The 111,776-nt window shown below is 69.4% G+C and carries 111 protein-coding genes and 8 pseudogenes (2 of these 119 only partly in view); 36 read left to right on the top strand and 83 right to left on the bottom strand.

Annotated features, from left to right (window positions below):
- The 4 genes from ACRRRO_RS06050 to ACRRRO_RS06065 all read left to right on the top strand — a co-directional run.
- Window positions 1-447, top strand: partial view of an ABC transporter ATP-binding protein gene (locus tag ACRRRO_RS06050; RefSeq protein WP_424797366.1) — the final stretch only. 507 nt of this gene lie to the left of the window's left edge; 447 of the gene's 954 nt are visible here — the last part of the coding sequence; its start codon lies beyond the left edge, outside the window; it ends in the stop codon at window positions 445-447.
- Complete coding sequence (locus ACRRRO_RS06055) at window positions 447-1,262, top strand: hypothetical protein (RefSeq protein WP_424797365.1); 816 nt, start codon at window positions 447-449, stop codon at window positions 1,260-1,262. Before ACRRRO_RS06050 ends, ACRRRO_RS06055 begins: the two co-directional genes overlap by 1 nt.
- Window positions 1,263-1,463: 201 nt before the next feature.
- Window positions 1,464-2,645 carry a metallophosphoesterase family protein gene (locus tag ACRRRO_RS06060; protein ID WP_434081225.1) on the top strand — a complete coding sequence of 394 codons (1,182 nt, stop codon included), beginning with the start codon at window positions 1,464-1,466 and terminating at the stop codon, window positions 2,643-2,645.
- Window positions 2,587-3,822, top strand: a complete 1,236-nt coding sequence (locus ACRRRO_RS06065) for a PQQ-binding-like beta-propeller repeat protein (RefSeq protein ID WP_434081557.1) — start codon at window positions 2,587-2,589, stop codon at window positions 3,820-3,822. The genes ACRRRO_RS06060 and ACRRRO_RS06065 overlap by 59 nt, the downstream gene beginning before the upstream one ends.
- Here ACRRRO_RS06065 and ACRRRO_RS06070 read toward each other — a convergent pair.
- The 11 genes and pseudogenes from ACRRRO_RS06070 to ACRRRO_RS06120 form a co-directional block, all read right to left on the bottom strand.
- A complete protein-coding gene (locus ACRRRO_RS06070; protein ID WP_424797363.1) occupies window positions 3,732-4,445 on the bottom strand; it encodes a GntR family transcriptional regulator in 714 nt (237 codons plus the stop codon). The two genes, ACRRRO_RS06065 and ACRRRO_RS06070, sit on opposite strands and share 91 nt — an antisense overlap.
- Window positions 4,446-4,509: 64 nt before the next feature.
- Window positions 4,510-5,511 carry an N-acetylglucosamine kinase gene (locus tag ACRRRO_RS06075; protein WP_424797362.1) on the bottom strand — a complete coding sequence of 334 codons (1,002 nt, stop codon included), beginning with the start codon at window positions 5,509-5,511 and terminating at the stop codon, window positions 4,510-4,512.
- The gene (locus ACRRRO_RS06080; RefSeq protein WP_424797361.1) at window positions 5,508-6,410 is read right to left on the bottom strand and encodes an N-acetylmuramic acid 6-phosphate etherase; all 903 of its coding nucleotides are present in this window, start codon (window positions 6,408-6,410) and stop codon (window positions 5,508-5,510) included. The genes ACRRRO_RS06075 and ACRRRO_RS06080 overlap by 4 nt, the downstream gene beginning before the upstream one ends.
- Window positions 6,407-8,155, bottom strand: a complete 1,749-nt coding sequence (locus tag ACRRRO_RS06085) for an alpha-N-acetylglucosaminidase TIM-barrel domain-containing protein (RefSeq protein WP_434081226.1) — start codon at window positions 8,153-8,155, stop codon at window positions 6,407-6,409. The genes ACRRRO_RS06080 and ACRRRO_RS06085 overlap by 4 nt, the downstream gene beginning before the upstream one ends.
- A 17-nt stretch (window positions 8,156-8,172) precedes the next feature.
- On the bottom strand, window positions 8,173-8,793 hold the full coding sequence (locus ACRRRO_RS06090) for an alpha-N-acetylglucosaminidase TIM-barrel domain-containing protein (RefSeq protein WP_434081227.1): 621 nt from the start codon (window positions 8,791-8,793) through the stop codon (window positions 8,173-8,175).
- Window positions 8,790-9,614 carry a carbohydrate ABC transporter permease gene (locus tag ACRRRO_RS06095; protein WP_424787016.1) on the bottom strand — a complete coding sequence of 275 codons (825 nt, stop codon included), beginning with the start codon at window positions 9,612-9,614 and terminating at the stop codon, window positions 8,790-8,792. Before ACRRRO_RS06095 ends, ACRRRO_RS06090 begins: the two co-directional genes overlap by 4 nt.
- Window positions 9,611-10,183, bottom strand: coding sequence for a carbohydrate ABC transporter permease (locus ACRRRO_RS06100; protein ID WP_434081228.1), 573 nt, complete (start codon window positions 10,181-10,183; stop codon window positions 9,611-9,613). The genes ACRRRO_RS06095 and ACRRRO_RS06100 overlap by 4 nt, the downstream gene beginning before the upstream one ends.
- A gap of 365 nt (window positions 10,184-10,548) precedes the next feature.
- A complete protein-coding gene (locus ACRRRO_RS06105) occupies window positions 10,549-11,211 on the bottom strand; it encodes an extracellular solute-binding protein (protein WP_434081229.1) in 663 nt (220 codons plus the stop codon).
- 2 nt (window positions 11,212-11,213) lie between these two features.
- Window positions 11,214-11,882 (bottom strand): annotated as a pseudogene (locus ACRRRO_RS06110) (ABC transporter substrate-binding protein); the annotation flags it as partial.
- A 56-nt stretch (window positions 11,883-11,938) separates the two neighbouring features.
- Window positions 11,939-12,667 carry an ROK family protein gene (locus ACRRRO_RS06115; protein WP_434081230.1) on the bottom strand — a complete coding sequence of 243 codons (729 nt, stop codon included), beginning with the start codon at window positions 12,665-12,667 and terminating at the stop codon, window positions 11,939-11,941.
- A 17-nt stretch (window positions 12,668-12,684) separates the two neighbouring features.
- Window positions 12,685-13,182 carry a MarR family transcriptional regulator gene (locus ACRRRO_RS06120; RefSeq protein WP_434081231.1) on the bottom strand — a complete coding sequence of 166 codons (498 nt, stop codon included), beginning with the start codon at window positions 13,180-13,182 and terminating at the stop codon, window positions 12,685-12,687.
- A gap of 258 nt (window positions 13,183-13,440) precedes the next feature.
- On the opposite strand from ACRRRO_RS06120, the gene ACRRRO_RS06125 reads away from it, so the two are divergent.
- Entirely contained in the window at window positions 13,441-13,992 is a 552-nt protein-coding gene (locus ACRRRO_RS06125; RefSeq protein ID WP_424797356.1) for a Uma2 family endonuclease, read from the top strand.
- 39 nt (window positions 13,993-14,031) lie between these two features.
- Here ACRRRO_RS06125 and ACRRRO_RS06130 read toward each other — a convergent pair whose 3' ends face one another.
- The 11 genes from ACRRRO_RS06130 to ACRRRO_RS06180 form a co-directional block, all read right to left on the bottom strand.
- Window positions 14,032-14,817, bottom strand: coding sequence for a carbohydrate-binding family 9-like protein (locus tag ACRRRO_RS06130; protein WP_424797355.1), 786 nt, complete (start codon window positions 14,815-14,817; stop codon window positions 14,032-14,034).
- Between the two features lie 88 nt (window positions 14,818-14,905).
- A complete protein-coding gene (locus tag ACRRRO_RS06135) occupies window positions 14,906-15,601 on the bottom strand; it encodes an SMP-30/gluconolactonase/LRE family protein (RefSeq protein WP_434081232.1) in 696 nt (231 codons plus the stop codon).
- A gap of 35 nt (window positions 15,602-15,636) precedes the next feature.
- Window positions 15,637-15,867 (bottom strand): hypothetical protein, encoded by a 231-nt coding sequence (locus ACRRRO_RS06140; RefSeq protein ID WP_434081233.1) that lies wholly within the window; start codon window positions 15,865-15,867, stop codon window positions 15,637-15,639.
- Window positions 15,868-15,886: 19 nt separating this feature from the next.
- Window positions 15,887-17,035 (bottom strand): galactonate dehydratase, encoded by a 1,149-nt coding sequence (gene dgoD / locus ACRRRO_RS06145; protein WP_424797353.1) that lies wholly within the window; start codon window positions 17,033-17,035, stop codon window positions 15,887-15,889.
- Window positions 17,032-17,751, bottom strand: coding sequence for a FadR/GntR family transcriptional regulator (locus ACRRRO_RS06150; protein WP_424797352.1), 720 nt, complete (start codon window positions 17,749-17,751; stop codon window positions 17,032-17,034). The genes dgoD and ACRRRO_RS06150 overlap by 4 nt, the downstream gene beginning before the upstream one ends.
- A gap of 26 nt (window positions 17,752-17,777) precedes the next feature.
- The gene (locus ACRRRO_RS06155; protein WP_434081558.1) at window positions 17,778-20,108 is read right to left on the bottom strand and encodes an SDR family oxidoreductase; all 2,331 of its coding nucleotides are present in this window, start codon (window positions 20,106-20,108) and stop codon (window positions 17,778-17,780) included.
- Complete coding sequence (locus tag ACRRRO_RS06160) at window positions 19,994-20,638, bottom strand: glycoside hydrolase family 36 N-terminal domain-containing protein (protein WP_434081234.1); 645 nt, start codon at window positions 20,636-20,638, stop codon at window positions 19,994-19,996. The genes ACRRRO_RS06155 and ACRRRO_RS06160 overlap by 115 nt, the downstream gene beginning before the upstream one ends.
- The gene (locus ACRRRO_RS06165; protein WP_434081235.1) at window positions 20,613-21,419 is read right to left on the bottom strand and encodes a carbohydrate ABC transporter permease; all 807 of its coding nucleotides are present in this window, start codon (window positions 21,417-21,419) and stop codon (window positions 20,613-20,615) included. The genes ACRRRO_RS06160 and ACRRRO_RS06165 overlap by 26 nt, the downstream gene beginning before the upstream one ends.
- A gap of 111 nt (window positions 21,420-21,530) precedes the next feature.
- Window positions 21,531-22,349, bottom strand: a complete 819-nt coding sequence (locus ACRRRO_RS06170; protein ID WP_434081236.1) for a carbohydrate ABC transporter permease — start codon at window positions 22,347-22,349, stop codon at window positions 21,531-21,533.
- Window positions 22,261-23,808: an ABC transporter substrate-binding protein gene (locus ACRRRO_RS06175; protein ID WP_434081237.1), complete on the bottom strand. Its 1,548-nt coding sequence runs from the start codon at window positions 23,806-23,808 to the stop codon at window positions 22,261-22,263. The genes ACRRRO_RS06170 and ACRRRO_RS06175 overlap by 89 nt, the downstream gene beginning before the upstream one ends.
- Before the next feature lie 106 nt (window positions 23,809-23,914).
- Entirely contained in the window at window positions 23,915-26,797 is a 2,883-nt protein-coding gene (locus ACRRRO_RS06180) for a sugar-binding domain-containing protein (protein ID WP_434081238.1), read from the bottom strand.
- Window positions 26,798-26,966: 169 nt separating this feature from the next.
- On the opposite strand from ACRRRO_RS06180, the gene ACRRRO_RS06185 reads away from it, so the two are divergent.
- Window positions 26,967-27,866, top strand: coding sequence for a helix-turn-helix domain-containing protein (locus ACRRRO_RS06185; protein WP_424797346.1), 900 nt, complete (start codon window positions 26,967-26,969; stop codon window positions 27,864-27,866).
- 164 nt (window positions 27,867-28,030) lie between these two features.
- Here ACRRRO_RS06185 and ACRRRO_RS06190 read toward each other — a convergent pair.
- A pseudogene (locus ACRRRO_RS06190) lies at window positions 28,031-28,371 on the bottom strand (DUF4287 domain-containing protein).
- Window positions 28,372-28,473: 102 nt separating this feature from the next.
- Here ACRRRO_RS06190 and ACRRRO_RS06195 point away from each other — a divergent pair.
- Window positions 28,474-28,920, top strand: a complete 447-nt coding sequence (locus ACRRRO_RS06195) for a hypothetical protein (RefSeq protein WP_424797345.1) — start codon at window positions 28,474-28,476, stop codon at window positions 28,918-28,920.
- 85 nt (window positions 28,921-29,005) lie between these two features.
- Window positions 29,006-29,821: a bifunctional hydroxymethylpyrimidine kinase/phosphomethylpyrimidine kinase gene (thiD, locus tag ACRRRO_RS06200; protein WP_434081239.1), complete on the top strand. Its 816-nt coding sequence runs from the start codon at window positions 29,006-29,008 to the stop codon at window positions 29,819-29,821.
- A gap of 52 nt (window positions 29,822-29,873) precedes the next feature.
- On the opposite strand, the pseudogene ACRRRO_RS06205 reads toward thiD, so the two are convergent.
- A pseudogene (locus tag ACRRRO_RS06205) lies at window positions 29,874-30,784 on the bottom strand (IS5 family transposase).
- A 172-nt stretch (window positions 30,785-30,956) separates the two neighbouring features.
- Between ACRRRO_RS06205 and ACRRRO_RS06210 the strand changes: the two are divergent.
- The 4 genes from ACRRRO_RS06210 (at window position 30,957) to ACRRRO_RS06225 (ending at window position 34,180) form a co-directional block, all read left to right on the top strand.
- Window positions 30,957-31,334, top strand: a complete 378-nt coding sequence (locus ACRRRO_RS06210) for a hypothetical protein (RefSeq protein ID WP_424795771.1) — start codon at window positions 30,957-30,959, stop codon at window positions 31,332-31,334.
- Complete coding sequence (locus ACRRRO_RS06215; RefSeq protein ID WP_434081240.1) at window positions 31,331-32,143, top strand: hypothetical protein; 813 nt, start codon at window positions 31,331-31,333, stop codon at window positions 32,141-32,143. The genes ACRRRO_RS06210 and ACRRRO_RS06215 overlap by 4 nt, the downstream gene beginning before the upstream one ends.
- Window positions 32,144-32,639: 496 nt before the next feature.
- Entirely contained in the window at window positions 32,640-33,746 is a 1,107-nt protein-coding gene (locus ACRRRO_RS06220; RefSeq protein WP_434081241.1) for a DHA2 family efflux MFS transporter permease subunit, read from the top strand.
- The gene (locus tag ACRRRO_RS06225; RefSeq protein WP_434081242.1) at window positions 33,743-34,180 is read left to right on the top strand and encodes a hypothetical protein; all 438 of its coding nucleotides are present in this window, start codon (window positions 33,743-33,745) and stop codon (window positions 34,178-34,180) included. Before ACRRRO_RS06220 ends, ACRRRO_RS06225 begins: the two co-directional genes overlap by 4 nt.
- A gap of 66 nt (window positions 34,181-34,246) precedes the next feature.
- Here ACRRRO_RS06225 and ACRRRO_RS06230 read toward each other — a convergent pair whose 3' ends face one another.
- Together ACRRRO_RS06230 and ACRRRO_RS06235 are read right to left on the bottom strand one after the other, a co-directional pair.
- Window positions 34,247-35,038: a hypothetical protein gene (locus ACRRRO_RS06230; protein WP_424795769.1), complete on the bottom strand. Its 792-nt coding sequence runs from the start codon at window positions 35,036-35,038 to the stop codon at window positions 34,247-34,249.
- Window positions 35,039-35,041: 3 nt separating this feature from the next.
- Complete coding sequence (locus ACRRRO_RS06235) at window positions 35,042-36,268, bottom strand: toxic anion resistance protein (protein WP_424795768.1); 1,227 nt, start codon at window positions 36,266-36,268, stop codon at window positions 35,042-35,044.
- A gap of 284 nt (window positions 36,269-36,552) precedes the next feature.
- Here ACRRRO_RS06235 and ACRRRO_RS06240 point away from each other — a divergent pair, with 284 nt between their 5' ends.
- Window positions 36,553-37,203 (top strand): MFS transporter, encoded by a 651-nt coding sequence (locus ACRRRO_RS06240; RefSeq protein WP_434081243.1) that lies wholly within the window; start codon window positions 36,553-36,555, stop codon window positions 37,201-37,203.
- The gene (locus ACRRRO_RS06245; RefSeq protein ID WP_434081244.1) at window positions 37,200-38,018 is read left to right on the top strand and encodes an MFS transporter; all 819 of its coding nucleotides are present in this window, start codon (window positions 37,200-37,202) and stop codon (window positions 38,016-38,018) included. The genes ACRRRO_RS06240 and ACRRRO_RS06245 overlap by 4 nt, the downstream gene beginning before the upstream one ends.
- A 21-nt stretch (window positions 38,019-38,039) precedes the next feature.
- Here the strand turns inward: ACRRRO_RS06245 and ACRRRO_RS06250 are convergent, their stop codons facing one another.
- The 12 genes and pseudogenes from ACRRRO_RS06250 to ACRRRO_RS06305 form a co-directional block, all read right to left on the bottom strand.
- Window positions 38,040-39,050, bottom strand: a complete 1,011-nt coding sequence (locus tag ACRRRO_RS06250; protein WP_424795766.1) for a YeiH family protein — start codon at window positions 39,048-39,050, stop codon at window positions 38,040-38,042.
- 5 nt (window positions 39,051-39,055) lie between these two features.
- Window positions 39,056-39,211, bottom strand: coding sequence for a hypothetical protein (locus tag ACRRRO_RS06255; RefSeq protein WP_434081245.1), 156 nt, complete (start codon window positions 39,209-39,211; stop codon window positions 39,056-39,058).
- A gap of 44 nt (window positions 39,212-39,255) precedes the next feature.
- A pseudogene (locus ACRRRO_RS06260) lies at window positions 39,256-39,855 on the bottom strand (aspartate/glutamate racemase family protein); the annotation flags it as partial.
- Window positions 39,848-40,858 (bottom strand): D-cysteine desulfhydrase, encoded by a 1,011-nt coding sequence (locus tag ACRRRO_RS06265; protein WP_424795764.1) that lies wholly within the window; start codon window positions 40,856-40,858, stop codon window positions 39,848-39,850. The gene ACRRRO_RS06265 and the pseudogene ACRRRO_RS06260, both read right to left, overlap by 8 nt.
- 48 nt (window positions 40,859-40,906) lie before the next feature.
- On the bottom strand, window positions 40,907-42,097 hold the full coding sequence (locus ACRRRO_RS06270; protein ID WP_424795763.1) for a Gfo/Idh/MocA family protein: 1,191 nt from the start codon (window positions 42,095-42,097) through the stop codon (window positions 40,907-40,909).
- Between the two features lie 6 nt (window positions 42,098-42,103).
- A complete protein-coding gene (locus ACRRRO_RS06275) occupies window positions 42,104-43,540 on the bottom strand; it encodes an NAD-dependent succinate-semialdehyde dehydrogenase (protein ID WP_424795762.1) in 1,437 nt (478 codons plus the stop codon).
- Window positions 43,541-43,680: 140 nt separating this feature from the next.
- Window positions 43,681-44,433, bottom strand: coding sequence for a carbohydrate ABC transporter permease (locus tag ACRRRO_RS06280; RefSeq protein WP_434081246.1), 753 nt, complete (start codon window positions 44,431-44,433; stop codon window positions 43,681-43,683).
- Window positions 44,434-44,438: 5 nt separating this feature from the next.
- On the bottom strand, window positions 44,439-45,407 hold the full coding sequence (locus tag ACRRRO_RS06285; protein ID WP_424795761.1) for a carbohydrate ABC transporter permease: 969 nt from the start codon (window positions 45,405-45,407) through the stop codon (window positions 44,439-44,441).
- A gap of 77 nt (window positions 45,408-45,484) precedes the next feature.
- Window positions 45,485-46,813, bottom strand: a complete 1,329-nt coding sequence (locus ACRRRO_RS06290) for an ABC transporter substrate-binding protein (RefSeq protein WP_424795760.1) — start codon at window positions 46,811-46,813, stop codon at window positions 45,485-45,487.
- A 148-nt stretch (window positions 46,814-46,961) separates the two neighbouring features.
- The gene (locus ACRRRO_RS06295) at window positions 46,962-48,236 is read right to left on the bottom strand and encodes a hypothetical protein (RefSeq protein ID WP_434081247.1); all 1,275 of its coding nucleotides are present in this window, start codon (window positions 48,234-48,236) and stop codon (window positions 46,962-46,964) included.
- Window positions 48,233-49,123: an aldolase gene (locus ACRRRO_RS06300; protein ID WP_424795758.1), complete on the bottom strand. Its 891-nt coding sequence runs from the start codon at window positions 49,121-49,123 to the stop codon at window positions 48,233-48,235. Before ACRRRO_RS06300 ends, ACRRRO_RS06295 begins: the two co-directional genes overlap by 4 nt.
- Complete coding sequence (locus ACRRRO_RS06305; RefSeq protein WP_424795757.1) at window positions 49,116-50,057, bottom strand: PfkB family carbohydrate kinase; 942 nt, start codon at window positions 50,055-50,057, stop codon at window positions 49,116-49,118. Before ACRRRO_RS06305 ends, ACRRRO_RS06300 begins: the two co-directional genes overlap by 8 nt.
- A gap of 164 nt (window positions 50,058-50,221) precedes the next feature.
- Here ACRRRO_RS06305 and ACRRRO_RS06310 point away from each other — a divergent pair, with 164 nt between their 5' ends.
- Window positions 50,222-50,956: a DeoR/GlpR family DNA-binding transcription regulator gene (locus tag ACRRRO_RS06310; RefSeq protein ID WP_434081559.1), complete on the top strand. Its 735-nt coding sequence runs from the start codon at window positions 50,222-50,224 to the stop codon at window positions 50,954-50,956.
- A gap of 62 nt (window positions 50,957-51,018) precedes the next feature.
- On the opposite strand, the gene ACRRRO_RS06315 is transcribed toward ACRRRO_RS06310, so the two are convergent.
- The 8 genes from ACRRRO_RS06315 to ACRRRO_RS06350 form a co-directional block, all read right to left on the bottom strand.
- Window positions 51,019-52,248: an aspartate transaminase gene (locus ACRRRO_RS06315; protein ID WP_434081248.1), complete on the bottom strand. Its 1,230-nt coding sequence runs from the start codon at window positions 52,246-52,248 to the stop codon at window positions 51,019-51,021.
- 81 nt (window positions 52,249-52,329) lie between these two features.
- The gene (locus ACRRRO_RS06320) at window positions 52,330-52,668 is read right to left on the bottom strand and encodes a histidine phosphatase family protein (RefSeq protein WP_434081249.1); all 339 of its coding nucleotides are present in this window, start codon (window positions 52,666-52,668) and stop codon (window positions 52,330-52,332) included.
- A gap of 2 nt (window positions 52,669-52,670) precedes the next feature.
- Window positions 52,671-53,009, bottom strand: coding sequence for a histidine phosphatase family protein (locus ACRRRO_RS06325; protein ID WP_434081250.1), 339 nt, complete (start codon window positions 53,007-53,009; stop codon window positions 52,671-52,673).
- 129 nt (window positions 53,010-53,138) lie between these two features.
- Window positions 53,139-55,631 (bottom strand): beta-galactosidase, encoded by a 2,493-nt coding sequence (locus tag ACRRRO_RS06330; RefSeq protein WP_424795754.1) that lies wholly within the window; start codon window positions 55,629-55,631, stop codon window positions 53,139-53,141.
- Window positions 55,632-55,710: 79 nt separating this feature from the next.
- The gene (locus tag ACRRRO_RS06335) at window positions 55,711-56,142 is read right to left on the bottom strand and encodes an ABC transporter permease (RefSeq protein WP_434081251.1); all 432 of its coding nucleotides are present in this window, start codon (window positions 56,140-56,142) and stop codon (window positions 55,711-55,713) included.
- The gene (locus ACRRRO_RS06340) at window positions 56,139-56,867 is read right to left on the bottom strand and encodes a hypothetical protein (RefSeq protein WP_434081252.1); all 729 of its coding nucleotides are present in this window, start codon (window positions 56,865-56,867) and stop codon (window positions 56,139-56,141) included. The genes ACRRRO_RS06335 and ACRRRO_RS06340 overlap by 4 nt, the downstream gene beginning before the upstream one ends.
- Before the next feature lie 5 nt (window positions 56,868-56,872).
- Window positions 56,873-58,039, bottom strand: a complete 1,167-nt coding sequence (locus ACRRRO_RS06345; protein ID WP_424795752.1) for an ABC transporter permease — start codon at window positions 58,037-58,039, stop codon at window positions 56,873-56,875.
- A gap of 1 nt (window position 58,040) precedes the next feature.
- The gene (locus ACRRRO_RS06350) at window positions 58,041-59,018 is read right to left on the bottom strand and encodes an ABC transporter ATP-binding protein (protein ID WP_424795751.1); all 978 of its coding nucleotides are present in this window, start codon (window positions 59,016-59,018) and stop codon (window positions 58,041-58,043) included.
- A gap of 217 nt (window positions 59,019-59,235) precedes the next feature.
- On the opposite strand from ACRRRO_RS06350, the gene ACRRRO_RS06355 reads away from it, so the two are divergent.
- A complete protein-coding gene (locus ACRRRO_RS06355; protein ID WP_424795750.1) occupies window positions 59,236-60,213 on the top strand; it encodes an ATP-binding cassette domain-containing protein in 978 nt (325 codons plus the stop codon).
- Window positions 60,210-61,859 carry an ABC transporter permease gene (locus tag ACRRRO_RS06360; RefSeq protein WP_424795749.1) on the top strand — a complete coding sequence of 550 codons (1,650 nt, stop codon included), beginning with the start codon at window positions 60,210-60,212 and terminating at the stop codon, window positions 61,857-61,859. The genes ACRRRO_RS06355 and ACRRRO_RS06360 overlap by 4 nt, the downstream gene beginning before the upstream one ends.
- 29 nt (window positions 61,860-61,888) lie before the next feature.
- On the opposite strand, the gene ACRRRO_RS06365 is transcribed toward ACRRRO_RS06360, so the two are convergent.
- The 5 genes from ACRRRO_RS06365 to ACRRRO_RS06385 form a co-directional block, all read right to left on the bottom strand.
- Window positions 61,889-62,203: a hypothetical protein gene (locus ACRRRO_RS06365; protein WP_434081253.1), complete on the bottom strand. Its 315-nt coding sequence runs from the start codon at window positions 62,201-62,203 to the stop codon at window positions 61,889-61,891.
- Window positions 62,182-62,904, bottom strand: coding sequence for a hypothetical protein (locus tag ACRRRO_RS06370; RefSeq protein ID WP_434081254.1), 723 nt, complete (start codon window positions 62,902-62,904; stop codon window positions 62,182-62,184). The genes ACRRRO_RS06365 and ACRRRO_RS06370 overlap by 22 nt, the downstream gene beginning before the upstream one ends.
- 199 nt (window positions 62,905-63,103) lie before the next feature.
- Complete coding sequence (locus ACRRRO_RS06375; RefSeq protein WP_424795747.1) at window positions 63,104-65,035, bottom strand: heavy metal translocating P-type ATPase; 1,932 nt, start codon at window positions 65,033-65,035, stop codon at window positions 63,104-63,106.
- Window positions 65,036-65,204: 169 nt separating this feature from the next.
- Window positions 65,205-65,621, bottom strand: coding sequence for a YbaK/EbsC family protein (locus tag ACRRRO_RS06380; protein ID WP_434081255.1), 417 nt, complete (start codon window positions 65,619-65,621; stop codon window positions 65,205-65,207).
- Between the two features lie 171 nt (window positions 65,622-65,792).
- Window positions 65,793-66,770: an AraC family transcriptional regulator gene (locus tag ACRRRO_RS06385; protein WP_424795745.1), complete on the bottom strand. Its 978-nt coding sequence runs from the start codon at window positions 66,768-66,770 to the stop codon at window positions 65,793-65,795.
- Between the two features lie 109 nt (window positions 66,771-66,879).
- On the opposite strand from ACRRRO_RS06385, the gene ACRRRO_RS06390 reads away from it, so the two are divergent.
- From ACRRRO_RS06390 to ACRRRO_RS06415, 6 genes are all read left to right on the top strand, one after another.
- Window positions 66,880-67,296, top strand: coding sequence for an NAD(P)H-binding protein (locus ACRRRO_RS06390; protein WP_434081256.1), 417 nt, complete (start codon window positions 66,880-66,882; stop codon window positions 67,294-67,296).
- Window positions 67,223-67,783 (top strand): hypothetical protein, encoded by a 561-nt coding sequence (locus ACRRRO_RS06395; protein ID WP_434081257.1) that lies wholly within the window; start codon window positions 67,223-67,225, stop codon window positions 67,781-67,783. Before ACRRRO_RS06390 ends, ACRRRO_RS06395 begins: the two co-directional genes overlap by 74 nt.
- 178 nt (window positions 67,784-67,961) lie before the next feature.
- Window positions 67,962-68,120 carry a hypothetical protein gene (locus ACRRRO_RS06400; RefSeq protein WP_424795743.1) on the top strand — a complete coding sequence of 53 codons (159 nt, stop codon included), beginning with the start codon at window positions 67,962-67,964 and terminating at the stop codon, window positions 68,118-68,120.
- Window positions 68,121-68,215: 95 nt separating this feature from the next.
- A complete protein-coding gene (locus ACRRRO_RS06405) occupies window positions 68,216-68,473 on the top strand; it encodes a type II toxin-antitoxin system Phd/YefM family antitoxin (RefSeq protein ID WP_424795742.1) in 258 nt (85 codons plus the stop codon).
- Window positions 68,470-68,859 carry a type II toxin-antitoxin system VapC family toxin gene (locus ACRRRO_RS06410; protein WP_424795741.1) on the top strand — a complete coding sequence of 130 codons (390 nt, stop codon included), beginning with the start codon at window positions 68,470-68,472 and terminating at the stop codon, window positions 68,857-68,859. Before ACRRRO_RS06405 ends, ACRRRO_RS06410 begins: the two co-directional genes overlap by 4 nt.
- 142 nt (window positions 68,860-69,001) lie before the next feature.
- Complete coding sequence (locus tag ACRRRO_RS06415) at window positions 69,002-69,580, top strand: DinB family protein (RefSeq protein ID WP_424795740.1); 579 nt, start codon at window positions 69,002-69,004, stop codon at window positions 69,578-69,580.
- 49 nt (window positions 69,581-69,629) lie between these two features.
- On the opposite strand, the gene ACRRRO_RS06420 is transcribed toward ACRRRO_RS06415, so the two are convergent.
- The 6 genes from ACRRRO_RS06420 to ACRRRO_RS06445 all read right to left on the bottom strand — a co-directional run bounded on the left by ACRRRO_RS06420 (window position 69,630) and on the right by ACRRRO_RS06445 (window position 75,103).
- Complete coding sequence (locus ACRRRO_RS06420) at window positions 69,630-70,004, bottom strand: DUF1801 domain-containing protein (protein ID WP_424795739.1); 375 nt, start codon at window positions 70,002-70,004, stop codon at window positions 69,630-69,632.
- Between the two features lie 242 nt (window positions 70,005-70,246).
- Window positions 70,247-70,894 carry a cyclase family protein gene (locus ACRRRO_RS06425; protein WP_424795738.1) on the bottom strand — a complete coding sequence of 216 codons (648 nt, stop codon included), beginning with the start codon at window positions 70,892-70,894 and terminating at the stop codon, window positions 70,247-70,249.
- A complete protein-coding gene (locus ACRRRO_RS06430) occupies window positions 70,876-71,175 on the bottom strand; it encodes a hypothetical protein (RefSeq protein ID WP_434081258.1) in 300 nt (99 codons plus the stop codon). Before ACRRRO_RS06430 ends, ACRRRO_RS06425 begins: the two co-directional genes overlap by 19 nt.
- A gap of 306 nt (window positions 71,176-71,481) precedes the next feature.
- Window positions 71,482-73,167, bottom strand: a complete 1,686-nt coding sequence (locus ACRRRO_RS06435; protein ID WP_434081259.1) for a hypothetical protein — start codon at window positions 73,165-73,167, stop codon at window positions 71,482-71,484.
- Between the two features lie 41 nt (window positions 73,168-73,208).
- Window positions 73,209-74,030, bottom strand: coding sequence for an ABC transporter permease (locus ACRRRO_RS06440; RefSeq protein ID WP_424795736.1), 822 nt, complete (start codon window positions 74,028-74,030; stop codon window positions 73,209-73,211).
- 5 nt (window positions 74,031-74,035) lie between these two features.
- On the bottom strand, window positions 74,036-75,103 hold the full coding sequence (locus ACRRRO_RS06445; RefSeq protein WP_424795735.1) for an ATP-binding cassette domain-containing protein: 1,068 nt from the start codon (window positions 75,101-75,103) through the stop codon (window positions 74,036-74,038).
- 91 nt (window positions 75,104-75,194) lie between these two features.
- Here ACRRRO_RS06445 and ACRRRO_RS06450 point away from each other — a divergent pair, with 91 nt between their 5' ends.
- Complete coding sequence (locus ACRRRO_RS06450; RefSeq protein WP_424795734.1) at window positions 75,195-76,004, top strand: TetR/AcrR family transcriptional regulator; 810 nt, start codon at window positions 75,195-75,197, stop codon at window positions 76,002-76,004.
- Window positions 76,005-76,074: 70 nt separating this feature from the next.
- On the opposite strand, the gene ACRRRO_RS06455 is transcribed toward ACRRRO_RS06450, so the two are convergent.
- The 6 genes from ACRRRO_RS06455 to ACRRRO_RS06480 form a co-directional block, all read right to left on the bottom strand.
- Window positions 76,075-76,707: a hypothetical protein gene (locus tag ACRRRO_RS06455; RefSeq protein WP_434081260.1), complete on the bottom strand. Its 633-nt coding sequence runs from the start codon at window positions 76,705-76,707 to the stop codon at window positions 76,075-76,077.
- A gap of 148 nt (window positions 76,708-76,855) precedes the next feature.
- Entirely contained in the window at window positions 76,856-77,176 is a 321-nt protein-coding gene (locus ACRRRO_RS06460) for an alpha/beta family hydrolase (RefSeq protein ID WP_434081261.1), read from the bottom strand.
- A gap of 358 nt (window positions 77,177-77,534) precedes the next feature.
- Window positions 77,535-78,173: a DNA alkylation repair protein gene (locus tag ACRRRO_RS06465; protein WP_434081262.1), complete on the bottom strand. Its 639-nt coding sequence runs from the start codon at window positions 78,171-78,173 to the stop codon at window positions 77,535-77,537.
- Between the two features lie 80 nt (window positions 78,174-78,253).
- Window positions 78,254-78,556 (bottom strand): hypothetical protein, encoded by a 303-nt coding sequence (locus ACRRRO_RS06470; RefSeq protein WP_434081263.1) that lies wholly within the window; start codon window positions 78,554-78,556, stop codon window positions 78,254-78,256.
- Complete coding sequence (locus ACRRRO_RS06475; protein WP_434081264.1) at window positions 78,553-79,197, bottom strand: MFS transporter; 645 nt, start codon at window positions 79,195-79,197, stop codon at window positions 78,553-78,555. The genes ACRRRO_RS06470 and ACRRRO_RS06475 overlap by 4 nt, the downstream gene beginning before the upstream one ends.
- On the bottom strand, window positions 79,143-79,604 hold the full coding sequence (locus ACRRRO_RS06480) for an MFS transporter (RefSeq protein ID WP_434081265.1): 462 nt from the start codon (window positions 79,602-79,604) through the stop codon (window positions 79,143-79,145). The genes ACRRRO_RS06475 and ACRRRO_RS06480 overlap by 55 nt, the downstream gene beginning before the upstream one ends.
- Before the next feature lie 191 nt (window positions 79,605-79,795).
- Between ACRRRO_RS06480 and ACRRRO_RS06485 the strand changes: the two genes are divergently transcribed.
- The gene (locus tag ACRRRO_RS06485; RefSeq protein ID WP_424795729.1) at window positions 79,796-80,266 is read left to right on the top strand and encodes an OsmC family protein; all 471 of its coding nucleotides are present in this window, start codon (window positions 79,796-79,798) and stop codon (window positions 80,264-80,266) included.
- A 33-nt stretch (window positions 80,267-80,299) separates the two neighbouring features.
- Here ACRRRO_RS06485 and ACRRRO_RS06490 read toward each other — a convergent pair whose 3' ends face one another.
- The 3 genes and pseudogenes from ACRRRO_RS06490 to ACRRRO_RS06500 all read right to left on the bottom strand — a co-directional run bounded on the left by ACRRRO_RS06490 (window position 80,300) and on the right by ACRRRO_RS06500 (window position 81,845).
- Window positions 80,300-80,647 (bottom strand): nuclear transport factor 2 family protein, encoded by a 348-nt coding sequence (locus tag ACRRRO_RS06490; RefSeq protein WP_434081266.1) that lies wholly within the window; start codon window positions 80,645-80,647, stop codon window positions 80,300-80,302.
- A gap of 103 nt (window positions 80,648-80,750) precedes the next feature.
- Window positions 80,751-81,308: pseudogene (locus ACRRRO_RS06495) on the bottom strand (RNA polymerase subunit sigma-70); the annotation flags it as partial.
- Window positions 81,309-81,395: 87 nt separating this feature from the next.
- Window positions 81,396-81,845, bottom strand: a complete 450-nt coding sequence (locus ACRRRO_RS06500; protein ID WP_424795727.1) for a VOC family protein — start codon at window positions 81,843-81,845, stop codon at window positions 81,396-81,398.
- 277 nt (window positions 81,846-82,122) lie between these two features.
- On the opposite strand from ACRRRO_RS06500, the gene ACRRRO_RS06505 reads away from it, so the two are divergent.
- Entirely contained in the window at window positions 82,123-83,682 is a 1,560-nt protein-coding gene (locus ACRRRO_RS06505; protein ID WP_434081267.1) for a phospholipid carrier-dependent glycosyltransferase, read from the top strand.
- Window positions 83,683-83,746: 64 nt separating this feature from the next.
- Window positions 83,747-85,366 (top strand): DUF2142 domain-containing protein, encoded by a 1,620-nt coding sequence (locus ACRRRO_RS06510; RefSeq protein WP_424795725.1) that lies wholly within the window; start codon window positions 83,747-83,749, stop codon window positions 85,364-85,366.
- 10 nt (window positions 85,367-85,376) lie between these two features.
- Here the strand turns inward: ACRRRO_RS06510 and ACRRRO_RS06515 are convergent, their stop codons facing one another.
- The 7 genes and pseudogenes from ACRRRO_RS06515 to ACRRRO_RS06545 form a co-directional block, all read right to left on the bottom strand.
- Complete coding sequence (locus tag ACRRRO_RS06515; RefSeq protein WP_424795724.1) at window positions 85,377-86,597, bottom strand: polysaccharide pyruvyl transferase family protein; 1,221 nt, start codon at window positions 86,595-86,597, stop codon at window positions 85,377-85,379.
- Window positions 86,598-86,610: 13 nt separating this feature from the next.
- Complete coding sequence (locus tag ACRRRO_RS06520) at window positions 86,611-87,564, bottom strand: lysylphosphatidylglycerol synthase domain-containing protein (protein WP_424795723.1); 954 nt, start codon at window positions 87,562-87,564, stop codon at window positions 86,611-86,613.
- A gap of 6 nt (window positions 87,565-87,570) precedes the next feature.
- The gene (locus ACRRRO_RS06525) at window positions 87,571-87,711 is read right to left on the bottom strand and encodes a hypothetical protein (protein ID WP_434081268.1); all 141 of its coding nucleotides are present in this window, start codon (window positions 87,709-87,711) and stop codon (window positions 87,571-87,573) included.
- 277 nt (window positions 87,712-87,988) lie between these two features.
- A pseudogene (locus tag ACRRRO_RS06530) lies at window positions 87,989-88,666 on the bottom strand (nitroreductase family protein); the annotation flags it as partial.
- The gene (locus tag ACRRRO_RS06535) at window positions 88,663-89,676 is read right to left on the bottom strand and encodes a glycosyltransferase family 2 protein (RefSeq protein WP_434081269.1); all 1,014 of its coding nucleotides are present in this window, start codon (window positions 89,674-89,676) and stop codon (window positions 88,663-88,665) included. The pseudogene ACRRRO_RS06530 and the gene ACRRRO_RS06535, both read right to left, overlap by 4 nt.
- A gap of 179 nt (window positions 89,677-89,855) precedes the next feature.
- Window positions 89,856-90,644 (bottom strand): aldo/keto reductase, encoded by a 789-nt coding sequence (locus ACRRRO_RS06540; protein WP_424795720.1) that lies wholly within the window; start codon window positions 90,642-90,644, stop codon window positions 89,856-89,858.
- 114 nt (window positions 90,645-90,758) lie between these two features.
- Window positions 90,759-91,436 (bottom strand): DUF998 domain-containing protein, encoded by a 678-nt coding sequence (locus tag ACRRRO_RS06545; RefSeq protein WP_424795719.1) that lies wholly within the window; start codon window positions 91,434-91,436, stop codon window positions 90,759-90,761.
- Between the two features lie 45 nt (window positions 91,437-91,481).
- On the opposite strand from ACRRRO_RS06545, the gene ACRRRO_RS06550 reads away from it, so the two are divergent.
- On the top strand, window positions 91,482-92,099 hold the full coding sequence (locus tag ACRRRO_RS06550) for a TetR/AcrR family transcriptional regulator (protein WP_424787088.1): 618 nt from the start codon (window positions 91,482-91,484) through the stop codon (window positions 92,097-92,099).
- A 47-nt stretch (window positions 92,100-92,146) separates the two neighbouring features.
- Here ACRRRO_RS06550 and ACRRRO_RS06555 read toward each other — a convergent pair whose 3' ends face one another.
- Window positions 92,147-93,022: an AraC family transcriptional regulator gene (locus ACRRRO_RS06555; protein WP_424795718.1), complete on the bottom strand. Its 876-nt coding sequence runs from the start codon at window positions 93,020-93,022 to the stop codon at window positions 92,147-92,149.
- A gap of 28 nt (window positions 93,023-93,050) precedes the next feature.
- Between ACRRRO_RS06555 and ACRRRO_RS06560 the strand changes: the two genes are divergently transcribed.
- Window positions 93,051-93,524: a VOC family protein gene (locus ACRRRO_RS06560; protein ID WP_424795717.1), complete on the top strand. Its 474-nt coding sequence runs from the start codon at window positions 93,051-93,053 to the stop codon at window positions 93,522-93,524.
- On the opposite strand, the gene ACRRRO_RS06565 is transcribed toward ACRRRO_RS06560, so the two are convergent.
- The 5 genes and pseudogenes from ACRRRO_RS06565 to ACRRRO_RS06585 all read right to left on the bottom strand — a co-directional run bounded on the left by ACRRRO_RS06565 (window position 93,448) and on the right by ACRRRO_RS06585 (window position 100,511).
- On the bottom strand, window positions 93,448-94,206 hold the full coding sequence (locus tag ACRRRO_RS06565; protein ID WP_434081270.1) for a Wadjet anti-phage system protein JetD domain-containing protein: 759 nt from the start codon (window positions 94,204-94,206) through the stop codon (window positions 93,448-93,450). The two genes, ACRRRO_RS06560 and ACRRRO_RS06565, sit on opposite strands and share 77 nt — an antisense overlap.
- Before the next feature lie 28 nt (window positions 94,207-94,234).
- Window positions 94,235-94,744, bottom strand: a pseudogene (locus tag ACRRRO_RS06570) (DUF3322 domain-containing protein); the annotation flags it as partial.
- A gap of 55 nt (window positions 94,745-94,799) precedes the next feature.
- Window positions 94,800-98,252, bottom strand: a complete 3,453-nt coding sequence (locus ACRRRO_RS06575; RefSeq protein ID WP_434081271.1) for an ATP-binding protein — start codon at window positions 98,250-98,252, stop codon at window positions 94,800-94,802.
- Complete coding sequence (locus tag ACRRRO_RS06580) at window positions 98,252-98,968, bottom strand: DUF4194 domain-containing protein (RefSeq protein WP_424795714.1); 717 nt, start codon at window positions 98,966-98,968, stop codon at window positions 98,252-98,254. Before ACRRRO_RS06580 ends, ACRRRO_RS06575 begins: the two co-directional genes overlap by 1 nt.
- A gap of 91 nt (window positions 98,969-99,059) precedes the next feature.
- The gene (locus tag ACRRRO_RS06585; protein WP_424795713.1) at window positions 99,060-100,511 is read right to left on the bottom strand and encodes a DUF3375 domain-containing protein; all 1,452 of its coding nucleotides are present in this window, start codon (window positions 100,509-100,511) and stop codon (window positions 99,060-99,062) included.
- Between the two features lie 203 nt (window positions 100,512-100,714).
- Between ACRRRO_RS06585 and ACRRRO_RS06590 the strand changes: the two genes are divergently transcribed.
- A complete protein-coding gene (locus ACRRRO_RS06590) occupies window positions 100,715-101,113 on the top strand; it encodes a nucleotidyltransferase domain-containing protein (protein ID WP_434081272.1) in 399 nt (132 codons plus the stop codon).
- A gap of 308 nt (window positions 101,114-101,421) precedes the next feature.
- On the opposite strand, the gene ACRRRO_RS06595 is transcribed toward ACRRRO_RS06590, so the two are convergent.
- The 3 genes from ACRRRO_RS06595 to ACRRRO_RS06605 form a co-directional block, all read right to left on the bottom strand.
- Complete coding sequence (locus ACRRRO_RS06595; RefSeq protein ID WP_434081560.1) at window positions 101,422-101,709, bottom strand: STAS/SEC14 domain-containing protein; 288 nt, start codon at window positions 101,707-101,709, stop codon at window positions 101,422-101,424.
- Window positions 101,710-101,916: 207 nt separating this feature from the next.
- Window positions 101,917-102,327, bottom strand: a complete 411-nt coding sequence (locus tag ACRRRO_RS06600; protein WP_434081273.1) for a hypothetical protein — start codon at window positions 102,325-102,327, stop codon at window positions 101,917-101,919.
- Window positions 102,328-102,341: 14 nt separating this feature from the next.
- On the bottom strand, window positions 102,342-104,471 hold the full coding sequence (locus ACRRRO_RS06605; protein ID WP_434081274.1) for a hypothetical protein: 2,130 nt from the start codon (window positions 104,469-104,471) through the stop codon (window positions 102,342-102,344).
- 878 nt (window positions 104,472-105,349) lie between these two features.
- Here ACRRRO_RS06605 and ACRRRO_RS06610 point away from each other — a divergent pair.
- From ACRRRO_RS06610 to ACRRRO_RS06620, 3 genes are all read left to right on the top strand, one after another.
- Window positions 105,350-106,894 carry a molybdopterin-dependent oxidoreductase gene (locus ACRRRO_RS06610; RefSeq protein WP_424795709.1) on the top strand — a complete coding sequence of 515 codons (1,545 nt, stop codon included), beginning with the start codon at window positions 105,350-105,352 and terminating at the stop codon, window positions 106,892-106,894.
- 186 nt (window positions 106,895-107,080) lie between these two features.
- On the top strand, window positions 107,081-107,491 hold the full coding sequence (locus ACRRRO_RS06615) for an HIT family protein (protein ID WP_424795708.1): 411 nt from the start codon (window positions 107,081-107,083) through the stop codon (window positions 107,489-107,491).
- 84 nt (window positions 107,492-107,575) lie between these two features.
- The gene (locus ACRRRO_RS06620; RefSeq protein ID WP_424787097.1) at window positions 107,576-107,788 is read left to right on the top strand and encodes a dodecin; all 213 of its coding nucleotides are present in this window, start codon (window positions 107,576-107,578) and stop codon (window positions 107,786-107,788) included.
- A gap of 75 nt (window positions 107,789-107,863) precedes the next feature.
- On the opposite strand, the gene soxR is transcribed toward ACRRRO_RS06620, so the two are convergent.
- On the bottom strand, window positions 107,864-108,322 hold the full coding sequence (gene soxR, locus ACRRRO_RS06625; protein WP_424795707.1) for a redox-sensitive transcriptional activator SoxR: 459 nt from the start codon (window positions 108,320-108,322) through the stop codon (window positions 107,864-107,866).
- Between the two features lie 144 nt (window positions 108,323-108,466).
- On the opposite strand from soxR, the pseudogene ACRRRO_RS06630 reads away from it, so the two are divergent.
- From ACRRRO_RS06630 to ACRRRO_RS06640, 3 genes and pseudogenes are all read left to right on the top strand, one after another.
- Window positions 108,467-110,354 (top strand): annotated as a pseudogene (locus ACRRRO_RS06630) (ABC transporter ATP-binding protein).
- A 57-nt stretch (window positions 110,355-110,411) separates the two neighbouring features.
- A complete protein-coding gene (locus tag ACRRRO_RS06635) occupies window positions 110,412-111,026 on the top strand; it encodes a nucleotidyltransferase family protein (protein WP_434081275.1) in 615 nt (204 codons plus the stop codon).
- Window positions 111,027-111,283: 257 nt separating this feature from the next.
- Window positions 111,284-111,776, top strand: a protein-coding gene (locus ACRRRO_RS06640; RefSeq protein ID WP_424795704.1) for an IS3 family transposase whose coding sequence is annotated in 2 segments (ribosomal slippage) — window positions 111,284-111,554 and window positions 111,554-111,776 — 1,197 coding nt in all (it continues 703 nt past the right edge of the window). Because the reading frame shifts where the segments join, the coding sequence is not laid out codon by codon here.

Genomic DNA, 111,776 nt, shown 5'->3' on the forward strand with positions numbered 1-111,776 from the left:
CTGCGCGACTTCTCCGCGACCGGCGGGGCGGTGCTGCTGTCCTCCCACCTGCTGGGTGAAGTGCAGTCCGTGGCCGACCGGCTCGTGGTGCTGCGCGCCGGCACCGTGGTGGCCAACGGCAGTGCGCCTGATCTCACCGCGGCGGGGCGCACCAGGGTGCGAGCCGAGCGATCGGGCGACCTGCAACAGGCACTGACCGGTGACGGGCTGCAGGTCACGGCCGAGGACGGCGACTGGCTGACCGTAGCGGCCCCGCCCGGGCAGGTCGGTCACCTCGCCCTGGCTGCCGGGATCGCGCTGACCGGCCTGGAGGAGCGACGCACCGACCTGACCGACCTGTTCCTGACCCTGACGTCCGGCGACTCGGCCCACGACGCCGGATCAACCCACGATGCCACTGACGACACCGAGACCGACCCCAACCACGACACTGCGAGGGCAGCCTGATGACCAGCACGACCACCAGCCCACCGACACCGGCCGCGTCGAGCCCTCTCGCACGCCTGCTGGACTCGACCTCCGCTGGCACCCCGGCCCAGCCGATCACCATGCGCACCCGTCTCTACCTGGAACTGCGTAAGGCGCTGAACACCCGCTCGGGACTCATCCTGACTCTGGCGGCTCTGGCGTGGGCGCCCCTGGTGCTGATCGCCTCGCTCGTTGCCGTGGGCACCAGCGGGCACGACGCCGAGACGATCCTGGGCATCGGTGCCACCGGTGTGGCGGTGCTGTTGCCGATCGTCACGTTGTTGCACGTGACCGGCGAGTGGGGGCAACGCTCGATCCTCACCACCTTCTCCCTGGATCCCGCGCGCGGGAGGATCCTGGTCGCCAAGGTCTTGGCCGGTCAGGTGCTCGCGCTGGCCGTGATCGCCTCCGCACTCGCCTTCTCCCTGATCACCGCGCTCCTGATGGGAGTGGACCTGGGTGGCACTCGGGATCTGGGGCGCGTCCTGCTGGGTTTGGCGGCCGGGGGGACGCTGTATGCCCTGATGGGCTCGGCCCTGGGTGCCATGACCCTGTCCACCCCGCTGGGCCTGGGCGTTCTGCTGGTCGCGCCGCAGCTGGTGCTGAACCTGGGCCCCTTGGCCGGCGAGCGCTGGGCAGAGGTGGGGCCCTGGGTGGAGATCAGCATGCGCCTGGGCGAACTCACCGGCGGCACCGTCGCGCACTGGGGCCATCTGGCCGTGGCGTGCGCGCTCTGGATCGCCCTGCCGCTGGTTGTTGGGTTCTGGAGGGTTCGCCGGGCCGACGTGGCCTGAGGCTCTGCCGAGCTGCCCGGTCTCAGATCGCCATCGCCTCGCACTCAGGTATAGACCGCAAAGCGTTCACCGATCCTCCTCGATGAAAAGTCCAATCCTCCGCACTATGGAGTCATAGGCGCAGGTTTCCCTTGACACGGACGGAGGGTTCTCTAGTGTTGGTCTAGACCTGATTGGTGCGATACCCCACGGAGAACGATGATGTCTTCAGCCCGAACCGAGACCACCTCGACCGCCTTGTCACTCAAGTCCCTCACCACGTCGGTCAGCCGGCGCGCCGTCCTCCTGGGCGGCGGAGCGGGTGCGCTGAGCCTGGCCCTGGGGGGCGGGCGGGTGCACGCGGTACCCGGGGGCGAACCGGGCAGTTTCGCGATGCTGATGGACCTGCACATCGATGATGAGCGTCCCGCCCGCACCGCCGACTTCGAGCGCATCATGGCCCACATCGAGGCCCGCAACCCTGGCTTCGTGCTCAACTGCGGCGACATCACCGAACTCGGCCTGGCCCGGGAGTACGAGGCCTACCTGGCCGCCATCCCGGAGAGCCTGCGCGAAGCGATGATGGAGGTGCCGGGCAACCACGAGCAGCAGTGGAGCGTCAACTACGACCTCTACGAGCAGTACCTGGGCGAGGGCACTTACAGTTTCGACGCCGGCGGACTGCACTTCATCGGGCTGGACCCCCAGGCGATGATGGAGTGGGGCTGGTTCTACGACGACGACGTGCTCGACTGGCTGGAGCGGGACCTGCGCAGCGTTCCCGAGGCCACGCCGATCATCCTGTTCCAGCACTACGCCATGGGCGCGGACTGGAACTACGTCCACAACGACGACGAGGTGCTGCGCATCATCGAGGGCTACCCCGTCCGAGGCATCTTCGTGGGCCACTCCCACCTCACCGAGGTCTCCCGGTACAACGGCGACCCAGGTCATCGGGAACTCCCTCAAGAACGGGCCGTACTACTACTGGGTGGAGCGCACGGACACCGACTCCGGGCCGGCACTGGAGATCACCGAGGTGACCGTCCACGCCGATGGGGAAGCCGAAGAGGAACAACTCGCGATCGTGCCCCTGGACGATCCGGGCCCCGGTGGAGACCTGGGCCCCTTCCAGATGCGCGCCAACCCCGAGGGTTCGGAGGTGGCGATGCGGGTGGACGTGCACCCGCGTGCCGACGTGCGGGAGGTTCAGGCCCGGGTGCACCCCTACGCCTACGGGCGGGACCTGGAGCGGTGGGTGAACCTGGACCGCACCGGGCAGGCCGGGGGGCGGCGCTGGGCCGGGCAGGTCGACGCCGCCGAACTGTGGCCCGGACCGCACAAGATGGAGGTGCGGGCCGTGGGCGCCGACGGTGCCGTCTACGACGACGTGGTGCGCTTTGAGTTGCCCACCTCTTCGGCCCGGGTGGAGTGGACCACGCAACTGCAGGGCCGCATCCAGGGCGCCCTGGCGGAGCGCGACGGCGTCGTGGTCGCCGGGACCACCACCGGTCACCTCGAGGCCTACGCCCCCACCCACCGGTCGAACCCCCCGGTCTGGCGCACCACCACCGGACCGGTGTACCGGCAACCGGTGTTCACCCCGGACGGCTCGCATCTCCTGGTCCCCTCCTCCGACCATCACCTGTACGCCCACGACGCCGGCAGCGGCGCCGAACTGTGGTCCACCGAGCTCGGTTCACCCCTGGCCGGGGATCTCGCCCTGGCCGAGGTGGACGGCCAGGACCGCGTGTTCGTGGCGGTGGGGACCACCCTGTTCAGCCTGGACCTGGGCGGTGAGGTGCTGTGGTCGGCCGAGTTCAACGGCATCTGCGCCGGCCGCCCGGAGTGCGACGGGGAGCAGGTCTACATCGGCAGCGGGGACGGCAACGCCTACGCCTTCGACGCCCGCACCGGCGAACTGGCCTGGCAGCGGGCCCTGGTGGACCGGGGCAGCACCTACGGCAACGTGTTGTACGGCCCGTGGGCCTGCTACGTCCGCCTGCTGCCCGACGGTGCGGTGCTGTTCACCACCTTCACCAACGCCATCGCCCTCGATGCCGCGACCGGCCAGGTCCGCTGGGAGGGCGAGGGCGACGACCTGGGCACGGTCCAGGTGCTCTACACCCCGCCCACGGTGACCGAGTACGGGATCCTGCTGGTGGACGGTCTCAACGGGACGGTGCATGTGGTGGATGAGACCACCGGGAGCCAGAAGTGGCAGGCCGAGGCGCTGCCGCGCAACTTCGGTGCCGCCCCAGTGCCCAGCCCCGAGAACGACTCGGTGTACTGGCTGGTCGGGCAGAGCGGCCTGCTTGTCCGGATCGACCTGGCGAATAAGTCGGTGGATCAGGTGCTGCAAGTGCTGCCGAACTACACCCAGTCCACCGCGGCGCTGGTGGGTTCGGGCAGTGAGCAGGTGCTGGTGGCGGGCGGTCAGGCGGGGGGGTGCTGCACGGCGTGGTCGGTCTGCACCAGGTGTAGCCGACCTCAGGGCTCGGGTCGGGCCACCACGAAGGAGAAGTCGTACAGATCCCCGCGGCACAGCGACTGCCCGCTCTCCACGACCCGGCCGCGCTGATCCCTGCTGACCCGCTTCACGTGCAGGGCCGCGGAGTTCGGTTCCACATCCAGCAGTTGTGCCGTGCGCTCACCGAGGTTGACCGCCCGGACGTCCTGGTGCGCCCGCTGCAGGCGGATACCGTAACGCCGCTCCAGCAGTCGGTAGAGGGATTGGGTGAGGTCCTCCTCCAGCAACCCGGGGAACCGGGCCGCGTGCAGGCACACCTCCTCGTGGCACATGGGGCTGCCATCGCCCAGCCGCAGGCGTTCGATCCGATAGATCGTGGTGCCCGGTGAGATGCCCAGGTCCACGGCGATGTGAGTGGGGGCGGGGATCTCCTCGGCCGCGATCAGTTCGGTGCGGGGGTCATAACCGCGCGCGGCCAGGTCCTCGGAGAACGACGTGAGCGAGGGCCCCTTGGACACCCGGGGCCGCGCCACGAAGGTGCCGACACCCCGCACCGAGCGCAGCACCCCGTCCTCACGAAGCCCGTTCAGCGCCTGGCGCACCGTCATCCGACTGACGCCGAAGCGCTCGGCCAGTTGGCGTTCGGTGGGCAGCATGTCATCGGGGGCCATCGTGGAGCGCACCTCTGCGAAGATGCGGTCCCGCAGTTCCTCATGCTTGGTCTGGTGCGCCATCGGTGCCTCCTGCAGCCAAGGCTAGGTCACCGCGCAGGCCAAACTGTCCACTCCAGGACGCGGCTCAGGCCGGGAAGACCTGCAGGTACGGCTCACGCGATCGCAGGTCGCCCGCGGCCGCTCCGGCGGCCAGCAGCAGCGCACCATCCAGGCTGCCTCCCTGCGGGGGCAGGACCTGCGCCGTCGGGTGGTGCTTACGCAGCCAGTCGCGGAACGGTCCGGTGAGCAGGTCCCCGGCGTCGAAGAGCCCGCCGCCCCAACTGATCCGGGCAGGCAGGGCGCCGACTGTGGCGACTGCGTCGGCAGCGGCGGAACCTGCCTCGGCCAGCCGGTGGGCCGCCTCGGTCCAGATCGAACGAGCGATGCCGTCGTCGTCCCGGGCGGCCTGGGCCACCGCCGGGGCGAAGGAAGCCAGCAGTGCCGCGGGCGCCTCGGCTCCGTGGACAGCCGCTACCAGGGTGAGCGGGTCCTCGAACCGCTCTCGCATCCGATCGGCCAGCAGGGCTGAACCGCCGGGACGGCCGTCGACCGAGCGCAGAGCCGCCTGCAGGCCGTGCCGGCCGATCCAGGCCCCACCGCCCTCGTCGCCCACGAAGAGCCCCCAGCCGTCCACCTGATGCCACGCGTCCTGATGATTGGTGCCCAGTGCGATCACCCCGGTGCCGGCGGCCACCACGGCGCCGGGCTGCCCCGCCAGGGCGCCGACGTGGGTGGTCAGGGCGTCCCCGGCAATCACGACCGCGCCGACCTGCAGCTGTGCGCGCAGGCCGCGAGCGATCTGCACCGGTTCCGGGACCAGCCCGGGCAGCCCGGTGATCCCCAACGCCAGCGCCTCCACGCGCCGCGCGCCGAGCCGGGCCAGCAGGCGATGCACCTGCGCCAGCACCTGGGCGCACAACTGCGGCACGTCCACCTGGCCGCGCGAGCGCGGGATGGGCACCTCGCGCCGTTCCTCCAGGCGCTCGCCCAGGGGCGCCTGAGCGGCCTGGACTCGCACGCGCACGCCGCCGCCGCCGACGTCGACCCCCACCAGGGCCCCCTGCACCCCGGGCCGCTCCCGGATCATCGGGGGCCGCCGGCCAACAGGCCCAGGGCCGCGCGCACGCTCCCGCCCCGGGTCAGCGCCTCCTCGGCATCGGTCACGGGCGCGCCGGAGAGCAGCACCGCCAGCGCCACCGGAACCCGGCCCGCGCACTGCTGCAATGTTGCGCGGCACTGCTCCTCGGGGCTCCCGGTGGCCTCCCGCAGGATCGCCACCGAACGCTCCCGCAGTTTCTCGTTACTGGCCACCAGGCCCACCATCAGGTTGGAGTAGGTGCGACCCAGTCCGATCATCACCGCGGTGGAGAACGCGTTCAGCAACACCTTGGCAGCCGTGGCGGCCTTCAACCGGGTGGAACCGGTGAGGGCCTCGGCGCCGGTGTCCGGGGCGATCAGGATCTGCGCGTGCGCGGCCAGGCCCGCGCCGGGGTTGCTGGTGATCAGCGCGGTCAGGGCTCCGGCCCGCCCGGCGGCGTGCAGCGCCCCGCGCACATAGGCGGTACTGCCCGAGGCACTGACCCCGATCACCACGTCGCCGGCCGTCACACCGGCCAGGTCCGCCAGGCCCTGGTCCGCGGCGTCCTCGAGGTCGATCGTGGAGTCGGTCAGGGCCGCCGGGCCGCCGGGGAAGTGGGCTCGGATCAGACCGGGGTCGACGCCGAAGGTGGGGGTGGACTCGGTGGCGTCCAGGACCGCGAGACGTCCGGAGGCGCCGGCGCCGGCGTAGTGGATCCGCCCTCCGGCCCGGACGCGGTCCACGGCGGCCTCCACCAGGTCCGCGAGCGCCGGGATCACCTCCCGGGCGGCCGCCACGGCGACGGCGTCCTGCCCCAGGATCATCTCCAGGCGCCGGCCGGGCGACACCACGTCGATGTCGTGGGTGGCCGGGTTGCGCCGCTCCGTGCTCGGCGACGGGGCGGTCATCGGGGTGCTCCGTCGTCGTCGGGCATGTCCTGCTCGCGCAGTGCGCGGGCGGCGTTGATGAACAACGGCCCGTACGTGTCGAGCAGTCGGCGGGAGACCACGGTCACCGAGTCGTGTGCTGGGGGCGCTGCGGGGCCCTCGCTCAGGAAGTCGGCCTCCATCTGCTGGAGACGGGCCTCCCACTCCTCGGCGGTCCCGATCGGGTGCCACCGCGCCCATTCACGCCAACGGCGTCCGTAGTAGCCCACCAGCCCGGACCAGTAGCGGGCGGAGTAGTCATCGAGGTACCCATCGCCCACCTGTCCCCAGACGGTGACCAGGCGGCGGGCGTTGTCGGCGAGCGCGCGCGCGTCCTCGTCGCTGGTCGCCCAGCGCAGGGCCTGGGCCTCCCAGTGGTCGTACCGGTACTCGGGCCGGGTGGCCAGCAGCGTGTCGAGGTCGTCGAACACGGTGAGGAAGCGCTCGGCGGCCTCGTCGTCGCACACCCCGGCGGGATCGAACGCGGTGAGGAAGGTGAGTTCGCCGCACCGGGCCAGCACGCCCACTGCCGTCTCGACCAGGTCCGCACCCAGCGGCCCGGAGGCGAGGTGGGGGTGTTCCTCAGCCAGTTCCACCAGCGTGATCCAGGCCCGGATCAGCGTGTCCGGTTCGTACCAGAGCAGGGCGCGGACCTCGGCGGCGAGCGGCCCAGGGTCCCCTGGGATGCTGGGCGAGGCCTGGGTGCCGCTGGTCCCGGGGGTGTCGGGGGCTGCCTGTGAGGGGCGCGCCAGCGTGGTCTCGAACGGGTTCACCGGTGGGCGCATGGTGAGCAGTCCGGTGAAGGCCTCGGGGAAGACCCGGTAGCCCCCAGCGCCCAGCACCGTGCGGGCCAGCCCGTCCCAGGCGGCGCCGGCACGCTCAGCGGCCTCATCGGGAGGCAACCGGTAGCGTTGGGCGGCCCAATCGCCCAGCCACTCCGTCAGCGGCGCGGGCGGTCGCCAGGTGGCATCCAGCACGCGTTCGAAGAACACCGGCACCGACCCGGTCGCCTCCATCGACAACCCGGCACCCATCGGCGGGTGGGAGGCGGCCAGGGCGGCCTCGAGCTCCTCGGTGACCCCGGGCAGGTCGGCCAGCGGTTCGTTGCGGCCGCCGAAGTTCAGCAGCGCGCACCACATCCAGTCACGCCCGCCGAAGCCGTCGAACCGGCGCCACTGCGGCTGCGCCTCGGCCCACAGGTCCAGCAGCACCAGGCGACCGGCGTCGATGTCACCCAGGAAGGCGCGCACGCGTTCGGCGGTCCAGAAGTGCTCCTGGTAGGAGAACGGCCAGGTCTGCAGGAACCAGGTGGCTTCCGGGTCGGCGTCGGTGAGCCCGGCGAGCAGCGCGGCGGCCACCCGGCCGGGGTAGCCGGGGTCCTCCTGCACCGGGATCATCTCGATGAACGGGTCCGCGGCGTAGCGGTGGTCGGTGCCCCAGAACTCCTGCTGGGTGCGTACCGTCGCGGCGGCAAGCCTGCGGAAGGTCGGATCCTCGGGCCCGACGACGTGGGTGCGGTGGCCCTGCCAGTCCCGGGCGCCGGCGGGGTCGGCGGGGTCGGCGGAGTCGACGGCTGTGGTGAGTGCGGCCGGCCCGGCGTCGCCGGCGAGTTCAGCGGGCACGTGCCCGGTGAAGGCCGGCAGCACCGGGCGCATCCCCAGTTCACGCTGGCGGGTCAGGATCTTCCCGGCCAGGTCCCGGTGGGCGCCGACCCAGCCCTGCGGCAACGGGCCGGCGTGACCCTCTAGCGCGCGCCCATGGCGAACCAGGGCAGATAGGCCGGGCCGGCAAGGAACTTCTGCACCGTCTCGGCGGGCACGCCCTCATCGAGCAGCACCTGCTCGACCACGGCCTCGTGGCCCACCATCATCAGCGGGGCGGTGATCCCGCGCAGGGCCATCCAGTCGATCTCTCGTTCCCACTGCTCCCAGTGCCACCACGGGCTGGTGTAGCCGAAGGTGCAGAAGTTCAGGTAGTAGGTCTCGGCAACCCGGGCAGTGCCCTCGGTGCGCGGCGCATCGGGCAGGTGGCCCGGGGGCGGGGGGCGCAGGTCGTCCCAGCTGACCGCGATCCGGCACTGCTCGCGCAGGTACTGGTGCAGCCCCACCGCGGCACTGGTGGCGTCGGTGGCGTCGACCCACAGCCGGTTTCCCTGGGCGCGGTAGGCGTACGCGCGTCCCTGGCCCGGCAGGGCACCGAAGGTGACGCGGGCGCCGATCGCTCCCAGGACCCGCTCAGCCAGAGCGCTCAACGCCGGGGCCCAGCCGGGACCGTTACGCGGGCCGGCGTCGCTGCTCACGGCGGTCCCGTCGTCGTCGGGTTCCTCCGAACCGCTGCAGGCGGGTGATGAGGTGGCGTTGTTCATCCCTTGATGGCTCCCTGGGTGATTCCGGAGATGAAACTGCGCTGGAAGGCCAGGTAGACCAGCACGATCGGGGCGATGGTGATGATGGTCGCGGCGGACAGCAACGGGATGTTCGTGGAGTACTGGCCGACGAAGAAGCCCAGCCCGCCCGGTGCGGTGCGCATCGCCGGGTTCTGCATCAGCACGATCACCAGCAGGAACTGGTTCCAGGACCACATGAACACCAGCACCGCCAAGGTCGTCAGTGCCGGCCAGGAGATCGGCAGCAGGACCCGGCCCAGCACAGTCAGGTCCCGGGCGCCGTCGATCCGCCCGGCCTCGACCAGTTCGGGGGGCACCGAGGAGAAGTGCGACTGCATCCAGTACACCCCGAACGGCAGGAACAGGGCCACCTCGGCCAGGATGACGCCGGTGTAACTGTTCGTCAGGCCCACGCTCTGCAGGTTGTAGTACAGCGCGATCACGATCAGTTCCACCGGCAGCGTCAGCCCGAGCACGAACAGGATCGAGATCGGGCGGGCGCCCCAGGCCTTGAGCACCGCCAGGGCGTAGCCGGCCAGGGTGGCGCACAACGCCACCAGGGGCACCACGCCGCCGGAGATGATGAAACTGGAGCGCATCAGGTTGGAATACCCGCCCGCCTCCCAGGCGAGGGCGAAGTTCTCCCAGTGCCATGCCTCCGGCAGCCGCAGGCCCGACACGGTAGATCCCGAGGGGTGCATGGCCGCCAGCACGATGGAGACGAACGGCAGCAGCACCATCAACGTCAGGGCGACCAGCACCAGATAGCGCATGCTGAGCCCGAAGGTGGTGGTCCTCATGACTCCTCCCGCGCCACCCGGCGGATCAGCGTGACGAACACGATCACCAGCGCGGTGAGCGTGATCGCCAGGGCGCTGGCGGTGCCGATGTCACCCTCGTTGAACGCCAGCCGGTAGACCAGTAGCGCCGGCACCGTGGTCTGATTCGCCGGGCCGCCGTTGGTGGTGACGAACACCAGGTCGAAACTGGCCAGCGCGGCGATCGTGGTGATCACCGCGGCGATGGTGATCTCCTTACGTACCCCGGGAATGGTCACCGACAGGAACTGCCGGAAGGCGCCCGCGCCGTCCAGGGTGGCCGCCTCGTACAGGGCGCCGTCGATCTTCTGGGCGCCGCTGAGGAAGAGCATCATGCACAGCCCGCTCATGGTCCAGGTACCGATGAAGCCCAGCGCGTACAGGGCCAGGTTGTAATCCCCCAACCAGGCGCGGGTGATCGACCCCAGGCCGATGGCCTCCAGGAACTGGTTCAGCAGGCCGTTCTGGTTGTACAACCACCGCCAGGTGATCCCCACCGCCACCAGGGGGAGCACCTGGGGCAGGAAGTACACGGTGCGGAAGAAGGTCATGCGCGCGCCGCACCCGGCCCATCAGCAGCCCGGTCATCAACAAACCCATGCACACCGGGATCAGGGAGAAGAAGATGATCAGCACCAGGGCGTGCAGGATCGAGTTGTACAGCGCGGCATCCTGCAGGATCGATGCGTAGTTGGCCAGCCCCACGTACGAGGGTCGCTGCACCCCGTCCCAGTCCAGGAGGGACAGGTAGAAGGTGTTCAGCGCCGGCCAGATCGCGAAGCCGAGGTAGATCACCGCTGCCGGCGCCAGGTACACCCACGCCTTCAGGGCCCGCCGGTTCGGGCGCCGCCGACTACCGACGCCCCCGCTCGCGTCGCCGCGGGTGCGCGGCGGCGCGAGCGAATCCAGTGCTGCATCAGCCATGGTGGCCGGCCCACACCTCCTGCAGCGAGGCGAGGTAGTCCTCCGAGGTGGTCTGCCCGGCGATCACGCCCTGCAACCCGCCGGTGAGGGCGTCGATCATGCCCGGGGCGGCGAAGTCGGGGAACGGCACGATGTTGCTCTCCTGCGCCACCGGGGCGAAGCTGTCCGCGATGTCGCCCAGCAACCCCTCGGAGGCCACGTCGGCGCCGGTGTCCACGGGCATGAACCCGGTCTCGATCTGGATGGCGGCCGCCTCGGGCGAGTTCATGAAGTCCAGGAACGCCGCTGCCACATCCGGGTGCTCGCTGGCGGCGGAGATCGAGTACGCCACCGAGGACCCCGAGGCCACGGGAGCGGCACCGGGCTCGGTGCCGGGCAGGACGAAGAAGCCGGCGTTGTCCATCTCGACGTCCACCGCGGCCGCGGCCCAGTTCCCGGTGACCAGGAAGGCGGCCTCACCGGAGGTGAAGTCCGCCAGGGCGTCGGCGTCGGAGGTGGCGCTGGCGGCCTCGGTGATGTAGCCGGCCTCGACCCACTCGGCGATGATGTCGGTGGCCTGCGCGGCGGCGTCGGTCTCGATGGTGGCATCCGGTGCCCCGTAGACCCAGTCCAGGTAGTCCTGGCTGGGTCCACGCTGTTCAGCACCGCGTTCCACAGGTGCAGGGCTCCGACTTCCAGGGCGCCCAGGCTGAGCGGACGGTCCCCGTTGTCGGAGACCGCGGCCATCGCCTCGGTGAATTCGTCCAGGGTGGCTGGGGGTTCGGTGATCCCGGCGTCGGTGAGGATGTCCTCGTTGTAGTAGACCCCGAGCACCGACAGCGCCCCGGGCACCGCGTACAGGCCCCCGGTGCCGAACTGCTGGGCGTCGTCGTCGGACATCAGCTGCTCAAGGCTTGCCGGTGGGAACGCGCCCTCCCAGCCGTACAACTCCGAGTACTCACCCAGTTCCAGCACGTGCCCGGCCGGAACCAGGGAACGCATCGCACCGGGGTTGTACTGCGCGATGTCCGGGGCGGTGTCGGAGGCCATGGACCGGGTGATCGAGGTGATGTAGTTGCCGAAGTCGGTCTGCTCGGTCTCGATGGTCACGTTCGGGAACTGCTCGGTGAAACCCTCCACGAGCGCTTCCGTGGGCGGGTCGTCGGTGTAGGCCAGGCGCAGGGTGACCTCCTCGTCGGTGACGTCGGACGAGACGTCCTGGGCCTCGCCGTCGTCGCCGTTCTGGTCCTCACCGTTGCCGCTGCCTGCGGTCACGCAGCCGGTCAGGACCAGCAGGGACGCGGCGAACAGGCCGAGGCTGCTGGTGGTGCGGGATGGAGCCTTCATAGAAACCTTCTCCTTCGAGTGATTCGGGTCCGGGTGGGGTGGCCGGGTCGGCCGCGTCAAGGTCGGGCTCCTCTCTCGAGGGGGACGTACCGGTTCTGTTCCAGTTCGTCGAGGCAGTGCCGGATCCCGCCCTGCACGACGGCGTCGGCACCCAGGGTGGAGACCTGCAGTTCGGGTAGTTCCAGCGGGAAGTCCACCAGCGCGGAGCGCAGCGCTTCCAGGAGCGGTTCACCGACGCGGGCCAGCGGGCCGCTGAAGACCACCAGGTGTGGGTCCAGCAGGGTACGGATCGCGGCCAGGCCGATCGCGAAGCGTTCGGCCACCCGGGCCAGGGCGGCACCGGCGTCACGATCGCCGGCCTGGATGGCGGCCAGGACCAGCTCCAAGGCGTCGTCACCGGCGTCGAGGACCTGTTGGGCCCGGCCGGAGTCGCCGGACCGGGTCATCTCCTCCACCGCGAGCGCGGTCAGCGCGGACGCCCCTGCCCAGGCCTCGAAGCGTCCCAGCCCGGAATCGGTGGTGCCGTGCCCACCCTCGGCGATCACGTCCAGGAAGCCCAGGTCACCGGCGTCGTTCGTGGCGCCCCGGTACAGCGAACCGTTCAGCACGATGCCGGCGCCGATGCGCTCGCCCCAGTGCACCACCACCAGCGACTCGTCGTCGCGGCGTACCCCGTGCCACTGCTCACCGCGGGTGGCAAGTTTGACGTCATTGTCGAGGTAGACCGCGCAGTCCAGGTACTCCCCCAGGGCGCGGACCACGCCGTCGCCGCTGAGGCCGGACATGGAGGGCACCAACCGGATCACGCGCCCGCGGTGGGGTCCACGATGCCCGGGGCCCCGATCGCGGCCGAGTACACCTGCTCCGGTGCGGTCCCGGCCCGGGCGAGCAGTTCCTGCACCTCCTGCACCATCAGCGCAATGGCTGCCTCGCCGTCGGCCCCGTGCTCGAGCACGGCCTGCCGGGAGGTGACCACCTCCCCGCGGAGGTCGGCCAGGCCGAGCCGGATCTGGTGCGGGTCGATGAAGGCGCCGACGACGTAGCCCGCCCGGGCGCGGAAGCGCACCAACTGGGCCGGTCGCCCCGAGCGTTTGGCGTCGCGTTCGGGGGGCAGGTACTCCACCAGGCCGGCGTCCTGTAGTTCGGTCAGGGACCGGGTGACCGCCTGGCGGGAGAGCCCACTGGCCTTGGCGAGTTCGGCCACGCTCATCCGGTCCTGGCGGCGCAACCGCTCCAGGACGGCAGTCGCGTTGACCTCGCGCATGAACCGCAGGTCCGCCGCCACCGGCATGTCCGCCATCGGTCCCCTCGACACTCGCGCCCGGTTCTACTGGGCAGCGGCCCCCGGCGCTTCCGTGGGCTCTGTGTCGAAGCATACTTACGTGCTGTACGAAATTAAAGAGTCAAGTTCGATCCCGGGCGTTGCTTCGGTTGCTCAGTCGGTTCTCGTCGGCGCTCCGCCCTTGTGGATAACCTCGGCGGCAACGCCACCCGGAGCGCCATCCTTGGGCCATGCGCAGTGCTGACAGATCCAGCGAAAGGGAGCATCATGACTGGCATGACGCTGATGCCGCGCACGGGCGAGGAGTGGACGGTCGATGATCTCGACCTGCTGCCCGACGACGGCTTGCAGTACGAACTGCTCGACGGGCTGCTGCTCGTGAGCCCGGCCCCGGCGCCGCTGCACCAACGCGTGATCACCCGCCTACTCCTGCTCCTGCACGCGGCGTGCCCACCGGGGTACGAGATCTTCCCCGCCCCACTGGACTGGCGCCCGGATCCGCGCACCTCGCTGCAACCCGACCTGCTCATAGTCCGCAACGAGGATGTCGGGGAGCATCACGTGAGCGCTCCGTTGGCCCTCGCCGTGGAGGTCCTCTCCCCCGCCACCCGTCGCAAGGATCAGGTGCTCAAGCGCTCCAAGTACGAGGACGCCGGCGTCCGGTCCTACTGGATCATCGACCCGGCCGAACCCTCCGTGCTTGCGCTGGACCTGACCGACGCTTCGTACAGCACCACCGCGCACGTCAGCGGCACCGAACGCGCGGAGCTTGAGGTCCCCTTCCGCATAGGGGTGGTCCCGGCCGACTTGGTCCGACCCGCGCCATAGGCGGTCGGGCTCAGGCGCTGGGGCCGGTGCTCGGCGTCCTCACTGCGCCAGGGTCGCTCCGGAGAATTCGATCGGTGTGAACTTCTCCGGGCGGTGGTTGTCGTCGCTGCCCACCGGCGTCCACGCCCAGCCCACGTTCTGGCCGAGTTCGGCCAGGCGCTCGTAACGGGCGAACTGGAACATCCAGACCTCACCCTCACGCGGTGGGAGGGACCGTTCCCCGGCGAACCCGTGCAGCGACTCCCACGGGATGCTGATCAGCGCCTCCCACCCCACATCCACATCGGAGTCATCGTTCAGCGTTCCGTCCAGTGCCACCTGGGTCTGCAGGCCGGGCATGTCCCAATCGGTGAAGGCCCACCGCAGGCCGCGCGGGTGCGTTCCGGTCCAGAACGTCTCCGCGTTCCGGTCATGGTTGCCCCCGAACGTGATCGCGCCCCGCTTGATCGGGTCAAGGTCACGAACCAGTTCGCTCGTGGAGCCCGTCATGGCGTCCTGCCAGAGGAACAGCGCCTCGTAGACCACGTTGCGGGCATTGACCTCCAGTTCGTAGTAGACATCGCCGCCGTCGATGAACAACTCGACGTTGTTCTCGTTGAACAGCAACGAATCGCGCTGCTCGAGGGTCGCGTTCAGGAAGGGCTCCTGCACCCAGTACCTCACATACAGGTGGCTGCGGCTCCAGACGACGGCTGCATGGGTGCCAAGGGTCGCCGGCTTGCCGTTGACGATGTTCACGAAGCGCGGGGACTTCTCCGTCAGGTCCCAGAACTCCGACCGGACTCCGACATCTACCGCCTGCGCATCGGTCAAGTGTTGTGCCACGTACGACACGGTCAACCTCCTACCGGCGACCCCGCCGGGTGCTCGAAAACTGGGTGTGAATGAGTGACGTCCCTGACCCGCGGGGCGCTCAGCCGAACGCCGCCGCAGGGATGCCCGCCACCGTCGACGGAGCGGTGATGACACGGCCGTCGTGCTCGCCTGTCTCATCGAGCCCGATCGTTGCCGAGGTCACGATCACCCGGTAGGGCGGTTCGACGCTCAGCGCCACACTGGTCGGCTGGCGCACCGGAACCGGGATGCGCTCCAACAATGTCCCCTCCGGTGAGTAGCGGTGCAGGCAGGAGGCGCCCCAGATCGCCGACCAGAGGCACCCCTGGGCATCAACGGTCATGCCATCCGGGCCACCCTCACCGACATGGGCGAAGTCCTGAGCCGCGCCGAGTCCACCGGTCGCCGTATCTACCCGGTGCCGGCGGATCCACCCGGTGGGGGTATCGGCGAGGTACATCACGGCACCATCGGGGCTGAACGCCGGCCCGTTCGGGATCGAGATGCCCTCCAGCACCAGGTGCACGCCGCCGTCGGGATCCATGCGGGCCAGGAAACCCTGCCCGTGCGCGCCGTCGTAGGCCATCGCACCGGCCCAGAAACGGCCATGAGGGTCGGCCACCGCATCGTTCATCCGCAGCGCCACGCCACGTCCGGCGGCCGGGGTAGCCAACACCTCGGTCACGGCCAGGCGCCCGCCGTCGCTGCGTAGCCGCGCGAACCCTTCTCCGACCGCCCCCACCCAGGCCGGCTCATCACCCTTCACCTGCGCCACGGCACCCAGGGGGCGGGCGAGCTCGGCGCGCGGGGTCAGCCCGCCGTCGGGTTCGCCCGTGGTACTCCACAGTTGTCCGCGAAGGAGTCCACGCACACGAAGAACGCTCGCTCGCTCCCGCCGGCATCCTCGCCCTCGGCATCACCGAAGGAGACCGAACCGAGGAACCGGGCGCCCTCCCCCAGTTCGAACCGGCGCTCATCCACCGGCCGCCACGCCCCGGTGATGACCGACCCTTCCGAGCCGGTGCCACCCTTGCTGTTCATCGGTTCCTGCTCCTTCATCTCACCACTCGGCGAATGACCCGTCGGGGTGCTCCCAGACCGGATTGCGCCACGTATGGGCGCGGGCATCGGCGGCACGGACGGCGTCCTCATCGACCTGCACCCCTAGTCCCGCGCCGTCCCACCGTTCGATGTGCCCGTCCTGGAACTCGAACGGTGTGGTGTCCACGACGTAGTCCAGCAATTGCGTACCGCCGGTGTTGTAGTGCATGCCGATGGACTGTTCCTGGATGAGGAAGTTGGGGGTCGCGAAGTCCACCTGCAGGCACGCGGCGAGCGCGATCGGTCCCAGCGGGCAGTGCGGCGCGAGCAGTGCTCCGTACATCTCGGCCAGGGCAGCGATGCGGCGGGACTCCGAGATACCCCCGGCATGGGACAGGTCCGGTTGGACGACGGCGACGCCCGCCTCGAGCGGGGCCTGGAAACTCAGCCGGTCGTACAGTCGCTCCCCGATCGCCAGCGGGATCGTGGTGCCGGCCACCAGGGCCTGCAGCTGCGAGCCGAACTCGGGCAGCACCGGTTCCTCGACGAACAAGGGCGCCACGGGCTCGAGGGCCCGCAGCAGCCGCCTGGCATCGGCGGGGCCCACCCGGCCGTGGAAATCCAGTCCGAGACCGAAGTCCTTGCCGGTGGCCGCCCGCACCGTTTCGGCGCGGGCCACTGCGGCATCGACGCTGGACGCCGGTGCGAACGGGTCCCACCGTCCGGTGGCGTTCATCTTCACCGCCGTGAGCCCCGCCTCCAGCTGGGCCACCGCGGCATCGGCCACCTGCGCCGGGTCGTCTCCGCCGATCCACCCGTACACCCGCACCCGATCTCGCACAGCCCCGCCGAGCAGCACGTGCACCGGCACACCGAGCGACTTGCCGAGGATGTCCCACAGCGCCTGGTCCAGGCCCGCGACCGCGCTGGAGAGCACCGGGCCGCCACGGTAGAAGCCTCCCTTGGTCATCCGCTGCCAGTGACGCTCGATCTGCCGCGGGTCCGCACCGATCAGCAGTTCGGACAGCGCCTCGACCGCGCCGCGCACCGCCTCAGTGCGCCCCTCGACCACCGGTTCACCCCACCCGACCAGGCCGTCGTCCGTTTCCACGCGACAGAACAGCCATCGCGGCGGTACGGCGAAGGTCTCGATCCGCGTGATCTTCATGTCGTCTCCTGCCGTTCGGCACTCATCACGCGTTCGACGTCCTCGATGCTCTGATCCACCAGTGCCTCGGCGGCTATCGCGGCTTGCTCCGGGTTCTGCGCCACGATCGCCTCGACCACCCGCTGGTGCGCGGGCACCGGGTCGCTCGGGGAGTGGTTGTGCACCAGGTGGTCCCGGGCCAGCAGTGCAGGTTCAACGAAAACGGCCATCTGAGCGAACAACTCGTTGCCGGTGGCCCGCAACAGCACCTGGTGGAAGACGAGGTCCGCCCGGGCGGCCTCCTCCGAGGTACCTCCCCGGGCGCGCCTCATTCCCTCCAGGGCGCCGTGCAGCGCCGTCAGGTCCTCCTCGGTGCGGCGTTGCGCGGCGAGGGCTGCGGCCCGTGGTTCGATCGCCGAGCGCACCTCGGCCAGGTCGCGGAAGAGCGCTCGGGAATCACCGTTGACCTGCCGCCAGCGCAACACATCGCTGTCCAAGGCGTTCCACTCCGAACGGGGGCGCACGAAGGTGCCCTTCTTCTGCCTGGCATCCAGCAGCCCCTTGGCCATCAGTACCTTGATGGCCTCTCGCAGTGACGTCAGGGACAGTCCCAGTTCATTGCCCACGGCGGCCAGGTCCAGTACCTCCCCGGGGGCGAACGTCCCGTTGACGATGCGCGTGCCGAGCAGTTCCACCGTCTGCCCGTGCACTCCGCGGCCCTTGTATCGGCTACTCACTCATCCTCCGTAGTCGTCGCTCGCCCTCAGGCGGAGTCCTTGGTGATGCTCCACCCGCCGTCGACGGGGATGGTCGCTCCGGTGATGTAGGAGGACCGGTCGCTGAGGAGGAAGGCAATCACCTCAGCCACCTCCTCCGGCTCACCCATCCGGGCCAGCGCCGTCTGCCGCCCACTGCGCTGCCGGTCCGCCTCGGAGACCCCGTCCCACAGCGCGGTGCGGATCGGCCCTGGGGTGACGCAGTTGATCCGCAGGCGCGGGCCGTACTGCGCCGCGACCTGACGGACCAGTCCGGTCTGACCTGCTTTCGTCGCGGCGTAGCCGGGCACGTCGAGCAGCCCGAAGTTGGCGTGCACCGATGACACGATCACCGCGCGTCCCTCACCTTCTCTGACCAGATCGGGCAGGCACGCGCGCAAGCCGTGGAAGGCCCCGGTCAGATTGACGTCGAGTTGGCGCTGCCAGGCCTCGGGAGTCATCTCGTGCAGCGGATGCGCGTCGGTGGCCAGGGCGTTGAGCACGAGCCCGTCCACCGGGCCGAGGCGATCGTTGGCCTCGGTCACCACCCGCTGCCAATCCTCGGCCGAGGCCACGTCGGCGACGATCCCGTGAGCCCGCCCACCCAGTTCAGCGGCACGCTCGGTGACCTGTGGGTCGACGTCGGTCAGGGCCACCTGCCACCCGGCGCCGATCAGGTTCTGTGCCGTCGCCTGACCGATCCCGCGCGCTGCGCCGGTCACGACTGCTACAGCCATCCTCTGTTCCCTTCTGATCCGCATTTCCCCTGCTCTACGCGACCTTGCGCAGCACGATGACGTCACAGTCGCCGTACCTCCACCGCACCGGCACGCCCGCCGAGGCCAGTTCCGCACCGCTGAGCACGTCGTCGTCCCCATCCTCGCAGGCGAACCTCTCGGCAGGCGTGAGTCCGCCCAGGGGATACGTGATTCTGCGCGGCCACCTGGACGTTTCCACGCCAGCACCACGACGGCGTCATCGGTCGTGTACTGCAGGGCGTAGACGTCATCGCCGGGGTCGCCGTGGCGCCGCACCACACCATCGACGATGATCCGGCGTATCGATAGGTACCGCTCGATGAGTTCCCGGGCCCGCTCCCGCGCGGCGGTATCCCAGGCAAGGAGGTCCGAGCCGATCCCGAGCACCCCGGCCATGGCGACGACGAAGCGGAAGTCCGGGCTCGCCGGATCGGTGTCGATCAGGTCCGGTTCGTCGGTGACCCACGAACTCATCGTCCAACTGGGAAAGGCGCTGAGGAATCCGTGCTGGATCGCCAGCCGGTCCCGCGGTCCGGTTTCGTCACTCGGCCACACCACGTCGGTGCGCGCCAGGACCTCCAGGTCGATCCGACCCCCACCTCCGGCACACGCCTCCACCGTGACGTGCGGGAACTCCGCGCGGATCACGTCCAGGACCCGGTAATAGGCCTGAGTGTGCAGCCAGGACCAGTCGTCCCCACCCGCTCGGACCTGGCCGCCGTCCTCGATGGAGCGATTCATGTCCCACTTCAGATAGGTGATCTCATGAGCCGAGAGCAGACTGCGCAGCACGTCGATCACCCACGCCTCCACCTCCGGGCGCCCCAGGTCCAGCACGTACTGGTTGCGCAGGGTGCGCAACGGCCGCCCCTGGGCGTGGTGGACCCACTCCGGATGGGTGCGGTAGAGGTCGCTGTCCGGGTTCACCGCCTCCGGTTCGACCCACAACCCGAACCGCATTCCGTGCTCGAGCACACCCTGCACCAAGGTGCCCAGGCCGTCGGGAAACTTGTCCGGATCGGCGTCCCAGTCACCCAGGCCGCTGCGGTCGGAGACGCGCCCGCGGAACCACCCGTCGTCGAGGACGAAGACCTCGGCACCGATCTGCGCCGCTACCTCCGCCAGTGCCAGCTGATGGTCCACACTCACGTCGAACGTGGTGGCGTACCACGAGTTGTACACCACCGGCCGGTGGTAGGGATCGGTGGACCGGGACAGGGTGCGCTGGTAGTCGTGCCATGCCCGGGCGACGCGGTCGGCATCTCCGCGGATGCGCAGGCCCGCCACCACCGGCGTGGTCAGGTGTTCCCCGGGGCCGAGGGTGAGGATCCCGCTTTCGTCGTCGGGCCCGCCCGCCACCCGGATCCGCCCGGTGAACGGCACCGCATCGGCGCTCATCCGCCACGAACCGCTCCAGCCCAGCCCGATCGAGTGGGCCAACTCCGGATCCTGCTCCGAGCGCACCGTCAGCACCGGTGCGTAGGTGTGGGAGGTGATCCCTTGCCGGCTGCCGATGCTGAGCGCGCCCGCGCCGAGGCCGACCTTGGCCGGGGTGAACTCCCGGGACCAGTGCCCGTGCAGGACCTCGACCGTGGCGCCGGTGGCGTTGACCTCGAACGCACCGCCCCAGGCGCGCAGCAGTTCGGTGGCGACGGGGCTGGTGTGTTGCCGATGGTGGCCCACTTCTCCACCACGTCATGGGCGGTGGAGGTGCGGATGTGCAGGTCCACTTCGAGGCCTGCGTTCTCATCCACCAGGGGGCAGGTCAGATGGGTGGTGTCCCCGTGATGGACGACGACGTCGCTGCGCAGGTGCAGCCGCGCCCCCCGCAGGCCATCGGTGCGGCGGGCGATGATCTCTGCCGAGTGCACCGAGCGGGTGCCCAGCGCGGTGGTTTCGAGGGGCAGCAGGTCGCGTTCGCTCTCGAAGGACGTCGTTCTGCGTGGCAGTGCGGCCGGGGGAACGTCCTGCCTGGGTTCACCCCAGTGACGCAGCATCAGGCCCGCACCATCGGGCGTCAGGCCGACCACGTACTCCCCCGATTCGGTGGGCAGGCGCCAGGTCCGGTCGGCGTCCCCGGCGCGGTCACCGTGCTGGTCGGATGCGTTCACTTGTCACTTCCCACGAGCAGCCCGGAGACGAACTGTTTCTGGAAGATGAAGAAGACGATCGCGGTGGGCACGGCCGCGACCAGCGCGCGGCCGCGACGACGTTCCACTGGCTGCCGAAGCCACCCATCAGGTTGAGCAGTTGCGCGGTGATCGGGAACTTCGCTTCACTACGCAGCACCGTCATCGCCCAGATCAGGTCGTTGAAGATCCAGGTCGTGGCCAGCACCCCGAGCGCGGCCAGGGAGGGGCGGGACAGGGGAAGCACGATGCTGACGAAGATCCGTCCGGCACCCGCGCCATCGATCCGCGCTGCATCGAAGACCTCATCGGGCAGGTTCCGCATGAACCCGTACAGGACGAAGGTGTAGAAGCCGATGCCGAACCCGACCTGGACCACCGTCAACGCCAGGAGCGTGTCGTAGATCCCGAGCGCGCCGGTGATGGCCGAGATGGGGACGAGCAGGATCTGAGGCGGGAGCAGGTTCCCAGCCAGCATCGTCAGCAGGATGACCTTGCGGAACGGGATCGCGAAGCGGCTCAGCGCATAGGCGGCGATCGAGGACAGTGCCAGGGAGAGCACGACACCGGCTGCGGTCACGATCAGGCTGTTGCCCAGGGCTCGCCACAGTCCGCCACCCCCGAACGCGGTCACGTACCCCTCGAATGACACCGAGGTCGGAAGGGCGCCGATTCCGCGGCTCATGATGTCGTCGAACGAACGCAGGGAGACGAAGACGACGAAGATGATCGGGCTGAGCCACAACAACGAGATGGGCACCATCGCGACGTGCAGCCAAGGGGAACGGGATGTGCGCGAGCGGCGCCGTGATCGGGTGGGGACCATCGACGGTGGTGCCGATGCTGGAGCAGTCATGTCGAAGGGCCTCCGCTCTCAGTCTTCATTCCTGGCCTGCCGGGCCAGGTAGACGATGATGAATCCAATGGCCAGGGCGAAGATCACCACGGAGATCGCCGAGGCGTATCCCAGGTTCCCCGCGGTGAAGGCCTGCTGGAACATGTAGGTGCTGAGCAGCTGGGTCTGGTTATAGGGCCCGCCCCGGGTCATCGCCCAGACGATGTCGAAGGTGCGTAACGCGTCGATGACCGTCACCGCGAAGACGACGGTGTGCACCCCCTTGAGTTGGGGCATCACGATGCGCCAGAAGCGTTTCCACGCGTTCGCGCCGTCGACTGCTGCGGCTTCCTCCAGCGTCTCATCGCAGGCTTTCAGGCCGGCAAGATAGAGCACCATGATGTAGCCGACCTGGCGCCACACCGCCGCGATCAGCACGGCGTATAGCGCCAGGTCGGGATGGGCGAGCCACTGGCGTTGGAGTGATTCAAGTCCGATCAAGCCCAGCGCACCGTTGATCGGACCATCGGGGGCGTACATGACCCGCCAGACCAGGCCGGTCACGACCAGAGAGACCACCATCGGCAGGAAGATCGCGCTACGGTACGCCCCCACCATCGGCCCGGGCTTGTTCAGGGCAACGGCGAGGGACAGCCCGATGGCCACCGAGAGCGTGCCGAACCCGAGGAGCCAGACGACGTTGTTGCTCAGCGCGGTCCGGAAGATTGGATCGGCCCACAGGTCGGCGAAGTTCTGCAGACCAACCGGCTCAGCGGGTGTGATCCCGTTCCACCGCGTCAGCGACAGCGACAGCGAGTTCAGCGCCGGCCAGAAGACCCAGAAGATCTCGAAAGCCACGGGCAGCAGCAGGAAGATCCACACCAGCGGCGGTACCCGCCGGAGCCGCTCCCAGGCCCGTGCTCGAGCGCCCCGCTGCTCGCCTCCGTTCGACGGCGTGCTCGATCGGTGAGGCAACGTCTGGGTTGCCCGCTGGCCTCTCATCAGTCGAATGTGGCTTCGGCAGCCTGCTGCCATTCGTCGAGGATCTCCGCCACCGAGTCCGGATCGTCCAGGAAACGGGTGAGCGCGGCGTCGGCGGTTGCCTGCAAGGCGTCGGACCCGTCCCGGTTGAAGAACTGGGTGATCTCCTCGGTGTTCTCCAGCAGTTCAATCCCCTTCTGCACAATGGGACTGAAGAGCCGGAGGTGTCCACATCGGGTGAGGTGGGCAGGTTCGAGGTGCCGGAGATCTCGATGAAGGCCTCTTGACTCTCCCTCGAGGCCATGTAGTCGAGGAAAGCCAACGCTCCCTCCGGGTTGTTGCTCCCGGAGGCAGCGAAGAACCCGTCGGTGGGGGCTTCCTCGGCTGTCGGTACCCCGTCGTTGATCATCGGCACGGAGAAGAAGTCGACATCATCGTGCTGATCCTCGGGGAAGAACTGGGTGACGAACGCCCCGACCAGGTACATGGCAGCCTCGTTCTGCACCATCGGTGTCACGGCTTCCTGCTCGTCATAGGAGGCCATGTTCGGGTGGAAATAGGGAATGAGCCGTTCGTACTCGGCCATCACGTCGAAGACCTCCGGGTCATTGAAAGCCCGTTCCCCGGCAAGCAGTTCTCGGTGGTACTCCGGACCGTTGATCCGCAGGTTGAGGTAGTCGAACCATCCCGACGCCATCCACGGCGTCGGCCCGATCCCGTTGGTCAGCGGGATGACGTCCTGGCCGCTGAGGTTCTCGCACAGGGCGTGGAACTCATCCCATGTGGTCGGTGGCTCCACCCCCCATTCCTCGAACGCGGACTTCTTGTAGAACACCGACCACCAGTAGTAGTGCGTGGGGACGAAGATCTGTCGCCCTTCGTCGTCGCTGGACAGGCTACGGAGCGCGTCGGAGAAGTTCGCACACGCGCCGTCACCCTCCCAGAGCGGGGAGACGTCGAGTAGAAGCCCCTCGCGCGCATAGTTCCGGGCCACCGAACCCGCATACCAACTCAGCACATCCGGCGGATCGTTCGATCGCAGGTAGTTGGTCAACTGGGCACGGAACTGCTCGGTCGCGACCGAGTTCATGGTGACGTCGCCGTCGTCGTACTCCTCGACCAGGTGCTCCAGCGCCTCCAGGGGTCCGGGGTTCTGCTGCGAGTTCTGGAAGACGATGGATCCGCCTCCGCCGTCCTCGTCACCCTGCCCGTCGCCGCCACCGTTCGGGGCGCTACCACCACCGCCCACGCAACCGGCGAGCATGCCGCCGAGGCCCAGCGCACCACCACCGAGCAGCAGGTTCCGGCGCGAGATCTGTGTTCGCGAGTGACTCATCACTCCTCCTTATGACGTCATCGTCAGCGGGGGCCGGGGCGCCGCCCGCGTCATGCTCACACGAGTCTGCTCCCCGGCCACAGTGAATGTCAACCTATTATAGGTTTTAATCTGCTCGACGATCTGACTGCGGCGGAGCAGCTTGGAGCGCGTTGGCAAGCGTCTGCGCGTCGATGCTGGAGGCGGGGGCGAAGTCGTCGCTGGCCATATACGCCAGCAGGCTGCGCCGGAACTGCCGGGCCGCCAGCCTGCCCTCGCTCGGGTCCAGGTTCAACGAGGTCACGACCAGGCGGCCGGCACCGATGTTCACTTCGAACAGCACGCCCAGCCGCCGCGCCTCGAACCATGTGTCGATGACCTGCACAGTGGGCCGCAGGGACAGCGGGAGGTGATCCATCACGATCGCCTTCGCCCCGTGGAGCAGGTCCCACCACTGCCAGTTGGTCGCACCGTCGGTCGGGAAGGCGTCGAACAACCGGTGGTCCGGATCATGCAGCAGCCCGAGCGTGTGCGGGGCCTGTCCGCCGGTCCATGCGGTGTTCCAGAACACCGGGGCGAACCCCAGGGCGATGTCGTTGTGCACGTCCTCCGGCTGCAGTTCGAGCAGGACTCGCTCACCCCCGGTGGCGAGTTCGATCGCTTCCTCGATACGCGTGCTGGTGCGCACTGCGGACTCCTGAGCCGGCTCGCCGTCCTCCGCGAAGATCCACAGGTCCCAGTCGTTCTCATACCGGGCGCCGTCCGCGCCCTCCAGGGTGAGCACCAGTGTCACCTGCGCGGGCCCGGTGCACACGCCGCTGGGCAGGGCGACCGGGCCGCTGTGGGTGCCGTTGCCCAGGGGCACGCGCAGGTCCTGGGCGATCGACCCGCCGGCCAGTTCCTGTCCAGTACGGTCTCGCAGGCTCCAGGTGAGGCCCGCGTGCAACGGCTCGGGGCCGAAGTGGGCGATCTGGGCGTCGAAGACGATCGCCTCATCGCTTCGCCAGACCCGGCGCGGAAGCCTGGCCAGTGGCACCGTGGGGCCGCTGAACCTCGCGAACTCCTCCGGCGTGCAGTATCCCTTGGACTCCCAGAACGCGTTCAGCACACCGACCAGGGCCGTGCCCTGCCCCGGGAAGTCGGTCAGGCCGAGCAGGTGGAACCCTGCGAATCCCTCGGTGCGCAGCGCTGCTTCGATGTCCTCCTTGTAACACAGAGCCTGCAGGCGGCCGGAACTGTGCAGGAAGTCGTCGGCCTGGTCGAGCATCCCCGAAGCCTGGAGGAAGTCGGCGAAGATGCCGAAGTTCCGCGGTTGCATCAGACCGGTGTACTTCGAGACCTCGTTCAGGTCCGGGTGGGCGCACCACTGGCCGATCTCGTGGCTGATGATGGGGCGGGGCGAAGCGGCGACCCACTCGCGGTAGTCGGACTGCGTCTCCGGCGCCGTCGCATTCAGCCGGGACTCCAGGCCCTCGCCCCAGCGGTGGGCGCGGGGGGCTGGGATGTTGTCGAAGTCGTTCTCCTGCACGGCCGGCCATCCGGCTCCCGTGGTGTACAGCCGCCGCGGGTCCTGGGTCCGCCAGGCGTTCACCCATGCGGTCAGGAACTCGACGTCCCGGCCGCCGGGTTCGTTCCCGTGAGCCATCATGATGAAGGACGGGTGGTTGCCGTACTCGCGCAGGATCCGATGGGTCTCGTCGATGAGGAAGGCATCCACATCCCGGCCCTCACCGAGTGCGGCGCCTTGGTTCGCCCACACCGGTGCCTCGACCTGCAGGTAGACACCGGCCTCATCGGCCGCCGTGAAGGCAGCCTTCGGCGGGCACCAGGAGTGGAATCGGAGCAGGTTGAGGCCGTGGCTGCGCAGTACCTCCATGATGCGGCCCCAGGAGCCGACGTCGGTCGGGGGGTAGCCGGTGAGAGGAAAGACGCAGGATTCCAACGTGCCCCGGATGAACGTTCGCTTGTCGTTGATCGTCACCTGCGTGCCCTCCGCGCCGACCTCGCGCAGCCCGAAGACGGTGGTGGCCTCGTCGTGGTGCACCCGCCCGGAGGCCTCGGCCACCAGGTGCACCGTGAGGTCGTACAGTGCCGGCTGGAACTCGTCCCAGGTCATCGCCTCCTCGTCGAGGGGAAGCTCGATATCGAGGTGGGTGCCACCAGCGGTCAACCCACGCTCGGCCAGGTCGCGGCCGTGATCGACCTCGAACGGTGCGGTCACCGGGCCGATCACGTGCTCACCGGCTCCGTTCCGGCGCTTGGCCGACAACTCGATCCGCCCGTGCTTGGCGACGGCGGTGCCGGTGCGAATGTCCACCTTCACCAGGGCGGATCGCCGGCGCACGTCCGGGAAGACCCGCACCTGATTGATCTGGACGTCGTCCTGGGCGCTGAGGCTGATCTCCCCGATGATCCCGTTCCAGTTGCCCTGGGTGTGGTCGGAGACGCTGTGCGCGTTCGGGCCGACATTGACCACTGCGCGGTTGTCGACGCGGATGGTCAAGCGGTGCCGGCCGGGTTCGAGGCGCCCCAGGTCGTGGCGGTGGGCGGTGCTCAGGCTCGCCTCGATCCCGACGCGGCGCTCATCGATCCAGACGGTCGACTCCCAGTGCACGCGCTCGAGCGTGAGCAGCACGCGCCGGTCGGCCCAACCCTCGGGGATGTCGATCTCGCGTTGGAACCAGGCCGCTCCCTGGTAGTACACCTGGGGCTGCAGCCAGAAGGGCACACTGATGTCTCCCGGCTCCCGGTACGGCGCGTACCGCTCGTCGGTGAAGAAGGACCGGTCGACGATCCCTCCGGTCCAGGGTGTGTCCAGGGTGATGTCCGCACCGATGCCCTGGTGCTGCAAGGAGCCGGGCAACGCGACCTCGGGACCGTCCTGCGGCAGCGGCGCTCGGGACCACTGGTCCAGTTCACCGACCGAATCAGGGTCCAGCCGGCACTGCCAGGTACCGGCGATGTCGAGTTCGCGGACACCACTGTCGAGGTTGCGCGTAGTACTGGTCATTCTCGGTGATCCTCCCGGGGTTCGTCCCCACACTGCAAGATCGGGCCGATTCGCCCGACATGGATCCAACAACGGTCACGCCAAACGTAGGACGGCTGAAGAGCGCGGGTGAAGGGACGCCTGAACGCACCTACATGGATGATCCGCTGAAACGGCTACCCTTGGCCCCATGAGCCTCGAAGCAGGCTTCCCGGGGGAGCGCGTCCGGATCCTGCCACCCGCCGTCGCGCGAGACGCAGCGACAGCGCCGGTGACGAGAGATCTCCTGGTCACCGACTGCGGGTGGTACCCCCGCGCGAACAACCACGGGCGTTCGCGGCGATGGGGCACCGACGCCATCGTGGTGATCGTCTGCTTGGCTGGTCGAGGCTGGTACGCCGACACCTACGGACGCCGAACCATCACGGCCGGACAGGCCCTCGTCATCCCGTCGAACCTGGCCCACAGGTACGGCGCCGCAAGGAGGGACCCCTGGACGATCGCATGGATGCACGCCTCCGGACCCCATGTGCGTGCGTTCGAGGCAGCCCTTCCCGATCGAGGTGGGCGAGGTCAGGTGGTCGACCTGCACGACCCCTTGAAAGTGCAGGCACTCATGCGATCACTGATGGAGACACTGGAGGTCGACGACAGGCTTCCCACCCTGATGCGGGCGAGCGGTGCCGCGTGGGACGTGCTCTCCCAGTTGGCCGCAGATGCGGCGGAAGGGCCGCCCAGGCGTCAGCAGCCCGTCATCGACGTGCTGTCCCATCTGCGGGTCCATTTCGACCAACCGGTGGCCGTCGCTGAACTGGCGTCGATGGCCGGGTTCTCGCGTTCCCACTTCTCCGCCCTGTTCCGGGAGGCGACGGGGCAGAGTGTCGGGGCTTACGTCAGGCGCCTACGAATGGCACGGGCCTGTGAGTTGCTGGTGACGACCGGGCTGCCCGTCGGCGTGATCGGACGGTCCGTCGGCTACGACGATCCGCTGTACTTCTCGCGCCAGTTCCGCCTTGTTCATGGACGCAGCCCCACGAACTTCCGCGAGCAGAAGGGCACGACGGTCGCCGCAGGGATGGCCGAGGACTAGTCCGGCGTGCCGCGCGGCATTGCGCGGTGGGCGGATCAGACCGCAACCGCGAAGCGGGTTGTTATCGAGGCGCGGGGGGTGGTGTGACGAACTCTTGGATGATGCTTCCCGAGGCGTGGATGCAGAGCATGTGCAGGTCCACCGCGCCAGTGTTGCGGAATCGATCATTGCGGCTTGGTCGCTTTGCCGTCGAGCCAGAGCGTGTCGGACTCGTCTCGGTGGGACCCGGTTGTGCCGACGTGCTCGGCGTCGATCTTCGGGCCCTTCTTGATGACATGGACCAGGGCCATACCGTGGCCGCGCCCAAGCCCGTAGTCGTCATTGAGCCATCCGAGGATGACGCCGGCCTTCACATCGGGGGCGTCGTAGCCACGGGTGGCGGCGATTTCGAGGATCTGGCGGGGGTCAGTCCGGTCTTGTCCTCGATGGTGTCGAGGTATGCCTGGAGACCATCACAGCGGGCAGCAAGGCGTTTCTTCGCGCCTACCGGCCCTAGCCAGCCCACCGTTGCGGCGGTGCAAGAAAAAGACCTGACATCCATCGCTGCGGCTGGAACGGTACCGGCGTCCCGCACCGGGAGATCAGACGATGGAGGAAGGTTCAGCACATGAACACAAGCAACGGAGCGGGGGAACGCGGTGCAAGCACCGTGGCTCGGTGGGCAGCGGCCCTCGCTGCACTTCTTGCAACCGCGGCCGCCGTGACTGCGGCCCTGGAGTTGCCCGCAGCAGCACCGGACGTGCTGATGGTCGAGGTGTGGCGAACATTGGGCTTCGCCACATTTGCCGCACTGTTCGCGCTGCTGGTCGTACGACCGCTCCTGTCGATCGCCCTGTGGGCCATCGTGCTGGGCAACAAGATCGCCCTGAGGATCGCAGGGCTGGTGCTGGGCCCGGACGTACCCGGCGCGACCACAGCGGCCGCATGGGACGGCGCCATGGTCGCGATCTTGTCCGCCGGCCTCGTCGCCGCCGCGATCTCCCGTCGGAGGTCAGCGGCCGGCGCAGCCAGGGACGGGGCGGCACCTCACACCAGTCCGGCGGGTGCTGCCTGAGGCGGAATGCGGACGCCGCGGTCGCGTTACGCTGATGTGAGGATGGTCGGGGCAGCAGCCTCCTCGAAACGGATCGGAGAAGCACATGACGCACCACGCGTTCGTGATCGCCGGCTCGGAAGCCACAGGTGGCGCCGGGATTCAGGCAGATCTGAAGACCTTCCAACAGTTAGGGGTCTATGGCACCGGGGCGATCACCTGCATCGTGTCCTTCGACCCCGGTAACGACTGGGCGCACCGATTCGTCCCGATCGAGCCGCAGGTGATCGCTGACCAGATCGAGGCCGCAACCGCCGCTCATGACCTGGACGTGGTCAAGATCGGCATGCTGGGCACTCCGGCCACCATCGACGTGGTCGCCGAGGCGCTGGGGCAGGGCTCATTCAGCCACGTCGTGCTGGACCCGGTGCTGATCTGCAAGGGGCAGGAACCGGGCGCCGCGCTGGACACCGACAACGCCCTGCGCGAGCAGATCGTCCCCCATGCCACCGTGGTCACCCCGAACGTGTTCGAGTCCACGACCCTGGCGGGCATGGACGCGATCGAGACGGTCGAGGACCTCGCCGAGGCTGCCCGCCGCATTCACGCCCTGGGCCCCGACTACGTCCTAGCCAAGGGCGGGGTGGAATTGCCTGGCGACGACGCCGTCGACGTGCTTTACGACGGTACGGACATCCACGTGTTCTCTGCGCCGAAGGTGGGCAAGGAGCGGGTGTCGGGTGCGGGTTGCACTCTGGCCGCGGCCATCACCGCCGAACTGGCCAAGGGCGCGACGGACGTGCGCGATGCCGTGCAGACCGCCAAGGACCTGGTCACCGCCGGCATCAAGGAGCGGCTCAGCGCCCACACCCCGTTCGACGTGTTGTGGCAGGGCGCAGGGGTACCCGCTCGCACCTCCTGAAACTCACACCAGTGAGCATCGGGTGAGTTCGCTGCTCACTAGGGCGTGTCTGCTAATGCTTGGCTCGGTAGGTCAGGATGGTCATCCCGAGTAGCACGCCGCCGAGGTAGGTCACGGCGTACTTGTCGTATCTGGTGGCCAGTGCTCGCCACTGTTTGAGCCGGTTGAAGGCTCTCTCGATGGTGTTGCGCAGGCCGTAGAGTTCGGCGTCGAATCCTGGGGGCCGTCCGCCCTTGGTGCCCTTGGTCTTGCGGCGGGTGATCTGGTCGGAGCGCTCGGGGATGATGTGCTTGATCCGTTTGCCTCGCAGAAACTCCCGGGTGCTGGGGTGGGAGTAGGCCTTGTCGGCCAGCAGATGCCCATTCATCTGCCCCGCCAGCCTGGCCCAGGGCCTCAATCAGCGGGGCCAGCATCGGGTTGTCTCCGGCCTGTCCGGCGCTGAGCATGGCCAGCACCGGGGTGCAGCTGGCATCGGCCAGGGCGTGGATCTTGGTGGTCAGCCCACCGCGGGAGCGTCCCAGGGCGTGATCAGGCGGCTCCCCGGGCACGAGGCGAGAATTCTTGTGGTTCGAATCTGCCCCCTGTGTGTGATCCACCCTCCTCGGCAACCGAGTCCCGGCGGGCGCCAGCGGCGTGCTGATGGGCCCGCACACTGGTGGCATCGATGGACAAGACTTGGGCGACCTGCTCGGCATCCAGCCCGGTGTGGGCACCGACGGCGGCCAGCATCCGCTCATAGGTGCCATCGACCGACCAGAGCCGGTGGCGTTGCCACACCGACTGGAACGGCCCGAAGCATGCCGGCAGATCCCGCCACGGCGAACCGGCACGAAACCGCCAGATGATCCCTTCCAACATCAGGCGGTGATCGTTCCACGGCCGGCCCCTGCGGCCGGCATCCTGGGGCATCACCGTGGCCAGGATCTCCCACAATTCATCACTGATCTCACCATCACGAACCATGACTCCCACCATGGTTCACTCACACCGCGAATCTTTGGCAGACACGCCCTAAAGGCCCCACCACTCCACCGCCGGCCGCGCGGCCCACACAGGCCAAGAGCGGTATCCGCTCACCAGAGCGTTAGGCAGATTTGTGATGGTTTTTTCGTGGCTCGCGGTGTAGAGTTTAGCCATGAGATCCGATGTTGTTGCCACGCATGCCGACGCCACCAGGCTCGACATCCACGACCTGGTGCGAATCCTCAATGAGAACGTTGGCACCACCGTCGTCCAGGCGATGACTGGCACAAAGGATCGTGGCCAGCCCAGCAGGTGGGCCCGTCCCGATGGCCCCGAACCGCGCATCAAGACGGTCAAGCAACTCCGGCTTGGCTACCGCGTCTGGCATCTTATGGCCGAGGCAGAAGGGCGCGACATCGCCCTCGCGTGGCTGGTGGGCGCCAACCCGCGCCTCGGGGAGTCAACCCCCCTCTCCGCAGTGCGTGACCTCAACAGCGCCGAGGTCATCGGCGCCGCCCTGGCTTTCATCGACGGCTCACCGGCTGCGTGAGCACCGCTACACGCTCTCGGATCTGTCCACGCACCGGCCTCTACCTCGTACCGGCGCGTGGACAGGACGGCTGGCGCGTGGCCCAGGAGCGCTACACCCGCTCCGGTGGCATCCTCGCCGTAGGCGTCAACGAACACGTCGGTCCACTGCCTGCGGACGTTCCCGACCGGCGTGGCCGTTTCGACACCATCGGGCGCACGGTCTACTTCGCTGATCGGGCCCGTACCGCGTTCGCCGAGGTGCTCCAAGACTTTCGGGGCGCCCGAGTTGCGCTGCAGGCCGACGCGGACGCCATCGGGATGAGCGTGAACGAATACATAGCCAATATCCGCGACCAGGCAACTGCCAACGGCCGAGAACAACCCTGGGCTGTCAGTGTTGAGTGGCAGATGAACCGCTGCCTCCATCGCGTCGCGATGCCAGCGAGGGGCTGGTGGGTCCAGATCGACCACAAGGCCACACTCAACCGCCTCGGACTGGACCTCGCTGAACCGCTCCGACAGGCCGGTGTTCCCCTACTCACCCTCAGCGGCACCACGGGCGAGAACCGCGCCGTCACTACGCTCCTCTCCCAACACGTGCGCAGTCAGGTCCTCTTCGATGGCTCCCTCCCGCTCGGCATCCAGTTCACCTCCAAGACCGGCTACGGCACCTGCTGGGCGTGGTGGGACCGCAGAGCCGATGACGGCCTCATGCCCGGTATGAACGACCCCAAGACGATCGAGGACCTCAACGTCGACGGCGAAGCCTTCCGCGCCGTCACCACCGACTGGAAACTTGACGTCCTCCCCGGCAAGCCTCGCTATTAGCCAGCGACGGACCGCGCCGGTGAGCGATCATCTGGCGGTTTCGCACCGGTGCGCCCCTGGCGGGATCTGCCAGTAAAGTTCGGGCCGTTCCAGAGCGTGTAGGAACGGCACAAACGGCGGTCACAAGACAGCACCTACACCCGGATCCTGGCCGCGGTGCAGCAGGAAAAGGGCCTGCATCCCAAGGATGCGGAGGCGATTACCGCCTCAAATAGTGACGGGGCATTGCCACCCGATACGACAAGTACGCCGTCACCTACCTCGGGGGCATCACTCTGGCAATAATCCTCACGACCTACCGGGCCAAGAAATAGCAGACACGTCCTAATCCGGCTATGCGATCGCGCCGTCGCAGTCGGAAATTGACTGGCCCTCCCTCGGCCCGCCGGACCTAGACTGCGAGGCGGTACGCCAGACGCCCCTGAGGGGACGGCTCGTACGCCGGGGCAGCGTGGCCCGATTCACCCAGATCATCACCGTGCCAGGAGTTGCCCCCATGAGCGTCGAACAGCAGAGTCCGAAACCCGACGTCGCTGACGCCAGATCCGGAGCGACCGGTACAGCCGAGGCTGCAGCGCCGGGACCCAGCGCGGAGGAGACGATCTCTCCTCAGGTGAAACTCGTCATCGGGGTACTCCTGGTGGCGGCCTTCGTGATGATCCTGAACGAGACGATCATGTCCGTAGCGATCCCACGGCTGATGGTGCAGTTCGCTGTCACCGCCGCCACCGCGCAGTGGCTGACCACGGCCTTCATGCTCACCATGGCCGTGGTGATCCCCACCACGGGACTGATCCTGACCCGGTTCTCCACCCGCTCGGTGTTCATCGGCGCGATGTCGATGTTCACCGCGGGCACGCTGATGGCCGCCGTCGCCCCGGTCTTCCCGGTACTGGTGGCCGCCCGAGTGGTCCAGGCCACGGGTACCGCCGTGATGCTCCCGCTGCTGCTGACCACCGTGCTGACGTTCGTCCCCGTGTCCCGGCGCGGACGCACCATGGGGCTGATCTCGATCGTGATCTCCGTGGCTCCGGCCATCGGCCCGACGTTCTCCGGGTTCATCCTGGTCAATCTGACGTGGCGTTGGATGTTCCTGACCGTGCTGCCCATTGCGCTCGTGGCCCTGGCGCTGGGTGCCGCCTTGGTCAAGAACATCACGACCCCCAAGTCCACCCCGTTCGACGTGCTCTCGATCGTGCTCTCGGCGATCACCTTCGGCAGCCTGATCTACGGGCTGTCCAGCATCGGGGAGTCCACCGAGGGCAACGCCGCCATTCCCCCCGCGCTGCCACTCGTGATCGGGACCCTCACCCTGGTGGCGTTCGTGTGGCGGCAACTGGTGCTGCAACGTACCGACTCGGCGCTGTTGGACCTGCGCCCGTTCACCTCGCGCACGTTCTCGGTGGGCCTCGGGATGATGCTGATCTCCATGGGGGCCCTGTTCGGCACCCTCATCCTGCTGCCGATCTATCTGCAGAACGTGATGGGCCTGACCACCCTGGAGACCGGCCTGATGCTCTTCCCCGGCGGGTTGACGATGGGTCTGATCGCACACCGTTCGTGGGCCGGCTGTTCGACAGGATCGGCCCCCGTCCGCTGGTGATCCCAGGCTCGGTGATGTTGGCCGGGGCGCTCGGGGTGATGACCCTGCTCAGCGCGGACAGTGCCACCTGGCACGTGGTGGGTGCGCATATGTTGTTGTCTCTGGGCCTGGGATTCCTGATGACTCCGCTGATGACCTCGGCCCTGGGGTCGCTGCAGCAGCACCTGTACTCCCACGGCAGCGCCATCATGAACACCCTGCAGCAACTGGCGGCAGCGGCAGGCACCGCGCTGTTCATCACCATCATGAGCGTGCGCACCGCCAGCGAGTTGGACGCAGGGCTGGGGCCGGTGGCGGCCCAGGCCGCCGGGGTGCACCAGGCGTTCCTGTGGGGCGCCGGAGTGGCCCTGGTCGCGGTGGCCACCTCGTTCCTGGTGCGCAAGCCGGAGCCGCAGCAAGCGACGGTCGAGCCCACCAGCGCCTCCGCCAACTAAACGCACCGAGACCGGTCGAGCGCGGTGCGGCAGCGCCGGGCCGGCACCCTCGGCGCCCGGTGAACCTCAGGTGATGCCGAAGTCGAACGCGTCGGCCTGACGGTGCCCGAACTTCTCCCGCAGGAAGTTGCCCGTCGTGGTCAGTTGCGCCGTCGTGCGGCTATGCCGACTGGCGTGCAGGGCCTGGGCCTGACCGGAGAGGAGTTGGAGTTGCTCGGTGAGTTCCTCCTTGGGCGTGCGCCCGTTGGGCTGGCGGGCGTCCACCATGTTCGGTGGGATCGCCAGGTAGCCACGCAGCACCCCGGGCAAGTACTTCCTGACGATGGCGTCAAGTTCGTAATCGAAACGCGCATCCTCCGACGGCTCGCGTCGCTCCGCCTCGACCACGCCCTCCAACAGCTGGCGCGTCCGCACGAAACTGCCGTACGCCTCTGCGGGCAGTCGGGGCCTGTGGTGCTCGGCGAACGAACCGGCCCATCCCAGGGCGGCGACCCGGCCGTCCGCACCCTCGAGCGCGGCCTCCGGGGGCGGTGTGTCACTCACCTCGACGGGCGGCTGCCGCTCCTCCGGGACGAAACGGTGCCACCACCGGCGGCGAGCAGGCAGCCACAGATCCCGCAGGTGCCAGGCGCGCACCCCCGAAGCGCCCATCGATGCCAGCGCCAGCAGGCCGCCGATGCCGGCGATGTCGAGCCAGAAGACGCCGACCGAGAACCCGGCCGCGTAGATCAAGCCCTCGAGAATCACTCTGAGGTGCTTCTTCACCGCACCGATGACCAGCACGAGGTAGGCCAGCAACGGCAGGAAGACGACGGCCAGGCCCACCTTGACGACGTTGCCCAGCGTCCAGCGTGACATGGGTCAGCCTCCCTCGATTTCTTGGGTGGAGGCGTCGGCGGTGTGGCTGCGCTCGAGTTGGAGCCGGGCCCGGGTCACCTGTCCCTCCAGCACGTCGACTGTTTGCTTCATCGAGCGGGCCGCCTCGGCCTTGTAGTTGTCGATCTCGTCCAACGCCTGGAACACATTGTCGAAGGCCTGCTGCAGTTTCTCCGGGTCGATGGTGGCCTGGGATGCCTGCTGCTGAATGCCGGCGCCCTGGCTGCGGAGCAGTTCCGAGGTGGAGAGGATCATGTCCGAGGTGGTCGTGTTCAGCGCCTCGATCTGGGCGAGCACGATCTTCTGCTGGGCGAGGGCCTGGGAGACGATCACCGCTACCCGCAACGCGGCCAGGGTGGTGTCCAGGGCGCGGTCGACGCCCTTGATGAGTTCGACGTTGTTCTTCCGCACCACATCCAGTGCCAGGTAGCCCTGGGCCGCCACGGCCATCTGGGTCATCAGGTCCTGGTGGCGTTGGCGGACGTAGAACAGTGCGTCCGCCTCCAAGGTGGTGGCGTCGTCAGCCTTCCCCTCGTTGCGGGCGGCGGCGATCCGCTGCTCCAGCCCGTCGCCGAGGTGGCGGGCGAGAACGGCGTAGTTCGCCAACTGTCCCAGGCTCGACCACAGCGCGTCACGTTCCGTCTGGATGGCCGCGTTGTCCAGCCGCAGTTCGTCCTGGCCGCCCTTGAGCGCCTTGGTGATCGCGTCGAGCTGGTCCTGCGCGGACTCGTACTTCTGGAAGTACCGCTGGATCCCGCTGCCGCTCGGCAGGAACTTCAGGAAGCGCCTGGTGCCGGTGAGGTCGTGGCGGTTGGGGTCGAGTTCGGTGACGATCTGACGCAATTCCGCCAATGTGGCCCCGGTCCGCGATGCCGGGTCGGCGCCGGTGGCTGCCAGGGCCGCGGCGGGGCGTTGGAGCATCCGGTTGGAGGAGTCGGCCGCCTGGTTCATCGTGTCCTCGCCCAGGCGGGTCAACTGCGCCAACTTGGTTTGGAACTCCGGGCTGTGCAGTGGAACGGCGAGCAACTCCTCGAGGAAGGCCCGGGCCGTCTCGGCATGCTTGCGCTGGGCCTCGGCGTCCACGAGGATCATGCCACCGAGTTTCTCCGGTTCGCGGACCTCCACCTCGTCCGCGGGCGCGGGAGACTCGAGGTGCAGCGGGTTCTCGGCGGCCGGGTGCTGGTTCGTACCGTGGTCGAGCGGGTTCGACATACCGTGCACTCCTCAATACTCGGGGCTACTGACCATTCTCTCAGTACGCCGCGGTCCAAGCACCGCGTATTTTTCGGGACCGGTTCGGGAGGATCGAGCGCCCGGGTGCTGCGGTGCGCCCCGCGGGCCACCACCGCAAAGCAAGGTGCGGAACAGTGAAGGCCACCGCCGCTGAAGCACCCGAGCGCAGGTAGGACGCGCCTGCTCGCCAAGGCCTCCGTCGTCGGGCCCTGCGCCAGCCACCGGTGCATAGTAGGGGGTTGGCGGCGCGTGGAAGGGCGTGAATGGGCGAGAGCGGCAGCGGCGAGGACAGCAACGCCGACGCGCGATTGAGCAGGGACCAGCGGCAACTGCTGGCGGTGGTGCTGGTGCCGCTGTTCATGTCGCTGCTGAGCGTCTCCATCGTCAACGTGGTGCTGCCGTCGATCCAGATCTCGATCGGCGCCAGTAACACCGGTTTGCAGTGGGTCCTGACCGGTTACACCCTCGCCTTCGGAGTGTTCCTGGTTCCGGCCGGACGCGCCGGGGACCTGTACGGCCGGGCCCGGCTGTTCCTCGCCGGACTCGTCCTGTTCGGGCTGGCCTCGTTGGCTGCCAGCCTGGCACCCAACGAGATGGTGCTGAACATCGCCCGGGTGTTCATGGGCTTCGGCTCCGGGTTCCTCAACCCCCAGACCGTGGGCCTGGTGCAACAGTTCTTCCAGGGTGAGCAACGCGGACGGGCCTTCGGGTTGTTCGGCTCCATCGTGGGGGTCTCGGTGGCCATCGGTCCGATACTGGGCGGCGGCCTGATCGCGCTGCTGGGCCCGGACTGGGGGTGGCGTGCGGCGTTCCTGATCAACGTGCCGATCGCCGCGATCGGGGTCATCACCGCCTTCATCTGGCTCCCCTCCTCCGCCTGGCGTGCCCTGCCCGAAGCCCTGGACACAGCGTGAAAGGCAAGCGCCCCGACCTGGATCCGGTGGGCCTGGTCCTGTTGACCGGGGCCACGCTGGCGATCATGCTGCCGTTCCTGCAGGCCGGGGCCGGGGGCTGGATCTGGTCGCTGCTCGGCCTGGCGGCCGTGCTGGTCTTCCTGTGGCTGCGGTGGGAACGCCGGTACAAGGACCGCGGACGTTCCCCGATGGTGGACCTGGCGCTGTTCCGGATCCGCACCTTCGCCAACGGTGCCCTGCTGATCGGGCTGTACTTCACCGGGATGACCAGCGTGTGGGTGGTGGTGGCCCTGTACCTGCAACTGGGCCAGGGCTACTCCGCGCTGGAAGCAGGCCTGGTGGGGCTGCCCTCGGCGATCACCTCCGCCATCGCCGCGGCGATTGCCGGGCGGTACGTGGTGCGGGTGGGCCGGATCATCGTGTTGTTCGGGATCGGGATGCTCCTGGTGGGCGTGGCCGGCAGCGGGATGGTGCTGGTGCTGCACGAGCGGCTCGGGATCAGCATCTGGTGGTTGCTGCTGAGCATGGCGTTCATCGGGTTCGGTCAGGGCAACGTGGTGAGCCCGAACCAGACGCTGTCCCTGCGGGAGGTGCCGCTGTCCTACGCCGGCTCGGCCGGGGGTGTGATGCAGACCGGGCAACGCATCGGCACCGCCGTGGGCATCGCGTTGAACACCGCGATCTTCTTCGCCGCCAAGGCGGTGTGGGGCTGGACGCCGGCGATCCTGCTCGCATTCGCCTCGATCGCGATCATCGTCATCGTTTCCGCCGGCGTGGGGGTGCGGGACTGGGTTCAGGACCGGCAGGAGGGGTAGGAGCCACCCCAAGGATCCGGGTCACCACAGCAAACTCACCAGCGCCAGTGGAACCAGCGCAGCAATCGCGGTGGATACGGCACTCAACAGCACCACATGCCACGGCATCGGGAACAAGTTGCGGAACTGGATCCCCAGGCCCAGGCCGAACATCCCCGCCGCCAGGAGCAGCGTACCGGCGTGATTCACCAGCGGTATCGCGCCCTCCGGGATCACCCCCAGCCCAGCGACAACTGCGGCGATGACGAAACCGACGAGGAACCACGGCACCAAGGGCGTGGTTCCGCCTGAACCAGTCCCGGCGGCCCCGGGCCCGCGGCGATCGCGCCACCGCGCTGCCCCGACCGCAAAGGCCAGCAGCGCGACCCGACCGAGTTTGACCGCCGTGGCCGTCGTCACCGCCGTGGTGCCCACCAGTGAGGCGGCAGCCACCACTTGCGCGACTTCGTGGATACTCGCCCCGGCCCACACGCCGATCAGCTCCGGCGGAAGGCCCAATCCGGCACCAGCGGCCGGGACAACCAGGATCATCGCCGAGCCGAAGAGAGTCACCATCGCCAGTGCGATACCGACATCCTCGTCGCGGCGCCGGATCCCGCTCTCCACCGCAGCGATTGCGGCGGCTCCACAGATCGAGAAGCCGCTGGCGATGAGCGTCACCAGCCCTCGGTCCAATCCCAACCGGTCCCCGATCACTCCGGTCGTCATGAACACGATCACCACCGTGATCAGGATGACCGCGAGCCCAGGCAGCCCGAGCAGCATGATCGCGTCGACCGAGAGGCGGGTGCCCAGCAGCACCACGCCCAACCGCAGCAGCGTCTTGGCGCCCTTCGTCGACTGGGCGATCAGTGCCGTTCGGATCGCCGCGGTGTTGGCCAGGACCGCGCCAAGGACCAGTGCAATGATCAACGGGCTGAGCAACGGCACCGCGATCCCGGCAAGCACGGACACCAACCCCGCCAGGGCGGCCGGCCAGGCGCGGGCGAGTGCGGTCAGGCCGGAGGTGAGAGCGGGGTTCGCAGCCCTCATCGACCTCAACTCGGTGGTCCGGGCGTACCGGGACCGGACGCCCCGGACCCGGGCGTCCCGGACTGATAGAACCTGAGCAGCACCGCCTGCACCAGGGCGGCGGTGGAGTCGACGATCGGCACCGCGCGCTCACCGGGCAGCACCACGACAATTCCGTGCACGCGGAGATGATGGTCGTTGCCCCGGACGCCACCAACTGGTCGCACACCACCGCGAGCGCTGCCGCGGCCCGCTCGAGTGCCGCAGTGGTGCCGACCTTCACCTGGTAGATCGCCTCGATCAGGCGTTCCTGGTCCGGCGGTTCGGGCAGGAGCGCCGCCCGGTCGCGTTCTGCCAGGGCCTGCTGGTACAGGCCCGAGCCAAGGGTGGCCGAGGTCGCCAGGACCCCGATCGGGCCAGCCTCGATCGGGCCAGCCTCGATCGGACCTGTCTCGACCGCGGCATCGCTGCAACCCACTTCGAGTGCCCGCTCGATGGTCGCGTCCACGATGCTGAGCAGTTCCACCCCCTGCTCCCGGGCGACCGGACCCAACCACACGTGGGCGGTATTGCACGGGGACACGATCACGTCAGCCCCACTGGCCTGCAGCGCGCGTACACCCCGCTCCAACCAGGGCACCACGCTCGGCCCCACACCGGTCAGGGCAGCGGTGCGGTCCGGCACGGTCGGATCCGCCCACATCACCACCCGCAGATGGTCCTGATCGCGCGTCGCCGGGGTGCGCGTAACCAACTGGGTGTAGAAGGCAGCCGTGGCTGCCGGCCCCATGCCACCCAGGATGCCCAGGAGGGGACGCTCAGGCATCAACGTCCTTCAGTGCCGCGTCCGGGTAGGCATACAGCGCCGGAGCGCCACCGGTATGAAGGAAGAGCACGTCCTCGTCAGAGGCGAAACGCCCCTGGTGGATCAGGCCGATCAGCCCTGCCGCGGTCTTGCCGGTGTACACGGGGTCGAGGAGAATCCCCTCGGTGCGCGCGAAGAGTTGAATGGCAGCGGTCATCTCATCGGTGGGAAGGGAGTAGCCCGGCCCCACGTAGTCATCCACCACCTGCACGGCCTCCTCGGTCACCACCGGGTCGAGGCCCAGGCGGCCCAGCGCAGCGTTCGCCAGATTCCGGATCTTTGCTTCCTGGCCGGCCTTGTCCGCGCGGACGCTGATGCCCGTCACCGGGATCCGCGAGGACAGCGCCTGCTGGCCGGCGAGAAGCCCGGCGTGGGTGCCCCCGGATCCACTGGCACACACGATGTGGTCAAAGGAGGGGCCTGCGTCGAAGGACTGCGCCTGGATCTCAGCAGCGCAGGCGGCGTAGCCCAGCGCCCCGAGATCATTCGAGCCGCCACCGGGGATGATGTAGGGCTGACGGCCCCGGCCACGCAGGTCCTCGGCCATCTGCTCCATCGCCCCCTGCAGGTCGGTGCCTGCCGGCACCACCTCGGTGCCGTCCACGCCGAGCAGCCGGAACAGGAAGTGGTTGCCCAGCGCCTCCTCGTGGTACGAACCGGGGACACGCTCCTCCAGCACCAGGTAGCAGGACATTCCTTCCCGTACAGCAGCAGACAGCGTCAGCCGGCAATGGTTGGACTGCACGGCCCCGGTGGTGACGATCGTGTCGGCTCCGCTGTTGATCGCATCCGCCATGAGGAACTCGAGTTTGCGGGTCTTGTTTCCCCCGGCCGTCAACCCGAGGAGGTCGTCGCGCTTGATGTGAATCCGTGGTCCACCCAGTTCCCTGCTCAGGTTCGCCAGGAACTCGATCGGGGTGTGTCCGGCGGTATAACGCCGGCGCGGAATACGTGCCAGGTCCATCGTTCTACTCCTCGTCCTCTGTTCGGGTCGTGCCGGCAAGCACGCGGTTCACAGCGTCACGGCCCGTCCGGTCTGCACCGACTCCTCGGCGGCCAACCCGATGCGGACCGCTTGCACGCCATCGCGCAGCGTCACCTCGACCGGTGCGCCATCCAGCACGGCCCGTCGGAAGCCCAGGTGCTGGAAGTAGGTCGACCCGTGGTGGGCACCGGCAGCGAGCACCGCGGGATCAACCGGGACCGAACTGCGCACCGGACCCTGCGGTGCGCGCGGGCTGAACTCCACCTCGGCCTCGCGTAGTTGATCGGCGGGCCAGTGGTCGGCATCGACCGGCACGAAGCACTCGGCCTTGGCCACATCCCCCACCAACGAGATGTGCTCCTGGAAGGCTGAGCCCTCGGCGAACATGCACAGGTCCAACATGGCGCGCACACCGGCGGCGAAGTCCACGACGACGAACGCGTTGTCGAGGATGTCCGGGCGCCGCCCGTCATAGGACTCATCGGCGTGATTCACATCCGACCCCCCAGAGGCATAGACCCGGATCGGCTCATCGGCGGTGAGCAGCCGCATCAGGTCGAAGAAGTGGCAACTCTTCTCCACGAGCGTCCCCCCGGTTCGTTCAGAGAACCGGTTCCAGTCATCGACCTTGTCCAGGAAGGGGAACCGGTGCTCACGGATCGACAGCATCCGCAACCGCCCCAGATCACCGCCGCGCAACCGCTGCAGTACCTGCTGCACCGGGGGCATGTAGCGATACTCCATCGCCACCCAGATGGGCGCCGGGTGCGCAGCCGCAGCCTCCTCCAGCAGGTGAGTATCGGCCATCGTGGTGCACACCGGTTTCTCCACGAGCACCGGGTAGGGGTGGGGGTGGGAGAAGATCTGCGTGAGGATGGCCGCGTGGGTGTCGTTCGGGCTGGCGATGACCAGGGCATCCACCAGGCCCGAGGACAGCAGATCCCCGGGCTGGTGGTAGCGGATGACGTCGTGCGGGGCGTTCGGCAGGCCCATCACCTCGGCGTGGGTCGCCTCGAGCGAATCGGCGTTGGGGTCGGACAGTGCGGTCACCACACTCCCCGGGATGAGGGCGAGGTTGCGCACGTGCTCACGCGCCATCTGCCCCGCGCCGATGATGCCGTAGCGGATCGTTCGCTGCGCGGGTCCGGAATTCTCCACGGTCTGCCTCTCGGAGTGCTGGGTCTCGGTGTACTGGAACTGCTTGTGGCGGTCGGTCATGGAGCGCTAGCGCCAGGCGAGGTAACGCACACTCTGAAACTCTTCCAGGCCCAGGCGCGAGCCCTCCCGGCCCAGACCGGACTGCTTCACCCCGCCCATCGGGGCGTAGGCCGAGGCCGGCACCGGATCATTGATCCCGAGGATCCCGACCTGCAGCCTCCGGGCCATCCGCCAGCACCGGGAGGCATCGGTGGTGAACACGAAACTCGCCAGACCCATCTCGGTGCTGTTCGCCCGTTCGACCACCTCTTCTTCGGTGTCGAACCGGAAGACGCCGGCGACCGGACCGAAGACCTCCTCGTTCGCGATCGCACAATGCCCGGGCACCTCGGCCAGGAGCGCCGGAGCGACGTAGGGACCTTCCGGCACGGTCGCGCGTGGGGTGTTGACCCCGTGCGCTCCCGCGCTCAGGGCCTCCTCGACCATCGCCTCCACGGCGGCGCGCCGATCCTCATCGATCAGCGGCCCCAGGTCGGGCATCGGTTCGCTCGTCGGGTCCCCGATAGTCATGTCCTGGATCTTCTCGGCGAGGCGGCGGGTGAACTCCCCGTAGACCCCGGCCTGGACGAAGAAGCGGTTCGCCGCTACGCAGGACTGTCCGTTGTTGCGGAACTTCGCCACCAGGGCACCTTCTACTGCCAGGTCCACGTCGGCGTCGTCGAAGACGATGAACGCCCCGTTTCCGCCCAGTTCCAGCAGCGGGTGCACAACCCGCTCGGCCGCCTTGGCCATGATCTGACGCCCGACGGCGGTGGAGCCGGTGAAACTGACGATCCGCGTGCTGGGGTGCTCGAGCAACGCGTCGGTCACCGCTTGCGGCGGTCCGTGCACCAGGTTGATCACCCCGGCCGGGATTCCGGCCTCGACCAGGCAGCGGATTATTTCCGTCACTGCCAGCGGAGCCTTCTCCGACACCCTCGCCACCACGGTGCACCCGGCGGCGAGCGCCGGGGCGAGTTTGCGGGCCTGGATCGAGCAGGGGAAGTTCCAGGGCGACAGGCTGACCACCACCCCGGCCGGTTCACGGAGGGTGAGTTGCTCACGTCCGGGCGCTTCGGGGGTGAGGACCTCGCCCGCCGGGCGGCGTGCTTCCTCTGCGAACCAGCGCAGATACTCCATCGACAGGTTCACCTCCGCGACGGCCTCGGGCAGGCGCTTACCGGTCTCCCGGGCCAGGAGCGCCGCGATCTCGTGGTGCCGCCGGCTCAGCACTGTCACCGCCTGCATCAGGATGTCGGCGCGCTCCCGGGCCGGCCGGCCGCCCCACTGCGTCAGGGCCCGCCGGGCCGCGTCGGCAGCGGCCACGGCCTGCTCGGCACCGGCCCAGGCCAGGTGAGCGATCACCGCACCATCGGCGGGATTGTGCACCGGGCGGGTGGTGGACGATCCCACCCAGTCGCCATCGATCAGCATCGCGACGGTAGGGGCATCGGGCGTGGTCATCGGTTCTCCTCAATCGGGTGGGGTCGTCTCGGTGCCACCGGGCCGGCACACCGGCAGCAGCCGTGGGGCAGGGCGCTGTCATCCCTTCACCGCCCCCGCGGTGATACCGGCCACGAAGTAGCGCTGCAGGAAGATGTAGGTCAACGTGATCGCACCGAGGCGATCACCACACCGGTGAACAGCAGGGGGTAGTCGGTGAGGAACTCCCCCTGGAAGTTCAACAGTGCCAGGGGGATGGTCTTCTTCGAATCGGTATTGATGAACAGCAGCGGATACAGCAGGTCGTTCCACTGGATCACGAACAGGAAGATCGCAGTCGCCGCTACCGACGGCATCGACATCGGCAGCACGACCGACCAGTAGGTCCGCATTGGGCCGGCGCCGTCCACGGCGCTGGCCTCATAGGCCTCCCGGGGCAGGGTGCGCATGAAGCCACCGAGGATGAACACCGCCACCGGTAGTCCCACGGCGATATTGATCAGCACCAGTCCGAGGCGGTTGTCGAGTAACCCCAACTGGTCGAACAGTGCGTACTGGGGAATCATGTTCGCCTGCGGTGGGATGGACATGCCCAGCACCAGGAACCCGAAGATGAGCCAGCCCTTCCATCCGGGAATGCGGGCGGTGGCATAGGCGGCCAGGCTGCCCAGCAGCAAGGTCAGGAACACCGAGGCACTCGTGACCATCACGCTGTTCAGGAACGCCTGGTCGAGACTCTGCTGGTTGAAGACGATGTCGTAGTTCTGCAGCGACACCGACGACGGCAGCCCGAAGGGGGAGGCGAACAGTTCCGGGGTGGTCTTGAAGCTGCCGAAGATGACCACGGTGATCGGCACGAGAATCAGCGCCGCGTAGACGGTGAGGATGGTGGTCCGCGTGATCGTGTAGCGCATGATCCTCAGGCCTCCTTCTGCGTGAGTTTCAGCAGGCGGCGCTGGGCGATGACGATCGCGGCGATGAAGGCCATGAAGATCAACGACTGGGCGGCGGCGTACCCGAACTCGGTGTTGGCGAAGGTGGAGTAGATCCGGGTGGACAAGATGTCGAGGCTGCGTCGCGGCGGGAGTCCGCCGAGTCCGAGGATCAGGTCGAAGGCCTTGAAGGATTGGATGGTGGTGTAAGCCACCACGATTGCCGTGGCCGGGGCGATCATCGGCCAGGTGATCTTGGTGAACTGCTTCCACTTCCCGGCACCGTCGATCTCGGCGGCCTCGTACAACTCCGCCGGCACCCCTTGCAGCCCGGCGATGAAGATCACCATCATCTGCCCGGCGTGGAACCAGACCTGGGTGATCGCTACCCAATAGATCGCCTGCTCGTTGTTCCCCAGGTAGGCGCTGGTGTACTCACCCAACCCCACGGCCTCCAGCACGGAGTTGCCCAGGCCGTAGTTCGGGTCATAGATGAACTTCCAGATGTAGGCCACCGAAACCGAGGACAGGATCGTGGGGAAGAAGAACAGCCCCCGCAGCAGTGTGGAGCCGGTGGAGTTGCGCACCAGGAAGATCGCCAGCATCAGCGCCAGCAAGGTCTGGAAGACCACCACGACCAACATGAACTTGAGGTTGTTCGACAACGCGTTCATGAACAACGAGTCGTTGGTGAACAGGTTGCGGAAGTTGCCCAACCCCACGCTCTCGTACTCGGCGCTGAACCCGTCCCAATCGGTCACCGAGTACTGCACGGCCTGCAAGGCCGGGATGGCGAAAAAGATGATGTAGACGACCAGGGCCGGGACGGGAAACACGTACAGCGCGGGATGCACCCGGGTGGGCCCACCACGCTTCCTGCGCGCCGGCGGCAGTACCGGGTTCGGCGGAACCGGCGGGCGTGCCCGCCGAGCCGGTTCCGCGGATGTCCCTGTCATGTGTTCCTCAGCAGGTTCGCCGATCGGGTCGCGCCGATAGTCGGGTAGAGCCGTCGGCGGGACCTGATGGTCATGGGTCAGCGGTTGATGCGCTGGTCGATGATTTCCTGGGCCTGTTCCGCGGCCTCGTCCACCGAGGTACCGCCGACGACGTCGATGCAGGCCTGCTCGGCGGCGTTGCGGATATCCAGGTCGTTGAACTGGAAGCGAGCGGCCAGCATGGTCTCCTTGTCCAGCCAGTCCGTGGTGGCGTCCAAGTCCTCGTTGTCGTAGTCGACGTCGGACACCGTCAGGTGCTGCGAGGTGCCGTTCGCGTAGGTGCTCGCGGGCCCCGACTCGCTCAGGAACCGCAGGAACTCCAGCGCCGTGGCCTGGTTGTCCGACGCGGAGTTGACCCCGAGCACGAAGGTGGCGTTGTGCACCCCTTCGTACTTCCGCTCCTCGGCCGACACGGTGACAGGTGCGGCCATGCCGAACGGGAACTCCGCCCCCAGTTCGCGCACAGCTGCCATGTGGAACGAGCCGGTCATCAACAACGCCGCATCACCCTGGGCGAACATCTGCTGGACCGGTTCCACCGCGGTGCCCGTGGAGTTCGCCTGGAAGTACGGGCGCAATTCCTCGTACTGGCTCAGGGTGTGCAGGAACCAGTCGTCGGTGACCTTGTACTCCCCGGACTCGATCTTGACGCACATGTCATCGCTGGGCGCGTTGTTCATCACCATCGCGTTGAACAGGTGCCCGGCGTTACCGATCTCGCCACCCGACCAGGCCATCGGGACCTTGTCCAGGGACATGATCGCCTCACACATGGCCAGCCACCCCTCCCAGTCACCGGGGGGTTCGGTGATCCCGGCCTGCTCGAGCAGGTCCAGGTTCGTGATCGGCTGGTTGAACACCAATTGGTAGGGCAGGCCGTACTGGACCCCGTCGCGCGCGCCCGAGTCGATCAGGCTGGCGTTGTACAGGTCCGGCACGCCGGTACCACTCAGGTCGGTGTAGAGCCCTGCGTCGACCATGTCCTCGAACTGGGCGCCCCGGAAGGCCACGAACAGGTCACCGATGTTGCCGGTACGGATCTGCTGCAGGGCGTTGGACTGGTAGTCGTTGGAGGGCGAGATGTCCTGGGAGATACTGACCCCCTCGTGCTCGGTAATGAACTCCTCGATGAGTTCGGCCAGGATCGCCTGGTCCTCAGCGCGCCAGTGCGCGAAGGAGATGGAGCCGTCCACCTCACCTTCGAAGGCCCCGCCGTTCTCCTCCGAGGTGCCACCATCCCCGCCACCGGAGCCGGGCCCGGCACAGGCGGCCAGGAATGCCGCGGAGCCGGTGGCGCCGAAGAGTTGCAGGGCGCGGCGTCGGGACAGTGCCGCACGGGAGAGGGGCCGGTTCTGGTTGGTGTTCATGTCGTTCTCCTTCGAACTGTTGGTTTCTCACCATTCGATGACGGGGATATTGAGGAGATCGGCAGCAGCACGTAGTTGCGGCCGGACGTCGGTCCAGGCAAGGACCGTGTGGTGGGGGAAACCGCCGGTGACGAGCCCGTGCACGAATTCACTGGCATCGGTGTCCAGGCGGACATCGGCGGTGTTGCCCTGGAACCGGTTCGGCCCGGGCAGTGACTGCCCGCTGCCGATCAGTAGGCGCAAGCCCTCGCCGGCGAGGTCTTCGGTGAACCGGGCCATGATCACCGGCCCGGTGCGCAGGGGGAAGTTGCCGGCCACGCCGATCTTGCGGTTGCAGTGCACCGACTGGACGGCGTTGGCAGGGTCGGCAGCCAAAAGTGGTGGCCGCCGAGCCGCAATGCCAGAACCGCACCACGTTGCGTCCGGTGTCCAGGTCCACGGTGTCCACCAAGTAACTCATCCCCGCCCCGAGGGCCTGCAACGTCAACATGGTGGCCGCGCCGTAGACATCCCGTTCACACTGGGTGGGTACGCCTTCGCCGGCCAGGCGGGACAGTGATGAGCACGGGCACACCCCGACCCGGGTGGGGAACTCCGGCCAACAGCGCACCGCGACCGAAGCGAGGTCGTGTGTGCCGGACCACTCCCGCAGCGCCACCGTGATGGCGGCGTGCTTGCTCACCTCGGTCGGGTCCAGGTCATCCAGGCTGGGCTGGGCTGCGACGGCCGCACGGAACTCCTCGTGCTGCGCTTCCGACCCGACCGCCTCAACCCGGGCGAAGGCCTCGTCGATACTCAACTGCTGCACCCGCAGCCCGAATACCTGGGTCAGCAAGTCCGGGTCGTACTCACTGGGTGTGAAACCCGGTGGCGGATCGCCGATCACGCCGATACTGCGCCCGTGCAGGGACGCCAGAGCAGTGCGCACGTCCTCGGTATCGGCGCGTTCACCGGCCGCGCTCGGCAGGGCCGGTGCGGGCGGGAGGTCACCGGTGAGTGCCGCCTGCAGGGCCCGGCGGACCTGGTCCTCCTCGGGATCACCGTAGAGGAGGCGGACCTGCCCCCCGGAGCGGGCCAGCGCGTGGCCGAACAGGTTGGCACCGCAGAGCGAGTTCAGCCACAACCGGTCGCCGACAGGGCCGGGTTCCCGGAAGGCCCACAGCAGCACGGGTGCCTGCTGGTCGGCATAGAGCTGCAGTGCCGGGTTGGCGTCGGAGAAGGACGCACAGACGTTGATCACCAGGTCCGCGCCCTGGAGATGCCCGGCGGCGGCCCCGATGTCCTCGGGCGTCATCACCAACTCCCGGGGCCCGCGCACCTGCGCACCGAGTTCGGTCAGCAGCGCCCGGGCCTGATCGGCCCGCTGCTGGGCGACGTCGACGGCGAACGTCGGCCTCGCCGTCGGGATCATGGCGACCTTCATGCTGCCTCCCCGACCACGTCGTCGACGATCTCGCCCAGGTGCTGCAGCCGGGCGACGGCCGCCGTCCGTAGGTCCGCTTCGACGTCGGGTGTTGCGATGCTGGAGGCCCACACCGCCCGTCCCGCGAGGAAGCCCGAGGCCCCTTCGGTGCACGCCAACCGAACCGCGGTGGGGAACACGTCCTCGGGGACCCCGCTGGACAGCACCACCCAGGGCGAGTCGACCGCGGCCGTGATCTCGGCGCACCGGCGGCGGATCTCCTCGGGTGCGCCCTGACCGTGCAGGGGCACCTCACCCTTGTACAGGTCCGCGCCGAGCGAACCCAGTTCGCGCGCCGCGGCGAGCACCCCGGCGTCCCAGTCCCAGGTGCTACCCGAGACCGGTGCGCGGGAAAGCGGTTCGATGATGCTGAGCAGACCGGCGTCGTGGCAACGGCCGATGAACTCCTCCACCATCGCGATCCGTTCCCGGGGCTCGGTATCGGGCCGGTAGATCACCAACAGTTTCATCGCCCGAGCGCCCTGGTCGCGCACCCGCACCGGATCCACCTGGTAGTCGATCGTGACGTTCCCGACCAGTTCGCCATGGGCGCTCTCGAAGTGATCCGCCGCCGCGATCAGGGCGCACCGCTCATCGACCACTCCGGCCTGCACGATCGGCTCCCAGCCGAACTGCCGGTCGATCAGCACCGCCGAGGCGTGCGGGGAGAGGATTCTGGTGGCGGCGATCTTGAAGTCGGTCACGTGCTGGTCGCTGACCGGGCCCCGGGTGTGTTCGGCGAACATGCCCCGCAGCGCCTCGCGCTGGTCAACGGCCAGCATCGCGAAAGCACCGGAGGGTCGTTGCAGGTCGCTCAAGTGGGGTGGGGCGGTCGTCGGCTCAGCCATCAGCGGGGGCCTCCTCAGGCACGGTGGTGGTGCGGGAGGCGAGTGCCGCCTGCACGTCGTGGTGGGTGGGGATGGCGCTGCGGCCGTCCACCGCTGCGCAGGACAGTGCGGCGGCGATGTTGGCATAGGCCATGGCATCGGGCCGGGGCAGTCCGCGGTGCAGCGCGGAGACCAGCGCGCCGTGGAACACGTCCCCGGCGCCCAACGTGCTCACCAGCGGGGCTGAATGGGCTGGGGCGTGCACCAGGTTGCCGTCGGCGTCGAGCCCTACGCATCCGCGGGCACCGTCGGTGGCGACGACGCTGCGGGCACCGTCGTCGAGGGTGCGTTGCAGCAACTCCGGGGCCGGTGCGCCGCGGTACTGGCGGCGCAGTGCCTCCAGGGTGGGGGCGTACAGGTCCACTCCGGTGGGGTCGAAGTCCTCGATCGGGTTGCCACCATCGACCGACAGGCGCGGGTGCTGCTCTGCCGGCAGTTCCTGCAGGTAGCGGCGCACCGGCGCCCAGCCCATCTGGTCGACGTGGATCCAGGTGGCGCCGTCCAGCAGTTCCGCGGCAGCCTCGCCGATGCGCGGGCGGGTGGCCGGTCGGTTCACGATCGCCCGGGTGTGCCGGACCGGGTCCACCAGCACCACACTGGCCGCCGAGCGGACACCGGGGGTGATCTGCACACCACGGACGTCGACACCTTCGCCCTGCAGGTCGGACAGGATCTGCCGGCCCTCGGTGTCGTCACCGACGGTGCCGATCATCGCGACGCTCGAGCCCAGCCGCCGGGCGGCGACCGCCGCCGTCGCCGCCGGACCTCCGCCGGCGAAGACCACATCCTGGGCGACCTGCCGCGAATCGGGTGCAGGGAACTGCTCGACCACCGCGATGGCGTCGTAGGTGAGCACCCCGACACAGACGATGTCTGCGATGTTCCCAGCATCCATGCCCACTCCTCACCATTGAATGAGGCAAACTCAACACGTAAGTGTTGAATAATCAACACGTCCATCTTTGCGAACCGGCATGATGTCTGTCAAGGAGTGATGCCACATGACCGAACCGACCACGGCCAGGAGCCTGCCCGGGGCCGGCCGAGCGTCGCGCCCGCATCATGGAACTCCTCAGCGTGCACGGCTTCCAGAAGGTGACCGACCTGGTCGACCTGCTCGGAGTCTCCGACATGACCGTGCGACGAGACCTTCGCAAACTGGCCGCAGCAGGGGAACTGCGGGTGGTGCACGGTGGCGCCAGCCTGCTGCACGCGACCCTGCGCACCCCAGACTTCACCAGCCGGGGAGCTCATCAGCGGGCAGCCAAGCAGCGAATGGCACAGGCAGCCCTGGGGCTGATCAAGCCCGGCGCCACGATCGCCTTCGATGCCGGGACGACCGCGTTCGAACTCGCCGCGGCCCTACCCCCCACGTTCTCCGGGTGCGTGATCAGCCACTCGGTGCCGGTGCTGCAGCACATGCTCAACTTCCCGCACCTTCGGGTGATCGGACTCGGCGGTGAACTCCTGGTGGACAGTCAGGCATTTGTCGGCGGGCAGACGGTGGCAGCCCTGGCGAACCTGCACGCCGATGTGCTGTTCATCGGCGTCGCGGCGCTGCGCAGGTCGGGGATGTACGTTGCCACCGACCAGGAGCGCCCCACCAAACAGGCACTGATGCAGGCGGCCGGCCGGGTAGTGCTGCTGGCCGACCATTCCAAGTTCGATGCCGCCGCGCCGGTGCTCCTGGGCGAGCTGGACCAGGTGGACGTGCTCGTGACCGATCGACCGTTGCAGCCGCCTCTGTCGCAAGCGTTCGCCGAGGCACGGGTGCAGGTTCTCACCGCAACCTGACCACTCGGCGTCATCGGTCGCGCCACCGACCACCGGCGCCTACTGCGGGCGCGTCCCCCCGCTCATTGCAGCCGTGCCACCGCCGCAGCGATCGCCGCGATACCGTCCTCGATGGTGTCCAGGTCGGTGGCATAGGACATCCGGAAGAATGGCTCAGCACCGAAGGCTGAACCCTGGATCACCGCCACGCCTGCCTCCTCCAGCAGGTACAGGGTCACCTCTTGATCATTGGTCAGTTCCGCACCCTGCTGCGGTGTGCGCCGCCCGAGCAGGCCCTCGCAGTCCACGAACAGATAGAACGCTCCGTCCGGCTCGATCGGGTTCAATCCGTCGACGTCGGCGATGAGTTCCAGGGCGCGGTCGCGGCGCTGCCGGTAGGCGCGGACGGTCTCGGCGACGAAGGACTGATCCCCGGTCAATGCTGCCACGGCGCCGGCCTGGGAAATTGAGGACGGGCACGTCGACGTCTGGGATTGCAGCAGGTTGATCGCCCCGATGAGGGCAGGGACGCCAACGGCGTACCCCAGGCGCCACCCCGTCATCGCGTAGCTTTTCGACACGCCGTTGACGGTCAGGACCCGGGACCGGATCGAGGGTGCGGCCGCGGCCAGCCCGAGCAGGGGCTGGTCGGTGAAGGTGATGTCATCGTAGATCTCATCGCTCAGCACCCAGACGTGGGGCGCCTCCTGCAGGACTGCGGCCAGGGCGTGCAGTTCGGCTTGCGTGTAGGCCACGCCTGTCGGGTTGCTGGGACTGTTCAGGATCAACCAACGGGTGCGCGGGGTGATCGCCTCCCGTAGTTGTGCCGGCGTGATCTTGTACCGGTCCTGCGCCTTGGTCTGCACGACGACGGGAGTACCGTCGTTGGCGCCGACCATGTCCGGGTAGGAGACCCAGTAGGGGGTCGGGATGATGACCTCGTCACCGGCATCGAGCGTTGCGCTGAACGCCAGGTAGATGACCTGCTTGGCCCCTCCGCCCACGGTGATGGAGCCATCGGGGTAGGAGATGCCTGAGGTGCGCTCCATCCGCTCCCGAATCGCAGCCCGCAGTTCGACCGTGCCATTGACCGAGGTGTACCTGGTGTCGCCCGCGTGCATTGCGCGAGTGGCGGCGTCCTTGATGTGCTGGGGTGTGTCGAAGTCCGGCTGGCCGACGGTGAAGTCGAAGATCCGGTTCCCGGCAGCCTTCAGTTCCCGTACTCGCGCAGCAGCGGCGGTGCTCGGGGACTCCTTGATCCGCCGCACCCGGTCAGCCGGTGTGAACGGTGCGGCAATGTGGGTGCCCGTCATCGGGAAACTCCTGGGTGTTGGTCTGGAACGCTTGCTGCGCGAACAGAGTAGCCGGTGCACCCCGGCGCGGAGCCAGAAGGCTCAGGCATGCCACTCAACGGTATTCCCGGGCGCCTCCCGGCCGGCCGGGCCGTCGCCGGCAGGGGCACTGACGCGGTCCCCGCCCAGGGCCAGGTTCTCCCAGTAGTGGGCCCACCAGCCCTGGTCCACGCTGCCCTCCAGCACGATCGCGCCGGTGTTGCTGATCGGGTTGTGCGTGGCGTACTCGCCGCTGATGTTGGCCACCCGGGCCGCGGACCAGGAGCGCATGATCGCCCCGTGGGTGAACATCACCGCGGTCCGCACCCCATCGGCCGCGGCTTCGGCGAACACCTGGTCATAGCGGTCCCAGACCTCCTCCCCGCTCTCTCCGCCGGGCACGGTCAGGGTCGGGTCATCGGCCCAGCCGAAGAGGTGCCCAGGTAGGCCCGGATCGCCTCGTGGTCCCCACGCATCTCGAACTCACCGGCACTGATCTCCCGCAGCCCCTCGTGCACCCGGAATTCCGCGTCGCGCTGGGCCAGCAACGGCTCCGCCGTCTGCTGGGTGCGCACCAGGGTGGAGGCGTAGACGACGTCGATGTCCTCATCGACCAGGCTGCGCGGCACCGCGGCGGCCTGCTTGCGGCCCAGTTCGGTCAGGTCGGCACCCGGTTCCCCGGTGTCCAACAGGTCGGCCACGTTGGAGGGGGTCTGGCCGTGGCGGATGAGGATCAATCGCATGCCTTCATCATCTCCCGAAAAGGTTGACCGAGTCGTGGCCCACCGGTGAGCATCCGGTGCACACAGGTCGGCCCCGGGTAGGGAGGCACCCGATACTCGCTCTCGCCGTCGCCCTCGCCCTCGAGCCGATCAATCATGGAGGGACAGCGCGACGCGGGCGACGCGGACCAGATCGACCGAGGTCACCGAGATACCGTCGGCAACATCGCGGACCGCCGGATCCACCCACACGCCGGTCTCGGCGCGCCAGGGCAGGAGTTCCAACTCCAGGCCCTGGCGCGTCACCACCTCGCGGTGCTCGGTCAGGTCGATGTCCCACACCCTGCCGTGCCAGAAGTTGTCGCTGACCACCTGGCCATCGATCACCGCGCGGCCCACGTCACCGGTCCAGTTCACGCGCAGCAGCGCCCGGTCGACGTCCTCCAGGAGGTCGCCGGGGATCCGCACGGGCACGGCGGCGGCCCCGGAGAAGTCGGTCGGGGCGCTGAGCCGGTTCATCGGCCCACCGGTCCGGGGCGCGGGCGGGCTGGGCGCGGTCGGACTCAGGTCCGAGGCGATCCGATGGGTGCCCGCAGCGGGGGTCGACAGCCGCCACGTGGCCCAGAGCGAGCCGTGCGCGGCCTCGGAGTCGCGCGCCAGGAGAGCGGGCGGTGCCGTTACGCCGGGCTGCGTCGCGGCGCCGGTGGGTACCGTGGGGCCGGACCCCCACGTGCCCGGTGCGACCTGCAGCGCCGCCGGGGCGGGCAGCACCGAGATCGACGCCGAGTCCACCTCGGTGTCGGCCACCAACTGCCCGTCCAGGGCGTACACCGGCACGTCGGCGAGCACGAGCCGGTCCCGGCCGCCCACATCCAGACGGTACAGCCGGTTCGCGGCCTGCTCATCCAGCACCACCACCCGGATGCCGGGAAGGTCCACCACCGTCTCGGGACCCGGTGGGGCATCGAGCGTGACCACGGTCGCGGCACCCTCCCGCCGCGCTGACCCGGCGCCGCCCACGGGGATGTCGCCGTCGTCGGCTCCCTGCTCCCTGCCACCGGTCCGTTCCAGGACGAGTTCGACCGGCACGCCCTCGGTCGCACTGAGGACCACCACCTCACCGGCGTCGTCGCTGATCCGGGTGAGCAGTTCCGCCGTCGCGCTGCGCAACCGGAGGTGATCGGTGAGGGGGTAGCGCACCGGCCACGCCACCGAGATGCCGGGCGGCAGGTCGACCGGCTCGGCGGGAACGTTGACGACGTCGTCGTCGAACTCGATGCTCACCCGGAAGCCGGGCTGGGCGGCGATGGGCTGCTTCGGCGGCTGGTAGGTGCTGCAGAACAGGTAGCCGCGCCGGCCGTCCGAACGCACCGCCCAGCGCAACTCCTCCGGGTCCTCGCTGCCGCCACCGATGCTGGTGGTCATGGTGGCCAGCGCCGTCCCGTCGGTGGCCAGCCACAGGTGCTGGCGCCGCAGGGTGTGGTGGTGGGCCCTGATCTGACCGTGCTCACCGATCGGGGCGTTGAAGTCATAACTCCGGGTCGGCACGTCATTGGGGTAGCCGGTCGCGTGCGACTCCTGCTCCGGGCCGGCAGCACCCGCCCGCTGGGTGCCCCCGGCGTACATGTAGTAGCCCTGCCAGATGGAACCGCTGCCGATCTTGGCCAGTGCCAGGGCGGTGACGTCCTGGGCGCTGACCAGGGGACGGCGGTGGTAGGCCACGTGCATGCCGCCACCGAGTTCACAGGTGGCGAACGGGAGGTCCGCCGCGTCGGTCCGCGGTGCCGCCGCAGCACCGGTGATCCCGTCGAGGGCCTCGCGCAGGTCGGCACCGACGGTGAGGTCATCGCGCACCTCCCCGTAGCGGAAGTGGTGCTGGGCGAAGGGGGGCCACTCCGTGGTGGTCTCGGCCCAGAATCCGTCGGCGTAGGCGCTGTAGACCGGCAGCAGCGTGCCGGGAACCTCGGCTCCGCCCCAGCCGGTCGCGGTCCAGATCGGCACCTGCAGACCGAGGTCTTCGGCGATCCTGCGCAGCGTGGCCAGGTGCTCGGGCTGGTCGTAGAGTTCGTTCTCGATCTGCACACCCACCACGGGTCCGCCCTCGGCGTGGGTGAGGCCGGTGAGCTGGGTAATGGCCTGGGCGTAGAGCCGGCGCGCCAGTTCGAGGTAGGTGGGGTCGTTGGTGCGGGTGGGCAGGTTCTGCGCGACGAGCCAGTCCGGGAACCCGCCGTACCGGGCCTCGCCGTGGGCCCAGGGCCCCATCCGCACGATCACCTCGAGGCCGTGCCGGCGGGCCAGGTCGATGAAGGCGCGCAGGTCCCGGTTACCGTCCCAGCGGAACCGGCCCGGATCGGGTTCGTGCGCCTGCCACAGCACGTAGCAGGCCACCGAGGTCAGGCCCCCGGCCCGGGCGTGCCCGAGGGTCTGGGACCAGCGCTCGCGGGGCAGGCGGGCATAGTGCACCTCCCCCGTCACGGGGAACCAGGGACGGCCGCCGCGCTCCAGCCAGCGGCCGGTGACCTCGATGCGGTCCGGCGCCTCCGGGGAGCTGCCCATCGGCGGGTGGCCGCGGCGGGGTGGCCGGGGAGCGGTCACGCGCAGGTGGCGGGCGGTTCGGGCGGGGACGGGGGTGTCGGTGGGCATCCTTCGCGATTGTGCCACGGGCGCGAGCGCGGGCTCCGTCAGGCCCGGAACGGTCCCGGGTCGGCAACGCGTGGCGCGCCTACATCGCCCGGGACACGGCCCGGCGCAGCGCCACCGCGCCGAGGGCGATCAGCACCGCCGCCATCGCGGCCAGCACCCCGAGCTGCGGGGCGATGTCGGCCACCCCGCCCCCATGGCGCTGGAGTTCGGCGAAGGCTTCATACCCCCAGGCGTGCGGGGTGGCGTGGGCCACGGTGCGCAGGGTGTCCGGGAACAGGTCCAGGGGGAACATCAACCCGCCCAGCGCGGCCAGCACCAGGCCCAACCCGACCGAGACCCCGGTGGCGGCGCCCTCGTGGTCGATCAGCGCCCCCAACAGCATCGCCGTCCCGGTGGCCACCGCCCCGAACACGGCCACCAGCACCAGTGCCGCGGCGAGGTTGCCGAAGTCCACGTCGAACAGCACCATGCTCGCCACCATGATGTAGCCGCCCTGGACGAACGCGATCACCCACCGGCCCAGCACCTGCCCACCGATCGCCGCACCGGCCGAGACCGGGGAGACCACACCCGGGCCTGCACTCCCAGGCGCCTGGACTGGATGAGCGTGACGGCACTGGACAGGGTGGACAGGAACACGAACAACAGCAGCATGCTGCCCGCCTCCAGGTCGAACCGGCCCAGCCCGGCGAAGACGTTGGTCTGGCCGCCGGCATCGGTCACGGTCAGGCTCACCGGCGCCACCGCCTCCCGGGCCCCCACCAGGGCCGCGTCGGCCTCCTGCGGCGGTACGCCCGCCTGCGTCAGGGCCGCCACCTCCGCGCGCGGCCCGGTCAGGGTGCCCAGCGCGGTGAGCACCCGTTGCTGCACCATCGGGGCACCGGCACCGGAGGCAGCGATCATCTCGATCTGACCGGGCTGTCCCGAGGCGTAGTCGCTCTCCGCCTCCGCATCGATGTACAGGCCCACCTCGGCTCGCTCGCGGGCCACCTCGGTGCGCATCTCCTCGGCGCCGGCGACACCGTCGACCTCGGTGCCGGTGCGCTCCAGCTCCTCGGCGAGCCCCTGGCGCAACTCCCCGCCGGCGCCGGTGATGACCACCCGGCCCTGGTCGGCCCCGCCTCCGAACTGCAGGCCGAGCACGAACACCAGCAGCATCGGGAAGATCAGCATGAAGAAGATGTTCGACCGGTCCCGCACGAAGCGGCGCAGCTCGGTTCCGGCGATGGCCAGCACGGCCCTCACAGTTCCGCCCCCCGGTCCGGCAGTAGTCCCGAGGCAACCGCGGCGATCACGGCGAAGCCCACCATGGTGGCCAACGGCACGCCAAGATCAGAGAACTGCCCGCCACCGGCGACGATCCCCAGCCCGCGCGTGAACGCCCCGATCGGGTTCAGTTCCAGCAAGGTCCCGGCGATACCGCCTGAGGTGAGTTGGAAGAAGGCGCCACCGAACATGCCCAGCACGACGGCGAGGATCGCCTGGGTGACGCCGGCTTGCTCTGCGGTGCGGGCCAGGCGGGCGACGACGAACATCAGTGACGTCGCCGCGGCCACCACTGTCAGTACCAACAAGGCCACCAGCGGAACCGAGCCGAAGGAGACATCGAACATCCACCCGCCCACCGCGAGGAGCACCCCCGTGGCCCCGACGCCCAGCACGTAGGCTGAGATCGCTTTGCCCGCCACGATCACTCCGGGCCGCATCGGCATCGACCGCAACCGCACCAGGGTGCCCTGCTCGCGCTCGTTGATCAGCGACAGCACCCCGAAGCCCACCGTGAACAGCAGGAACAGACCAGCCTGCCCGGCCACCATGGTGCCGCCCCCGTCGAGTTGTTCACTGGCGGTGCGTCCTTCGATGGTGGTTACCGCTTCGGGCGCCTGCGCCACCGACTGGGCCACCATCGCCAACTCCTCATCCGACAGGCCCAGTTCGGCGCCGGCCCGGGTGGCCGTCGTGACCGAGGTGAACCGGTCGGCCACCGCCTGGGTCACCGAGATGACGATGCTGGTCTGCAGTCCGGCGGCCTCCCCCTCGATCACCTCCACACTCGCCTGCGCGTCCTCGGCCACCGAGGCTGCGTCGCCACCGTCGATGACGATGCCCAGGTCGGCGCTGCCGTCGCGCACCAGCGGGCCTACCTGATCGGCGCTGACCTCATCGACGTTGATCTCGAAGGCGTCCACCTGCCCCAGGGTGGCGATCACCGCCCGGGCCAGGTCGTCGTCGTCGGCCGCCGTGATCGCCACGGTCGTCTGCTCGAACTCGATGTCCTCGGCGCCGGAGAAGACCAGGTTCATCACGAACATCAACGCGATCGGCACCACGAGGCCGAAGATGAGCACCGACTTGTCCCGGACGCGCTGGCGCAGATCCGCCGCCGCCAGAGTGAGCAGTTGGCTCATGTCAGTCCCGCAGCGCCTTGCCGGTCAGGTGCAGGAACACCGATTCCAGGTTCGGCCGGGAGATGCCCACATCGTCCAGTTCCATCCCGGCCCGACCGGCGGCGGTGACCACAGCAGCAACCGCGGTGGGGGCATCGCGCACGTGCAGGACCAGGTCGCGACCGTCGGCCACCACCTGCTCCACGGCCGGTAATGCGAGCAACTGCTCAGCCGCGGCGGCCACCGCGCCGGTGCCGACCAACCGGATCTCGTCGAGTTCGCCGATGAGACGGATCAGTTCGCTTCGGGTGCCCTCGGCCTGGACCTTCCCGGCGTCGATGATGGCGATCCGGTCGCACAGCCGCTCGGCCTCCTCCATGTAGTGGGTGGTGTAGAGCACCGCCATGCCCTCGGTGGACAGCGCCTCCACCGATTCCAGGATCGCGTTGCGCGACTGCGGGTCCACCCCCACCGTCGGTTCGTCCAGGATCAACAACGAGGGCCGGTGCAGCAGACCGATGCCGATGTTCAGGCGGCGTTTCATCCCGCCGGAGAACTTCTTGGTGGCCTCCTTGGCGCGGTCGGCCAGCCCGATCAGGTCCAACACCTCATCGATCCGTCCACGCAGGTCCTTGCCGCTCATGCCCTGCAGACGGCCGAAGAAGGACAGGTTCTCCCGGGCGTTGAGTTCGGGGTAGATGGCCAGGTCCTGGGGCACCAGGCCCAGGTGGGCCTTGGGCGCCACCCGGTTCGGGCCCATCACCTCCCCGGCGATGCGCACCTGCCCGGCGTCGGCGCGAATCAGCCCGGCGGCCATCGAGATCGTAGTGGTCTTCCCGGCCCCGTTGGGCCCGAGCAGCCCGTAGGTCTCCCCGGGGTCGATGTGGAAACTCACCCCGTCCACGGCGGTGAGGTCGCCGAACCGGCGCACCAGGCCCTCGGCCTGCAACACCGGGCCTGCGATGGACGCGGCGCTACGCACGGCGGTGGTCTGAGTCATGACGGCTCCTCGTCCTGGCAACGTCCTGCGCTTCAGCTGGGACGGCCAATGCCCAGCCTGCCACGGGCGCGTCCCCGTGTGAACGGGATTACCCTGGACAGTGCGCTGAACGCCCGTTTAGGCTACTGACCGTGCGATCAACCCGCGTGCGCGCTCTCGTCGCATCGCGGTGACCGAGCGACCGCCGCCCTCGTCCATCGATCCCGGGAGACCCCCGATGAACCCAGCCATCGAGATCCGCAACCTGGTCAAGACGTTCGGCCCGACCCGGGCCCTGGACGGGGTGGACCTGACCGTCCAACCCGGGCAGGTGCACGGCTTCCTCGGCCCCAACGGCGCCGGCAAATCCACCACCATCCGGGTCCTGCTGGGCCTGCTGCGCCCCGATTCCGGCACCGCCACGGTGCTGGGCGAGGACGCCTGGTCCGACGCGGTGACCCTGCATCACCGGTTGGCCTACGTGCCCGGCGATGTCTCGCTGTGGCCGAACCTGACCGGCGGAGAGGCGATCGACCTGTTCGCCCGCCTGCGCGGCACGGCCGACCGGCACCGCCGCGATGACCTGATCGAACGTTTCGACCTGGACCCCACCAAGAAGGGCCGCACCTACTCCAAGGGCAACCGGCAGAAGGTCGCGATCGTGGCCGCCCTGGCCGCCGACGTGGAACTGCTGGTGCTGGATGAGCCCACCTCCGGTCTGGACCCGCTGATGGAGGCCGTCTTTGCCGAGGTCATCGCCGAGGAGAACGCCAGGGGCCGGACCGTGCTGCTGTCCAGCCACACCCTGGCCCAGGTGGAGAAGCTCTGCGAGCACATCTCCATCATCCGCTCCGGGCGGATCGTGGAGTCCGGATCCCTGGCGCAGATGCGTCACCTGATGCGCACCACCGTTGATGTGGTCACCGCAGGCCCGGTGGACCTCAGCGGGGTGGCGGGCGTGCACGACCTGGCCGACGACGACGAGGGCGCGTTGCGTATGGACGTCGACACCGAGCACCTCGATGAGGTGATCGGACACCTGCACGCCGCCGGGATCCGGTCCCTGCAGGCGCACCCCCCGACTCTGGAGCAGTTGTTCATGCGCCACTACGGCAGCGCGGAGGCCGGCGTCGAGGGGGCCGCAGACGACGCCGCAACCGCACGCACCGGCGCGGGCACCGGCACCACCGGCGACCTCAAGGCTGCGGACCGATGAGCGCCGCAACCGCCACCCGCCCGGCCCGGCCCGCCCCGCCGGCGCGCACCGGAGAGCTGACCGGCCTGGGCACCCTGATGCGATTCGCGCTCCGCCGCGACCGGGTGCGCCTGCCGATGTGGATCATCGGCATCCTGCTGGCCACGGTGGGCACCGCCGCGAGTTTCCCGGCCTCCTACCCCGACGCCGAGGCCCGCGCCGGCGCATTGCTGACCATCGACAACCCCGGCACCACCGCCCTGATCGGGGCCGTGTACGGCGACGGCGACTACACCTACGGCATCATCACCGGCCACAACCTGCTGGTGCTGATCTCCGCGATCGCGGCGCTGATGTCGATCTTCACCCTAGTGCGCCACACCCGCGCCGAGGAGGAGTCCGAGCGGGCCGAGTTGGTGCGCTCGGGCCCGGTGGGCCGCTTCGCTCCCGCCGCCGCGGCGATGACCGTGGTGATCGGGGCAAACCTGGTGCTGGCCCTGGTGCTCGCCCTCGGCCTGGGATCGCTGGGGATCGACACGGTGACCTGGGAGGGCTCGTTCGTGTTCGGCGCCGCGGTCGGTTCGGTGGGCCTGGTCTTCGCCGGAATCGCCGCCGTGACCGCGCAACTGAGCGAGGACGCCCGCACCGCCTCCTCGGCCGCGGGGATGCTACTGGCCGGCGCCTACGTGCTCCGCGCCCTGGGGGATGTCAGCAACGAGACGCTCTCCTGGTTCTCCCCACTGGGCTGGGCCCAGGCCACCGAGCCCTACTACGCCGATGACTGGGCGCCGCTGCTACTCCCGGTGGGAGCCGCCGTCGTCCTTCTCGTCGTGGCGGTGGCGCTGAGCCGCCGCCGGGACGTGGGCGCAGGCGTGCTCGGGACCCGTCCCGGACCGGCACGCGCCGGGGCCGGGCTGAGAGGCCCGTTCGGGCTGGCGTGGCGGTCCAACCGTGGCACGCTGATCGGCTGGACCGTGGGCCTGGGCATCTTCGGACTGCTGTACGGCCCGGTGCTGTCGGAGGCCTCGACCTACCTTGAGGACCTGCCGATCATGGCCGAGTTCATGCCGGACATCGACGCCTCGGGGGAGGAACTGTTCGCCGCCACGGTGATCCTGGTGGTCGCGATCCTGTGCGCGGTCCCGCCGCTGCAAATCGTGTTGCGGCTGCGTGGCGAGGAGACTGCCGGCCGGGTCGGGCCGTTGCTGACCACGCCGCTGCCCCGGTGGCGCTGGCTCGGGGCGAACCTGATGCTGGCTGTGCTCGGCGGGGCGTGGCTGCTGGCGGTGATGGGGTTCAGCATCGGCCTCGGTGCGGGGTATTCGATGGACGACTACTCCTGGGTGGGCACCAGCACCATCGCCGCGGTCTCCTACCTGCCGGCGGTCGGCGTCATCGTCGGTCTTGCTGCGCTGCTGCTGGGGTGGGCACCGCGCGCCGCGGCGTGGTCCTGGGCGCTGGTCGGCCTCGCGGCGGTCGTGGCCTACTTCGGTGGCATCTTTGACCTGCCGCAGTGGCTGATGAACGGCTCCCCGTTCGAGCACGTGCCCGAACAGCCCGCGTTCGACTTCGACGGCCGGCCGCTGGGCTGGCTCAGCCTGGTGGCGGTGGCGTTGTCGGGTGCGTCGCTGGTGGGCATCCGACGCCGCGACGTCCAGGAAGCCTGACCCCTCCCCGGCCCCCGGCGCCCGGTCGGTTACGCAACCGGTGTGGGGGTATCTGCCCGCTCACGCTTGGTATCGGCGCGGGCCTCGGGCGCCGTCCGGCACTCCTCGACGAACCGCAGGGCCCCACCGATCGCACCACCGAGTGCGCTCAACGCGATGAACAGGAGGGCGAGCGCCTCATCCGGTGTGAATCCGGCGTGACCCCAGTCGTCCGGGGCGATCAGCAGCGCGTTGACGAGGCCGGTGAGCGCATCCGTGAAGACCACAGCGGTGCCGACGAAACCCAGAGCCAGCCATCGGCGGCGTAGTCGGTCTCCACGGCTCAGTTCAGCCAGGGCAGGCACGCACCGATCGCGAATGCACCCAACAGGGTGAGCATCACGCGCTGCCCGGTGGACGGGTCGGGGAACCTGCCACCACCGGTGACGGCCCACCCCCAGTTCAAGATGGCATAGCCCAGCCCGGCCGGGATGAAGATCCAGCCCAGCAGGTTCTGTAGCGGACGGGTGTGACCGGCGCCGTCGTGGGCGCGGCCACCGGAGAGCAGCATCTGCCAGCGCTCACGCGCGTAGAACACCAGGCCCGTGCCGAGCAGGACCGCTTGCAGGACGAAGCCGCCGTAGACCACGGCGAACACCCAAGGTTGCAGGACGTCATCGACCAACGGGCTACCTCCTCCTGAGAGCAGTTGGACGGCCGAGCCGAGGACGAAGCCCCCGGCGACCGGCGCGAGCAGGCCGGCTGCGATCCACAGCGGGAAGGCGATCAAGAACGCGGGGATGCGCCGGCCCACCGGATGGACCAGCAGGATCGCGATGGCGATGGCCACCATGTCCAGCAAGCCTGTGGCGGTGTTGGCCGCGATCGTGGTTCCGGCGAAGTCGGAGCTGTTCGCCCCGATCCCCCAGCCCGAGACCCAGGCGATCTTGAGCAGGATGTAGGGCAGGCAGGCAAGGATCGTGGCGAGGCAGATGCGTTTCCGGAACCGGGCGAGTCGCACCGGGTCGGTGGTCAGACGGGGCCGCGCAGTCGTAGTTGTGGTCATGTGACCCAGCGTGAGGGCAGGGAGGGTCCGCAGGCCTCCCCCGTCGTGGGGAGGCCGTTCCCCCGCACGGGTGGTTCTGGACCGGCAGCCCCGGGCATGACCAGAGCCGGACGGATGGGCTGGTGGGTCCCATCCGCCCGGCCTGGCGGGGTCTGGCTCGGGGGCGTCGCCGTGAGGTTCGACCCCGGGTCGTGGTGGGTCAGGCCGCCTGGGGCGTCTTGACCACGGGCTGCTTGGCGGCTGGAGCCGTCGGGCCGGCCGCGGCGCGGCGCTTCTTGCGCAGCAGCCGCATCGCGTTGACGATCACCACCAGCACCGAGGCCTCGTGGACCAGCATCCCGATCGCCATCGTCACACCGCCGGTGAAGACACCCACCATCAGCGCGGCCACCGTGGCCAGGGCGACCACAATGTTCTGACGCATCACCCGCACGGTGCTCTTGGCCAGGCCGATCGCCTCCGGCAGCCGGGACAGCCGGTCACCCATCAGGGCGATGTCGGCGGTCTCGATGGCGACGCCGGTTCCGGCCGCCCCCATCGCCACACCGATGTCGGCGGTGGCCAGGGCGGGAGCGTCGTTGACGCCGTCGCCCACCATCGCCACGGTGTAGCCCTGCTTCTGCAGGTCGGCCACCGCTTGGAGCTTCTGCTCCGGCAGCAACCCGGCGCGCACCTCATCGATCCCGGTGGCCTGACCGATGGCCTGGGCCACCAGCGGGGCGTCCCCGGTGAGCATCACCACCTTCTTCACACCGGCGGCGTGCAGGTCGGCCACCATCTGCGCGGCCTCGGCACGGACCGTGTCGGCCACCGCGACCACACCGAGAACGGCGTCGTCCACGGCCACGATCATCGGCGTGCGGCCCTGGGCGGCCAGGTCCTCGGCAGCGTCCTCGGCACCCACGGTGTCAGCCACGCCGTACTGGGTCAGCAGGGCGGCGTTACCGATGAGCACCCTGCGGCCGTGGGTGGTCGCGGTGATGCCCTTGCCGGGCACTGGCTCGGTGTGCTCGGGCAGGCCCGGGGTGGACAGTCCCTCGGCAGCGGCAGCCTCCAGGACCGGACGGGCCAGGGGGTGCTCGGAGCCGGCCTCGGCCCGAGCGGCCCAGGTCAGCACCTCGTCGCGGGTGGAACTCGGGTCGAGCACCACCACGTCGGTCAGTTCGGGGCGACCTTCGGTGAGGGTGCCGGTCTTGTCCAGCGCCACCGCGTCGATCTTGGCCGAGTTCTCCAGGTACTCCCCACCCTTGATGAGGACGCCGTCGCGGGCCCCGCGGCCGATGCCGGCCACGATCGTGACGGGGATGGAGATGACCAGCGCACCGGGGCAGGCGATCACCAGCAGGGTCAGCGCCAGCACCACGTTGCCGGTCAGCAGGCCCACCGCGAGCGCCAGCACCATGATCGCCGGGGTGTAGTAGGTGGAGAAGCGGTCCATGAAAGCCGCGGTCTTGGCCTTGGCGTCCTGGGCCTCCTCCACCCGGTGGATGATCCGGGCCAGGGTGGTGTCGGCACCGATGCCGGTGGCGCGCACCTGCAGGAAACCGCCACGGGAGATGGTGCCGGCGAAGACCTGGTCTCCGTGCGCCTTCTCGGCCGGGATGGACTCACCGGTGATGGAGGCTTCGTCCAGGGCGCCGTTGCCGGCGATCACCTCACCGTCGACGGGCACCTTGGCACCGTTCTTGACCAGCACGGTCTCGCCCTCGAGCACCTCGTGGGCCGGGACCTCCACCTGCTGCCCGTCGCGCATCACCACGGCCACGTCCGGGGCCACGGCGACCAGTTCGGCCAGCGCCGAGCGGGTCTTGTTCATCGTGCGCGCCTCCAGGGCGTGCCCGATGGCGAACAGGAAGGTCACCGCGGCGGCCTCCCAGTACTCGCCGATGATCACCGCACCGGTGGCGGCGATGGAGACCAGCAGGTCGATGCTGATGTTCTTGACCATCAGCGCCCGCACGGCCTTGACGGCGATCGGTACCCCGGCGACCACCGCAGCGGCCACCATGAGCAGATCGCCCACACCGTCCAGGCCCATGGCCCGGGAGGTGAAGAACGACATCAGAATGAGCAGACCGGACACCGTGGGAATCATCCACGGCCCGTTCCACCACTTGCGAATCATGGTCATCGTCGTGTCCTTTACAGTCGCTGCCCCGCCCATTTCCTGGGGCCTGATAAGAACGTACGGAAACGGCGCGCAAACGACCTTGACCCCGGTCAAGTCCGGCCCGGGCATGCTGATAGCCGACGACGACGCCCCCGGGCCCGCCGGGGCGTATCGAAGGTGCGCGGTAGCGTCAGCGCACCCGACGCACCTGCCCCCCGGTGGAGCGCACCAGGTCCGCGAAGGTGATCGAGAGCATGGTGAAGTCGTCACCACCGCCCGCCCACAACTGCTCGTGGGTGGCGAGGTCCTCATCGATCACGGTCCGCACCGGCGCCGGGTGGCCGAAGGGCGCGACCCCGCCGACCTGCTGGCCGGTGTGGGCCAGCACGAAGTCGGGACCGGCCCGGCGCACCTTGGCATAACCCAGGTCAGTTGCCACCTTGGCGGCGTCAACGCGGTGGGCGCCGCTGGCGATCACGAGCAGCGGTTCGCCGTCGGCCTCGAAGATGAGGGAGTTCGCGATCTGGGCAACCGTGCACCCCAGCGCCTGAGCAGCCGCCGCAGCGGTGGGCACGTGCTCGTCCAGGCGGACCAGGTCGAACCGCACGCCGGCGCCTTCGGCGGCGGCTCGTACCCGCAGGACCGGGTCGGACTCACCGCCGCGTCGTGGATCGGTGCCGGGTCGGTTCCGGTGGCGGGTTCGGTGTTCATCGCTCGATGCTAGCGGCCGCACCGCAGCCATTCGGAGGCATCGCACTCATCACCCCGGGCGGCCTACCTAGCCGGTCCCTGCACGCACCGGCGCCCCCCGGCCCCGCCGCACCGCCCCTGGTGTCTGGCCGGTGCTTCGGGTGAAGGCGCGCGTGAATGCGGCGGCCGAGCCGTACCCGGATTCCGCGGCGACCTGGCTGACGCTGGCCGTGCCCTCGCGCAGTCGCGCGTGCGCGAGGTTCATCCGCCACCGGGTCAGGTAGCCCATCGGCGGCTCCCCCACCCGTTCGGTGAATTCGGCCGAGAACACCGAGCGCGACATCCTGGCCTCCCGTGCCAGCGCGGCGAGTGTCCATGCGCGTCCCGGGTCGCGGTGGATGGCGACCAGGGCCCGGCCCAGGTGCTCGTCCTGCAGCGCGTTGAGCCACCCGCGGTGCGCGGCCGGGTCGCGGGCGAGCCAGGTGCGGATCGCCTGCACCACCACGATGTCGGCCAAGCGGGTGGTCACCGCCTCACCGCCGGGGCGCAGGTCGGCCAGTTCGGTTGCCATCATCCGCACGATCTCGTGCACCGGCGCGGCTTGTGGGTCGATGCCGGCCTGGATGTGCAACACGGCAGGCAGGTGGCGCAGCAGTTCCCGGGCGGCGGGTTCGTCGAACCCGACGATGCCGCACAGCAGCAGCGACGACGACCCGTCGCCCCCGTAGGTCAGCACCGAGTAGTGCTCGCTGAGGTAGCGCTGCGGGAGCAGGTCCACCCGGCCGGCGGGGCCTGCCCCGGGACTGCTGGCGATGGTGTGCCCGCGCGCGTGCGGAACCACCGCGAGGTCACCGGGCCGCAACGCGATGTCCTCCTCCCCCGGAACCTGCAGCACCGCCGAGCCGGCTGTGAGCACGTGAAAGCTCAGGGTGTCGGCGAACGCGGGCACCTCCAGTGCCCACGGCTCACGCAACTCGTTGCGGCAGTAGAAGGTGCCGCGCATCCGCAGCAGGTGCAGCGCATCGCCCAAGGGGTCAGAGGGTGCCCAGGAGGGGGAATCGACCATGGTGCGATCGTCGCGCGAGTGAGTCCGATCGTCCTCCTTTCCGGACGAACAGTCAAGGATTCCGGCACTTCGGCTATATCTCATCCGGCTCGTAGTTCATAACGTGATCATGCAATCAACTCAGCGCACAGAAGGGCACACCATGTACGTGATCTCAGGAGCCACCGGACGGGTCGGATCGGCCATCGCGGACCGCTTGCTCGAGAACGGCTCACCCGTGCGGGTCCTCGTCCGGCGCCCGGACTCAGCCCAACACTGGGCGGATCGAGGCGCGGAAGCCGTCGTCGTCGACCTGGCCGACCAGGTCGGACTGACGGGGGCGCTGCAGGGTGCCGCCGGGTTCTTCACCTTGCTGCCGTTCAATCCGATGACGACGGACTTCCGTGGCGACATGACGGCCCTGATCTCCTCGATCACCGAGGCGGTGGTCGACGCCCGCCCGCGTCCCGCATGTGACACTGCTGTCCTCGGTCGGGGCTCACCTGCCCGAGGGCACCGGACCGATCGCGCCGTTGCATCACCTTGAGAACGCACTGCGCTCGACGACGGCGACCGTCACCGCGGTGCGCCCGGTGCACTTCCAGGAGAAGGTCACCGACGTCCTCGATGCCGCCCGGGAGCAGGGCATCTACCCGGTCTTCGCCGGATCCGCCGACGTGCCGGTGCCGATGGTGGCCACCCGAGATGTCGGCGCCGTCCTGGCCGAGGCGCTGCTGTCGCCCCCGCGGCGCAGCGAGACCATCGCCCTCACCGGTCCCGCCTACCGCGAGCGGGAGATCGCCGAGATCCTTGCCAGGCTGCTCGATCGCGAGTTGGAGGTGATGACACTGCCCAGGGCTGCATGGAAGGACGCGTTCCTGGCCGCGGGCGTCTCGGCCGAAGCCGCCCAGATGCTGGTCGAGCTGCACGAGGCCGGCGACACCGGTCGTCTCGTCCCGCACGGAGACCGCACGGTGCACGGCACAACCGGGATCGAGCAGACGCTCGCCGGGCTCGTCGCGGTGCCCATCTGATGAGCGTGACCCGAAAGTAGGCGCCCCCGGCCGCCCGGCCGCCGGTGAGGTGGTGCGGCTGCGCTCGCTGCTGCGCTCTCCTTCGACCGGCCGGGCCCGCTAGGGACGGACGGATTTCAATGCGGCAGCAGACCGTCCGGAATCATTTCTAGTGTGGTGGAGAACGGAAGGAGTGGCCATGGAACCGTTCCTCAATGCCACACTGGGAGTGCACGTCGTCCGCGCCCCGCAGGATCCGCCGGAGTGGGACCTGATCCATCCGAGGGATCGCACCAATGTCGCGAACCGCCGCATCGGACGACCTCGGCGTGGTGACGTGCCCGGCTGGGGCGCGTAGCCCCCCGTGGGTGGATGCCGGCACCTCGGACGAGTTGAGAATCGGTTCGGCTGACAGCCTAGCCAGGCTTAGCCAAGCCACCTAGAATACGCGGCATGCAGGTCAACGTGCATGAGGCGAAGTCTCAACTTTCACGACTGATCGAGGCCGTTCTGGCGGGCGAGTCGGTCACGATCGCCCGCGCGGGTAAGCCGGTGGTGGACCTCATCGCACACCGGGGCCCAGACGTCACCATCGGGGTTGCGGGATGGGAAGGCTTCCGGGCCGACCCTGCTGTCTTCGATGGCTCCGACGCCCAGATCGCGGATCACTTCTACGGCGAGCCCGCGCCCGACGGCGAGCCCGCGCCGTGAACGGTGTGCTGCTGGACACCAATCCGCTCCTGTGGGTGCTCGCGGGCGATCCGCAACTCGGCACCGGTGCGAGGGCGCACCTCACCACCTCGACTTCGCCCCGCTTCTCCTCGGCATCGGTGCTGGAGATCACCATCAAACAGATGCTAGGCCGCCTCGAGGTACCGGGTGAGGTCGCAGGCGCTGCCGCAGCGGCCGGTCTGGTCGAGCTCCCGTTCCGCTCCCACCATGCCTCCGGTTTGGAGGAGTTCCCCGATCTGGCCAGGCACGACCCGTTCGATCGCATGCTCTTGTCCCAGGCCCGGCACGAGGACCTGCTCCTACTGACCTCTGACCGCCAACTGCTGGAACTCGGTATCGATCGGGTCATCGACGCCCGCCGCTGACCCGCGGCCCCTCGGGCGCTCCCTCCGCGCTCCCGCGGGAGCGTTCACCCCCGTACCTCCGGGCGCTGCCGGTAGCCGTCGAAGGCACGGCCGCGGTTATTGCGTTGCCACCGGCCCGCTGAGCCCTGTTAGCGTCCGGGCCATGAGTGAGAACGCTCCCGTTCGCTGGACGCAAGCCACGGTCTATGCCGACATGTGGGTCGACCCCGACCAGGATCCCCGTGGCAACGTCGCGCCTGACGGCGAGTTACCAACGCTGCTCTACTACCTCGGCCATTACCGCCTCACGCTGGGCATGAAGTGTGAGGGCCTCGACGCCGACCAGCTCGCGCGGCGATCGGTACCGCCGTCGACGCTGTCACTTCTCGGCCTGGTCCGACACATGGCCCGCGTGGAGCAGTCCTGGGGCTCCCGGGTCCTCGGTGGCGAGCCCGTGCAGCCGGTGTTTTCCGGTGACGGCGAGGATCCCGAGTTCGACGGCGCGATCCCCGACCGCACGGTCGTGACCGAGGCTTTCGCGCGATGGGAGGAGCAGATGGCAGGGACCGACGCCGCCATCGCCCGGTTCGACGATCTCGGCGAACGGGTACCGCTGCCGCGTCATGGTGGTCAACAGGTCGCTGTCCGGGACGTCCTGGTGCACCTGATCGAGGAGTACGCACGCCACTGCGGACACGCGGACCTGCTGCGCGAGTGCATCGACGGACGCGTCGGGCAGTGACGACCCACCATTGACGACCGCGGCTCCCAGCCGGTAGCCGCGCCCGGCGTCAGGGCCGTGGCGTGCGGCGGGCCGCCTCGCTGAGCAGGTCAACGACGCCGGCCCGATCCACATCGGCCGGGGTGTGGAACTTGATGTGGCGAGCCCTCTTCCCGGTCCCTTCCAGCAGACCCTCGGTGTCCTCCTCGGCGAGTTCGGCACCGCTTGCGAACATCAGGTTCACATGCCTGGTCTGCGGGGCGATGGCGGCGATCAGGTACTTGTAAGTGCCCGGCTTGAAGGTATAGCCGAGCAGTTTCGCTGCCGGGTCGGCCTCCTCGATGCCGTCCGGGACCGCGTTGACCACCAACGTGCGCAACCGGTTCACGATCTCGCGAACCGGCGCCTCCAGGCCGTTCGTCACCTGCTCGACCCCCTCATCCATCTCCGCTCCTTTGCTCTCCATGGTGGTCATCCGAGGCCCGGGCGATTGACGCCAGGACAGGTCACTCGGGCCTACAAGGATTCGAGATGCCGGCCCGGCAGCCGCCTCACGGCGGAAGGCCGCTCGTAGCGGCGGAGTTTGGAGCCCGGGGGCTTACACCGGGCCGGCACCAGGTGTAACCAACCATTCCCAGTGACTATTCCGGCACCGTGACCCGGCGGCCTGACTCTCACCCCACCCTCTCAGCCCACCGCGGCGAAGGCCCGCACCGGGAACGTCGCCATGCCCCGCACCGCCGGTGGTGCCGCAGTGAACGTGAAGCCCTCGGTGGGCAGGGCGGACAGGCCGGTGAGGTGCTCCACCACCGGGACCCCGGCCGCCAGCAGCACCGTGTGGGCCGGGCGGGTACCGACGCCGGTGTGGTCGATGTTGACCGAGTCGATGCCCACCAGCCGCGCACCGGCCCCGGCCAGGAAGTGCGCGCCGTCCTCGGTCAGGAACGGGTGCTCGGGGTCGCCGTAGGTTCCGGTTCCCCAGTGCCGGTCCCAGCCGGTGCGCAGCAGCACCGCCCGGTCGTGCACGTCCACCCCGTCGAAGGCCTCCGGTCCGATGGCTTCGCCACCGTCGACGACGACGCCGGGCACCATCGCGCACCGGTGCAGTGGCAGCGCGCTCAGGTCGTGCCCCTCCGGGTAGCGGTGGGCGGGGGTGTCCAGGTAGGTGCCGGTGTTGGCCACCATGTCGATGCGCCCGATGGCGAACTCGGTGCCCGGTTCGTATCGGTCGTGGGAGTCGGCGAACGTCAGGTACTCGGTGATCACCGGCCCCGGCAGGCCGGGGTAGGTGATCATCTCCTCGGTCACCGTGTGGCTCAGGTCGATGAGTTCCATGCACGGATCATGCCAGGGCCCGGCCCCAACCGGGCGCGGAGGTAGCGGCCGGTGTGGGTGTCGGTGCGGGCGAGATCAGGAACCGGGCCGGTGAACTGGACGCGACCGCCGTCGTGTCCACCCTCGGGACCAAGATCGATGACGTGGTCGGCTCCGGCCACGATGTCCAGATCGTGCTCGATCACGACGACGGTGCGGCCGTCGTCGACCATCTCGTGCAACAGCGCCAGCAGCCGGCTGGTGTCCTTGGCGTGCAGCCCGGTGGTGGGTTCGTCCAGCACGATGATGCCGGCGTCCTCGGTCAGTTCCCGGGGAGAGTTTGAGCCGCTGCCGCTCCCCGCCGGACAGGGTGGTGAAGTTCTGCCCGAGCGCGAGGTAGCCCAGTCCCACCTGGTCGGCTCTCCGCAGGAGAACGGACAGTTTCCTGTCGTGGAAGAACTCCGCCGCGGTCTCCACCGTCATCTCGAAGACGTCGGCGATGGAACGCCCGCCCACGGTGTACTTCAGCACCCCGGCGCGGAACCGCCGCCCCTGACAGGTCTCGCACGTGGTCAGCACCGGGTCGGTGAAGCCCAGGTCCAGGAAGTTCACGCCGGTGCCCTCACACGCCCGGCAGCCGCCGTCGGAGTTCGGGGAGAACAGCGCCGCGGGTTGACCGGTGCGCTTGGCGAAGATGCGGCGGATCTCATCGAGCATCCCGGTCCAGGACGCGGGGGTGGAGCGGCGTGAGCCGTGGATCGGTGCCTGGTCGATGAGGACGGCGTCCGGGGCGGCGACCGGCAGGTGCCCGTGGATGAGGCTCGACTTCCCGACCCGGCAATTCCGGTCACCACGGTCAGGACGCCGAGAGGGATCTCGACCGTGACGTCCTTGAGGTTGTGGCTCGCGGCGTTCTCGATCCGGACGAAACCCGTGGGCTCGCGTGGCTCCCGGGGCCGCGCCGCCTGCGATCGCAGTGCACTCCCGGTGGGGGTGTCGGCGCGGCGCAGGTCCTCGAAGGAGCCCTGGAAGATCAACTCGCCGCCGTGCACCCCCGCCCCCGGCCCGATCTCGACCACCTGATCGGCAATCTCCATCACCTGCCGGTCGTGCTCGACGACCACGACGGTGTTCCCCTTGTCCCGGAGCACCTGCAGCATCTGCGCCAACCGATGCACGTCGCGGGTGTGCAGTCCGACGGTGGGTTCGTCGAACACGTAGAGCATGTCGTTCAGGGTGCTGCCCAGGTGACGCACCATCTTGACCCGCTGCGCCTCCCCGCCGGACAGCGTCGCCGTCGCCCGGTCCAGACTCAGGTACCCCAGACCAAGGCTGGTCAGGCGTTCCAACTGGGTCACGACGTCGTCCAGCAGGGCATCGAGCGGCCCCAGGTCCCACCCGCGCAGTTGCCCGGCCAGGTCGCCGACCTGCATGGCGTACGCCTGGGGCAGTGTGAGTCCCTCGATCCCGGCGCTGCGGGCCGCCTCGTTGAGCCGGGTCCCGTCGCACTCCGTGCAGGGCCCGAGCGTGACCAGTCGCTCGTAGGCCTTCTTCGCCTCTCCCTTGAGGGTGGTGGGGTCCTTGGCCAGCTGGATCCGGTGGAACCGCACCAGCACGCCCTCGTAGTCCCCGGGCAGGTCGTGGGCGCCGGTCGGTTCCACCTCACCGGCCGCGGCCTCCAGCAACAGGTGCATCTCGCGCATCGAGTACTGCTCGAGCGGAACGTCGACGTCGAACAGGCCCGAGTCGGCATAGCGCCGCCAGGTCAGCGTGCCGGGCCGGTAGTCGGGGTGGGCGAAAGGTCCCTCCCGCAGGGACGCGGAGGTGTCGATGAAGGCATCGACGTCGAGGATCTTCTCCACGCCCAGACCGTGGCACCGCAGGCACATTCCGGCCGGGTCGTTGAAGGAGAAGGCGTTGGCGTGACCGATCGACGGCGTGGCACCGCGGGCGTAGAGCAGCCGCAGGCCGTCCCCGATGTCGGTGATGGTGGCCACGGTCGAGCGGGGCCCGCCGTGCAGGCGCCGCTGGTCGATGACGATCGCGGCCGAGAGGTTCTCGATGTTGTCGGCATCGGGCCGGCCGTAGGAGGGTAGGTAGTTCTGGGCGTAGGCGCTGAAGGTGGCGTTGATCTGACGCTGCGCCTCGGCGGCGATGGTGTCGAAGACCAGGGATGACTTGCCCGACCCGGAGACGCCGACGACGACGATCAGGGACTTCTTACGCAGCTCGAGGCTGATGTCCCTGAGGTTGTTCTGGCGGACGCCGCCCAGGCGGATGGTGCCGGTGGTCATGGTGCTCCTGTGATCGGGGGACGTGGTGACGGAGAGGTGGCTCATGTAGTGCCGGACCGGAAGCCGCGGGCGGCCAGGGGCAGGAAGACGGCGGTCAACACCACCGGCCACACGATGGCCAGGAGCGAGGAGGCCCGTCCGGTGATGACCTGGCCGGGCCAGGTAGCCGAGCCCACCAGGTCGCGCACCGTGGTGGCGGCGGCCGAGACGGGGTTGACCTCGGCGAGGACGCCCAACCACGTGGGCATGGTGCTCGGATCGACGAACACGCTCGACAGCAGCGCCACCGGCCAGACCAGAATCTGGACATAGGCCACCGACTCCACCGACCTCGCGCGGTACCCGATGTGGAAACCCACCCACAACAGCGCGAACCGGAGCAGCAGCAGGACCCCCGCTGCCACTAGGACGGCGGCGAGGGTGGCCTCCGGGCGCCACCCGATGGCCAACCCGAACACGACCATCACCACCAGACCGATGAGCGAACTGAGCATGTCCGCCAGGCACCGGCCCAGCACGATGGCCGCGGAGTTGATCGGGAAGGTGCGGAACCGATCGTTGATTCCCCGGGAGGCGTCCGCCGCCGCGGCCAGGGTGGTGGTTTCCAGCCCGAAGAGCATGGTCACCGCCAGCATCCCCGGCATCAGGAAGTCCAGGTACGCCACGCCGTCGGGCATCTGCAGCGCCCCGCCGAACAGGCCGAGGAACATCAGCGCCACGAACACCGGGAAGAGCCAGGTGATCGCCACCGTCGCCGCTTGGGACTTCCAGCCAGCGATGATTCGCCGGGCCAGGATCAGCGCGGACCGGAGCACCCCCGGTGGTGAGGGCGGGAGGGGGGACACCTCGGATGGCTTGGACACGGCGGTCACCGGCCGGTCTCCCTCACGGTTGCCTCGCTACCGGTCGCGGCTCCGCCGTCAGTCGCGGCTCGGCCTTCGGTCGCGGCCCGGCCATCAGTCGCGGCCCGGCCATCAGTCATCGACAGGAACACCTCGTCCAGGGTGGGCTTGCGCAGCGCCACCTCGACCGGATGAACGTCTTCCTCGGCGAGTTGCCGGACGCAGTCGAGGACGATGTCACGGGCCGTGGTGTGCAGTTCGGTGACGAGGTCCGCCCCGGGCTCGGCGCGGGCGTCGAACCTGGCCAGGATCGGCCGGGCGCGCTCGGCCTGGTCGGGGCCGGCGAACCGGAGCCGGAGCACCGAGTGGCCCAGGCTGTCCTTGAGGTCGTCTGCGCTTCCCTCGGCGACCACCGCCCCGCGAGCCAACAGGACGATGTGGTCGGCCAGCGCGTCCGCCTCCTCCAGGTACTGGGTGGTCAGCAGCACCGTGGTCCCGTGACCGACGAGCCGGCGCAGCGTGTCCCACACATCGCGCCGGGCCGCGGGATCCAGGCCGGTGGTCGGCTCGTCCACGAAGAGGACCGCCGGACGCACGATCATGCCCGCCGCCACGTCCAGGCGGCGCCTCATCCCGCCCGAGAAGGTGCGCACCGGCCGGTCCTTGGCCTCGAGCAGCCCGAACTCCTCCAGCAACGCCCGCGCCCGGGTGGCGGCGTGGGGTTTGTTCAGGCCGCGCAACCGCCCGAACAGGATCAGGTTCTGGGTCGGGCTCAACTGCTCGTCGACGGCGGCTTCCTGGCCGACCAGGGCGATGCGTTCCCGCACCTTCGACGCCTCGGTGCGCACGTCGAAGCCGGCCACCCGGGCCCGGCCGCGGTCGAACCGCAACAGCGTCGACAGCCCGCGCACCGCGGTCGTCTTCCCGGCGCCGTTGTGGCCGAGCAGCGCGAGCACCTGGCCCGGATACACCTGCAGACTCAGGTCTCGTAGGCCGGCCTCATCGCTGCCGGCATCCTCCTGCGTCTCGGCCGGCTCTCGCGCCTTGGCCCGGAACACCTTGCCCACCCGCTGGGCATCGATCGTCGCGTTCATCCACTCCCTCTCACCGCATGTACGCTGTACCGTACATCGTACGAACACGTAAGGTAGAGGGAAATATTCCCTCTGGCAAGGTGGTATCCGCATGGCCGAGCGCACCGGGGCGGGAGATCCCCTGCGCGTGATCCCGTTGCTGTGGCGCCGAGGCGTCAAGACCGGACGCAGCGGCCTGACCCTGGAGGCGATCGTCGACGGCGCCGTGGCTCTCGCCGACACGACCGGGGTCGATCAGTTGTCCATGCGCAAACTCGCCGAGCGGCTCGGCGTCGGCGCGATGACGCTGTACTCCCACGTGCCGGGCAAGGCGGAACTGATCGACCTCATGGTGGACCGGGTGTTCGCCGACGTCACCTACCCAGCCCCAACCACCGACCCGGGCCGGTGGCGCGGTGGACTGGAAACGGTGGCCGAGAGGAACTGGGAACTGCTGGGCCGCCATCGGTGGCTCATCCACGTCGACACCGCCCGCCCCCCACTGGGCCCGGGCACCATCGCCAAGTACGACGCCGAACTGCAGCCGCTCGTGGACACCGGGTTGACCGACGTCCAGATCGACCAGGCGCTGACCCTCATCCTGGAGCATGTGCGATCCAGCGCCCGGTTGGCCTTCGCGACCGCGGCCCCGCCGACGGCCACGGCCGGTGACGGCGCCGCCGACTCACGGGAAGCCTCCGATCTCGAGTGGTGGCACCAGGCCGGTCCCGTCCTCGCCGGGCTCCTGGATACCGGCGACTACCCCTACGCCGCGCGCATCGGGAACGCCGCGGGGCAGGAGTACAACGCACCCGGCGACCCGCACCGGGCCTACCTGTTCGGACTCCAGACCATCCTGGACGGCATCGAAGCGCTCATCGCCCGTCAGCGGGACGAGCGCGACGCCGGTCAGGCGGGGTGACCCCGACGGCGGACCAGGGGCTTGGGCGCATGGGTTACGCCGTCATCGGCCGCGAGGGTGACGGCTGCGGTCAGCGCACCACGGCCCGGCGCACCAGGAGCGCCATGGCCTGCGGATCGTCGCTGTCGAGCACCAGGTCACCCTGGCCCTCACCGCCGCCCTCCCAGTGGAACTCGATGCCGGGGTTGTGCACATCGGAACCGTCGGCGAGGAAGAAGTGCGGGCTGCCCTGCACCGCCTCGTCGCGACCGCGGTAGTCGCGCATCATCTGCCCGCGGGCCCGGCCGTCGTCGAGCGCGGCGGCCAGCGCGTCGGCATCGACCGACTCACACTTTTCGGCCACGGCGAGGATCTCGTGCAGCATGCTGACCGCGCGGCTGCGCGCGAACAACGCCTTGCGCAACGCCATGTCGAGTTCCTCGGCCGCCGCCAGGCTCTGGGCCTTGGCGGCGTGCACCGCCTCGTTGGTCAGCAGTGTGGTGATCGGCCACTGGGATGCGTCCCGCCGCCAGGCCCGGAAGCCGAAAACGGGGACCATCTCGGTGAAGGTGGGGATCTCGGCGTCGACCAGACCCTTCGGCAGCGGCATGGAGTTGACGTCCTCCAGGAGGAACAGCCGGTGGTCCACCCGGACGTGCTCATCCAGGCCCGCTTCGGCGCGGGCGGCGTAGAAGCGGTGCAACTGCACGGTGGCCACCCGCACGCCACGTCGGTGTAGAGAACCACCGTGCCGGGCTCGACGTGGACAGTCATGACACGTTCCTTCCCTCGCGACTGCTTGCCCTTGGCAGTGTGCCCCGCCCGGGGCCGGTCGGCATCCGCACGGTCCAGCATCCGCGGGACTGCAGCCCTCAGGCCGACGCCGGGAGGCCGGTGAGCCAGTCGCGCACCGCCCCGGCGATGGCGTCCTGATCCTTCTTCAGGCTGTGGTCCCCGGCCACCGTCACCACGGTGCGCTCGGGCGCAGCCGGGGGCATCCCGAACCGGTCCCGCTCGCCCTGCACCACCAGCACCGGCACCCCGGCGCTCTCCAGTTCGGGCAGCCGGGAGGGACGGTCCTTGGGCGGCTGCAACGGGAACGCCAGGCACAACGCCCCGATCGCGCCGAGGTCGGTGGCGGTGCGGCAGGCCACCCGGGCCCCGGAGGACCGGCCGCCGACGACGACGGGCAACCCTGCGAGGGCATCGTGGCGCAGGGGTGCATGGCGACCTGGGTCCACGCGGTGTCGAGTTGCCGGGCCGGTGCCGGGGCGCGCCGCCCCGCGACCCGGTAGGGCTGTTCGACCAGGGCCACGTGCCAGCCCAGGTCGCCGGCCACACCGGTGGCGGTGAGCAGGTCCGGGGCGCCGACTCCCCCACCGGCGCCGTGGCCGAGCATGAGCAGGCCCCGGGGCTGGTGCGGCGTGGGGCGCAGGAGCACACGGGCCGGACCGCCGTCGGTGTCGATCAGCAGTTCCTGCTCGCGAACCGCATCGGCTTGATCCGTCATGGCTCGATTCTAGGGAGGTCGCGTGCCGGCACGGCGGGGGCCTACTGTTGCCGGCTGGCCATCTCGTTGACCCACAGCGGCACGTACGGCGAGACGCACCCCGGCGGGGTCGGGTAGTCCTTGAGCACTTCCAGCCGCTCGCCGATCTCGATCGCGCGCTCGCGGTGCCCGGGGTGGTGGATCCCGATATGACCCAGGCAGGTGTTCATCGCCCACTGCAACCGCTCGGGCGCGTCCTTCATCTGCGCCTCGATCAGGTCCAGCAGGCCGGGTAGGTCGAGGTCCTCGGGCGCTTTCACCACCTTCTCGCTGGTGAGCGCCCAGCCGGCGCTGGCGACCACGGGGTCGGGGTCGGCGAACCAGATCTGACGGAGTTCCTCGGCGTGCCGGCTCTTCTTGACCAGGTAGTTGACCAGCCAGTCCTGCACCTTGGGTACGCGTGCCTGGCGCAGCATGGTGTCGAGTTCATCGCGGGTCAGATCCTTGGGTCGCAGGATCAGCAGCGCGACCAGCCGGGCGGCGGCGTCCTCGCTCGCCCACAACTCCCGGGCCAGGTCCACCTGCCCGCGCAGCGGTTTGGCCACGCCACGCAGTTTGGTCAGATTCACCCCGTGCTCGTCGCCGTGCTTGGCGTTCACCTCACGGATCCTGGGGTCCTCGAGTTCGGCCAGTTCGGCCATCACCTCGGCCGCCGTGACAGAAGTCGCTACACCTGCTGCGCCATGGGACCTCCTGCGCTCTTGCTGGACTGGGAAACAGCCTACTCCGTGCGGTCCTCACCCTGGCTGGGTGGCACTTCGCTGCCCTCGGGCGGCACCGTGCGGTCCTCGCCCGGGCTGGGCGGCACCTCGCCGGCAGCGCCCTGGCTGGTTGGCACCTCGTGGCTGATCCGGAACCGGCGCAGCGGGCCGTTGACGGCGGCGAGGATCGCGATGCCGGCCACCACGGCCAGCCCCCCGGAGGCGGTGGCGAAGGCGGCGCCGGTGAACCCGGCCACCAGGCCACCGCGGAAGTTGCCCAGTTCGGGTCCGGCCACCCCGATCACGTGCTCGACGGAGGTCACCCGTCCGCGGTGGCTGTCCGGGGTGGCCAGTTGCACGGCGGCGCCGCGGGAGACCACCGAGATGGTGTCGGCGGCACCGGCCACCACCAGGGCGGCCAGCGCCAGCCACAACGGACCGACCAGCCCGAATACGGCGATTGCCGCGCCCCAGACACACCCGCCGCCCACAACTGCACCACGCCGGGCCGGTCGGAGCGGGTGAAGGTGCCCGAGACCAGGCCCGCCAGGACGCCGCCGGCCCCGATGGCGGTGAGGAACAGCCCCAGGGTCTCGGGGTCACCCCCGAAGCGTTCCTCGTTGATCATCGGGAACAGCGCGATCGGCATCGCGAGCAACGTGGCCACCAGGTCGGTGGCGTAGAGCCCTCGGAGTACCGGCCTGCGTGCGATGAAACGCATCCCGTCCACGACGGCGTGCACGCCGCGTCCGCTGCCGCCACCGGTAGGCGGCATCGCCGGCAGGCGCATGACCGCGTACAGGGCGACCAGATAGGCCACCGCCAGCACAAGGTAGGGCGGGGCCAGGCCCCATTGCCCCAGGATCACCCCGGCCGCGGCCGGGCCGATGAGTGCGGCGAACTGGAAACTCAGGTGCTGCAGCGCGATTCCCGCGGCGACCAGGTCGCGCGCCAACAGGCGCACCGGGAAGTCCGCATCGCAGGGGCGCCCAGAGCGCCGGCGCCGGCCTGGACAGCCACCAGCAGCAACAGCACCGGCAGGGAGTCCAGGTCCGCGAGCGCCTGCCCGGCCAGGCCCAGCGCGGTGAGCATCTGGACCACCATCGCCGTCCGCACCAGGTTGCGCCGGTCCACAGCATCGGCCAGCACCCCGCCGAACAGGCCGAACACCACCTGCGGGACCGCCCGGGTCAGACCGACCACGCCGGTCCAGATCGGGCTCTCGGTCATCACCCACACCTGGTAGAGCACCGCGACGAGGGTCATGTTGCCCGCCACCGCGGACAACGAGGTCCCGAGCCACAACCGCCGGAAGGGTGCGCTCACCCGCAGGGGGCGAAGATTGACCAGGCGATGTAGCACGCGCGCCACCGTAGCCGCTCACCCTGGTGGCTGCGCCAAGCCTTTCTCCCGGCAACACCGTTCCCCCGGGCCCGATCTCACTCGGTGGACATCCCCGGCGCACCCGAGTCCTTCGTCCGAGGGCTGCGTAACCTCCCTGAGGGCACGGCCGATCCCCGGCTGTGGCCCGCGCCCCGAATTGTCTACCGAACAGAGCCATCATGACCGCCACCGCCACCCGAGCCACCGAGCCCGAGATCGCCAGCATCGGCGTCGCCGGCAGTTGGCAGGCCGGCACCCACACCCGGGTGGACGCCCGCGGCTTCACCCTCGACGTGGACGAGCCTCCCGCGCTGGGCGGGGCCGACGTCGGGGCGAACCCGATCGAGTACGTCCTCACCGGGCTGTCGGGGTGCCTGAGCGTGGTGGTGCAGGTGGTGGCCGCCGAACTGGGCATCACCGTCAGCGGCATCGATTCCACCGCCAACGGAGACCTGGACCTTCGCGGCTTCCGGGGGACCGCCGAGGTGTCCCCGCACTTCCAGAGCGTGGACGTGCAGGTGCACCTGACCACCACCGCCACCGCCGATGAGGTGGCCGAGCTGCGCCGTCAGGTCACCGCCCGCTGCCCGGTGCTGAACCTGATCACCGACGCCGGCGTTGACGTGCGCGAGACCTGGCACGTCAACTGACTCCCTGAACCCAGAGCGCCCGTTCCGGGGTGGTTACGCCTCCAGCACGTTCGGCAGGCCGAACCTGCCGAACAACTCCGGGGTGAAGTGCACGGTCACGTGCGCCACGCCGGCATCGGTGATGCTGAGTTGCTGCAGCTGGAAGGCGCGGAGCGCGCCGTCGGCGGAGCGTATGTACTGCGCCAGCACGGGCTGACCGTTGGCCGATGTCGGCACCATCCGGATGTCTCCGGCACGCTCGGCCGGGCACCAGGTGCCGATCAACGTGCCGACCTGCTGGGCGCCGGAGTACCAGCCCGGGAACGGGGGCATCTCCCACACCACGTCCGCGGCGAGCAGGTCCACGATCGCGGGAATGTCGTAGGCCTCGAAGGCCGCCATGTAAGCCTCCAGCAGCGCCCGGCGGCGCTCGCCGTCGGGCAGCTGCGGAGCCTCGTCGGGGGTCGAGCCGGGCCAGTTTCGCCCGGGCTCGCTGCAGGGTGGAGTTCACCCCGGCCACCGTCATGTCCAGCGCCTCGGCCACCTCCCGGGCGTGCCACGCCAGCACCTCCCGCAACAGCAGCACCGCGCGCTGGCGGGCGTTGAGGTGTTGCAGCGCGGCCACGAACGCCAGCCGGACGCTGTCTGCGCTGATAGCCCGGGTGGCGGGGTCATCGTGACCGGAGCCCCAGAGCACCTCATCGGGCATCGGCTCCACCCACGAGACACCGGTCGGCGGATGCGGTTCGTCCGCGGCATCGGCCGCCGGAGCCCCCAGACCGGTGGGCAGGGGGCGGCGGGGCCGCCCCTTCAGATGGGTCAAGCAGGCGTTGGTGGCGATCCGGAACATCCAGGTGCGCAGCGAGGAGCGGTTCTCGAAGCCGTGGTAGGACCGCCAGGCACGCAGGTAGGTCTCCTGGACCAGGTCCTCGGCGTCATGCACCGATCCGGTCATCCGGTAACAGTGCGCCAGGATCTCCCGGCGCATCGGCTCCAGCAGGGCGGCGACGTCAGGGGCACCCGGCCCGGCCTCACGGGTGCCGGCGCCAACGGCGGAGGGCATGACAGCACCGTAGAACTGCAGGCGGGGCGCTGTCACCCCCCGCCGGCGACGGCGGAAGCCGGCGGTGACCACTGGCGGAGAGGGGTGTCACGGGCTGACGCAGAACTCGTTGCCCTCCGGGTCGGTCATCACGTGCCAGGAGTGCAGGCCCTGGCTGTTGGTCTCGAGGTAGCGCGCTCCCCGCGCCACCAAGTCATCGCGGATGCTGTCGATGTCCCCGCCCGAGGTGATGACGTCCACGTGCCAGCGCAGTTTGCCGACCTTGGGCTCGGGAACCTCCTGGAACACGATCCGCTGCCGGTCCAGTTGACCGGCTTCGGCTTCGGGGCAGATCGCGGCCGCCCCGCGCCAGACCCGTTCGCCGCGGAACATCTGCGTGTCGGCGTCGGTGGCGAAGCCTTGGTCGATCATCGACTGCACGAAGTCGGGATCGGTGGGCTCGACCTGCCACCCCACCAGGGTCTGCGCCCACCAGTGGGCCTGGGCGTGGGCGTCGCGGCAGTCGACGTTGATCTGGATTCGGTAGGGGCCGGGCATCGGTGCCTCCTTATTCGATTGCGTCGGCGCGGCAGTCCCGGTTCGGGACACCGGCTCAAGGGGCCACCATTGTGGCGGCCACCTCTGACACCGGCCCGCCCCGGGGTCTGGCGATCCTCGATATCCTGGTTCGGTCTTGCCCTGCCCTCCCCCACCAGTGCGGCGCCACAGTCTCGGAGGATGCGTGTCCAGGCCCCACCCCGCGGCCGGAGCCACCGAGCTGCCCGGCCACCGCGACCATGGCCCCACCGCGAGCCCGACCGGCGACCAGGAGCGCGTGAGCCGCACCGGGATCCTGCGCCGCACGATCCTTGCCATCACCGCCCTGTGGGTCGCGGTGATGCTGGTGTGGTCGGTGCTGCTGCCGACCTACCGCTCACCCGATGAGGTCGGGCACGTCTCCAACAGCTACGCCCTGCTGGAGAACGGGGAGTGGCCGGGATACCAGGAACTGGAACTCCTCACCTGGGTGGTGCAGGCCCGCCCACCCGAGCACGCCGGCTACCAGGCACTGACCACCGACACCACCGACCTGGCACCCTCCTTCGCTGACCTGCGCGAGCAGAACCTCGGCAGCCCCTGGTCCGGGGAGATCAGCACCACCGGGCAGCACCCACCGGGCTACCACGCACTCCTCGCCGGCGCCCTCGCGGTACTCCCGGCCGATGTTCCCGCCCACGTCACCGTCTGGTGGCTGCGGCTGGGCAACGTCGCCCTGCTCGCACCACTGCCCTTGCTGCTCGCCCTCGGTGCCCGCCGGCTGCGCGCACCCCCGGCGGCGGTGGTCGCAGCCGCTGCCTTCCCCCTGCTCATCCCCCAACTCGGCACGCTCGGGGCCGCGGTCAGCAACGACAACCTCATGATCCTCATCCTCACCGCCACCGCGGCCACGATCCTGGCCGTGCACGCCGCGACCGGTGACATGCGGCGCCGTATCGCGGTCGGTGCCGGGGTGGTGCTCGCCGCCGCGCTGTTCACCAAGGCCTTCGCGCTCCTGCTGGTGCCGCTGATCGGCCTGGCCTATCTCCTCGGTGGATGGCGAGCGGGCGCCCTCACCCAAGCGGTCCGACGGCTCGGCCTCATCGCCGCCCTCGCCGCCACCACCGGGTGGTGGTGGGTCGCCAACCTGTTCCGGTACGGGACCGTGCAGCCCGCCGGTCACTACCCCCCGCGACCCGAAGGCCCGCTCGACCCGCTCCAGACGCTGCCGGACTTCCTCCTCGAGATCGCGATCCGGGTGCCGGGTCGCTTCTTCTCCTCCCTGGCCATCCAGATCGGACAGCAGCCACCCCCGTTTCCCTACTGGATGACCACGGGCCTGTTCGCGCTGCTGCTCCTGCTCGCCGTCGTCGTGCTCGTCCGCACCGCCTCCTTCGGGATGCGGCGCGCCGACACCGCCTTACTGCTGCTGCCGTTCGCGGCATCCTTCGCCGCGATGATCTCCGGGGTCTGGCCGCTGCACCTGCAGACCGGCCTGATGGTGGGACTGCAGGGGCGGTACCTGTACACCGGGCTCGCCGGGCTGGTGCTCGTGGTGGTGCTCGGCGTCGCCGCGATGCTGCCGCGCAGGGCGCGCTGGGCGGTTCCCGGGGTGATCCTCGCCGGCGGCGGGCTGTACACGCTGCTGAGCATGCGCAAGGTCGCCGGTTTCCACTGGGCCGAACGTGACTCCGCGCTCGGGGACGCGATGGAGGCGCTGCAGGCCTGGGCCCCTGCCCCCGATGCGGTGCTGTGGCTCATCGCACTCGCCGCGGCTGGGGCTGCGGTGTGGGTCGTCGCCTCGACGGTGACGACGGCGCGCCGCGACCTCGCTGCCGCCGCCCCGGTCAGGGCGTAACAGGTTCGTATGGGTGCCCGGCCTCACGTGGCGGACGACGACGGCGAGGGGAGAGTGCGACGTCGTGCACCCTGACGTGGCGCCCGGGCAGGCGCCCCGGCGTGCTCGCAGCCGGATGCCCCGCGCGGTGGTGGTGCTCACCGCGGTCTGGGTGGCGTCCCTGCTGCTGTGGTCGGTGCTGCTGCCCACCTTCCGCTCCGCCGATGAGAGCTGGCACGTCTCGGCCGCCTACTACCAGCTCGAGACCGGGGACTGGCCCGGCTTCCAGCAGATGCCCGAGTTGTGGTGGGTGATCGAGGCCACCCCGCCCGGTCACGGCGACTATGAGCCGCTGCCGGCCCAGGGCCCGCCCGGGGCCGACGCCTCGTTCACCGAGCGGCGCGATGAGACCGTGGCCACCTCAGAGCCTGCGACCAACCGGGCCGGGCAGCACCCGCCGCTGTACTACGCATTGCTCGGGATGGTGATCGAGGTGGCGCCGTCACAGGTGCCGGCCGCCCAGACCGTCTGGACGCTGCGCCTGGTCAGCGTGGCGCTGCTCGGCCCGCTGCCCCTGCTGCTGGCCCACGGGGCGCGGCGCCTGGGCGGCAACCGGCCGGTGACGATCATCGCCGCGGCGCTACCGCTGACGGTGCCGCAACTCGGCGCCCTGGGCGGGGCGGTGAACAACGACAACCTCCTCATCGCCGCGGCCGCCGCCACCACCGTGCTGGTCACCCACACCCTCTCCGGGGATCTGCGCTACCGGATCGCGGCGCTGACCGGGCTGGCGCTCGCGGTCGCGCTGCTGTCCAAGGCGTTCGCGCTGGTGCTGGTGCCGTTCGTGGTGCTCGCCTATCTGGTCGCCGGCCGGCGGTTCGGGCGGTTCGGCGCTGCCCTGCGCGGGCTCGCCCTGGCCGGTGCGGTGGCCGCGCTCGGCGGGTGGTGGTGGGTGGTCAACCTGCTGCGGTACGGCACCGTGCAGCCGGCCGGGCACTCCCGGCCGCGCCCCGACGGTCCCCTTGGCATCGCCGAAGCGCTGCCCGGGTATGCCGCCGAGGCGGCAACGCTGATCCCGATGAGGTTCTGGGCGACCCTGTCGATCAAACGCGGTGACCTGCCGCCCCCGTTTCCCTACGCCTTGACCATCACCTTGTTCGTGGTCCTCGTCGCGGCACTGGTGGCCATCCCGTTGCTCGCCCGCCGGTTCCCGGGCCTGCGCGCTCTGGACGCGGTGGTGCTGGTGGTGCCGTTCTTCGCCTCCCTGGCGTTGGTGCTCGCGGGCACCTTCGGGCTTTACCGGGAGACGGGCCTGGCGGCGGGGCTGCAGGGCCGCTACCTGTATGTGGGCCTGGCGGGGGCGTTCGTCGTGCTGGCCCTGGCTGCGGGGTGGCTGCCCCGTCGTTATCAGCGGTTCGTGCCGATCCTGGTCACCCTGGGTGCCCTGGTGTTCCTGGCGGTGAGCATGCGCAAGGTGCTCGGCTTCCACTGGGCCACTCGGGACTCCACGATGGCCGACGGCGTCGCGGCCCTGCGGGCGTGGAGTCCGGTGCCGGATGTGGTGCTGGCGCTGATCGCGCTGGTGGGGGTGGTCGCGGCGCTCTGGGCGCTCATCGAGGTGTGGCCGGGGCGACTGCGCGAGGCCTCGGGCGCACCCGAGGCGACCTCCGCCGTCGAGCACCACACGACGGACGGCGACCAGTAGCAGCCACCGGTCACCCCCGGGCGACCTCCTCGATCACCGCGATCTGCTCCACGGCCTTGGCCCGCACCCCGGGCAGCGCCCCCGCGATCTCCGCCGCGACCTGCTCGCGCCGCTGCAGCAAGTCGGCGAGCATCTCCCGGAACCGCGCCTCAGTGGCGTCGGCATGGGCGACGGCCAGGCCGGCCTGGCCGAACATCTCCAGCACCTCGCGGTACTTGTGGCTCCACCCGATCACCAAGGTGGGCACGCCCATCGCCAACGCCGAGACCATCGCGTGGAACCGGGAGGCGACGAACACCTCGCAGAGCGAGATCAGATACCGCAACGCCTGCGAACTCAACTCGGCGTCGACGAACAGCACCTTCTCCGGCTCGGCGACGCGGCCATGGATCGCCCGGCACAGCGGCAGGTCGTTGTTGTGCGTCTTGGTGGTCTGCGCCCGGGCGCTGTGCGCGACCAGGAACACCGGCCGGCCCAGATCCTGCGTGATGTGGTCGATCTGGGCGACCACCTCACCGATGTAGTCCTGCCCGCGCGCGGCGGCGCCGGTGTGCAGCACCGCGCTCGGGGAGAGGCCGACGACGTCGCCACCGTCGAAGAAGGCCGTGTCGACGTGCCGGCGTGCCTGGGCGATGTCGTCCTGGCCTACGTCGAGCGCGAACGCCAGGTCCGCGCCTTCATGGACGTTGCGAAGCCCGGCGTCGAGGAGATGCTGGTGGGTCACCGCCCCGCGGGAGATGATCGCCGCCACCCGCGGGAGCATGGCCCGGGCGGCCAGGCGGTTCAGCGGCTCGGCGAAGGGCCCCATCGCCTGCGCCACCTTGACCACCGGGGTGCCCAGGAACAGCGCCGGCAGGATGCTCGCCACGTTGTAGATCAGGTACTTGCCGCGCCCGTCCACGAACGTGATGCCGCCTTCGTCCAGGAGCACGTCGGCTCCGGCCAGCACCCCGATCTCCGGCACCGCCCGCTCGATCAGCCGTCGCAACGGGGGCAGCAGCCGGTGCGCCAGCGCGGCACCGTTCAGCAGCACCCCCAGGCGCACCGGGCTCGCGTCCAGCACGCGCACGTTCCGGTAGGGGTTCAACCGGGCATCGGAGGTGGGGTACATGCTCAGCAGCGCGAACCGGGCGCGAGGGTCGGCGGCGGTCAAGTGCTGCACCGAACTCTCCAGCATCGCCGCCGCGCCCTTGTTGCCCGAGAACGCCGAGCCGATGATCGCGATCTTCATAGTCTGGCCACTTTCATGTCGTGGGGGCCGTCCTGGTCGCGGTGAACCGGAGCGCGCCGTAGATCGCTGCGACCAGGGCGTCCCCGAGGGTGGCGAGCAGCCGCGCCGCCAGGGCGAGCACGATGGCCTGTTCCACCGGCAGGTAGGCCACGGCGAGCAGCACGAACACCGACTCGCGCACTCCGATCCCGCTCGGCACGAACACGGCGAGGATACCGGCGGCACCGGCGAAGATGTAGGCGCTGGCCAGCGGGATATAGGCCGAGGCGGGCACCTCGAACATCGAGATCGCGATCAGCACCAGCCCGGCGCCGTTGACGATCCGGGGGATCAGGTACATCAACTGGTACTTCAGGGCTGACGGCGAGGTGAGGAAGTGCTCGTCGGGCACCTGCCGCTTGAGTACCCGGCGCGCGACCTGGTTGGTGCCCCAGCGCAGCACCGGCCGGCTGGTCAGCACCAGCAGCGGGAGCACCGAGGCGGCGGTGAGCAGCACGATGCCGCCGTCGCCGCCGGCCAGGTCCAGGGCGCCCAGCAACAGCAGGATCAGGCCGGTGGGCACGATCGAGCCGATGATCAGGAACGCGTTCTCGTAGAAGAAGGACAGCGTGGCCAGGGACTTCGGCACGCCCCGCGAGTGCGCCCAGGTCAGTTTGTTCACCACCGAGCCCACCTGGCCGGGAATGTACTTCAGCAGCCAGGACAGGCAGTGCACCCGGATCGCCTCGGCCACGCGGACGGTGATGCCGCCCAGGTGGGCGATCATCCGGCCCCACAGCACCCCGGAGAGCACCACGGCCAGCGCGAACAACGCCAGCGCGCCGGCGACCCACGCATCGGGGCGCAGGTCGAGGCTGCCCAGGGCGTCGGCGTTGGCGATCAGGGCGCGGGTGAACAGCGCGGCCACCACGGTCACGATCGCCACGGTGAGGATCCACCGCAGCGCCCGGCGCCGCCCGGGCGTCACCGGCCCTCACCGCGCAACGTTGAAACGGCGAAGCACGTCGAGGGACTTCTTCGGTGAGGAGGCGACCAGCGCGTCGCGATCGGCGTACCCGACGGCGATCAGGCAGATGACACGTTCGTGGGGGGCTAGGCCCAGGGTCTTCGCCATGCTTCATCTCCAGCGGCTCGAAGTCGGGCCAGTTGATCACCGATGAGCTCAGGCCCAGGGTCTCCAGGGCGTACAGGAACCCCATCGTGGCCAGTGCACTGTCGATGTAGATGGCGTGCCGGTCCCGCGGGGAGAAGTAGTTGTCCAGGTTGCCCTTGACCACGATCACCGTGGGGATCTGGTGGTGGTACCCGGCCGTGCCGAACGGGATCGAGGCGACCTTGCGCACCATCTCGGGCTCGTCGAACACCAGGAACTCATACGGGAGCCGGTTGCACGCCGTCGGGGACTCCCGGCCCACCAGCAGGGCCTTGTCGATCAGGTCCCGCGGCACCGGGCGCTGCTGGAACCACCGGATCGAGCGGCGCTGCTTGGCCAGGGCGAGGAGCTGGTCATAGGTGATGTCGCTGGGTTTGATGTCGCGCTGCGGATAGGGGCGCATCGGCACCCCGTTCGTCTCGCCGTCGGGCACTGGGATCGCCGCGAACTGCGACCGGGCCCGATCCACCCCCGGGTCCCCGTCCGGGACGATCTCGAAGTACTCGGTGAGGACCTCGCGCGCCCAGAGCAGTTCGTCGCGCTCGATCGAACGGTCGCCGGCCTGCCCGGCGGCGGCGACGCGGTAGTAGTCCACGGTCTCGGCGATGTAGTCCCGGGCGAACACCGGGCGGCGGGGCTGCATCGACATCCCCTTCTCCAGGCGGTGGATATTGCGCCGCAGTTCCACGTGGGTGGGCCGGGAGGTGCTCAGCGCCCGGTAGTAGGCGCGCCGCCCGGACAGCACCGCGTACTGCTCCCGGTTGAAGGTGAGCAGCCCGGGCACCGAGTAAGCCGTCGCGGGCAGCCGGTGGGAGCCGAACAGGTTGAGCGTGGCCCGGGTTCCGCCCTCGTAGACCTTGCGCACCGCCGGGACGGCGAGCAGGTTCTTGGCCACGCGCTTGAGTGTGGTGATCATCGCGCTCCCCTGAGCCTGTGCGGCACGGCCGGCGACGACGCAGCCCGTTTCGCGCTCGCCCCACCCCGGTCTGTGCTGCCCTGCTCTACGCTGCCCGCACTTTCGTCGTCGTGCTTGTGCGTAGGCGGGTACTGCATGACCTTGAGGCGCTCCAGGGTCTCCTCCAGCAGCACCCGGTTGGTGCGCTGCAGGTCGGCAATCACCAGCAGCGCGAAGGAGAGCAGCCCCCCGATGAGCATCGCGGTCCCGAAGATCAGTGACTGTACGTGTCCGGCGCCGTTTCCCTGCAGCCAGAACACGGCGAACCGCACGAACGGTATCGCCGCGAGGATCAGCAGCAGCGTGCCCAGGGCGCCCAGGATGTAGTGCGGTTTGTGCATCAGGTAGGAGCGCACGATCGCCGAGCCCGAGCGAGCCATGTGCTGGCCGATGTGGCTGAACAGGCGTGATTCGCGGGCTTTCGGATTGGTCTGGACCGGCATCGAGGCGATCCGCAGCCGCTTGTTCCCGGCCTGGATGATGGTCTCCATGCAGTAGGAGAAGGTGGTGACCACGTTCAGGCGCAGCAAGGCGACTTTGGAGTAGGCCCGGAAGCCGCTGGCCGCATCGGGCAGGTCGGTGCCTGCGGCCTTGTTCACCACCGCGGAGCCGACCCGTTGCATGAGTTTCTTGAAGGGCGAGAAGTGCGGGGTGGTGGCGGTCTGGCGGTCGGCGATGACGATGTCGGCGCTGCCGTTGACGAGCGGTTGCACCAGGTCGGCGATGCGTTCCTGCGGGTACTGGTTGTCGCCGTCGGTGTTCACCACGATGTCCGCGCCGTGAGCCAGGGCGTAGTCGACACCGTCGCGGAACGAACGCGCCAGGCCCATGGTGCCCACGTGGCTGACCACGTGCTTGACCCCGTGGGCGCGCGCCACTTCGACGGTCCGGTCGGTGGAGCCGTCATCGATGATGAGGATCTCGATGGACTCGATTCCCGGGATCCGGGTGGGGATGGATGCCAGCACCATGGGCAGCGTCTGCTCTTCATTCAGACACGGCACTTGACGAATAGTTTCATCTGTCTCTCACTGACTGGGCGGCTCGTGCCCCGTGTTCCCGCGCGACTACGGCCCCTCCCACCATAACCGGTGCGGTTGCCGAGCCCACGGCCGCCCGTCCAGCCACGCCCGGGACCGCCTGCAGACGCTCAGCCCGCCAGGGCGTCGATGCGGGCCACCTCGTCGGCGGTCAGGGAGAAACCGAGAATGTCGGCGTTGGCGCGGATCCGCTTGGGCGTGACCGACTTGGGGATCACCACGATGTCGTGGTGCAGGTGCCAGCGCAGCACCACCTGGGCGGGGGTGACATCGTGGGCATCGGCGATGGCGCCCAGGGTCTGGTCCTCCAGGTTGCTGCTGCGGAACGGGCTGTACCCCTCCACGACGACGCCGCGCTCGGCGGACTCGGCCAGGAACACCGGGTCGTGCACCGACGGCGCCCACCGCACCTGGTTCACCGCCGGGGCGACTCCGGTGGCCTCGATCAGCTCATCGACCTCTTCGATGCTGTAGTTGCTCACGCCCACAGCCCGGGCGAGCCCCTCCTCGCGGGCGGCGAGCAGTTGCTCCCAGATGCCGGGGCCACCCTCCTCAGGTGGTGAATGGATCAGGTAGAGGTCCACGCTCGGTACGTTCAGGACGGCCAGACTGTCATCCAACGCCTCGCGGGCCCGGGCGGCGTCGGCGGGCAACAGCTTCGTGGTGATGAAGACGTCCTCGCGGGGCAGCCCCGAGTCCACCAGCGCCTGGCCGACCTCAGCCTCGTTGCGGTACATCGCGGCGGTGTCCAGGTGCCGGTACCCCGCACCCAGGGCGGTGGCCACGGCGCGGCGGCACTGCTCGCCACTGATCTGCCACGTCCCGAAACCCAGCATCGGCATCTTCACGCCGTCCGGGAGGTGGGCGGCCGGCTCGTGCAGTGGGTTCGACGATCGCATGTTCTCGACGCTAACGCCGTTGCCGCCGGTCCGCACCCGCCGGAAGACGGTCGGCGGGTACCACTGGTAGGCCTCGGAGTTTGGGTACGGCTCGGGTACCGGCCGGCCGGCTTCTTACGCGACAACTCCGGTGTCCGGGTGCGGTACCCAGCGGTAGATCCGCGCGCACGCCAGGGCGAGCCAGAGCCAGCCGGCGGTCACGGCCAGCCACAGCAGCGCCACCCCGGCCGGGGTGGTGGCCAGCGCCGCCCCGCCGACGAACCCGGCCACGATCAGCACCGCGAGGCCGATCGCCGGCCACCGGGGTCCGGGGACCGAGTCCGCGCGCATCCAGGCCGCATACGCCAGCGCCGCCGCGGCCAGGGCGAGGAACCCCAGAGCCCCGAACACCAGGTGCAGGATCCCCCCGGTGGAAGCGGTGGCCTCTGCGGCGTCCGGCGGGAACCCGGCCATCGGGTCCGGCCGGAAGATCGCGCTCAGGATGAGGCCGGCACCGTAGACGGCCACCAGTGCGGAGATCGCGAGCCCGCGCCCGCTGCGGATCGCCCGGAAGATGCCGTAGGCGGCCGCGAGCACCATCAGCCCGCTCAGCACCAGGTTGGCCCGCTGCATCCACCCGCCCTCACCCAGGGTGAGCAGCGAGAGTGCGTGGGCGCTCAGGTCGAAGCCGGGGCGGGTCAGCGCCAGCACCAGGCCGACGATGAGGTAGAACGGCCCGGCCACCACGCCCCAGCCGAGCAGGCTGCGGGTGATCGCGGCGTCGCGGTTCAGTGTGGGTGCGGTATCGGCCATCGTCTCACCTCTTATACTGATGAGTGTAAAAGATGGGAGCCGAACATGGAAGACCCCCGGGTGCTGCGCTCACGAGCCCGCATCATCGACGCGGCCCGGCACTGCTTCGCCGAGCAGGGCTACCGGGACACCAGCGTCGCTGACGTCGCCGCCCGGGCCGGCATCACCAAGCGCACCATCTACAACCTGTACGAGGACAAGGAAGCCCTGTTCCGCACCGCACTCGAGGCCTCGATCGCGATCGCCGAGACCTTCATCGCCGATCTGGTGACCGAGATCGAGAACGTGGCCGAGGCGACCCCGGACCTGCCGCACCTGGCGGTGCGCCTGGCCCAGGACGTGCTGATCGGGCAGGTGACCGACCTGCGCCGGCTGGTGGCCACCGAGTCCGCGGAGTTCCCCGACCTGGCCCAGCAGTACCGCACCAGAGCCCCCGAGGCGGTCCTCACCGCCCTCGCGGCCGCCTTCGCTGAACTCACCGAGCGCGGCCAGTTGGCCGCCGAGGACCCGGACCTGGCCGCCGAGCACTTCGCGTTCCTGGTGATGGGCGCGGACCTGGACCGCCGGATGCTGGGCGCCCCGCCGATGTCACGGGCCCGGGTGCGGCGCAAGGCCCTGGCCGGGGCGCAGACCTTCCTGCGCGCCTACGGCACCCAGTCATAGATGGCCACCGCCGCCGCGGTCCGGGCCTCGGCCAGATGGGTCAGTCGCTAGCGCTGCGCCGCCCGGTAACGCGACGGTGGCACCCCGATCACCTGAGTGAAGGCGCGGGTGAAGTGGGCGTGGTCGGCGAACCCCAGGGAGGCCGCGAGCGCCGAGAGGTCCTCGCCCGCACCGGCGTCCAGGGCGGCCACGGCGTCCTGCAGCCGGTGGCGGCGCAGCACCCAGAGCGGGGAGGCGCCCACGTACCGGGTGAACAACCGTTGCAGGGTGCGCACCGAGACGTGCACGTGCTCGGCGATCGTTGCCAGCGTCACGTGCTCGCGCTCGCGCATCAACTCCACCGCCGCCCGCACCACCGCATACCCCGAATCGGCGCGCACCTGCTCGGCCCGGTGCGCCCAGTAGGTGCTCAGGAAGGTGACGGCGATGTCGCGGCGAGCCTCATCGTCGTCGGCTTCCAGGACCTGCTCGGTGAACCCGGTGACGGCGGGCCCGAAGACCTCCTCGGCGACGACGACGGCGTCGGTCAAATCCCGTACGTCCCGGTCCAGCAGGGCGGCCAGGCCGCCGGGGTGGAAGGCGATGCCGGCCACCCGCCCGGCCACGGGCAGGTCGACGGTGAAGACCTTGGTGACCAGGCCGTGCACGAGCGCGGCCGGGACGGTGCGGTGGTGCAGAATTCCGCCCTCGGCGGCCTCGACGGTCAGGTGGGTGACCGGGTGGGACAGCACCTGCTGGCGGAAGGGCGCGGGTTCCTCGTGGCGCCAGGTGACCCACCAGTAGTAGGCCACCACCTGATCCAGGGGCGCGGGCACGCTCAGGCGACCGGTGTCGAACACCCGGGCGCCGGCCTCCGGCCACAGCACCGCGCCCTGGCGGCCGGCGTTGGCGGCAGGAGGTTGTCGCGGATCTTCAAGCCCCACATGCGTCACTGTAGGGAGGCTGGAGCCCATGAGCACGCACTATCTGCCCGACGGCTTCACCACCCTCAGCCCACTGATCGTGGTCGCCCCGGCGAGCGCCGCGATCGACTTCTACGCGGCCGTGTTCGGCGCCGAGGTCGCGACCCGGATGGACGGCCCGGACGGGTCGGTCTGGCACTGTGAACTGACCATGGGCCACGGCCGGATGACCGTGATGGACCCGAACGAGTCGTTCCACACCGTGGCCAACAACCCCGCGGATGACGACGTCAGTTTCAGCCTGGCGATCTACGTTCCCGACGTCGATGCGGTGCTGCAGGCGGCCCGCGAGCGCGGGGCGCGGGTGCGGGAGGAAGCGGCCGACTTCGAGGTGACCGGGGACCGGTTCGCCTCCATCCAGGACCCGTTCGGGGTGCGTTGGACGATCATGACCCGGGTGCAGAAGCGCACCGATGCCCAGATCCAGGAGGGGCTGGACGCCTGGGCGGCGTCGATGGAATGAGGTCCAGTGCGCCACGCAGATGGGTCACGGCGCCGGTCAGGTCGAGGCGTTCCTGCTCCAGGCGAACATCGCCCTCGGCACGCAACATCGCCAGCGTCGATGCCTCGGCCTCGGTCAACCTGGTCAGTTCGGCACGGGTGGGTTTGGGATCGGGAACCCACAGGTCCCGGTGGCGCTGCAGGGTGCCGGTGTCCATCAGCACTGAAATCACCTGCGGGCAGTGGGCACGGAACCGATCCAGGATCGCGAAGCCATGGCTGTCCAGATCGCCCCAGTACCACAGCCGGGCCCGGCGCAGCCAACCGATAGCCGGCAGCCGGTCCACCGCGTGCCCGCTGCCGAGCACGACGACGACGCCCGGGAAGTGCGGCAACGCCACCAGGGTCTCCAGGTTCTCCACCACCAGCACGCCCGAGGGCTCCACCTGGAGGCCATCGAGTTGACTCGCTGGTGCGCTCAGGTCAAGCAGCCCGGGAGCAGGCGCGAGTGCCGGATCGAGAAAGCGTGCCCGGACCAGGTCGGGCATACCTGCCAGCCCCAGGTCCGCGCGGGCGGTGACGGCCCGGTGCAGCCCGCTGACCAGACCTCGGTGGTTCTTGGTCCACTTGGTGTCCACCCCGCGAATCGGCAACTGGCGGATGTACATCCGGGAGTCCGGGTGGTCCACCAGCCAGGTCAGCACCGCCCGAAGGCGTACGTACGTAATCTTCCTCGGGCAGCGCGGTCAGGGCGGTAGCGTGGCCACGGACAGCCCGGCGCAGCGTCTCGCCCCCGTCGCCGGTGCGCCCTGCCCACTCCCCCAGCAGGTCGGACACCCGGGCGGAGATGGTGCGCCAGTGCCCGCTGCGCCCGGCGATCGCGGCCACCTGCGCAGCATCGGTCAGGTGCAGGCGCACCGGCACCTCCTGTGTGCCCAGGCTCGCCCAGCGTCGTCTTTGCCACACCACTCCGGGCAGGTCGGCCGCCCGCCAGGACGCCACCCAGGCGGCGGCCGCAGCCGGATCGCCCAACGCAACCAGTTCAGTGGGCGGATGCAGCGGCAGGCTGAGTAGCGGTTCTGGCTCTGCCGACGCCTGCCGCACGGAGTCCGGCCGTGCTGAGCCCTGCTGTGCCACCTCGTGCTGCGCCGCCCCTGCCGTGGCGGCGGCAAGCGCCCAGGTGATGTGCTGGCGGTCGTAGCGCACCCGGGCCCGCTCCCGCGCGTTCGAAAGGGTGATCACGTGCGCCGCTTCCGCGGCACCGGCGGCGACGGAATCCCCGATGATGCCTCCGCTGTCATGTGGGCATCTCCAGCGGTAACGTGCCGTAGTCGTACTCGTCGTCCTGCTCAGGTCGCGCCGGCCGGCCGTTACCGGCTGACCGGTCGTGCTCCCCGGCGGGTGCGCTGTTCTCCTCGGGTCCTTCGCCGCGGTCGTACGGCGCACCTGCCAGCGCGGCCACGTCGTCGAAGCCCACCACACCCACGGTGGACTGCTTGCGGTCCGTGCACGTGGCCAGGCCGATTCCGCCGACGTACTCCTCCAGGGTCTGGAGCAACTTCAGCGGGGTGGCCAGGATCATGTGGAAACCGAACTCACGGAAGATGTCCATCGCCATGGAGGTGAAGGCGGTGTCGGCCTTGTCGAAGGCCTCATCGAGGACGACGGTGCCGAACCGTGGCAGGTCCTGCCCTTCGTCGGCGAGTTGGTAGCGCAGCGCGGCCGCCAGGCAGAACACCACCAGTTTCTGCTTCTGCCCACCCGATAAGCCCGAACCGGAGTCGTGCACGGCCAGCACCCGAGCCTCTTCGTCGATCTCCCGGGCGATGAAGCGCACGTGCTTGCGGGTGTCCAGGCACAGGTCCTGCCAGGTGCGGTCGGCATGCTCGGAGGAGGCCAGGCGACCCATGATGCGTGACATCACCTCGAAAGCGGCCTCGGCGTCGGCGCGGTCGCGCGCGCCCCAGGAACCGGTGGTGATGGTCTTGAGGTCGGCGAGGAACTCCTTGGCCGCGGCCGAGCGGTTGTCGGTGACCTTGATGTCCAGGAACCGGTCCACGTCGAACGGCGAACGGCGCAGCGAGGCGTTCACCGGAGCGATCCGGTCCCGGATCTCCTGCGGTGCCCGGCGGATCTGGTTGGCCAGTTGCACCACGTTGCGCTGGGACTGCTGCTCCAGCAGGTCGAAGAACCGATCCTCGAACTCCGGCAGCCGATCGGCCTGTAACCGGTGCAGTATCTGCAGGTAGCCGCCGCGGTCTGCCACATCGCCGGTCAAGTCGGCAGCCAGTGCCGGCCAGCGCCCGCGAAAGTCCCGGGCGATTGCCGTGATGGCACCCTCCGCCCGACGTGCGGCGCCCACAGCCGCATCACGCTCCTCCACGAGTTCGGCGCTGACGGTGGTGGCAACCCGGTCGATGGTGTCGTACGTGACCGTGCGGCGGGTGCGGGCCGCGTGGAAGCGATGTTCGAGTTCCTCCTGATGTGCCACCGGGACCGCGCCAGGGGTTGGCTCGATCTCGGCAAGGACCTTCTGCACCGCCTCCAATTCGGCCTTCACGTGGGCGAGGGCGTCGCGCTGGACCTGCTCGGCCTGCTCGGCCTGCCGCACGGACTCCTTGGCGCGCTCAGCCTCCAATTCTGCGGCGTGGAGGTCGGTGTTGCCGGCACGCAGTTCCTCCAGCCTGGCACTGCTGCGCGCCAGCGCGTCCTCGGCGCCGGGCACATCCATGGCCGACCACTCGCGGCGTTCCAGACGCTCCAGCACCCAAGCGCGGGCCTGGACGACCTGCTGCTCCTTCGCCAGCCGCCCGAGGCGACCGTTGATCTGATCGAGTTCGGTGTGGACCTGGCGCAATCCCTCCAGGAACAGTTCGACCTTGGCGGCGTTGTCGAAACCCAGCACCCACCGGGAGCGGTCATCGATTCGGGACCGGTCATCCTTCTCATACCTGGTGCGGCCGCGCTTGACCTGCCCGGCGCGAGTGACCGCCCGGTCATGCTCATGCAGTTCACCGGCGGAGTCGACGCAGGCGTAATCGTAACTTCTGCTCAGGGTGGCATGCAGCCAGGGCGCCATCGGGCCCTCGGCCACCTCCACCCGGTGGACCAGTGACAACTCGGTACGCACCGGCCGCGGGCTCTCGGTTTGCGCCGGCACACTCTCCAACGACAGCCGTGTACCCAGGTGGTGGGCGTCGACCGCGGCCGTGTCGCGCTCGCGGTGAGTCGCCGGTACCAGCAGCACCGTGGCCAACGGCCGCAGCACCCGCTCGATCGCTCCGGTCCACTCGGCGTGCTCACCGCGCACCTGCAGCAACTCACCGGCGAAGGGCAGGAACGACGGCGACAGGCCCGTCGCCCGGCACAGCAGGTCCCGGGCGGCCAGCAGCCGGGCGTCCAGGTTGGACCGCACCCCGCGCAGCGCTTTCAGTTCGGTGTCGATGGCACGCTTCCGCCCGCGCAGGGTCGCGGCCTCGTCGTGGAGTTTCTCGGCCTGCTCCCGCCTGACCGCCTCGGCCTCTTTTGCGCGGTCGGCCTCCCGCCGCGCGGTGGACTGCAGTTCGGTGAACTCATCGAAACTGGTGGGCATGGCCACGCCGACCTGGGCCAGGTCACCGGCGAGTTGGTCGCGGGCGGTGCGGGCCGCAGCCAGGCGCAGTTCGTCGCCTTCAACCTTGAGTCGTTGCATCTCCAGGGCGCTACCCCCGCGCTCGGCCACCACCTGACGCGCCAGGTCCAGGTCGGACCGGGCCTCGGCGGTGGCGGCGGTGGCAGCCTGCAGGTCGTGTTCGGCGCTACGCATCCGGGACCGGGCCTGGGTGCGGGCCTCCTCGGCCAGGGCGTGCTTCCAGGTGTCCCGGAACGGCGCCAGAGCGGTGCGCAACCCCTCGGCCTGCTGAGCGGCTGCGACACGCTGGTCGTGGTCGGCCACGTACTCGGTCAGCGGGGTGAGCACCTCGACCTGGGTACGGGCCTCCACTACGTGGGCGTGCGCCTGGGACAGATCGGCGAACTGCTCCACCGCCGTATTGGCCAGCGCCCGGGTGGGCGGTTCATCGAGCATGAACGTGCGGAACAGGTCGTCGAGATTGTCCAGACTCTTGGCGCCCTGGGTCTTGTGCAACAGCACCAGGGCGTTCTCCCCAGCGATGCCCAGCTGCCGGCAGAAGCGGGCGGAGAACACCGAGTGCCGGTTGGTGACCAGCGCCTGTGGCCAGGTGCTCTTGATCCGCCGCACTTCCAGACCGCCCCGCACGTACGGCTCGAAGTCCGGCAGATCCACCGGTTCCTGGCTCAGCACGTGCAACTCGGTGGCCTCCGCCGGGGTGTTCGCACCCCGGCGGAGGTGGTACAACTTCACCAACGTGACGCTGTTGCCGGTTCCGTCGCTGTAACGCAGCAGGATCCCGCTCCAGGTGGCCCCGCGCCGCAGGTAGTCACTGACTACCTCACCGCTCTCCTCATCGGCGTGGCGGCGCCAGGCGCCCCGGATGTAACTGAGGGTGGTGCGATCGGCGCGGCGGGTGGCCCCGTCTGCCGCGGCGGCATTGAAACGCAACTTGCCGCGCGGGACCAGCACTGCGGCGATCGCGTCCACCAAGGAGGATTTGCCCGAACCGGAATGCCCGGTCAGCAGATACCCCTTCCGCGGGATACCGATGCGGTGGTGGCCATGGAATGTGCCCCAGTTGACCACCTCGAGCCGTTCCAGTCGCCACTGACCGGTGTGGGTGAGGGTCGCGGACATCAGGTGAGTTCCTCCTGTGGCGAGTCTTCCGGTTCCGTTGGTGCGTCGTCGTCCCCCTCCTGCCGGGGCCGGGTTCGCTGCGGACCCGTGCCCGCGGCCGGGGATGCGTCGTCATCCCTTGTGGCAAGCCGGTCGAACTCGGCCTGGACCGCGGCGACCTCCTCAGCCCCGAAGACCAGGCGCAGCACCGGTGAGATCTCGAAGCGGCCCTCGGTGCTGGTGCGGGCGAGGATCCCGTAATCGACCAGTTTGCGACGCGAGGAATTGATCCGTTTGGCGAACATCGCCGGGTCGGCGTCGTCGCGGCCGCGGTACACCTGGAGTTGGTCGGCGATCTCATCGGAACCGACGATGACGCGCTCGCCGCTGCCGGCTTGCAGGAGTTGTTGACGCAGGTGCAGCAGCATGGCCGTGTCCAGAAAGGTCATCGGGGCCGAGCGGACCACACGGGGGGCATCGACCTCCTCCGGTTCAGCGTTGCGCACGAACGCGATCTCGGCCTCGGTGTCGATGATCAGGTCGAGGAACGCGTCGGCCAACCGGGAGCGGATCGGGTACTCATCGCCCAGCAGCGCTGTCCACAGTTGCGGGTGGCGGCGCGCCGAGAGGTAGGGCCCGCGGAGCAGTTGCACCAGGGTGCGCCTGGAGACCTCGCGCAGGGTGCCGGTGTCCCCGTCCCACAGAGGGCTGGGGGCCGCGGCGGAGTCGGTGTCCATCACGCCTGCCAGGGTAAGCCTCGGGTGTGACAGGCGGCCGCGGCCCACCGCCCTCCGGTGCAAGCCTGCCGTCGTGTGCGCTCGGTCGGCTTCACGCCACCGCCGTAGTGAACAGGTACACCGGCACGGTTCCGGTGCGTTCCACACCGGTGGACGAGGTCCACCTCACCAATTCGACCCCGCCCAGGTCGGTGCCGTGCTGCTCGGCGAGGACGAGGAGTCCGACGACCGAGGCCACCCCTTGCGTAGCAGGCCGGGCGGTGAGAACCTCGCCGATGGTGGACGGGCCGGCTTCGGCCAGCACCGCCGCGACATTCCCGGTGAGTTCCTTCATGTCGATCTCCGAGGCCCGAGCCAGTTCGCGCAGCGCGGCCACGTCCACCGGCTCGGCCTCGACGGTGGTGATGTCCTCGGTGACCTCCGAATCGGCCGGGTTGTGCAGACGCAACTCCCCCACCGAACCCATCGGGACCGAGGTCAGGTCCAGGTCCACACCGACGCGGTGGAAGGGACGGACGTGGTCGCTCAGATCCATCGCGGTGCGCAGAGTCCGGCGCAGCAGCCGGTGGATACGCCGGTCCTCGACCAACTCCTGGCTTTGTACGAACCGGCGCAGACTGCGGGAGAACGCAGTCATCACCTGGTGGATCTCCCCGCTGGCATCCTGCAGGCTCGGCAGCATCCTGCGCAGGCGCCGGGCTTGCCGGGGCGGGATCTCCTCGGCGAAGGGGCGCTCAAGCAGGTCGGTCAGGTGAACTTCCAGTTCGGCGCTGCGTTCGGGGTCGAGGATGAGGGAGTAGAAGCCGGTGAAGGTGCGGCCGGCCTCGGAAGCGGCCAGATGATCCACGCCGCGGAAGATGTCCTCCAGTACCGCACCGCGGGAGGACTCCTGTTCGATGAGTCGCTCGCGCAGTGAACGGTTGAGTTGTTCCATCTCGGTACGTACTCGGGCGAAGTCCGCCGGCAGTTCCTCGGTGAGGGCGAGGATGTCGCGGGCCCGTTCCAGGGCCCGGTCGGTCTCGAGCACCTCGAAGTCCCCGGCGCCGACGCGTTCAATCTGGGTCTCGAGGCGGTCGCGTTCCTCGCGCAAGGCCCGCAACCGGGAGGCGGCGTCCGGGTCGGTTTCCACGGCGAGTTCCCGCACCCGCTGCAAGATGGTGGTGAGCCGGGATTCGGTAACGGTCTGACGCCGATCAGTCAGCTGGGTGACGAAACGGATCGCTGTCAGGGCCCCTTCCGACAGTTCGAAGACCTCCTCGCGCGATGTCTCGGCCGCTCGGCGGATGAGGTAGCCGGACTCCCGCCAGGAGGCGCAGTACTGCTGGGCGGTCTGGGGAAGGTCGAAGCCGTGATCGCGCAGCACCGCCAGATCCTCATCGACCTTGCTGAACAAGACCGGGGCGGGCAGCCGCTTGTCCTCCCCCCCGAGGTGCTCGCCGAGGATCGCGATGGCCACTGCGGCGTGCTGGGCACGCAGCAGCGTCCACCCTGGATCGTCGGCGCTGAGGCGCTGGGCTGCCAGCGCCGTGCTGAGCGTGCTCACAGAAGCGACTGTACCGATTTCGGTCAGGCCTTCGGCGGGATTATCCCCGGTGCGCGGGGCGCTGTCCTAGCGGCCCTACTGCGCACCGGGACGCCCCTGACCGGGCGTGAGATTCATCGCCTCGTCAGGGACAACCATAGCCTCGGGGCAGTGCAGGAGGCGCTGAGGACGCTGACCGAACTCGGGTTGGTCGCTACCGAGCAGTGGGGCGAGCCGGCATCCACACGATCAATCAGGACCACGCCGCCGTTGGGCCGTTGCGCGCAATCCTCAGTCCGATCGGCATGCTTCGGGAAACCGTCGAGAGCCTGGTTGGTGACGCCGAGGTGTCAATGCTCCTCTTCGGTTCGGTCGCTCGCGATGAGGCTACGTCTCGTAGCGACGTCGATCTTGCGGTCATCGCACCACCAGGATGGGATCAGCGCGTGGCGCTCGAGGATGCCGTCCGCGCCCGCCTCGGAATCGACTGCGAGGTCCTGGTCTTCACCCCGAGCGAGTTCGCCGATCTCAGCGCATCTGGCGAACCCGTGGTGATTGACATCCTCAGGGATGGCATCCCTCTTGTCGGAACAATGCCGAGCGGCGTGCGAGGGAGCGTCTGATGGTCACCGCTGGGCAGCGCAATCACGCGAAGGATTGTCTGCGTAAAGCGCAGGAACATCTCGGCTCCGCAGAAGCCAACTTGGCCGCAGGTCGCCACACTCCTGCCGCTGGCGACGCAACCCCGCGCAGCCTCAGCGGAGAGCGCGCTGCGCGAATTGGTGTCGGCAAAGATTGACGTGGAGTATGGAACATCGCTCGTGACCGCCGAAGAGGCCAAGCCGCTCGTGCGCCGCGCCGGAACGCTAGTCGACCTTGCGGTCGCCATCATGCGAGCAGGCGAGTAGTCGCCCCGTATCTCCCCCGAACATCACCAGCTGCCGGCGGCCTCCTGCAGCCATGCCAGCGCCTGCTGGCGCTGACCGGGCTCGAACAGTTCCACGGTCACGCCCGGGATGAGCGCGCCTCCGGCCTTGGACAGCGCCCGGACCACCCCGCCGTCGGTGAGCACCGCCACCCGCTCGAACCTGGACAGATCTCCCAGGCGGGAGAGGGCGAGTTTCACGTCCTCCTTCACCCCGCTGGGGCTCAGGCCCTCCATCCGGCTCAGATCGGCGAGCATCCGTAGGCGCGGATGCTGGTCCAGCGCCGCGTGGATCTGGGGAGAGGTGCTCGTAGTCCTCCTCGGTGACTGTGCCCGAGGCTGTCACCTCGATCAGGCCCTCGGGCGTGGTGTGCATCTGCATCATGACGGCCTCCCGTCGTCTGGGGTGATCGTCACCCGCCCAGTGGTGGTCATGCCACTGTCGCCGAACACCGCGGGTGCTGCCAGTGGGGGCGCAGCGCCAACCGCCGAGCAGCGGGGTCAGTCGTCGACGATGAGGATGCCGTTGACGGTGAAGGTCGTGGTGCCGGAGGAGCCGGCGGTCGTGGGCTGCCACGTCTGGGAGCATTCGACGTCGATCACGGCGTGGTCCTCATCGTTCAGGTGGCCGGTGAGCGTGGTGCCGCGGTCCGGGGGGAAGTAGATGTCATGGCCCGCGGTCACGTGGTGGAACGGCCGGCCGGTGTGGCAGGTCAGCGGCCAGTGCTCGACCTCCGTGTGGGTGGTTGTCTCCCGTCTGGGGTGGTGGATGACGGTGGTGACGGTCACCGGTAGCCTCCCGTGCAACTGCATACCGCTGTCGTCGACCTCTGCGGTGAGGTAGCCGCCGTCCTCGGTCTCCCCCCACATCCCACCCAGGGTGGCCTGGCCCTCGAACCGCTGCTCGACCACATGGTCTTCGCACCCTAGGTAGGGAGAGCAGCGTTCGCTTCGGAACGACCCGTGCACCGACCACAACGACCCCGCGCCCGAGTACCGCGTGACGCCGTCGTCAAGGCTGGGCGGCCGCAGATCGTCCTCGTCGAACCCGGGTATGGGGGGTAGGGGGGGGGCGCGCCGCCGTCCTCGGTCTGTTCGAGGTGAACCTGGAGGGCACCGTTCCAGTGCACCTCCGCGTGGATGGTGACCGGTGTCGCGGTGGGTGGGTCGTCGTACTGACCCTCCATCTCCAGGAGCAGTTCCCCCGCGGGCGGGTCGCAGTGCAGATCGTGGATCCGCTCCACGGTGGCCTCACCCGACAGGGCCGCACCGGGGTCGGTGTGCGAGTTGGACACGATGAGCATGAGGATCCCGGCGACGCAGAACTCGCTGCCGTCCGGTGTGAGGCTGACCGTGCGCCGGCTGTATCTGCCACGCTCGTCGCGCACGATCGCTTCCATCTTGGGCGTGCCCTCGTCCTGAAGTTCGACGGTCACGCGCACCCCGGCCGTTTCCTCGCGCGAGCCCTCGGGGTAGACGATGTGGTACTCATACCCCAGTCCGGGGACGCCGGTGTGGTCGATGGTCAGGGCGTCGTCGCCGAGGTCGTGGTCGGGCATCGGGGGCAGCACGTCATCTGGGAAGTTGGGGTCCAGGTGCACGAACCGGGTACCGATGGGGTTGCCCGCCGGGTTGGCGTTGACCATCCGCATCACGAAATCGGGGAACCTGGTCTCGACCGGCACGTACGCGTTGATCGCAGCCAGCACGTCCTCGTGCGCGCCGCCGGTTCCCGACAAGTCCTGCCAGGTGTTGAAGATGGACTGGGCCCCGGCCGTCTGTTCCATGAACATCGCCCAGAGGGCGGTGGCGTAGGGCTTGTCCGGATGGGTCTCGGCAACCAGCGAGTCGTCCTCCCTCTGCATCCTGTGCAGGTGCCGCAGGTGCTCATCCCCGAAGTCTCCGGGCAGGTAGTACCGCTCCGCCCAGGTTGCGGTGCCCTCGATCAACCAGCGTTCATCGAGGTGGTCGTGGTGGGCGAACTGGAGCACGTGGAAGACCTCGTGCACCACCACACGGGCCAACTCCGAATCCGGACCGGTTCCGTGGTCCTCCAGGACGCCAGCGTCGATCAGGACGTAGCCGCTGGAGGCGGTACGCCCAGCCGGACGGGTCGGGATGGCCAAGCCCCCGGCGCCACTATCGATCCTGCTCACCTCGCCTCGGCGTTCCGGGCCGAGCCAGCCCGCATCGAGCAGGTAGATGTCGACCTTGTCATCGGAGTCCGGATGCGGATCATCAGCGGGCCTGTCCGGCTTCGGGGGGCCCATGCCCTCCGGAACGGGTTTGGTCATTTCCGGCACGGTGCCATCGACGATCCCGATGACGGCCTCCAACGCCTCCTCGGCTCCCACCGTGCCCGCACCGCGGTCGGCGCAGATCCACACCCGGATCGGGACCTGGTCGCTGGCCCGGGTCTCCCAGTCGCCCGGGCACTGCCGGCCGGCTGGGTCGTTGTTCTCGGGGGCGTTCACCTGGGTCCACGTCAGCGCAGCCTGCTGCCACCCCCGCGCCTCGGCGCCCTCGGCGCCGGCCTCAGCGTCTGAGTCCTCGCCGTCCTGGTTGTCGCCGTCGTTCTGGCTGTCGCCTGCCCCGTCCGGGCTGTGGCTGAACGCGCTCTGCGGGTCGGTGGGGCGCAGCAGATACGGTCCCACGGCCTCGGCTACCTCGGCAGGCAGGGTGTCCAACTCCCGGACCGCTTGGTTCAGCGCCGCGGAATCGTGGGAGGCGGACTCCCCGCGGTACTCCCGCGGCAGGCGCGGGTCGTTGAACTGACCCCACACCCGGTACATCAGGCCGGTGGGCTCATCCAGTTGCCCGGCCGCCACGGCGGCCTGAACCAGGGTGGTCGTGGTGGTGGTTGGCGGTTCGTCGTCCGGCGCGTTTGGGGAAGGCAGCAACCCGTCCTCGTCCTCGACGGGAGCCGCGGTGACCCCCTCATCCGGGGAAGCGTCCGGTGCCGGGGAGTCGTCCGGTGCCGGGGAGGTGCACCCGGCCGCCACCAGCGCCAGCAGTCCTGCCAGCAACGCCGCGTATCGAAGTCGCGCGAACCTCATGATCCCCTTCGGCCAGTTCGTCGAACCTGAACGCTACCGGCGGGCGGTGCTGCTCGGAGGCGGAACCGGGGGGTGAGTATGGGCGGGCTCAGCGCCGAGGCGGATGGATGCGGAACTGGACCGCCCCAACTATTCACTCGTTGCTTCTTGAACCGTTCCGCCCTGCTCGACAAGGAGCCTCTCCGAGATCGCGCCGCGAAGAACGCCTTCGAGTCTGCCTCTGACATTGGAACCGAGGCGGCGAGCCACACCGAAGATGCGGGCAGTTTCTCGCAACGCGTCCTCACGACTCATGCCGTGCGCACCCCTGACAGCATCAATCATCGCGTTGCGAAGTTCCGGGGCCCAAGAGGATCATCTCTCAGTTCAATATTCTCCTTCAGGCCAGTGGATACAGGACCGTGTCAACGACCGCTCTCGCGCGAGCGCACAGGCGTACCGAAATTCCCAACGAGGTCGTACACCTTTTGGCGGCGATCGAAACGAGCGTTCAGGGCCACTCCTAAGAATCGGCCTCAATACGCTAGCGATGCGGATCTGAGGTGGCATTGCCTCGGCGCGTCGCCTGCTTTCGATGCCGTTTCTACGGACGCCGCGCCCCGCCGTCTCCCTTGGGTTGGTGCCGGGCTGGAGGTTCGGGTCGGGCGCATGCAGGCAGGTGGTTTCGAGTTCCTCGACGATCGGGGTCCCGCCGGGGCGGCGTTGACGCGGGGCCGCTCGGCCCAGTCCGCACCAACGGTTCCGGCCACATCCGGTGTGCCCCGGTAGCTGCGGATTGACAAGGCGGCGCGACAGGTCTAGGTCAAGTTCACCTTCCGGACTGATCGCGATGGATCAGCACATGCGGATGAGTTACCACCTAGTGCGATCATGGGGTGATGAGCCGGGGCTCCGCAGCAGAAGCCGCGCTGGCCGGGGTGGCCGCGGGGGCGGTGACCCTCGGCATGGCGGAGATCGGCGCTGCCCTGCTCACCCGCACCGGCGGCGCCGGGGCCACCCCGTCACCGCTGCTGGCAGTGGCCGACACGACCGTCGATTACTCGCCGGCGTGGCTGCGCGACATCGCCATCGCCACCTTCGGCGCCGCGGACAAGACCGTGCTGCTGGTCGGGATGGGCGTGATGCTGGCCGTGGTCTGCGCCGGCATCGGGCGTCTTGCGGCCAGCCGGATGACGACGGCGATGCTCACCTTCGTGGTGGTGGGTGCGGTGGGGACGACGGCGGTGCTCACCCGTCCTGGGGCGCAGGTGGGCGACGTCGTACCCACCGCGGTCGCCGTCGTCGTCGGCCTGTTCGTGATGAACGGGCTCAGCCGGCCGCGCCCGCAACGGCAGGCCGGGGTGGAGCAGCCGGCCACGAGCACCGACCGGCGTTCGGTGCTGGTCTGGGGCGCCTCGCTGACGGTACTGGGGACGCTGGGTATCGTGGCCGGCCGGGCGCTGCAGGGCGCCGGTCAGGTGGTGCGCGCCGCACGGGAGATGTTCACCGTGCCGGCCGTGGCCGAGCCGGTGGTGATTCCGGCACAGGTCGATCCGGGTGTGGAGGGACTCTCGCCCTGGCGAACCCCGAACGACGCCTTCTACCGGATCGATACCGCGCTAGCGGTGCCGCAGGTGGACCCGGGCACGTGGCGGCTGCGGGTGCACGGCCTGGTGGAACGGGAGGTGGAGATCGACTTCGATCACTTACTGGCCCAGGAGATGGTGGAGGCGGCCGTGACACTGACGTGCGTGTCTAACCCGGTCGGTGGGGACCTGGTCGGTAACGCGGTATGGACCGGGTGGCCGGTGCGCGAGCTCCTCGCCCGGGCCGAGCCGGACCCGGATGCGGACGTGGTGCTGTCCACCAGCGCCGACGGGTGGAGCGCCGGCACTCCGCTGAACGTCCTCACCGACGAGCGCAACGCCCTGCTGGCGGTGGCGATGAACGGGCGGCCGCTGCCGGCCCAGCACGGATTCCCGGTGCGGCTGGTGGTGCCCGGGCTGTACGGGTACGTGTCGGCAACCAAGTGGGTGACAGATCTGAAGGTCACCCGGTTCGCCGACGACGAGGGGTACTGGAGCCCGCGAGGTTGGTCCGAGCGCGGGCCGATCAAGACCGCATCGCGCATCGACGTCCCGGCCGGCGAGCGCGTGCAGGCCGGGGCGACGGTGATCGCCGGGGTGGCCTGGGCCCAGCACCGCGGCATCAGCGCAGTCGAGGTCCGGATCGACAACGAGCCTTGGCAGCAGGCCACCCTGGCCGCCGAGCCCAGCGTGGATGCCTGGCGGATGTGGCACCTGGACTGGGAGGCCACACCCGGTGAGCACGTGATCGTCGTACGCGCCACCGACGGCAGCGGGGCCACCCAGACCGAACGCGCCATGCCACCGGTGCCCGACGGCGCCAGCGGGTGGCACTCGGTGCAGGTCGAGGTCATATAACTGCGCCAAAGCAGCGGCTGGATTACCGCCGGGCGCACGTGGCCACGCAAGAGCAGGTGCGTGCCGTCGTCCTGGTCTTCCTCCCGCTCGGCCGCCCGCAGCCAACGGGCGCGCGCAACGAGCCGCTGCCATCATCACCCCCATGGATCGACCCCGCACCACACCACATCCCCTCTCCCGGGCCTCATGAACACCTGCGCCTTCTGCCGCATCGCCGACCACACCGAGCCGGCGAACCTGGTGCTGGACACCGAGGACGCGTTGGCCTTCCTGGACATCCACCCGCTGTTCAAGGGCCACGTGCTGGTGATCCCGCGCGAGCACCACGTGACGTTGCCGGACCTGCCCCCGGCGCAGGTGGGACCGTTCTTCGCCGCGGTGCAGCGCGTGTCCGCCGCGCTGCCCGAGGCGCTAGGGGCACATGGGACGTTCGTGGCGATGAACAACGTCGTCAGCCAGAGTGTGGCCCACCTGCACTCCCACGTGATCCCGCGCCGCCGTAAGGACGGCCTGCGCGGGTTCTTCTGGCCCCGCCAGCGCTACGACGACGACGAGGCCACCGAGTACGCCAAGCGGATCCGGTCGGCGCTCGGTTGAAGGCTGCGGTTGAAGCCTGCGGTTGAGGCCGACGTCGGCGCCGGGCCCACATGCGGTGCGGACCGAGCACGGCCACAATGAACCATGAGCGATCACACGTACCGAGTAACCGAGATCGTCGGCTCCTCCCCCGAAGGTGTCGACCCCGCGATTCGTAACGGCCTGGCCCGGGCGAGCAAGACGTTGCGCAACCTCGACTGGTTCGAGGTCACCCAGATCCGCGGCCACGTCGAGGACGGCCAGATCGGGCACTTCCAGGTCGGCCTGAAGGTCGGCTTCCGTCTCGACGACGAGTAAACCCACCACGATCCCGCAGGCACACGGTGCCCGGAGGAGCCTGGGCACAGGTGCGGGCGCCCGGCCTCCCGCCCCTCACTCTTCTAGCAACCGCCTCGGCCCCGGCCCGCGACGGCCGTAGACGTCCTCGGGGTTCGCTAGCCCGCACCGGTCGATGGACAGGCACCCGCACCCGACGCAGTCGGTGAAGTCATCGCGCAACTGCTGCAGGTGGTGGATGCGCTCGTCCAACTCCGTTCGCCAGCGCCCCGAGAGCCGCTGCCAGTCCGCTCGCGTGGGTGTCCGCCCGGCGGGCAGTTCGTCGAGGGCCTCCCGCACCTGCGCCAACGGAACGCCCACCCGGTGGGCGATGCGGATCAGCGCCACCCGGCGCAGGGTGTCGCGCCGGTACCGGCGCTGGTTGCCCGCGGTCCGAGTGCTGGTGATCAGGCCCTTGCGTTCGTAGAAGTGCAGCGCTGAGGCCGCCGCGCCACTGCGGGCGGCCAACTCCCCGATGCTGAGTTCGTTGTGGTTCCACGCGGGCGCTGTGGTCATGATCGCTCCAGAATCCCGTTGACCTCAACCATGGTTGAGGGTACACAGTAGTGGCTTCTGCGCCGCTGGGGACCGCCCAGCGGCGCAACCCCACCTGCGCCCGCACGATCCCTCCGCACTATCCCGACCCCAGGGGAGCACCCCATGAGCATGGAGTCCACCGCGTGGCACTCGATGTACACCGCCATGCACGCCCAGAACGACCGACGGCCATTCTCCCGCGCCACCCTGGCCCGGATCGCCGCATTCGCCGTCCCGCACCGGCGCCGGATCGTCTGGTTCACCCTGGTCAGCGTCCTGACCGCCGCCATGGCCGTGGCCACACCCCTGCTGGCGGGGCGCGTCATCGACGCGATCACCCACAACGCCGAGGTGCGCGTCGTCGTCATCCTCGCCGCCGCACTGATCGGGCTCATCGCGCTCGCCGAGGCCGGGTTCGGCCTGGTACAGCGCTGGCTGTCGGCCAACATCGGCGAAGGCCTGATCCTGGACCTGCGCACCACGGTCTACGACCACGTGCAGACGATGCCGGTGGCGTTCTTCAGCCGCACCCGCACCGGCGCGCTGGTGAGCCGGCTGAACAACGACGTGATCGGCGCCCAACGCGCGTTCTCCGACACCCTCTCCGGGGTGGTCAGCAACGTCGTCACCCTCGTGCTGGCGCTGATCGCGATGGTCTCACTGTCCTGGCAGATCACCGTGATGACGTTGCTGCTGTTGCCGGTGTTCGTGCTCCCGGCCCGGCGGATGGGTGCGCGGCTGGCCCGGCTGCGCCGCGAGGCCGCCAACCACAACTCGACCATGAGCACCCAGATGACCGAGCGTTTCTCCGCCGCCGGCGCCACCCTGATCAAACTGTTCGGGCGCCCGGACCGCGAGTCGGTCGAGTTCGCCTCCCGGGCCGCCCGGGTCCGTGACATCGGCGTGCGCTCGGCGATGGTCCAGGAGGTCTTCTTCATCGCCCTGACCCTGGTCTCGGCCCTGGCGCTGGCGCTGGTCTACGGGCTGGGCGGGTTCTTCGCCCTGGACGGGGAGTTGGAGGCCGGCGCAGTGGTGGCCCTGGCGCTGTTGCTGACCCGGCTGTACGCGCCGCTGACGGCCCTGGCCAACACCCGGGTGGAGGTGATGAACGCGATGGTCAGTTTCGAGCGGGTCTTCGAGGTGCTCGACCTGCGCCCCCTCATCAGGCAGAAGCCCGACGCCGTGGCGCTGCCGGATGGGCCGTTGTCGGTCGAGTTCGACGATGTCTCCTTCGCCTACCCCTCGGCCGAGCAGGTCTCCCTCGCCTCCCTGGAGGAGGTCGCCACCCTGGACCCGCGGGCCGGCGCCACGGTGCTGCACCAGGTGAACCTGCGGGCCGAGCCCGGGCAGACCGTGGCGCTGGTGGGCTCCACCGCGCGCGGGAAAGTCCACCATCGCCTCCCTCATCCCGCGGCTGTTCGACGTCGACTCCGGCGCCGTGCGCATCGGCGGGCTGGACGTGCGCGATGCCACCACCGACTCCCTGCGCGATGCCATCGGGATGGTCACCCAGGACGGGCACCTGTTCCACGACACCGTGCGGGCCAACGTCGCGCTGGCCCGGCCGGAGACGTCCGACGACGACGTCTGGGCCGTGCTGCACCGGGCGCGGCTGGGTGAGCTGGTCGCCTCGCTGCCCGACGGCCTGGACACCGTGGTCGGTGAGCGCGGGTACCGCCTCTCCGGCGGGGAGCGCCAGCGGCTGACGATCGCGCGGATGCTGCTCGCCCAGCCGCGGGTGGTGATCCTGGACGAGGCCACGGCCCACCTGGACTCCACCTCCGAGGCGGCCGTGCAGGCCGCGCTCACCGAGGCCCTGGCCGGGCGCACCGCCATCGTGATCGCGCACCGCCTGTCCACCATCCAGGCGGCGGACACGATCCTGGTGGTCGAGGACGGGCGGATCGTGGAGTCCGGGGGCAACGCCGCGCTGCTCGCCGCCGAGGGCCGGTACGCCGAGTTGTACCGCACGCAGTTCTCCCGGGGCGAGGAAGTACCGGCGGCACTCTGAGCGGGCAGGCACCGGCCGTACCCATGAGCCGTGAGCCGGCATCGATACGCTGGCTCGATGGCGAACGTGGCGGGCATCCTGCTGGCGGCCGGGGCCGGGCGGCGGATGGGCCGGCCGAAGGCGCTGATGCGCGCGGTCGATGGCACGCCTTGGCTCACCGCCGCCGGCCGGGCACTGCACGACGGCGGCTGCTCGCCCGTCGTCGTCGTCCTCGGTGCCGCTGCAGAAGAGGCGCGGGCGTTGCTGAACGGCCTGGACGTGCAGGCACTCGAGGCCGGCGACTGGGCGACCGGCATGGGCGCCTCCTTGCGCACCGGCCTGGCGTCGCTGGCCGAGGGGGTCGGGCGCCCCGACCGGGATGGGGATGGCGATGATCCGGCGCTGACCACCCCAGACGCGGCGCGGATCCACCTGGTGGACCTGCCCGACGTGGGGCCCGACGTCGTCGCGCGGGTGGTCGACCGCGCCGCGCCCGACGTGCTGGCCCGCGCGGACTACGGCCACGGCCCGGCACATCCGGTGCTCATCGGCCGCGAGCACTGGCCTGGGGTGATCGCGAGCGCCCAGGGAGACCGTGGCGCCCGGGACTACCTCCGGGGCCGCGACGTGCTCGCCGTGGACTGCTCGGACCTGGCCACCGGCCGCGACATCGACACCCCCGCGGACCTGTAACCCGCGCGGCGCCCCGCGCCACCACCCCGCACCACCCCCTCGCGCCGCCACACGCCGTCCGCCACCCGCCACCACACGCCGCAACCGTCCAATTGGATAGTTCCGGCGACCCCATCGCATCCCCACTCGCTGCAACCATCCAATTGGATAGTTCCAGCGAATCCGCCGCACCACCTGACCTGGGGTTGACCCCGGTTTCCGGTCACTGACCAGGCGGGTTCCGCGTGTTCGCGGGCCTGTCGGGGAGGATGTCCGTGATGAGCACGAGCAAGAAGAGGAAGTCGTATACGCCGGAGTATCGGCGTGAGGCCGCGCGTCTGGTGATCGATACGGATCGGACGATCGCCGCGGTCGCGCGGGAGATCGGTGTCGGCGAGCAGCTGCTGGGCCGGTGGGTGCAGCAGGAGCGCGCTCGCGGTGGCAGACCCGAGGCGTCACTGGATGTGGACGAGCGTGCTGAGTTGGAGCGGCTGCGTCGCGAGAACCAGGATTTGCGGATGGACAACGAGTTCCTGGGAAAAGCGGCGGCCTTCTTCGCGTCGAAGCAGAACCCGAGGAGCGGTTCGCGGTGATCGAAGCGGAGAAGGCCGACCCGGACAGCACGATGACTGTCACACGGATGTGTCGGCTGCTGGGGGTGGATCGTCGCCGGTTCTACCAGTGGCGGACTCGGATAGTTGCCGGACCGACTCCTCGACAGCAGCGAGCGGCGGATCTGACCGCGCAGATCCGTGCGTTCCACGCCGCTTC

The organism is Sanguibacter sp. Z1732 (assembly GCF_051020515.1).
Taxonomy (GTDB): Bacteria; Actinomycetota; Actinomycetes; order Actinomycetales; family Beutenbergiaceae; genus CALKWS01.

Bases quoted from the DNA above. Each gene is read 5' to 3' on its own strand.
- ACRRRO_RS06325 (WP_434081250.1), bottom strand. From the start codon at position 53,009: ATGCGATTGATCCTCATCCGCCACGGCCAGACCCCCTCCAACGTGGCC.
- ACRRRO_RS06360 (WP_424795749.1), top strand. From the start codon at position 60,210: ATGAGCGCCGCAACCGCCACCCGCCCGGCCCGGCCCGCCCCGCCGGCG.
- ACRRRO_RS06580 (WP_424795714.1), bottom strand. From the start codon at position 98,968: ATGGACACCGACTCCGCCGCGGCCCCCAGCCCTCTGTGGGACGGGGAC.
- ACRRRO_RS06605 (WP_434081274.1), bottom strand. From the start codon at position 104,471: ATGAGGTTCGCGCGACTTCGATACGCGGCGTTGCTGGCAGGACTGCTG.
- ACRRRO_RS06390 (WP_434081256.1), top strand. From the start codon at position 66,880: ATGCAATCAACTCAGCGCACAGAAGGGCACACCATGTACGTGATCTCA.
- soxR (WP_424795707.1), bottom strand. From the start codon at position 108,322: ATGACCACAGCGCCCGCGTGGAACCACAACGAACTCAGCATCGGGGAG.
- ACRRRO_RS06125 (WP_424797356.1), top strand. From the start codon at position 13,441: ATGACGCTGATGCCGCGCACGGGCGAGGAGTGGACGGTCGATGATCTC.
- thiD (WP_434081239.1), top strand. From the start codon at position 29,006: ATGACGCACCACGCGTTCGTGATCGCCGGCTCGGAAGCCACAGGTGGC.
- ACRRRO_RS06550 (WP_424787088.1), top strand. From the start codon at position 91,482: ATGGAAGACCCCCGGGTGCTGCGCTCACGAGCCCGCATCATCGACGCG.
- ACRRRO_RS06090 (WP_434081227.1), bottom strand. From the start codon at position 8,793: ATGAACAACGCCACCTCATCACCCGCCTGCAGCGGTTCGGAGGAACCC.
- ACRRRO_RS06285 (WP_424795761.1), bottom strand. From the start codon at position 45,407: ATGACAGGGACATCCGCGGAACCGGCTCGGCGGGCACGCCCGCCGGTT.
- ACRRRO_RS06560 (WP_424795717.1), top strand. From the start codon at position 93,051: ATGAGCACGCACTATCTGCCCGACGGCTTCACCACCCTCAGCCCACTG.
- ACRRRO_RS06275 (WP_424795762.1), bottom strand. From the start codon at position 43,540: ATGACCACGCCCGATGCCCCTACCGTCGCGATGCTGATCGATGGCGAC.
- ACRRRO_RS06120 (WP_434081231.1), bottom strand. From the start codon at position 13,182: ATGGCGGACATGCCGGTGGCGGCGGACCTGCGGTTCATGCGCGAGGTC.
- ACRRRO_RS06315 (WP_434081248.1), bottom strand. From the start codon at position 52,248: ATGACGGGCACCCACATTGCCGCACCGTTCACACCGGCTGACCGGGTG.
- ACRRRO_RS06350 (WP_424795751.1), bottom strand. From the start codon at position 59,018: ATGACTCAGACCACCGCCGTGCGTAGCGCCGCGTCCATCGCAGGCCCG.
- ACRRRO_RS06490 (WP_434081266.1), bottom strand. From the start codon at position 80,647: ATGGCGGCCTTCGAGGCCTACGACATTCCCGCGATCGTGGACCTGCTC.
- ACRRRO_RS06210 (WP_424795771.1), top strand. From the start codon at position 30,957: ATGAGATCCGATGTTGTTGCCACGCATGCCGACGCCACCAGGCTCGAC.
- ACRRRO_RS06355 (WP_424795750.1), top strand. From the start codon at position 59,236: ATGAACCCAGCCATCGAGATCCGCAACCTGGTCAAGACGTTCGGCCCG.
- ACRRRO_RS06235 (WP_424795768.1), bottom strand. From the start codon at position 36,268: ATGTCGAACCCGCTCGACCACGGTACGAACCAGCACCCGGCCGCCGAG.
- ACRRRO_RS06525 (WP_434081268.1), bottom strand. From the start codon at position 87,711: ATGGCGAAGACCCTGGGCCTAGCCCCCCACGAACGTGTCATCTGCCTG.
- ACRRRO_RS06575 (WP_434081271.1), bottom strand. From the start codon at position 98,252: ATGTCCGCGACCCTCACCCACACCGGTCAGTGGCGACTGGAACGGCTC.
- ACRRRO_RS06055 (WP_424797365.1), top strand. From the start codon at position 447: ATGACCAGCACGACCACCAGCCCACCGACACCGGCCGCGTCGAGCCCT.
- ACRRRO_RS06100 (WP_434081228.1), bottom strand. From the start codon at position 10,183: ATGACCTTCTTCCGCACCGTGTACTTCCTGCCCCAGGTGCTCCCCCTG.
- ACRRRO_RS06080 (WP_424797361.1), bottom strand. From the start codon at position 6,410: ATGACCGCCCCGTCGCCGAGCACGGAGCGGCGCAACCCGGCCACCCAC.
- ACRRRO_RS06115 (WP_434081230.1), bottom strand. From the start codon at position 12,667: ATGTCCGGCCTCAGCGGCGACGGCGTGGTCCGCGCCCTGGGGGAGTAC.
- ACRRRO_RS06265 (WP_424795764.1), bottom strand. From the start codon at position 40,858: ATGGACCTGGCACGTATTCCGCGCCGGCGTTATACCGCCGGACACACC.
- ACRRRO_RS06175 (WP_434081237.1), bottom strand. From the start codon at position 23,808: ATGAGTCACTCGCGAACACAGATCTCGCGCCGGAACCTGCTGCTCGGT.
- ACRRRO_RS06060 (WP_434081225.1), top strand. From the start codon at position 1,464: ATGTCTTCAGCCCGAACCGAGACCACCTCGACCGCCTTGTCACTCAAG.
- ACRRRO_RS06450 (WP_424795734.1), top strand. From the start codon at position 75,195: ATGGCCGAGCGCACCGGGGCGGGAGATCCCCTGCGCGTGATCCCGTTG.
- ACRRRO_RS06610 (WP_424795709.1), top strand. From the start codon at position 105,350: ATGAGCCGGGGCTCCGCAGCAGAAGCCGCGCTGGCCGGGGTGGCCGCG.
- ACRRRO_RS06515 (WP_424795724.1), bottom strand. From the start codon at position 86,597: ATGAAGATCGCGATCATCGGCTCGGCGTTCTCGGGCAACAAGGGCGCG.
- ACRRRO_RS06405 (WP_424795742.1), top strand. From the start codon at position 68,216: ATGCAGGTCAACGTGCATGAGGCGAAGTCTCAACTTTCACGACTGATC.
- ACRRRO_RS06420 (WP_424795739.1), bottom strand. From the start codon at position 70,004: ATGGATGAGGGGGTCGAGCAGGTGACGAACGGCCTGGAGGCGCCGGTT.
- ACRRRO_RS06400 (WP_424795743.1), top strand. From the start codon at position 67,962: ATGGAACCGTTCCTCAATGCCACACTGGGAGTGCACGTCGTCCGCGCC.
- ACRRRO_RS06620 (WP_424787097.1), top strand. From the start codon at position 107,576: ATGAGCGATCACACGTACCGAGTAACCGAGATCGTCGGCTCCTCCCCC.
- ACRRRO_RS06185 (WP_424797346.1), top strand. From the start codon at position 26,967: ATGAGCCTCGAAGCAGGCTTCCCGGGGGAGCGCGTCCGGATCCTGCCA.
- ACRRRO_RS06345 (WP_424795752.1), bottom strand. From the start codon at position 58,039: ATGAGCCAACTGCTCACTCTGGCGGCGGCGGATCTGCGCCAGCGCGTC.
- ACRRRO_RS06535 (WP_434081269.1), bottom strand. From the start codon at position 89,676: ATGGTGCTGGCATCCATCCCCACCCGGATCCCGGGAATCGAGTCCATC.
- ACRRRO_RS06065 (WP_434081557.1), top strand. From the start codon at position 2,587: ATGGAGGTGCGGGCCGTGGGCGCCGACGGTGCCGTCTACGACGACGTG.
- ACRRRO_RS06370 (WP_434081254.1), bottom strand. From the start codon at position 62,904: ATGACCACAACTACGACTGCGCGGCCCCGTCTGACCACCGACCCGGTG.
- ACRRRO_RS06140 (WP_434081233.1), bottom strand. From the start codon at position 15,867: ATGAACAGCAAGGGTGGCACCGGCTCGGAAGGGTCGGTCATCACCGGG.
- dgoD (WP_424797353.1), bottom strand. From the start codon at position 17,035: ATGAAGATCACGCGGATCGAGACCTTCGCCGTACCGCCGCGATGGCTG.
- ACRRRO_RS06280 (WP_434081246.1), bottom strand. From the start codon at position 44,433: ATGCGCTACACGATCACGCGGACCACCATCCTCACCGTCTACGCGGCG.
- ACRRRO_RS06545 (WP_424795719.1), bottom strand. From the start codon at position 91,436: ATGGCCGATACCGCACCCACACTGAACCGCGACGCCGCGATCACCCGC.
- ACRRRO_RS06250 (WP_424795766.1), bottom strand. From the start codon at position 39,050: ATGAGGGCTGCGAACCCCGCTCTCACCTCCGGCCTGACCGCACTCGCC.
- ACRRRO_RS06070 (WP_424797363.1), bottom strand. From the start codon at position 4,445: ATGGCGCACCAGACCAAGCATGAGGAACTGCGGGACCGCATCTTCGCA.
- ACRRRO_RS06075 (WP_424797362.1), bottom strand. From the start codon at position 5,511: ATGATCCGGGAGCGGCCCGGGGTGCAGGGGGCCCTGGTGGGGGTCGAC.
- ACRRRO_RS06415 (WP_424795740.1), top strand. From the start codon at position 69,002: ATGAGTGAGAACGCTCCCGTTCGCTGGACGCAAGCCACGGTCTATGCC.
- ACRRRO_RS06180 (WP_434081238.1), bottom strand. From the start codon at position 26,797: ATGACCAGTACTACGCGCAACCTCGACAGTGGTGTCCGCGAACTCGAC.
- ACRRRO_RS06165 (WP_434081235.1), bottom strand. From the start codon at position 21,419: ATGGTGCCCATCTCGTTGTTGTGGCTCAGCCCGATCATCTTCGTCGTC.
- ACRRRO_RS06635 (WP_434081275.1), top strand. From the start codon at position 110,412: ATGGCGAACGTGGCGGGCATCCTGCTGGCGGCCGGGGCCGGGCGGCGG.
- ACRRRO_RS06305 (WP_424795757.1), bottom strand. From the start codon at position 50,057: ATGGATGCTGGGAACATCGCAGACATCGTCTGTGTCGGGGTGCTCACC.
- ACRRRO_RS06295 (WP_434081247.1), bottom strand. From the start codon at position 48,236: ATGAAGGTCGCCATGATCCCGACGGCGAGGCCGACGTTCGCCGTCGAC.
- ACRRRO_RS06540 (WP_424795720.1), bottom strand. From the start codon at position 90,644: ATGCGATCGTCGAACCCACTGCACGAGCCGGCCGCCCACCTCCCGGAC.
- ACRRRO_RS06500 (WP_424795727.1), bottom strand. From the start codon at position 81,845: ATGCCCGGCCCCTACCGAATCCAGATCAACGTCGACTGCCGCGACGCC.
- ACRRRO_RS06445 (WP_424795735.1), bottom strand. From the start codon at position 75,103: ATGAACGCGACGATCGATGCCCAGCGGGTGGGCAAGGTGTTCCGGGCC.
- ACRRRO_RS06240 (WP_434081243.1), top strand. From the start codon at position 36,553: ATGGGCGAGAGCGGCAGCGGCGAGGACAGCAACGCCGACGCGCGATTG.
- ACRRRO_RS06485 (WP_424795729.1), top strand. From the start codon at position 79,796: ATGACCGCCACCGCCACCCGAGCCACCGAGCCCGAGATCGCCAGCATC.
- ACRRRO_RS06465 (WP_434081262.1), bottom strand. From the start codon at position 78,173: ATGGCCGAACTGGCCGAACTCGAGGACCCCAGGATCCGTGAGGTGAAC.
- ACRRRO_RS06330 (WP_424795754.1), bottom strand. From the start codon at position 55,631: ATGCCCACCGACACCCCCGTCCCCGCCCGAACCGCCCGCCACCTGCGC.
- ACRRRO_RS06375 (WP_424795747.1), bottom strand. From the start codon at position 65,035: ATGACCATGATTCGCAAGTGGTGGAACGGGCCGTGGATGATTCCCACG.
- ACRRRO_RS06095 (WP_424787016.1), bottom strand. From the start codon at position 9,614: ATGAGGACCACCACCTTCGGGCTCAGCATGCGCTATCTGGTGCTGGTC.
- ACRRRO_RS06615 (WP_424795708.1), top strand. From the start codon at position 107,081: ATGAACACCTGCGCCTTCTGCCGCATCGCCGACCACACCGAGCCGGCG.
- ACRRRO_RS06385 (WP_424795745.1), bottom strand. From the start codon at position 66,770: ATGGTCGATTCCCCCTCCTGGGCACCCTCTGACCCCTTGGGCGATGCG.
- ACRRRO_RS06300 (WP_424795758.1), bottom strand. From the start codon at position 49,123: ATGGCTGAGCCGACGACCGCCCCACCCCACTTGAGCGACCTGCAACGA.
- ACRRRO_RS06230 (WP_424795769.1), bottom strand. From the start codon at position 35,038: ATGTCACGCTGGACGCTGGGCAACGTCGTCAAGGTGGGCCTGGCCGTC.
- ACRRRO_RS06425 (WP_424795738.1), bottom strand. From the start codon at position 70,894: ATGGAACTCATCGACCTGAGCCACACGGTGACCGAGGAGATGATCACC.
- ACRRRO_RS06290 (WP_424795760.1), bottom strand. From the start codon at position 46,813: ATGAACACCAACCAGAACCGGCCCCTCTCCCGTGCGGCACTGTCCCGA.
- ACRRRO_RS06220 (WP_434081241.1), top strand. From the start codon at position 32,640: ATGAGCGTCGAACAGCAGAGTCCGAAACCCGACGTCGCTGACGCCAGA.
- ACRRRO_RS06195 (WP_424797345.1), top strand. From the start codon at position 28,474: ATGAACACAAGCAACGGAGCGGGGGAACGCGGTGCAAGCACCGTGGCT.
- ACRRRO_RS06270 (WP_424795763.1), bottom strand. From the start codon at position 42,097: ATGACCGACCGCCACAAGCAGTTCCAGTACACCGAGACCCAGCACTCC.
- ACRRRO_RS06435 (WP_434081259.1), bottom strand. From the start codon at position 73,167: ATGACCACCGGCACCATCCGCCTGGGCGGCGTCCGCCAGAACAACCTC.